The sequence below is a fragment of the Butyrivibrio sp. DSM 10294 genome, from assembly GCF_028539135.1.
In the GTDB taxonomy this organism is placed as follows: domain Bacteria; phylum Bacillota; class Clostridia; order Lachnospirales; family Lachnospiraceae; genus Butyrivibrio.
Genome location: NZ_JANSWL010000077.1, coordinates 230,686 through 346,028 on the forward strand (window position 1 = coordinate 230,686; position 115,343 = coordinate 346,028).

96 protein-coding genes (2 of these 96 only partly in view) are annotated in these 115,343 nt (G+C 44.4%); 86 read left to right on the top strand and 10 right to left on the bottom strand.

The window, feature by feature from the left end:
* The 11 genes from NXH67_RS10200 to NXH67_RS10250 form a co-directional block, all read left to right on the top strand.
* Window positions 1–900, top strand: the 3' portion of a protein-coding gene (locus NXH67_RS10200) for a cellulase family glycosylhydrolase (protein WP_272797315.1). Its footprint begins 735 nt before the window's first position; only the last 900 of its 1,635 coding nucleotides appear in the window; its start codon lies off the left edge, out of view; its stop codon occupies window positions 898–900.
* Window positions 901–1,284: 384 nt separating this feature from the next.
* Window positions 1,285–3,756, top strand: coding sequence for a glycoside hydrolase family 9 protein (locus tag NXH67_RS10205; protein WP_272797316.1), 2,472 nt, complete (start codon window positions 1,285–1,287; stop codon window positions 3,754–3,756).
* Between the two features lie 80 nt (window positions 3,757–3,836).
* Entirely contained in the window at window positions 3,837–5,717 is a 1,881-nt protein-coding gene (locus NXH67_RS10210) for a cellulase family glycosylhydrolase (protein ID WP_272797317.1), read from the top strand.
* 452 nt (window positions 5,718–6,169) lie between these two features.
* Complete coding sequence (gene trpE, locus NXH67_RS10215) at window positions 6,170–7,663, top strand: anthranilate synthase component I (RefSeq protein WP_272797318.1); 1,494 nt, start codon at window positions 6,170–6,172, stop codon at window positions 7,661–7,663.
* Between the two features lie 3 nt (window positions 7,664–7,666).
* On the top strand, window positions 7,667–8,260 hold the full coding sequence (locus tag NXH67_RS10220; protein WP_022776814.1) for an anthranilate synthase component II: 594 nt from the start codon (window positions 7,667–7,669) through the stop codon (window positions 8,258–8,260).
* A gap of 70 nt (window positions 8,261–8,330) precedes the next feature.
* Window positions 8,331–9,005 carry a helix-turn-helix domain-containing protein gene (locus NXH67_RS10225; protein WP_272797319.1) on the top strand — a complete coding sequence of 225 codons (675 nt, stop codon included), beginning with the start codon at window positions 8,331–8,333 and terminating at the stop codon, window positions 9,003–9,005.
* A gap of 107 nt (window positions 9,006–9,112) precedes the next feature.
* A complete protein-coding gene (locus NXH67_RS10230) occupies window positions 9,113–9,946 on the top strand; it encodes a TIM barrel protein (protein ID WP_272797320.1) in 834 nt (277 codons plus the stop codon).
* On the top strand, window positions 9,943–10,386 hold the full coding sequence (locus tag NXH67_RS10235; RefSeq protein WP_022776811.1) for a LytTR family DNA-binding domain-containing protein: 444 nt from the start codon (window positions 9,943–9,945) through the stop codon (window positions 10,384–10,386). The genes NXH67_RS10230 and NXH67_RS10235 overlap by 4 nt, the downstream gene beginning before the upstream one ends.
* Window positions 10,383–10,865, top strand: a complete 483-nt coding sequence (locus tag NXH67_RS10240) for a DUF3021 family protein (protein ID WP_272797321.1) — start codon at window positions 10,383–10,385, stop codon at window positions 10,863–10,865. The genes NXH67_RS10235 and NXH67_RS10240 overlap by 4 nt, the downstream gene beginning before the upstream one ends.
* A gap of 97 nt (window positions 10,866–10,962) precedes the next feature.
* Window positions 10,963–11,802, top strand: coding sequence for an ABC transporter ATP-binding protein (locus tag NXH67_RS10245; RefSeq protein ID WP_272797322.1), 840 nt, complete (start codon window positions 10,963–10,965; stop codon window positions 11,800–11,802).
* Window positions 11,799–12,590 carry an ABC transporter permease subunit gene (locus NXH67_RS10250; protein WP_022776808.1) on the top strand — a complete coding sequence of 264 codons (792 nt, stop codon included), beginning with the start codon at window positions 11,799–11,801 and terminating at the stop codon, window positions 12,588–12,590. The genes NXH67_RS10245 and NXH67_RS10250 overlap by 4 nt, the downstream gene beginning before the upstream one ends.
* A gap of 147 nt (window positions 12,591–12,737) precedes the next feature.
* On the opposite strand, the gene NXH67_RS10255 is transcribed toward NXH67_RS10250, so the two are convergent.
* Window positions 12,738–14,129, bottom strand: coding sequence for a PhoH family protein (locus NXH67_RS10255; protein WP_022776807.1), 1,392 nt, complete (start codon window positions 14,127–14,129; stop codon window positions 12,738–12,740).
* 166 nt (window positions 14,130–14,295) lie between these two features.
* Here NXH67_RS10255 and NXH67_RS10260 point away from each other — a divergent pair, with 166 nt between their 5' ends.
* On the top strand, window positions 14,296–15,066 hold the full coding sequence (locus NXH67_RS10260) for a response regulator (RefSeq protein WP_272797323.1): 771 nt from the start codon (window positions 14,296–14,298) through the stop codon (window positions 15,064–15,066).
* 23 nt (window positions 15,067–15,089) lie between these two features.
* On the top strand, window positions 15,090–16,073 hold the full coding sequence (locus NXH67_RS10265; RefSeq protein WP_272797324.1) for an RluA family pseudouridine synthase: 984 nt from the start codon (window positions 15,090–15,092) through the stop codon (window positions 16,071–16,073).
* On the opposite strand, the gene NXH67_RS10270 is transcribed toward NXH67_RS10265, so the two are convergent.
* On the bottom strand, window positions 16,059–17,375 hold the full coding sequence (locus NXH67_RS10270) for a DNA polymerase Y family protein (protein ID WP_272797325.1): 1,317 nt from the start codon (window positions 17,373–17,375) through the stop codon (window positions 16,059–16,061). The two genes, NXH67_RS10265 and NXH67_RS10270, sit on opposite strands and share 15 nt — an antisense overlap.
* Window positions 17,375–18,406 carry a CPBP family intramembrane glutamic endopeptidase gene (locus NXH67_RS10275; RefSeq protein WP_272797326.1) on the bottom strand — a complete coding sequence of 344 codons (1,032 nt, stop codon included), beginning with the start codon at window positions 18,404–18,406 and terminating at the stop codon, window positions 17,375–17,377. Before NXH67_RS10275 ends, NXH67_RS10270 begins: the two co-directional genes overlap by 1 nt.
* 273 nt (window positions 18,407–18,679) lie before the next feature.
* Between NXH67_RS10275 and NXH67_RS10280 the strand changes: the two genes are divergently transcribed.
* The 13 genes from NXH67_RS10280 to NXH67_RS10340 all read left to right on the top strand — a co-directional run bounded on the left by NXH67_RS10280 (window position 18,680) and on the right by NXH67_RS10340 (window position 31,155).
* Entirely contained in the window at window positions 18,680–19,240 is a 561-nt protein-coding gene (locus NXH67_RS10280; protein ID WP_272797327.1) for a CAP domain-containing protein, read from the top strand.
* Between the two features lie 140 nt (window positions 19,241–19,380).
* Window positions 19,381–19,917 (top strand): histidine phosphatase family protein, encoded by a 537-nt coding sequence (locus NXH67_RS10285; RefSeq protein ID WP_026668486.1) that lies wholly within the window; start codon window positions 19,381–19,383, stop codon window positions 19,915–19,917.
* 27 nt (window positions 19,918–19,944) lie between these two features.
* A complete protein-coding gene (locus NXH67_RS10290) occupies window positions 19,945–20,991 on the top strand; it encodes a M42 family metallopeptidase (protein WP_022776800.1) in 1,047 nt (348 codons plus the stop codon).
* Between the two features lie 12 nt (window positions 20,992–21,003).
* Entirely contained in the window at window positions 21,004–21,804 is an 801-nt protein-coding gene (locus NXH67_RS10295) for an NUDIX domain-containing protein (RefSeq protein WP_022776799.1), read from the top strand.
* 131 nt (window positions 21,805–21,935) lie between these two features.
* Window positions 21,936–22,496, top strand: coding sequence for a UBA/TS-N domain protein (locus NXH67_RS10300; RefSeq protein WP_272797328.1), 561 nt, complete (start codon window positions 21,936–21,938; stop codon window positions 22,494–22,496).
* Complete coding sequence (locus tag NXH67_RS10305) at window positions 22,496–23,182, top strand: response regulator transcription factor (protein WP_022776797.1); 687 nt, start codon at window positions 22,496–22,498, stop codon at window positions 23,180–23,182. The genes NXH67_RS10300 and NXH67_RS10305 overlap by 1 nt, the downstream gene beginning before the upstream one ends.
* Window positions 23,179–24,438 (top strand): sensor histidine kinase, encoded by a 1,260-nt coding sequence (locus tag NXH67_RS10310; RefSeq protein WP_272797329.1) that lies wholly within the window; start codon window positions 23,179–23,181, stop codon window positions 24,436–24,438. The genes NXH67_RS10305 and NXH67_RS10310 overlap by 4 nt, the downstream gene beginning before the upstream one ends.
* 3 nt (window positions 24,439–24,441) lie before the next feature.
* Complete coding sequence (locus NXH67_RS10315) at window positions 24,442–25,188, top strand: nucleoside/nucleotide kinase family protein (protein WP_272797330.1); 747 nt, start codon at window positions 24,442–24,444, stop codon at window positions 25,186–25,188.
* A gap of 11 nt (window positions 25,189–25,199) precedes the next feature.
* Window positions 25,200–26,309, top strand: coding sequence for a serine hydrolase (locus NXH67_RS10320; RefSeq protein WP_272797331.1), 1,110 nt, complete (start codon window positions 25,200–25,202; stop codon window positions 26,307–26,309).
* A 426-nt stretch (window positions 26,310–26,735) separates the two neighbouring features.
* Window positions 26,736–27,869, top strand: a complete 1,134-nt coding sequence (locus NXH67_RS10325) for an SPFH domain-containing protein (RefSeq protein WP_272797332.1) — start codon at window positions 26,736–26,738, stop codon at window positions 27,867–27,869.
* 83 nt (window positions 27,870–27,952) lie between these two features.
* Entirely contained in the window at window positions 27,953–28,885 is a 933-nt protein-coding gene (locus NXH67_RS10330) for a sugar kinase (RefSeq protein ID WP_022776791.1), read from the top strand.
* An 11-nt stretch (window positions 28,886–28,896) separates the two neighbouring features.
* Window positions 28,897–30,879: a methyltransferase gene (locus NXH67_RS10335; RefSeq protein WP_272797333.1), complete on the top strand. Its 1,983-nt coding sequence runs from the start codon at window positions 28,897–28,899 to the stop codon at window positions 30,877–30,879.
* A gap of 105 nt (window positions 30,880–30,984) precedes the next feature.
* Window positions 30,985–31,155, top strand: coding sequence for a hypothetical protein (locus tag NXH67_RS10340; RefSeq protein WP_022776789.1), 171 nt, complete (start codon window positions 30,985–30,987; stop codon window positions 31,153–31,155).
* 110 nt (window positions 31,156–31,265) lie between these two features.
* Here the strand turns inward: NXH67_RS10340 and NXH67_RS10345 are convergent, their stop codons facing one another.
* The 3 genes from NXH67_RS10345 to NXH67_RS10355 all read right to left on the bottom strand — a co-directional run bounded on the left by NXH67_RS10345 (window position 31,266) and on the right by NXH67_RS10355 (window position 33,787).
* Entirely contained in the window at window positions 31,266–31,709 is a 444-nt protein-coding gene (locus NXH67_RS10345) for an aspartate carbamoyltransferase regulatory subunit (protein WP_022776788.1), read from the bottom strand.
* 67 nt (window positions 31,710–31,776) lie between these two features.
* Window positions 31,777–32,733 carry an aspartate carbamoyltransferase gene (gene pyrB, locus NXH67_RS10350; protein ID WP_272797334.1) on the bottom strand — a complete coding sequence of 319 codons (957 nt, stop codon included), beginning with the start codon at window positions 32,731–32,733 and terminating at the stop codon, window positions 31,777–31,779.
* A gap of 46 nt (window positions 32,734–32,779) precedes the next feature.
* Window positions 32,780–33,787, bottom strand: coding sequence for a DUF5050 domain-containing protein (locus NXH67_RS10355; RefSeq protein ID WP_272797335.1), 1,008 nt, complete (start codon window positions 33,785–33,787; stop codon window positions 32,780–32,782).
* Window positions 33,788–33,893: 106 nt separating this feature from the next.
* Between NXH67_RS10355 and pheA the strand changes: the two genes are divergently transcribed.
* The 9 genes from pheA (at window position 33,894) to NXH67_RS10400 (ending at window position 43,909) form a co-directional block, all read left to right on the top strand.
* Window positions 33,894–35,021 (top strand): prephenate dehydratase, encoded by a 1,128-nt coding sequence (gene pheA, locus NXH67_RS10360; RefSeq protein WP_272797336.1) that lies wholly within the window; start codon window positions 33,894–33,896, stop codon window positions 35,019–35,021.
* Between the two features lie 16 nt (window positions 35,022–35,037).
* Window positions 35,038–36,585: a Ppx/GppA phosphatase family protein gene (locus NXH67_RS10365; RefSeq protein ID WP_022776784.1), complete on the top strand. Its 1,548-nt coding sequence runs from the start codon at window positions 35,038–35,040 to the stop codon at window positions 36,583–36,585.
* Between the two features lies 1 nt (window position 36,586).
* A complete protein-coding gene (locus NXH67_RS10370) occupies window positions 36,587–38,761 on the top strand; it encodes an RNA degradosome polyphosphate kinase (RefSeq protein WP_022776783.1) in 2,175 nt (724 codons plus the stop codon).
* Between the two features lie 46 nt (window positions 38,762–38,807).
* Window positions 38,808–39,392: a Maf family protein gene (locus tag NXH67_RS10375; RefSeq protein ID WP_022776782.1), complete on the top strand. Its 585-nt coding sequence runs from the start codon at window positions 38,808–38,810 to the stop codon at window positions 39,390–39,392.
* 20 nt (window positions 39,393–39,412) lie between these two features.
* Entirely contained in the window at window positions 39,413–39,664 is a 252-nt protein-coding gene (locus tag NXH67_RS10380; RefSeq protein WP_022776781.1) for a hypothetical protein, read from the top strand.
* 129 nt (window positions 39,665–39,793) lie between these two features.
* Window positions 39,794–40,603: a Cof-type HAD-IIB family hydrolase gene (locus tag NXH67_RS10385; RefSeq protein ID WP_272797337.1), complete on the top strand. Its 810-nt coding sequence runs from the start codon at window positions 39,794–39,796 to the stop codon at window positions 40,601–40,603.
* A 45-nt stretch (window positions 40,604–40,648) separates the two neighbouring features.
* A complete protein-coding gene (locus tag NXH67_RS10390; RefSeq protein ID WP_022776779.1) occupies window positions 40,649–41,506 on the top strand; it encodes a PHP domain-containing protein in 858 nt (285 codons plus the stop codon).
* Between the two features lie 86 nt (window positions 41,507–41,592).
* Window positions 41,593–42,192 (top strand): bifunctional phosphoserine phosphatase/homoserine phosphotransferase ThrH, encoded by a 600-nt coding sequence (gene thrH / locus NXH67_RS10395; protein WP_022776778.1) that lies wholly within the window; start codon window positions 41,593–41,595, stop codon window positions 42,190–42,192.
* A 250-nt stretch (window positions 42,193–42,442) separates the two neighbouring features.
* Entirely contained in the window at window positions 42,443–43,909 is a 1,467-nt protein-coding gene (locus NXH67_RS10400; protein WP_272797338.1) for a hypothetical protein, read from the top strand.
* Between the two features lie 65 nt (window positions 43,910–43,974).
* Here the strand turns inward: NXH67_RS10400 and NXH67_RS10405 are convergent, their stop codons facing one another.
* Together NXH67_RS10405 and NXH67_RS10410 are read right to left on the bottom strand one after the other, a co-directional pair.
* The gene (locus NXH67_RS10405; RefSeq protein WP_022776776.1) at window positions 43,975–44,850 is read right to left on the bottom strand and encodes a phosphoribosylaminoimidazolesuccinocarboxamide synthase; all 876 of its coding nucleotides are present in this window, start codon (window positions 44,848–44,850) and stop codon (window positions 43,975–43,977) included.
* An 86-nt stretch (window positions 44,851–44,936) separates the two neighbouring features.
* Window positions 44,937–46,577, bottom strand: a complete 1,641-nt coding sequence (locus tag NXH67_RS10410; RefSeq protein ID WP_022776775.1) for an ABC-F family ATP-binding cassette domain-containing protein — start codon at window positions 46,575–46,577, stop codon at window positions 44,937–44,939.
* A gap of 169 nt (window positions 46,578–46,746) precedes the next feature.
* On the opposite strand from NXH67_RS10410, the gene NXH67_RS10415 reads away from it, so the two are divergent.
* The 4 genes from NXH67_RS10415 (at window position 46,747) to ppdK (ending at window position 54,126) form a co-directional block, all read left to right on the top strand.
* Window positions 46,747–48,057 carry an MFS transporter gene (locus NXH67_RS10415; protein ID WP_272797339.1) on the top strand — a complete coding sequence of 437 codons (1,311 nt, stop codon included), beginning with the start codon at window positions 46,747–46,749 and terminating at the stop codon, window positions 48,055–48,057.
* A gap of 92 nt (window positions 48,058–48,149) precedes the next feature.
* Entirely contained in the window at window positions 48,150–50,048 is a 1,899-nt protein-coding gene (locus tag NXH67_RS10420) for a GDSL-type esterase/lipase family protein (protein WP_272797340.1), read from the top strand.
* Window positions 50,049–50,208: 160 nt separating this feature from the next.
* Window positions 50,209–51,111 (top strand): glycerophosphodiester phosphodiesterase family protein, encoded by a 903-nt coding sequence (locus NXH67_RS10425; RefSeq protein WP_272797341.1) that lies wholly within the window; start codon window positions 50,209–50,211, stop codon window positions 51,109–51,111.
* A gap of 177 nt (window positions 51,112–51,288) precedes the next feature.
* On the top strand, window positions 51,289–54,126 hold the full coding sequence (gene ppdK / locus NXH67_RS10430) for a pyruvate, phosphate dikinase (protein ID WP_272797342.1): 2,838 nt from the start codon (window positions 51,289–51,291) through the stop codon (window positions 54,124–54,126).
* A gap of 83 nt (window positions 54,127–54,209) precedes the next feature.
* Here ppdK and NXH67_RS10435 read toward each other — a convergent pair whose 3' ends face one another.
* Both NXH67_RS10435 and NXH67_RS10440 read right to left on the bottom strand, forming a co-directional pair.
* Window positions 54,210–55,154 (bottom strand): hypothetical protein, encoded by a 945-nt coding sequence (locus NXH67_RS10435; protein WP_272797343.1) that lies wholly within the window; start codon window positions 55,152–55,154, stop codon window positions 54,210–54,212.
* A 198-nt stretch (window positions 55,155–55,352) separates the two neighbouring features.
* Complete coding sequence (locus tag NXH67_RS10440) at window positions 55,353–56,924, bottom strand: RICIN domain-containing protein (protein WP_272797344.1); 1,572 nt, start codon at window positions 56,922–56,924, stop codon at window positions 55,353–55,355.
* A gap of 288 nt (window positions 56,925–57,212) precedes the next feature.
* Here NXH67_RS10440 and NXH67_RS10445 point away from each other — a divergent pair, with 288 nt between their 5' ends.
* The 47 genes from NXH67_RS10445 to NXH67_RS10675 form a co-directional block, all read left to right on the top strand.
* Complete coding sequence (locus tag NXH67_RS10445) at window positions 57,213–59,741, top strand: DUF342 domain-containing protein (RefSeq protein ID WP_272797345.1); 2,529 nt, start codon at window positions 57,213–57,215, stop codon at window positions 59,739–59,741.
* A gap of 108 nt (window positions 59,742–59,849) precedes the next feature.
* Complete coding sequence (locus NXH67_RS10450; RefSeq protein ID WP_272797346.1) at window positions 59,850–62,330, top strand: efflux RND transporter permease subunit; 2,481 nt, start codon at window positions 59,850–59,852, stop codon at window positions 62,328–62,330.
* 1 nt (window position 62,331) lies between these two features.
* On the top strand, window positions 62,332–66,315 hold the full coding sequence (locus tag NXH67_RS10455) for a hypothetical protein (RefSeq protein ID WP_272797347.1): 3,984 nt from the start codon (window positions 62,332–62,334) through the stop codon (window positions 66,313–66,315).
* A 104-nt stretch (window positions 66,316–66,419) separates the two neighbouring features.
* On the top strand, window positions 66,420–67,109 hold the full coding sequence (locus NXH67_RS10460; RefSeq protein WP_272797348.1) for a F0F1 ATP synthase subunit A: 690 nt from the start codon (window positions 66,420–66,422) through the stop codon (window positions 67,107–67,109).
* A gap of 33 nt (window positions 67,110–67,142) precedes the next feature.
* The gene (gene atpE / locus NXH67_RS10465; protein WP_022776764.1) at window positions 67,143–67,364 is read left to right on the top strand and encodes an ATP synthase F0 subunit C; all 222 of its coding nucleotides are present in this window, start codon (window positions 67,143–67,145) and stop codon (window positions 67,362–67,364) included.
* Between the two features lie 27 nt (window positions 67,365–67,391).
* Window positions 67,392–67,883: an ATP synthase F0 subunit B gene (locus NXH67_RS10470; protein ID WP_026668481.1), complete on the top strand. Its 492-nt coding sequence runs from the start codon at window positions 67,392–67,394 to the stop codon at window positions 67,881–67,883.
* On the top strand, window positions 67,876–69,636 hold the full coding sequence (gene atpA / locus NXH67_RS10475) for a F0F1 ATP synthase subunit alpha (protein WP_272797349.1): 1,761 nt from the start codon (window positions 67,876–67,878) through the stop codon (window positions 69,634–69,636). Before NXH67_RS10470 ends, atpA begins: the two co-directional genes overlap by 8 nt.
* Complete coding sequence (gene atpG, locus NXH67_RS10480) at window positions 69,636–70,610, top strand: ATP synthase F1 subunit gamma (protein WP_272797350.1); 975 nt, start codon at window positions 69,636–69,638, stop codon at window positions 70,608–70,610. The genes atpA and atpG overlap by 1 nt, the downstream gene beginning before the upstream one ends.
* Window positions 70,607–71,998: a F0F1 ATP synthase subunit beta gene (gene atpD, locus NXH67_RS10485; RefSeq protein ID WP_022776762.1), complete on the top strand. Its 1,392-nt coding sequence runs from the start codon at window positions 70,607–70,609 to the stop codon at window positions 71,996–71,998. The genes atpG and atpD overlap by 4 nt, the downstream gene beginning before the upstream one ends.
* 3 nt (window positions 71,999–72,001) lie before the next feature.
* The gene (atpC, locus tag NXH67_RS10490; protein ID WP_022776761.1) at window positions 72,002–72,430 is read left to right on the top strand and encodes an ATP synthase F1 subunit epsilon; all 429 of its coding nucleotides are present in this window, start codon (window positions 72,002–72,004) and stop codon (window positions 72,428–72,430) included.
* A gap of 13 nt (window positions 72,431–72,443) precedes the next feature.
* Entirely contained in the window at window positions 72,444–72,971 is a 528-nt protein-coding gene (locus tag NXH67_RS10495) for a hypothetical protein (protein WP_272797351.1), read from the top strand.
* Window positions 72,972–73,006: 35 nt separating this feature from the next.
* On the top strand, window positions 73,007–74,041 hold the full coding sequence (locus NXH67_RS10500) for an acyltransferase family protein (RefSeq protein WP_272797352.1): 1,035 nt from the start codon (window positions 73,007–73,009) through the stop codon (window positions 74,039–74,041).
* A 71-nt stretch (window positions 74,042–74,112) separates the two neighbouring features.
* Window positions 74,113–76,656, top strand: a complete 2,544-nt coding sequence (locus NXH67_RS10505) for a homocysteine S-methyltransferase family protein (RefSeq protein WP_272797353.1) — start codon at window positions 74,113–74,115, stop codon at window positions 76,654–76,656.
* Window positions 76,657–76,687: 31 nt separating this feature from the next.
* Window positions 76,688–78,316 carry a biosynthetic-type acetolactate synthase large subunit gene (gene ilvB, locus NXH67_RS10510; RefSeq protein WP_272797354.1) on the top strand — a complete coding sequence of 543 codons (1,629 nt, stop codon included), beginning with the start codon at window positions 76,688–76,690 and terminating at the stop codon, window positions 78,314–78,316.
* A 22-nt stretch (window positions 78,317–78,338) separates the two neighbouring features.
* Window positions 78,339–78,821 carry an acetolactate synthase small subunit gene (ilvN, locus tag NXH67_RS10515; protein ID WP_022776756.1) on the top strand — a complete coding sequence of 161 codons (483 nt, stop codon included), beginning with the start codon at window positions 78,339–78,341 and terminating at the stop codon, window positions 78,819–78,821.
* Between the two features lie 109 nt (window positions 78,822–78,930).
* Window positions 78,931–80,586, top strand: a complete 1,656-nt coding sequence (locus NXH67_RS10520) for a DUF4153 domain-containing protein (protein WP_272797355.1) — start codon at window positions 78,931–78,933, stop codon at window positions 80,584–80,586.
* Window positions 80,587–80,729: 143 nt separating this feature from the next.
* Window positions 80,730–81,947, top strand: a complete 1,218-nt coding sequence (locus NXH67_RS10525; RefSeq protein ID WP_272797356.1) for an iron-containing alcohol dehydrogenase — start codon at window positions 80,730–80,732, stop codon at window positions 81,945–81,947.
* A gap of 80 nt (window positions 81,948–82,027) precedes the next feature.
* Window positions 82,028–82,675 (top strand): leucyl/phenylalanyl-tRNA--protein transferase, encoded by a 648-nt coding sequence (gene aat / locus NXH67_RS10530; protein WP_022776753.1) that lies wholly within the window; start codon window positions 82,028–82,030, stop codon window positions 82,673–82,675.
* 214 nt (window positions 82,676–82,889) lie between these two features.
* Window positions 82,890–83,393, top strand: a complete 504-nt coding sequence (ilvN, locus tag NXH67_RS10535; RefSeq protein ID WP_022776752.1) for an acetolactate synthase small subunit — start codon at window positions 82,890–82,892, stop codon at window positions 83,391–83,393.
* A gap of 94 nt (window positions 83,394–83,487) precedes the next feature.
* Window positions 83,488–84,516 (top strand): ketol-acid reductoisomerase, encoded by a 1,029-nt coding sequence (gene ilvC, locus NXH67_RS10540; protein ID WP_022776751.1) that lies wholly within the window; start codon window positions 83,488–83,490, stop codon window positions 84,514–84,516.
* A 100-nt stretch (window positions 84,517–84,616) separates the two neighbouring features.
* Window positions 84,617–87,097, top strand: coding sequence for a YfhO family protein (locus tag NXH67_RS10545; protein WP_272797357.1), 2,481 nt, complete (start codon window positions 84,617–84,619; stop codon window positions 87,095–87,097).
* 77 nt (window positions 87,098–87,174) lie between these two features.
* The gene (leuC, locus tag NXH67_RS10550; RefSeq protein WP_022776749.1) at window positions 87,175–88,446 is read left to right on the top strand and encodes a 3-isopropylmalate dehydratase large subunit; all 1,272 of its coding nucleotides are present in this window, start codon (window positions 87,175–87,177) and stop codon (window positions 88,444–88,446) included.
* Window positions 88,447–88,532: 86 nt separating this feature from the next.
* On the top strand, window positions 88,533–89,021 hold the full coding sequence (gene leuD / locus NXH67_RS10555) for a 3-isopropylmalate dehydratase small subunit (RefSeq protein WP_022776748.1): 489 nt from the start codon (window positions 88,533–88,535) through the stop codon (window positions 89,019–89,021).
* A gap of 181 nt (window positions 89,022–89,202) precedes the next feature.
* On the top strand, window positions 89,203–91,266 hold the full coding sequence (locus tag NXH67_RS10560; protein ID WP_272797358.1) for an endo-1,4-beta-xylanase: 2,064 nt from the start codon (window positions 89,203–89,205) through the stop codon (window positions 91,264–91,266).
* Window positions 91,267–91,344: 78 nt separating this feature from the next.
* The gene (locus NXH67_RS10565) at window positions 91,345–92,325 is read left to right on the top strand and encodes a glycosyltransferase family 2 protein (protein WP_272797359.1); all 981 of its coding nucleotides are present in this window, start codon (window positions 91,345–91,347) and stop codon (window positions 92,323–92,325) included.
* 26 nt (window positions 92,326–92,351) lie between these two features.
* Entirely contained in the window at window positions 92,352–93,161 is an 810-nt protein-coding gene (locus NXH67_RS10570) for an Mrp/NBP35 family ATP-binding protein (protein WP_272797360.1), read from the top strand.
* Between the two features lie 77 nt (window positions 93,162–93,238).
* Window positions 93,239–94,561, top strand: a complete 1,323-nt coding sequence (locus NXH67_RS10575; protein ID WP_272797361.1) for an AI-2E family transporter — start codon at window positions 93,239–93,241, stop codon at window positions 94,559–94,561.
* A gap of 97 nt (window positions 94,562–94,658) precedes the next feature.
* A complete protein-coding gene (locus tag NXH67_RS10580) occupies window positions 94,659–95,690 on the top strand; it encodes a branched-chain amino acid aminotransferase (RefSeq protein WP_022776743.1) in 1,032 nt (343 codons plus the stop codon).
* Between the two features lie 197 nt (window positions 95,691–95,887).
* Window positions 95,888–96,277, top strand: coding sequence for a DUF4342 domain-containing protein (locus tag NXH67_RS10585; RefSeq protein ID WP_022776742.1), 390 nt, complete (start codon window positions 95,888–95,890; stop codon window positions 96,275–96,277).
* A gap of 91 nt (window positions 96,278–96,368) precedes the next feature.
* Complete coding sequence (ruvA, locus tag NXH67_RS10590; protein ID WP_022776741.1) at window positions 96,369–96,986, top strand: Holliday junction branch migration protein RuvA; 618 nt, start codon at window positions 96,369–96,371, stop codon at window positions 96,984–96,986.
* A gap of 22 nt (window positions 96,987–97,008) precedes the next feature.
* Window positions 97,009–98,040: a Holliday junction branch migration DNA helicase RuvB gene (gene ruvB, locus NXH67_RS10595; RefSeq protein ID WP_022776740.1), complete on the top strand. Its 1,032-nt coding sequence runs from the start codon at window positions 97,009–97,011 to the stop codon at window positions 98,038–98,040.
* Between the two features lie 31 nt (window positions 98,041–98,071).
* Window positions 98,072–98,479: a cell division protein ZapA gene (locus tag NXH67_RS10600; protein WP_022776739.1), complete on the top strand. Its 408-nt coding sequence runs from the start codon at window positions 98,072–98,074 to the stop codon at window positions 98,477–98,479.
* A 54-nt stretch (window positions 98,480–98,533) separates the two neighbouring features.
* Window positions 98,534–100,840, top strand: a complete 2,307-nt coding sequence (locus NXH67_RS10605; protein ID WP_272797362.1) for a U32 family peptidase — start codon at window positions 98,534–98,536, stop codon at window positions 100,838–100,840.
* A 6-nt stretch (window positions 100,841–100,846) separates the two neighbouring features.
* Window positions 100,847–102,220, top strand: a complete 1,374-nt coding sequence (locus NXH67_RS10610; protein WP_272797363.1) for an FtsW/RodA/SpoVE family cell cycle protein — start codon at window positions 100,847–100,849, stop codon at window positions 102,218–102,220.
* A 24-nt stretch (window positions 102,221–102,244) separates the two neighbouring features.
* Window positions 102,245–103,738, top strand: coding sequence for a peptidoglycan D,D-transpeptidase FtsI family protein (locus tag NXH67_RS10615; RefSeq protein WP_272797364.1), 1,494 nt, complete (start codon window positions 102,245–102,247; stop codon window positions 103,736–103,738).
* 57 nt (window positions 103,739–103,795) lie between these two features.
* Entirely contained in the window at window positions 103,796–104,125 is a 330-nt protein-coding gene (locus NXH67_RS10620) for a hypothetical protein (protein ID WP_022776735.1), read from the top strand.
* Between the two features lie 32 nt (window positions 104,126–104,157).
* A complete protein-coding gene (locus NXH67_RS10625) occupies window positions 104,158–105,249 on the top strand; it encodes a hypothetical protein (RefSeq protein WP_272797365.1) in 1,092 nt (363 codons plus the stop codon).
* A 26-nt stretch (window positions 105,250–105,275) separates the two neighbouring features.
* On the top strand, window positions 105,276–105,677 hold the full coding sequence (locus NXH67_RS10630) for a GerW family sporulation protein (protein ID WP_022776733.1): 402 nt from the start codon (window positions 105,276–105,278) through the stop codon (window positions 105,675–105,677).
* Window positions 105,678–105,708: 31 nt separating this feature from the next.
* On the top strand, window positions 105,709–106,245 hold the full coding sequence (locus NXH67_RS10635) for a hypothetical protein (protein WP_022776732.1): 537 nt from the start codon (window positions 105,709–105,711) through the stop codon (window positions 106,243–106,245).
* 239 nt (window positions 106,246–106,484) lie between these two features.
* Complete coding sequence (recA, locus tag NXH67_RS10640) at window positions 106,485–107,540, top strand: recombinase RecA (protein ID WP_022776731.1); 1,056 nt, start codon at window positions 106,485–106,487, stop codon at window positions 107,538–107,540.
* A gap of 490 nt (window positions 107,541–108,030) precedes the next feature.
* Window positions 108,031–108,639 (top strand): regulatory protein RecX, encoded by a 609-nt coding sequence (locus NXH67_RS10645; protein ID WP_272797366.1) that lies wholly within the window; start codon window positions 108,031–108,033, stop codon window positions 108,637–108,639.
* Between the two features lie 194 nt (window positions 108,640–108,833).
* On the top strand, window positions 108,834–109,877 hold the full coding sequence (locus NXH67_RS10650) for an AAA family ATPase (RefSeq protein ID WP_272797367.1): 1,044 nt from the start codon (window positions 108,834–108,836) through the stop codon (window positions 109,875–109,877).
* A gap of 479 nt (window positions 109,878–110,356) precedes the next feature.
* Window positions 110,357–111,226: a hypothetical protein gene (locus NXH67_RS10655; protein ID WP_272797368.1), complete on the top strand. Its 870-nt coding sequence runs from the start codon at window positions 110,357–110,359 to the stop codon at window positions 111,224–111,226.
* A gap of 27 nt (window positions 111,227–111,253) precedes the next feature.
* A complete protein-coding gene (locus tag NXH67_RS10660) occupies window positions 111,254–111,670 on the top strand; it encodes an ATP-binding protein (RefSeq protein WP_272797391.1) in 417 nt (138 codons plus the stop codon).
* Window positions 111,663–111,965 (top strand): STAS domain-containing protein, encoded by a 303-nt coding sequence (locus tag NXH67_RS10665; protein ID WP_022776723.1) that lies wholly within the window; start codon window positions 111,663–111,665, stop codon window positions 111,963–111,965. The genes NXH67_RS10660 and NXH67_RS10665 overlap by 8 nt, the downstream gene beginning before the upstream one ends.
* A gap of 9 nt (window positions 111,966–111,974) precedes the next feature.
* On the top strand, window positions 111,975–112,928 hold the full coding sequence (locus NXH67_RS10670; RefSeq protein WP_272797369.1) for a hypothetical protein: 954 nt from the start codon (window positions 111,975–111,977) through the stop codon (window positions 112,926–112,928).
* A 13-nt stretch (window positions 112,929–112,941) separates the two neighbouring features.
* Window positions 112,942–115,343, top strand: partial view of an AarF/UbiB family protein gene (locus tag NXH67_RS10675; protein ID WP_272797370.1) — the start only. It continues 4,954 nt past the right edge of the window; 2,402 of the gene's 7,356 nt are visible here — the first part of the coding sequence; its start codon is at window positions 112,942–112,944; its stop codon lies beyond the right edge, outside the window.

Below are 115,343 nucleotides of genomic sequence, written 5' to 3' on the forward strand. Positions count from 1 at the left end.
CCCGGCTACGATGCTTCAATCGAAGGCTGCATGACTGATACCTTCAAGATGCCTACAGATACTGCAAGCAACAGACTGATCCTTTCAGTTCATGCTTACATTCCTTACTATTTTGCACTTGCAAGCGACACATACACCACAAGATTTGATGACAGCAACAAGGGAGATATCGATTCATTCTTTAATGATCTTAACTCCAAGTTCCTTTCAAAGAACGTTCCTGTAGTTGTAGGTGAGACAAGTGCAACCAACAGAAACAACACTTCAGACCGTGTAAGATGGGCTGACTATTATTGGGGAACAGCAGCTAAGTACAGCAACGTTGCTATGGTACTTTGGGATAACAACTACTACCAGAACAACTCTGCAGGTTCAGACGGCGAGTGCCACATGTATATTGACAGAAGCACTCTTCAGTGGAAGGATCCCGCAATCATCAGCGCTATCATGAAGCATGTTGACGGAACACCTGCTACCATTAATGGCAGCCAGATTCCCGGAACAGATCCTGAGCCTATCGTTGAGCCCGATCCTGAGCCTATCGTAGAACCCGATCCTATCGTAGAGCCCGATCCCGAGCCCATCGTTGAGCCAGATCCTACACCTGTAGCAGGAGACCTTGGCGTAACATATACAGTCAACAACTGGGGTTCAGGCTATCAGGTACTTATCAAGGTTAAGAATGATTCCGCATCAAGAGTTAACTCCTGGACCGTTAAGGTTAACAAGAACGACGTTAAGATTGATTCCAGCTGGTGTGTAAACGTTGATGAGCAGGGCGGTTACTATGTGATCACCCCTATGTCCTGGAACAGCGTTCTTGAACCCGGCGCATCCGTTGAGTTCGGTATCCAGGGAGCAGGCTCCATTGGAAACTCCGTTGGAATTACGGTTCAGTAATAATATCTAAACCATATATTGTAGGAAACTATACCTGTAAAGGTGTGACAAAAATGTTACATCTTTACAGGTTTTTTCATATTTAAATTAAAATAAATCAGTCAAATTAAAATTGAGAACTAAAAAATTAAAATTAATCAAAAAAATACATGGATAATATTTACAAACTAAAACGTTTAAGTTACAATTATATATGCAAAAGGGAATAATTGTATTTGGTAATGCAAATATTTGCTGAAAATACATTAAATATACTGAAAATTTAAATATTAACATATTCGTAACATTTATCAGGCTTTCGTGTGGGAGTAATACATGATATCAATGCGCGCAGGTATCATTTTTTATTACTAAACAATGTAATGTAAGGAGGGAATATGTTATATGCATAAAGGTATCAAGTCTTTTTGCAAAAAAGTGTTGTTGGGTTCTTTATCCGCTGCACTTATAGTTGGCGGCATGAGCTTCCCGTCAATCAAGGTTGAGGCTGCCGGCAATTACAATTATGGGGATGCATTGGCTAAATCTTTGTTATTCTACCAGTTGCAGGAATCCGGTAAATTATCCGAGGAGACTCTGTCCAGAACTAACTGGAGAGCAGACTCGGGACTTAATGATGGAGCTGATAACGGATTGGATCTTACCGGCGGATGGTATGACGCAGGTGATAACGTTAAGTTCAATCTGCCTATGGCATACTCATCAATGGTACTTGGATGGTCTTATCTGAACAATCCTCAGGCTTATTCCAAGTCCGGTCAGACCAAGTGGATCCTTCATGATATCATTTGGGCCAACGACTATTTTGTAAAATGTAACCCTGATTCACGTACTTATTACTACCAGGTAGGCGATGGCGGCAAGGATCATGGTTTCTGGGGCGCACCTGAGCTTGTAGAGCTCAAGATGGACAGACCTTCCTTCAAGGTTGACGACACATCTGCTAACGGTGGTTCCTGTGTTACCGGCGAAGCTGCTGCATCTCTTGCGGTTGCATCTCTGGTACTTAAGAACACAGATCCTTCAAGAAGTGCTACATATCTTGCACATGCCAAGACTTTGTTTGGTATGGCTGACAGAGCTAAGAGCGACGCAGGCTATACAGCAGCCAGCGGCTTCTACACATCTTACAGCGGCTTCTATGATGAGCTTGCACTTGCAGCTTGCTGGCTGTACAAGGCAACAGGCGACAAGTCTTACATCACCAAGGCCGAGCAGTATGCCGAGAACTTCGGAACAGAGTTCCAGGGCGGCACAGAGATGGCTTACTCATGGACAATGTCATGGGATGACACACACATGGGCGCATGCCTCCTTCTTGCAGAACTTACAGGCAAGGAGAAGTACTACACAGCAATTGAGAACAGTATTGACTGCTGGAACGGCAAGTTAGAGGGGTCCAACCCTGTAACAATCTCTCCCGGCGGACTTTCATTCCTCAGCCAGTGGGGCAGCGTACGTTATGCTAACAACCAGGCTTTCATAGATGCAATCTATGTTGGACTTGAGAAGGCGGACAGACAGCACATCGCTGACGCTAACTCTTACATCGAGAGAACAGTTAACTACACACTTGGCAGCTCAGGCCAGAACTTCATGGTTGGCTACAATGACAAGTCTCCCAAGAACCCTCACCACAGAGCAGCTCATGGTTGCTGGTCTAACAACCTCAATGCTGAGCCCGCAACATCAAGACATACTCTTGTTGGCGCTGTAGTTGGTGGTCCCAGCGGAGCAAATGACAGCTACAAGGATGACAGAAGCGATTACATCGCAAACGAAGTTGCATGTGACTACAATGCCGGCTTCACAGGCGCTTGCGCATACATGTATGAGAAGAACGGCTACGGTGCAGTTACAACTCCTACAGCTATTGAGAAGACCGACGGAGCAGAATTCGTTCTTAAGGCCGGCATCAATGCTCAGGACAAGAACAACAAGATCAACTTTGTTGAGATCAAGGCAGTCATCGAGAACCACACAGCATGGCCTGCAAGAAATACAGACAACCTTAAACTTCGTCTTTTCTTCGACCTTAGCGACGTTATTGCTCAGGGCTACAAGGCTTCTGACATGACAATCTCAACAACATATATGCAGCACAAAGTTAAGATCTCTGAGTTCAAGCAGTCAGAGAAGGCCGGTATCTACTATGTAGACGTTGACCTTTCAGGCGCACAGATCTATCCCGGCGGACAGAGCGAGTGCAAGTGCGAACTTCAGCTCAGATTCACAGCTCCAGGCAAGTGGGATTATTCCAACAGCCCTTGCGTAAAGGGTCTTGGCGGCACAAGCAACAACCAGATGACTACTCCTGACGGAATGCAGCTCTTCGAGGGTGGCACGCTCGTTCTTGGAGAAGGCTTCGTTGCTCCCGATCCTGTTATCCCTGATCCTGTAGTAATCGAAGATCCCGATCCGGATCCGATTCCTACACCTACTCCTGAGCCTGAGCCCGAACCCGAGCCCGAGCCTGAGCCCGAACCCGAGCCCGAGCCTGAACCCGAGCCTGAGCCCGAGCCTACTCCTGAGCCCGAGCCAGAGCCTACACCTGTAGTTACAGAAGGTGTTACTGCTGAGTACACACTTAACAACTGGGGATCAGGTTACCAGATACTCATCAAGGTTAAGAATAACGGAACAACAAGAATCAATTCTTGGAAACTTAAGGTTAGCAAGGCTGATGTAGGAATCGATTCAAGCTGGTGCGTAAACGTCGATGAAGACGCTGACTACTACATCATCACTCCTATGTCATGGAATGCTTCTCTTGGAGCAGGCGAGTCAACTGAATTTGGTGTTCAGGGATCAAGCCACCTTGGAAGCTCAGTTAGAATTATTGCAGAAGCCAATTAACTAACCTTTTGATACATAGTTACTATTCACAGCCTTTGGGCTGTGGGTAGTAACTACATTTTTCTGGAGGAAAATACTCAATGCACAAGAAAATGAGATCAATATACAGAAAGGCCTTTATCGGAACACTGGCAGCCGCCATGGTAATTACAGGCTCCGGATTTTGCAGCCTTAGTTCCTATGCAGCAGGAAATACAGCTCCTATAAGCTCTTTTGTTGCCACAGGCCTTACAACTTCATATACCATCAACAACTGGGGCTCAGGCTACCAGGTGCTGATCAAGGTTAAGAACGACACAGGCAAAAGAGCAGAATCATGGGCCCTTAAGATAAACAAGAACGACGTTGGAATCGACTCCAGTTGGAACGTTAAGATTACAGAAAGCGGCAATTATTACATCATCACTCCCATGGAGTGGAACTCAGTGATCGAATCCGGTAATGCCGTAGAGTTCGGCATCCAGGGTTCAAGCCATGTAGGTAACAAGGTTGAGATCCTTGTGGACGGAGATCTCAGCGGAGAGATCACACCTGATCCCGACCCTACACCTGAGCCTGAACCCGAGCCTCAGCCTCAGCCCGATCCGGAGCCCGAGCCTGAACCGGAACCGGAGCCTACACCAACACCGGATCCCACTCCGACACCTGAGCCAGATCCTACACCTACACCGCAGCCCGATCCTTATACAGGCGATGCTGTTCAGGGTGATGACTGGCTTCATGCCAAGGGCGGTAGGATCTATGACAAGTACGGACATGAAGTATATCTTACCGGCGCCAACTGGTTTGGTTTTAATTGCTCAGAGAGAGTATTCCACGGCTTATGGAGTGCCAACATGAAGACAACAGTTGAGAGCATGGCTGATCACGGCATCAACCTTGTTCGTGTGCCTATCTCAACAGAGCTTCTTTTTGAGTGGAAGTCAGGCAAGAACGTTAAGGTTAACGTTAATACCTATGCTAATCCCGAGCTTAAGAGAGCAGATGGCTCCGATATGGGCTCAAGAGAGATCTTTGATGTTTTCCTTGCTCTTTGCAAAGAGAACGGTATCAAGGTTATGATGGATTGCCACAGCGCAGATGCCAACAACTCCGGTCACAACTACAACGTATGGTATGGCCCTAAGGGCTTCACAACAGAAGACTGGATAGAAGGCTGGACATGGTTTGTAAATGAGTACAAGAATGATGACACCATCATCGCCTGCGACCTTAAGAATGAGCCTCACGGCAAATTCTCACAGGCAGAAGCTGTTTCCGCTAAGTGGGATGACTCAACAGATGAGAACAACTGGAGATATGCAGCAAGCCGCTGCGGTAAGGCTATCCTTGATGTTAACCCTAACCTCCTTATCATGGTAGAGGGTATCGAGGAGACTCCAAGACCGGGCTATGACTACAACTCCGGCACACAGGATCCCAACGCATCAGAGGATCAGCTCAAGTACTACGGACAATGGTGGGGCGGCAACCTCAGACTTGCAGGCGACCTTCCTGTAAATCTTGGCCAGTATCAGAGCCAGCTCGTATATTCACCTCACGACTATGGCCCGCTTGTATATGAGCAGTCCTGGTTCAAGAAGGATTTCTCAGAGGAGACTCTTCTTGCTGACGTATGGTATGACAACTGGTTCTATCTCCAGGATCAGAATATCGCACCTCTCCTTATCGGTGAGTGGGGCGGATTTATGGATGGTGGCAGCAATGAGAAGTATCTCTACATCATGGCTGACTTCATTGCCAAGAACAAGATCAACCACACCTTCTGGTGCATCAACCCCAACTCCGGCGATACCGGCGGACTTCTTGAAGGCGACTGGCTTACATGGGATACTGAGAAGTACAACATGATGAAGAAGACCCTTTGGTCAGATTCCAGAACCGGCAGATTCGTTGGTCTTGATCACCAGGTACCTCTCGGACAGAAGGGGGAGACAGTTACCACCTATTACGGCGGATGATAATTTTTTCCACGTAATAATTAAGATTTATCAATTGACAAGGTTAACGCGGTAAAGCTATAATAGTCCATAAATGCAGACAAAACCTATGATGCGGAGATAAAGCAGATGGAGCACTCCCAGAGAGTCCGGGTAGGTGAGAGCCGGATAGTAAGCTGATTTGCAAATGGACCGTTGAGGGCATGGTGAAAGGGTTTTTTCCCAAGTATTCATGACGGGCAGACACCCGTTACCAGGTCAGAGATATGTTGGTATCTTATTAAGCGTGTGATGTATCACAAATTGAGGTGGCACCACGGGTAGATTTTAGTTTACTCGCCCTCAGCAGAAATTTATAACAGTTTCTGCTGAGGGCTTTTTTATTTCATAAAAAAGCGCTCCGCTATGGATGCACACTCGCGCGAATGGAAATATTATTGAAATAAGAGGGATAAGATAAATAGGAGGATGAAATGCACCAGACAACATTTGAAGAAGTACTTAAGATCGCCGGAACAGGGGACTACAAGCTTATTCCCGTAGTAAGAGAGATCCTCTCCGATATTGCTACTCCCGTTCAGGTAATGAGAAAGCTCAAGAACGTCAGTGACCACTGCTTCCTTTTGGAGAGTGTGGAGGATTCAAGACAGTGGGGAAGGTATTCCTTCCTTGGCTACAATCCCACAATGGAGATCAGTCTCAAGGAACATAAGCTCTATGTAACGGATGAAAATGGGGAGGTTACCGAGTCGGACTGCGATGCACCCGGAGCCTTTCTGAAAGAACTTGTGGAGAAAAATAAATCTCCCCGCCTTGAGGGAATGCCTACCTTTACCGGCGGCCTCGTTGGCTATTTTTCCTACGATTACATGCAGTACGCCGAGAAGTCACTTAAGTTCAAGGCCCAAAATGAGTATGACTTCAGCGATATGGATCTGATGCTGTTCGAGAACCTTATTGTATTTGATAATCTCAGACAGAAGATAGTGCTTATTTCCAATGCCCATGTGGATGCGGACGAAGCAGTCTTTAAGCATAGCTACGACAAGGCTGTTCACAAGCTTGGCGAGATGGAAGACATCATTGTAAAGGGAGAGGAGGGGAGAATTGAACCCGGTAAGCTTCTTGAGGACATCCACCCTGTTTTTTCCAAAGAGGAGTATTGTGAGAAGGTGAGGAAGACCAAGCAGTATATTGTTGATGGCGATATTTTCCAGTTGGTGCTGTCCAATCCCATGGAGGCTGCTTTTGAAGGTTCACTGTTTGACACCTATCGTATCCTTCGTACTACGAACCCTTCGCCCTACATGTTCTATTTTTCCGGTGATACGGAGATAGCGGGAGCTTCCCCGGAGACGCTGGTTAAGGTAGAGGACGGCGTGATTCGTACCTTCCCTCTTGCGGGAACAAGACCCAGAGGAACTACCTATGAGGAGGATCAGGCTCTGGAAAAAGAGCTTCTTGCAGATGAGAAGGAGAAGGCGGAGCATAACATGCTGGTGGACCTTGGCCGTAATGACCTTGGAAGGCTCTGTGAGTTCGGAAGTGTTGAAGTTGAGAAATACATGGGGATTGAGAGATATTCACATGTAATGCATATTGGATCCTCCGTTAAGGGCAAGCTCTCCGATAAGTATACGGCTGTTGATGCGGTGGACAGTGTTCTTCCTGCAGGAACGCTGTCAGGAGCACCCAAGATAAGGGCCTGTCAGCTGATCGATGAGCTGGAGGGGATCAAGAGAGGAATCTACGGCGGTGCCATCGGATACGTTGATTTTACCGGTAACTTGGATACCTGTATCGCCATCAGACTTGCCTATAAGAAAAACGGCAAGGTATTTGTAAGAAGCGGCGCCGGAATCGTTGCGGATTCCGTTCCCGAGACTGAATTTACCGAGTGTGTTAACAAGGCCAAGGCTGTTGTAAATGCCATCAAGGCCAGCACACTTATGGATAAGGAGGACTGAGCCATGATACTTATAATCGATAACTACGACAGCTTTACCTATAACCTGTATCAGCTGATAGGAACCATCAATCCTGACATCAAGGCAGTTAGAAATGATGCCATGACAGTGGAGGAGATAAGAGAGCTGGGGCCTTCCGCCATTGTTCTTTCTCCCGGTCCCGGCAAGCCCTGCGATGCAGGCATCTGCGAGGAGGTAGTCAAAGAGCTTGGGAGAGAGATACCGATCCTTGGTGTATGCCTGGGACATCAGGCTATCTGTGAGACCTTCGGAGGTACCGTATCCCACGCCAGACACCTGATGCATGGCAAACAGTCAGATGCAGAGGTGGACAATACTTCGCCGATATTTGAGGGACTTGATAAGACTGTGAAGGTTGCCAGATATCACTCCCTGGCACTGGTTCCCGATACGCTTCCCGAGTGCCTTAAGGTAATATCCACTGCAGATGACGGTGAAGTTATGGCGGTACAGCACAAGGAGTATCCGATCTTTGGACTTCAGTTTCATCCCGAGTCCATCATGACGCCGCAAGGAATCGATATGTTGCGGAATTTTCTGAAAATAGGCGGCTTAACGGCATTTCAGGAAAAATGATGACTCTACTTTCCGTAGGTACCATGAGGATACTAGCGGATTTACAATCTGTATATGGAGGTGAGTGAATATGAACCAATATGTTACAGGTGCAGTTATCAGAGGGCTTCGGGAAAAGAATAAGATGACTCAGCTTCAGTTCGCAGAGAAGCTGGGAATAACCGATAAGACCGTATCCAAGTGGGAGACGGGAAAAGGGTATCCTGATATTACTCTTTTGGAGCCCATTGCGGATGTGTTCAGGATATCCGTCACTGAGCTGATATCAGGGAATACAGTAAGTAACGCCAATGTTTCCGCAAACATGATGCGGTCCAAATTTTATGTTTGTCCTGTCTGCGGCAATGTAATCCACAGCATGGGAGAGGCGGTCATCAGCTGTCATGGGATTGTTTTATCACCGGAAACAGCGGAGCCTTCAGATGAAAAGCATATGATCTTCATTGAGCGCTCCGAGGACGAGTATTATGTCAGGATTGATCACAGCATGACCAAGGAACATTACATTTCTTTCGTGGCAGCTGCATCATCAGACGAGCTTCAGATGATTAAACTCTACCCGGAAGGAAGGTCTGAGGCCAGGTTCAAGATCCGGGGCGTTAAAAGAATCTTTTTCTACTGTAACCATCATGGTCTGTTCTATATTGATGTGGTTAAAGGAATCGATGACAGAGAAAAAGGCTATGATGATGTACAGGAGAGACGGGAACTTGAGAAGGTTGCGGATATGCTTTTTGGAAAGTAAGATATTCTGTGAAAAAATAAGTGTAGAACAGGCGTAAGTCAGTGTGATTTGCGTCTGTTTATTTTTTTGTGTTAGTCTATAAGTGTGTGAAAAGAGGAGGGGACAATATGCTACAGTTTGGAATGCCGACACTTATAGAAAATAAGACACTTGAAGATAATATTTCGCTGTGCAAAGAGTTGGGGCTTAAGTTCATTGAGCTTAACATGAACTTCCCGGAATATCAGGTGGAGCAGCTGGAAAATACTGACAGGCTCCTTAAGCTTGCCGATGAGGCAGGAATCTATTTTACCATTCACTTGGATGAGAATCTTAATATCGCTGATTTCAACAGCCTTGTGACAGGAGCTTATCTTGAGACTGTGCAAAGTAGCATCGCTGTAATGAAGAAGCTCCTTCCGCTTAGGGATAAATACGGCGATAGCACGCAGCCTCTTACTCTGAATATGCACATGCATCATGGAATATACATAACCCTTCCTGATAAAAAGGTTCAGATGTACGACAGAGATTTTGATACTTATATGAAGTCCTTTGCTACCTTCAGAACGCTTGTCAGCGAGTGGATTGGAGAGGATGATATTCTTGTTGTAGTTGAGAACACAGATGGATTTAGAGATTATGAGAAAAAATCCATTGAATACCTTCTTGAGAGCCCCAAGTTCGGACTTACCTGGGACATAGGCCATTCCAAAGCAATCGGAGAGAAGGATGTTCCTTACATTCTTGAGCATAGAGACCGCCTGGTACATTTCCATATCCACGACGGCTCAGAGAATCCTCCAAAGAATCACTTGGCGCTTGGAGATGGAGAGATAGATCTGCAGGACAGATTGTCCCTGGCAGAGAGCAGAAATGCCAGATGCGTACTGGAAACAAAGACAATAGAGGCACTTAGGAAATCAGTTAAGTGGCTTGGCGATAAGGGGAGAATGAGTTGAGGGTTGATATTCAGAGGATTTCATCGGGAGAGGATGAGGTCATACTAAGGTACAAAGAAGAAAATAAGAGAATTCGTACCATACTTGATGCCATAAGAGGGGGCGGCGACAAGCTCTACGGTAGGCAGGATGGGGAGACTATATCCATTAATCCTTCCGACATCCTGTATGTGGAATCCGTGGACGATAAGATTTTTGCCTACACCAAAAAGGAAGTGGTAAGGCTTGAAGGAACCCTGGCGGGACTGCTGGATACGCTCAATGATGTGAAGTTCTTCAGGTGCAGCAAGTCCATGATCATCAACATCGAAAAGGTGGAGAGACTAAGGAGCATGTCCTCCAACCGCATTGACGCCACCATGGAGGGCGGCGAGCATATTCTGATATCAAGAACCTATGCTTCTGAGTTTAGAAGGATTCTTAAGGGGGTGAACGCATGAAGAAGGACAATAGGAAAGTATCGCTTTGGGAGAGATATCTTACCAAGGAAATCGGAATTGAATTCAAGGCATGTCTTTACTTTTTTGCAATTCTCTTTTTCTACAGCATGTACAGAATTGCCTTGGGAAGCCTGGAAGCCAGCATTATTCATATGGCGGAGATGATCTTCACCTGCTATTTCATCGGTTATGCCCAGGTATACCTTCTCTGGAATTTCGATGAGGCGGACAGCGTCGGAGCCCGGGAAGTGGCGGGAGTTATGATATGCACCTTTATCTACAGCCTTCTGTCATATCTGTTTAGCTGGTTTGACAAGAATATTTACGTGACGCTGGGATTTGCGGCGTACCTGATCGTGACCTACGTATGTGTTATTCTGATCTACAAGACCAAGAGAAATATTGATGATAAAAAACTAAATGAAGACCTGGCCCTCTTTAAGACAGAGCACAAAAAAGTGCAGGATAGGGGCGAATAAGTGCTGCTTGCGGGAACTTGTATTGTTCCCGCTTTTTTTGTGTCCTAAGATGAAAATATAAGATGAGTCGATGGGATGGTTGCCGGAAAGGAGTGCTATGGAAAACGTAATAAGTATTAGGAATCTTACCAAGACCTACGGAAAAAAGCGTGGCGTATCCGACGTGTCTTTCGAGGTTCATGAGGGTGAAATCTTTGGATTCATAGGGCCAAACGGAGCCGGAAAGTCCACTACAATCAGATCCATGCTGGGATTTTTGAATTTCAATTCGGGATCGATAAATATCCTTGGAATGGACATCGTCAAGGACCATGAGAGGATCCTTCGGGATGTGGGATATATGCCCTCTGAGGCGCTTTTTTACCCCGCTATGAAGGTGTCTGAGGTTATAAAATATGCTGCGGATGTGCGGAAAGTGGACTGCAGAGAGGAGGCGGCAAAGCTCTGTGAAAGGCTTCAGGTTGATACCTCCAAGAAGATAAAGGAGCTGTCCCTTGGCAACAGAAAGAAGGTGTCTATAGTTTGCGCGATGCAGCACAGGCCCAAGCTCTTCGTTTTTGATGAGCCCACCAGCGGTCTTGACCCTCTGATGCAGAATACTTTTTTTGAACTGATAAAAGAGTATGTGGAGCAGGGGACAACTTGCATGCTGTCCACACATGTGCTTCCTGAGGTACGCAGATACTGCGACAGGGCTGCAATAATGAGGGAGGGGCACCTTATTAAGACGGACACCGTTGAGAACCTTATAGCCACATCTGCGAAAAACGTGAAAGTGACAGCAGATGGAGAGACAAAGGAATATATGTATAACGGTGATATAAATGACCTTATCAGAGAGCTGGGCGGACAGCATGTGGAGAACCTGACTATCGAGGAGCCTTCTCTGGAGGACATGTTCATGCATTTCTATGAAGGACAGGAGGAGACGAAATGAGAGCGATAATAGGGCAGGAATTTAGGCTAAATCTGAAGAGCCTTCTGATCTGGGCGCTGACTGTGGGAGGCCTTGGGTTTATCTGTATTATGATGTACACAAGTATGGAAGGCGATGTGATGGAAATGGCAGATAGCTTCTCTCAGATGGGAGCCTTTTCCGATGCTTTTGGAATGAGCACCTTAAGCATAGCAACTATCGGCGGTTTTTTCGCAACGGAAGTCGGTACCGTACACGGTCTTGGAAGCGTGATGTTCGCAGCATTTTTTGCATCCTCAATGCTATCCAAGGAGGAAGACGGACATACGGGAGAGTTCCTTTTTTCCCTGCCGGTATCAAGAGGCAAGGTTATAACTGCCAAAGGGATTACCATTCTTGTTAATCTGATCTTATTTACCGTTATCTGTGCTGTACTTTATGCGCTTGGATTTGTCTGTCTGGGAGAAGAAGTGCCGATATCGGAACTCACCAGGTTCCTGGGAAGCATGCTTCTTATGAATGTGGAAGTTGCAGCTATAGCATATCTGATATCCGCAACATCAAGTAAGAACCGAATGGGCCTGGCACTTGGAATGTCGCTTGTTGTATATGTATATGACATTATGGGAAGAGTTATTCCGGATATGAAGGATTATCTGTTTATAGGGCCGTTTTCCTATGCAAATGCGTCGGAAATATTCGCAGGGATGGACGCACCTAAGTACAGCATCCCAGTGGCCATTGTAGTGATAGTAGCGGTTACTGTTGCAACTTATATTGCATATATCAAGAAAGATTTGGCAAGTTAATAATGCCCGGATGATAGCAGGGACGGTTGCGAGTAGGTGGGGACGGTTCTTTGTGACTCACGAAGCGAGTCACAAAGAACCGTCCCCACCTACTCACAACCGTCCCTCTGTCATCTGACACCGGTATCGGCTAATTCCGGACTTCACTTAAAAGTCTTTTTTATCCCTCATTCTCTCAATAGCATCCATCGCCAGTCTGCTTCGTTCGCACTCGGAAGCTGACAATGAGATCTGCCAGGCCAGAGGGCTTCCCTTCATATGCTCACAGGCATAGGAAAGACCGTTGGTTCTGTCATCAAGGAATGGTCTGTCTATCTGATTAGGATCGCCAAGAAGAATGATCTTGGTATCCTTACCTGCTCTGGTGATGATACCCTTGGCCTGAGTAGGTGTCATGTTCTGTGCTTCATCGATAATAAGATAGGTCTTAAGAATAGAGCGGCCTCGGATGAAGTTAAGGGCTTCGCACTGAACGATGCCTCTTTCAAAGACTTCATCGGTCTTGCCCTGAAGCTCTTTTTCATCCTTGTAGCGCTCCTCCTCATTGGAGTCGATGAGCTGCTCAAGGTTGTCGATGATGGGTCTCATGAGAGGAGAGATCTTTTCCTGCTCATCACCGGGCAAAAATCCGATGTCATCATCAAACTGTGAATTGGGTCTGCACACCAGGATTCTTCTGTACTCACCGGTGGGGCGATTGATCATTTTTTCAAGGCCCACGGCAAGAGAGTAGAAGGTCTTGGCTGTTCCTGCCATACCTTTGACGATAACGAGAGGAGCCACATCCGCAGGCTGCATAAGAGCTTCCTGAAGGAAGTACTGGCCGGCGTTTCTTGGCTTGACGCCATAGGGCTGGGCTTTTTCATATTCGAGCTTTTTGATGACGCTGCCACAGACCCTTCCCATCTGGGTTTTGTTGGTGGATTGGTCGGCTCTTACCACTACGAACTCGTTCTCAAACAGTTCGGGAGTGTACTGCTTGCCGTTCTCATCGCAGCAGTATACCTTATCCACAGGAATTCCTTTTTTCTTGAAATCCTTGAAGATATCCTCGGGAGCGTACACGTCGATTCGACCGCTGTACTGATCCGTTCTGTCTGCTACCTGTTGTGTTGTAAAATCCTCTGATTTGACGCCGAGAATACCGGCTTTGATACGCATAAGTATGTCCTTGGTAACAAGGATCACCTTATTTTTGCTTGAATCTGTAAGGCCCTTGCAGACCTTAAGTATGCGATTGTCAGACTTATATTCTGACAAGTCCTTGGGAAGTTCCACATCCTTGAAATTCTTTTCAACCCGCAGAAAGCCACCGTTGTCCATTTTGACCCCTTTGATAAGGTCCCCTGAACCCCTGAGCTGTTCCAAGATCCTGATCGCCTCCCTGACGTTGGCGCCTCGCTCGCCCTCATCTCTCTTGTGGGCATCGAGCTCCTCCAATACTACCAGCGGAAGAACGACCTCGTTATCCTCAAAGCACTTCAATGCATGGGGTGCCTGAATCAAAACGTTGGTGTCCAAAACATAGATCTTCTTCATGCGTAGATCCCCCTATATTTATATGACTTGTAACATCATTATACCATATATAGTGTTCCCAAAAAAGAAAAGAAATTTTCTGCCGAAGAGAATATTTAGATAAGATAGCCTGCACATAACAATGCTATAATAGATTTGTTCTCAAAATGTTCTTCGGAGGGGAAGTATGATACCAAAATGCGTAATGATGATAGGTTCCAAGGAATCCTTTTTCATCAAAGTATTGGTAAAGAAAATTCAAGGTAGCGGGGAAAGCAGTGGGATAGAAGCCGGGTATGTCCCTGCAAGCAAAGCAGATATCACAGCTAAGTGGGATAAGTGCGGCATTCTGACTTATTACATGGAGTCCGGCGAAGTGATAGACGAGGCACTTATCAGATTCCTTGCAAAAAAGCTTGAAGAAGGTAATAAACAGCTTATACTGGTTGGAGAGGCTGCGGATACAGCGCCGGTGCTTTCACAGCTTCCAAAAGACAGAGTATACAAGGTCTTTGACAGACCCCTGGATAATGACGAATATATTCAGGTGGTAACCGAGTTTTTTAACAGGGATACGACCGGTGAGACAAGGAAATCTGTTCTTATCATAGACGACGATACCAATTACATGGGGCTTGTCAGGCAGTGGCTTAAGGTAAAATACAAGGTTTCCATGGCATGCTCCGGGCAGCAGGCTTTTAAGTGGTTTGAGAATAATACGGCGGATCTTATCCTTCTTGACTTTGAGATGCCCGATGTCAGCGGCCCGCAGGTTCTCAAGATGCTTCATGATAATGAGAGTACCAGAGATATTCCGGTATTTTTCCTTACGGGCAGGACAGATCTGGCCGGAGTCTCGGACAGCAATGAGCTTAACTGCATTGGATTTTTGCAAAAGACCATCGGGCAGGATGAGCTTCTAAAGGTAATTGCTGATTTTTTTGGCAGTAATAATTGAATCGGAAAGAAGAAATAATAGTAGTGTCAGATAGTTTCAGAGAAATAGAATATGCCGTAACTTCTGCAGAATCAGGAATGACCATCCATGAGCTTCTGCGTAAGGTACTTAATATCTCCGCAAGAGAAGAAGCAAGATGTAAACAGTTTGAGGATGGAATCCTGATAAAAGAGTCTGAAGTCCATCCAAAGAAAGATACAACCTTTCTTCCTGAAATGCCTAAGGACAAGGATTATGGCGACTTTGCTCCCGCAAGAGCAATAGATAAGGTTTATGAAGGAGATGTCCTTCGAATCAAGATATACGAAGATAATGACAATGCCTCAGAGATAGTCCCCTCAGATGCGCCTATAGAGGTGGTCTATGAGGATGAGGACCTGATCCTGGTTAATAAGCCGGGAGACATGGTTGTTCACCCGTCCTATGCTCATTTCACGGACTCCCTCAGCAACAGGCTTGCCGGGTATTATAACAGAACAGGGCAGCAGCACGTTATTCGCGTGATAGGGCGCCTTGACCGTGAGACTTCGGGCCTCATTATATTTGCCAAGAACAGACACAGCGCCGCTCTTTTATCAGACCAGACAAGAAATATGTCCAGGAGAAAAGAGTATCTGGCCCTGTGCTCAGGTGTATTTGAGGAAAAAGAGGGAACCGTAAATGCTCCGATAGAACGACTTCCCGGTGACCGGATGATCCGCCAGGTCAGAGAGGATGGGAAAGAAGCCATAACTCACTACCTTGTGGAGCAGCAGTTTGAGGACTATGCGCTGGTTCGGCTTCACCTCGATACCGGCAGAACCCATCAGATAAGGGTCCATATGCAGTACATAGGTCATCCCCTTCTTGGAGATTCTCTGTATGGGAAAGAAATTCGAGATCACCATGGCATGAAAAGAGCCGCACTTCATGCGGCCCATTTAGAATTTAAACAACCATTATCCGGAGAGAGTCTTAAGTTTGAAGCACCTCTCCCTGAAGATATGGCGGGATTATTGCTCCTTTGAGCCCTTTGGCTTAAGGGAGCTTGCTTTTTTTATAATGCCTTTTCCGTAAGCGCCGGTGAGTTTTTCGGTCATGGCATCAAGCTTTTTCATCTTCTCGGTATCAATGGAGGGCGAATTATCACTTTTTTCCTCCATCATGTCAAAAAGGCTCATCTGTCTGTAGGAGCCGTCATCAAGCTTGGTTACTCCAACGCCCACAAGTCTTATTACTTCTCCTTTTGCAAATAGTCCAAAGGTTCCAAGAAGCAGTTTATCCGACAGTGCCTTAGCGCAGTCAAAGATAGCCTTGGCATCATCTATTGAATTATCCAGCTGCATCTGGGCTGAGTGGCGCTTGAAGTTACCTGTCTTGACCGAAACAGTGACAGTACGGCCATATACGTGGTCTTTTTTAAGTCTCTCCGAAACCTTCCCCGACAGATATTTAAGAACAGGAATAATGTCCTTGTCGTAGCTGTCTGAATTAAGGTCCGAAGAAAGAGTTGTCTCATTGGAGTAGCTCTTGGCATCGTCGTAGGAACCGGAGACGTTGGTGGAACCGTAGCCGTTGGCGCTGGCATAGATGTAGCTTCCCGCATTCTCACCAAGGATTGACAGCAGCATCTCGGTATCAGCATGTGCAGCATCGCCTATGGTGCGGATGCCCAGGCCCATAAGCCTTTGCGCGGTCTGTTTGCCACAGCCGTAGAGGTCACCTATGGGAAGAGGCCACATTTTATCCGGGATTTCCTCAGGGAAAAGAGTGTGGATCTTATCGGGCTTTTGAAAATCACTGGCCATCTTTGCCAGAAGTTTGTTACAGGATATTCCAACATTAACAGTAAAGCCAAGGGTATCCCTGACTTCATCCTTGATCCTGTGGGCCACACAGATTGGAAAAGGACAGTCCGGAGTCTCCAGATCCTTGTACAGGCTGTAGGTTCCTGTCATATCAACATATGCCTCATCTACGGAGACCTGCTCAATGACGGGAGAGTACTTGTGAAGAATCTCGATAAAGGCCCGTGAATACATTTTGTAGGTAGCAAAATCAGACTCAACCAGTACCAGCTTGGGGCACTTCTGAAGAGCCTTGACCACAGGTTCACCTGTGACGATTCCATATTTTTTGGCAGGAATGGATTTGGCAGTGATGATACCATGGCGGGACTTGACGTCCCCTCCGACGGCGGAAGGAATGGTGCGCAGATCAACGCTTCCCGGCTCCTCCTGCAGCTTTTTAAGAGCTGACCAGGAGAGGAAAGCCGAGTTGACGTCAATGTGAAATATGATGTTTTCGTACTCTGTATAACTAATTTGCATTATTGATTATTCTGGTTGGATTGATTGTTCTGATCGTTTGGAATGTTATTATACTGCTGCTGAATATAAGGATTATCCTGCTGCTGAGTATATGGAACAGCTTCCTGCTGCGGCATTTCAGGTGCAACAACAGGCTTTGGCCAGATCTGGGTATCTCTTTGCTGGCGTCTTCTTCCGATAAGGAACATTACAAGGCAGGCAATGGCCAGCTCAATTACTGAGAAAACAGTTCCCTCAACACCGAAGGCTACATTGTAGAAGGCACTGTCCATAGCTGTGGCGGCATCCAGCTTGAAAATGGAGAAAGTGGATACCAGTCCGCTGTTGGGAAGACCCAGAATGATGTTCTGCATGTAATTCCAGGCTGTGTGGGCAGCGAAGGCGCACCAGATACTGTCAAAGTAATAAACCATCAGTGAGAACAGAAGGCCGGAAAGACATATATCCAGGATTGCAAGAGGGCCAACGCCGTCGTTTCCAAGGTGAATAAGTCCGAAGAAAACTGAGTTGCCGATAATCGCAACAAGGGGATTTTTAAAGCTTCTTCGAAGTCTCTGATACAGGAAACCTCTGCAGATAAGCTCCTCCGCTGAGGACTGGATAAGAACCGTCACCAGGATAAGGAAAAGAGGCAATGGCTTGAAGGAATCGTAGTAGAGGAAAATATCCTTGTGAAGCCAGGCAGCTAATGCGCAAAGACCATTGAGACCGCCTCCGATAAGAAGACCGTACACAAACATAAGGAATGTATTTCCCTTGGGACGGGTCCACAGAGCCTTGTAGATAGGTCTGTTTCGCTTGAACAATAAGTAGAGAAGCACAACACACCATATGCCAAGGAAGGGAAGATACATTGAAAAGGTTGATGTAAGACCATCGTAATCGTGGGGATTACCGAAAATCATATAGAACAGCAAAATTCCAATCAGCTGTCCCAGCAAGATCAGTACATATGACATCAAAAACGGAAAGATAATGATGTCGTTCCATCGAAATCCTTCGTTGTGGATTTTGGACAATAATTTTTTCATACATTTCTCCTTTGTTGAGCAAATAAATTCTGTGATACGAAAACGTATAATGGTTGTCACCTCTGATTAGTATACTACATCTTGTTATACTAAGCTTAACTTAATAATAAAATTTCAAAAAGTATACACATACTTTGAAATAATTAACTCATTTTCATAAAAAAGTTATCTCTATTATATTGTTTGGACTATGGGGGTAAGGTAATATTTAGGTAGGAATATGGGGCAAAATTATCGAGTATTCCGTTAGTTTTGATATTAGGAGATTGTACTATGAAAAAGTTAAAAAAGGTTTATGCAATTGCACTTGCCGCAGTATTGGGATTTGCAACTATCGCCTGCGGAGCAGTTAATGAGGATGCGATGATTGACGATCAGGCTGCTGTAAGAGGACTTGATGAGGGAGTAGGCGAGATCTACATCGATGATGAGGCCATCGCCCTTGCAGGTACTACAACATCCAGCCAGGCAGCAACCGATGCCTGCACAGCTGTATTCAACCTTATGAATCAGCAGAGAGCAGCTCAGGGACTTCCCGCTCTTGCATGGAGCCAGGCTCTCACTAATGCAGCTCAGGTTCGTGCCAATGAGATCACGCAGTCATTCTCACACACAAGACCCAATGGTTCAGCATTCTGGACTGTAGACAGCAATGTTCAGTACGGAGAGAATCTTGCCAAGCTCTATCAGTCAGCTGACAGTGTATATGCAGCATGGATGAATTCACCTACTCATGCAGCCAACATTATGGATGCCGGCTACAAGACAGTTGGTATAGCAATTTGCCAGACAGGTGACGGAAGCTGGTATTGGGCACAGGAGTTCGGATATTGATCTGATCCTATAAATAAATATGAACTTGAAGCCGCAGTGCTCCTAAAGGAGTACTGTGGCTTTTTTGCATTTTAATGGTAAAATGGACAAGGATGTATTTTATTACTGTAGTAATCAAGGAAGAAGGAAGTCATTTTTACATGGATCATTTTTATTTTATCAGACACGGAGAGACGGTCTGGAACGTTGAGAACAAGATATGCGGAGCCACGGACATAGAACTTACGGAATTGGGACATAAGCAGGCCGAGGAAACCGGCAGGAAGATCCTTGAACTGGGCATAACCGCAGACGTCATCCTCACATCTCCCCTTGTAAGGGCCAGGGAGACTGCAAGGCACATTTCCGAGATCACGGGAATCCCTATGGTGGTGGAGCCAAGGCTTATTGAGCAAAACTTTGGCAGATATGAGTCAACGCCCAGGGACGGCGCGGAGTTTCATGAGGCCAAAAAGGATATGGCCAGCCGCTTCGGCACCGGTGAATCCATGCTGCAGCTGGCCCAGAGAATCTACAACCTGATAGACGACATCAAGGTCGGGGACAGGGAGGTGATCCTGGTGGCCCATAACGGCATTACCCGGATGGTTGAGTCCTATTTCAGAGAGATGACCAATGAAGAATTCTCCTCCTGCGGTATTAAGAACTGCGAGATCAAGAGATATGACTTTTTATAAAAAAGAAAATATAAAGGCGGTGACATTATGAAGAAACTTACACTTAAGAAATACACAGATTTTATCGTAAAAGAGACCACAGAGCTCTTAAACATCGATTCCCCTACAGGCTATACAGAGGAAGCTGCTGCCTGGGTTAAGAAAGAGTTCGAGAAGCTTGGCTTTAAGGCAACTATTACAAATAAAGGCGGCGTCATTGTTGACCTCACCGGTAAGGACAAGAAGAACGGACTGTTACTTGAGGCCCACACTGATACTCTCGGCGGAATGGTGGCAACAATCAAGGAGAACGGAAGGCTTCAGCTCACCAATCTCGGAGGTATGAACCCCAACAATGCAGAGACTGAGAACGTAAGGGTTGTGACCAAGTTTGACGGTATCTACGAGGGAACCTTCCAGCTCAATAACGCTTCTATCCATGTTAACGGCAAATATGATGAGACCAAGAGAACCTGGGAGAACTGCGAAGTAGTTCTGGATGAGGATGTTAAGAACAGGAAGGACACAGAGAAGCTTGGAATCTCCGTTGGAGATATCGTATGCTTTGAACCCAATGTAAGAGTGACGGAAAAAGGCTATATCAAGTCCAGATTCCTTGATGACAAGCTCAGCGTAGGCATCCTTCTTGGCCTTGCCAAATATATCAAGGAAAAGAAGATTACTCCTAAGAGAGCGCTGTATGCTCATATCACTGTTTTTGAAGAAGTTGGTCACGGCGGCTCCGGCTGCGTTCCGGAAGGGTGCACTGAGGCTATTTCTGTGGACATGGGATGTGTTGGCGACGGCCTTACCTGCACAGAGAAGCAGGTTTCCATCTGTGCCAAGGATAGCGGAGGCCCTTACAGCTACCCCGTAGTTCAGGGACTTATCGCTGCAGCCAAAGAGAGCGGCACTGATTACGCAGTTGACATCTATCCTCACTACGGAAGCGATGTTGAAGCAACCTTAAGATCAGGTGTAGACTTAAAGCATGGACTTATCGGCGCAGGTGTCTATGCTTCTCACGGCTATGAGAGGAGCCACAGGGACGGAGCCGAGAATGTTCTTAGACTTTTGATCCAGTACGCACTGTAAAGGGAGACACATATGCCTGCTAAGAGAGACTCAAACAACCTTACGGAAAAAGAGTTCCTTAAACAATATACTGATGCCATATATGATAAGCCCTCGGTAACCACGGACATTCTGGTGCTGAGCGTAAATGAGAGCTTCAGCGGCCTCAAGGTCCTTCTTGTAAAAAGAGAAGAACACCCATACCTTGACTGCTATGCTCTGCCCGGCGGATTTATCATGAAGGATGAGACCGCCTACCAGGCAGCAGCCAGAAAGCTCAAGGAGGAGACCGGTCTTGAGGATGTATATCTTGATCAGATATATACTTTTACCAAGCCCGGCAGAGACCCCAGGACCTGGGTAATGAGCATTGCTTATCTTGCCCTTGTGCCTGTGAAGATCGCTTTATCCAAGGCAGTATGGTTCGATATCAGAATCGAGGATTCCTGCATTAAGTTGGAAAACAGTGATGAAGGTGTAAGCATATGCTATGACATAACCAATACCACCTTCAAAAACGGCAAGCTCTCCTATGAGAACTGGGTCGCTACCCCTGTTACCAAGGACGAGCTGGCTTTTGACCACATAGAGATCATAGTTGAGTCCTTCCTTAAACTCAGGGCATCCTTCGAGCACACGGATCTTGCCTTTAACATGGTGGGAGATACCTTTACACTGCCGGACCTTCAGGCTCTGTATGAGCTTGTTCTGGGAAAAAGCCTGTACAAAACCAATTTCCGTGCCATGGTAACACCAAAGATTGAGCCCACAGGCAGCAAGATCAAATCCAGAACAAAGAATAAGCTTTCGACAGAATACCGCTACAGAGAATAAAAGCCAATCATTAATGCGATTTTAATCTGATTTTAATCTTTCAAAAATCTTATATTAATCTAGGCTGTGTATCATTTCAGATATCAAATGAAACAAACAACAAATGATTATCTGAAAGGAAGGTAAATGAAATGGAAAATTTTGAAAAGGTTGAAAAGCTCAGAGAGAAGACAGGCGTATCCTATGAGGATGCCAAAAAGGTTCTGGAAGAGTGCAATTACGACATTCTGGATGCAATGATCGAGCTGGAGCGTCAGGGCAAGGTTACTGCTCCTAATGAAGGCACATATACAGCCGGAGCAAGTAAGGACATGGAGAATGTCAAGAAGTTCGAGATCGCACAGAAGCAGTATGAGAAGGACTGCAACAGTAATGGTTTCAAGGAAGGCTGCAGGAAGCTTGGAAACTTCATCAAGATACTGTTTGAGAAGAGCATTGAGATTCAGTTCTGTGTAAATAAGGACGGTCAGAAGCTTGCAGCTGTTCCGGTTCTTGTACTTGTAATACTTCTTCTTGGATTCTTCTGGGTAACACTTCCACTGCTGATTATAGGTCTGTTCTTTGGATTTACCTATAATTTTATAGGGGATGACAAGGTGGTCGTTGACGCTAACGATGTTTGCGACAAGGCATCTCAGACCGCTGAGAATATCAAAAATGAATTTAATAAAAAGGATGATGAAGAGAACTAATGAGTAAAATATTGATCGTAGAAGATGAAGCGCAGCTGGCACGTTTTGAGGAACTTGAACTTAAGCATGAGGGCTATATCGTCGATAAGGCTGATGAGGGCAGAGGTGGTCTGGAACTGGCGCTTTCAAACGATTATGATCTGATACTCTTGGACGTAATGCTGCCGGGCATCAATGGTTTTGAGGTTCTTAGGAGAATAAGAGCTCAGAAGGATACTCCTGTTATCCTTGTGACTGCAAGAGATGCAGTCATGGATAAGGTATCGGGCCTTGATGCCGGAGCAGACGACTATATTACCAAACCCTTCGCTATCGAAGAGCTACTGGCAAGGATCCGTGTAGCTCTCAAAAGAAAGGGCGCGGGCTCACAGGTAGCCACCAGGAAGCTGTCTATTAACAATGTGACTCTGGATATGGACAGACATGAAGTCACCGCAGACGGCAACCCGGTGGAACTTACCAACTATGAGTTTGAACTTCTCAGGATTCTTATGGAGAATTGCAACATAGTCCTTGACAGAGAGCGTCTTATAAACGAGATCTGGGGCTATGATTATGACGGTGAAACCAATGTGGTAGATGTTTATATCAGACATCTTCGCACCAAAATTGATGACAAATACGGCATCAGCCTTATCCAGACAGTCAGAGGTGTCGGATATGTTATAAAAGAAGGCAGCCTATGAATAACAATATAAGCAAACGAACTTCATCCATTGCAAGAGGTATAAATACAGCTTTCTGGTTTAACAAACTGAAAGCTTTTTTTACTTTGGATCTTCTTATACTTCTGGTTTCCTTTGGACTATTTGGGTACAACAGCTTTAAGACCATTCCGGAGGATGAATATGTCAGGAGTTTTACTATAAGCGGTGAGAGCTACAGGGACGTTGTTCTCAATCTTTTTACTGATATTGGAACCTATAGCTTTCCCATGAAGGAATATGTCTATTTTACAGGAGTAGTCCTGACTGCTGTTATAGCCTATCAGCTTCTGAATCTTCTTTTTTCCCTTACCCATACCGGCAGGATCAGACGCAAACTTAAGCCCCTTAACGAGCTGGCAATGCAGGCAGAGGCCATAAGTGAGGTACCTCTTGATACTACTAAGTTCGAGGAACTGGAAGAAGCTATTTTGAAGGTCCCGGCTGATAAGAACGGAGCCAGGATCTCTACGGGAGATGAGGATCTTGCCAGCATAGAAGCTGCTCTTAACAGTCTCCTTTACAGGATGCAGGAAGCGAGGATGCAGCAGGCAAGATTTGTTGACGACGCTTCCCATGAGCTTCGAACTCCAATACAGGTTATCCAGGGCTATGCCAATATGCTGGACCGCTGGGGCAAGGATGATCCCGCTGTTCTGGAGGAATCCATCGCTGCCATCAAGAATGAGTCCGAGAATATGAAGGAGCTCATCGACCAGCTATTGTTTCTTGCAAGAGGAGATAATGGACGTCAGAAGCTGTCTATGGAGAAGATTGATCTGTCCCTGGTGATGAGGGAAGTGTGGGAAGAATCCTCCATGATAGACCCCGATCACAAGTACGATATTGAGGAAAATGAGGGCTGCTGCATAAGTGGCGACCTTGCCATGATCAAACAGTCCATACGAATATTTGTCCAGAATGCAGCCAAGTATTCCGCCAAGGGCGATACCATCAAGCTTACTGTTAAAAAGGCTGATGACAGGGTTGTTTATATAGTTCAGGACGAAGGTATTGGTATTGCAGGTGAAGAACTGAGCCACATATTTGAGCGCTTCTACAGATCCGACAAGGCCAGAAATTCATCCACCGGCGGCTCGGGTCTGGGGCTATCCATTGCAAAATGGATCATAGACGCCCACAAAGGAACCGTGGAGGTCCTTTCAAGACAGGGCATTGGAACAAGGATCACTGTGTCATTTGAAAAAGCAGAAAATAATGAAGCAGAAAGTAATTAAAACATGGACAGAATATTTGATAAGAACATAAACGGCATCGATGTCAGGGCAAGCTACAGCCAAGAATCAATAAATAACATATTTTTGCCTCTACTTGAACACCTTACTGCATTGCAGAAAGAAAAAGGCTCAAGGGTCTTAGTCATGCTGGCAGCACCTCCCGGTGCAGGTAAAAGCACTCTCTGCAGCTTTCTGGAGGAACTGTCTAAGGAGCGGGTTGAACTGTGTAAGGTTCAGGCAATTGGTATGGACGGATTCCACAGAAGACAGGAGTATCTACTGTCCCACACCACAGAGCGTGATGGTAAGACCATTAAGATGGTGGAGATTAAAGGAGCCCCGGTGACCTTCGATATTGATAAGCTGACTGAAGCAGTAAAAACAGTTGCCGCAGGAGAAAACTGCGGCTGGCCATCCTATGACAGGCACCTTCACAATCCGGTGGAGGACGCCATAATGGTTACCGGAGATATAGTGATTCTTGAAGGAAACTATCTTCTTCTTGATGAAGATGGCTGGAGAAAACTCAAAGAATTTGCTGACTATACGATCATGATCACTGCAGGCGAAGAATTCCTCAGAAACAGACTTATTGACAGGAAGGCCAAGAGTGGCAACAGCCTTGAGAAGGCTACGGAATTCGTAGATTACAGTGATATGGCCAATGTCCGCATCTGCCTTAATGATTCTATGACAGCAGATATGACACTGGCAATTGATGAAAGTGGGGAATACTCGATTAAAAATTAGGAGAGCTTGGTATGAAAACTGTAGAAATATTGGGGGCGAATCGATTTGAGACATTTTCGAAGACGCGAGACGGGGCTCGCGCGATTATCGTACAGGATGGAAATATCCTCCTTACTCATGAATTAAATTCAGGCTGGTGGCTGCTTCCGGGCGGCGGCCAGGAAGAAGGCGAGACCTTCGAGGAGTGCGTTATCCGCGAGGTCGAGGAAGAAACAGGGGTACTTGTCCGCGTCATAAGACCGGTTGTTTTCATGAAGGAATATTACGAGGAATACTGCTATTCGGGCTGCTGCTTTGCTTGCGAAGTAACGGGAAAAGGGCATATGAACCTTACCGAAGCTGAAATACGCCGCGGAGTACAGCCGGAATGGATACCTTTACAAGATGCGCTGGAACTGTTCTCAAAACATGAGTCTTATGCTGATATAAGCGAGGAAAAAAGAGGTTCATATCAGCGGGAATATATAGCCCTTAAGGAGTATATGGAGAGCGGCCCTGACAGCATTAAAGGACAGATGTATGAACGCTTCCCGGGAGTAAGCTGTGCATATAGGGATGCGGCTGGAAGAGAAATCTTGAAATACACTGGAGTTGCCGATAAGGAAAACGGTGTTGCAGTAGATAGGAATACCGTTTTTCCTGCGTGCTCGATATCAAAGTTTATTACGGCAATAACGGTTATGAAGCTTCAGGAGCAGGAGCTGCTAAATATAGATGAACCCGTCAATCGCTATCTTCATCAGTGGAAGCTTCGTACAAAAGACGGAGAAGAAAGCGACGCCACAATAAGATCGATCCTTAACCATACCTCAGAGTTATGGAGTACGCCCGAGGAACTGATGACGATAGCCAAAGAATTCTTCGAAGCAATAAATGGCCGGAGTACGTTCCTTAGCAGGGAATCTGCACTGGAAATGATAAGACCCACTGAGAACTTTTCCCAGGTGGGCCTTGGTTTATTCCTGAGTGAAGGAGACATCCTGTTATCGCAAGGATGGGGCGAAAACGGACAGAGTATGCTAAAACTAAACACTGTGACAGGAGAGATTTCAGTCGTGATGACAAATAAGGATCCCGGCGTGGATCAGACAGAATCCACAGAAATACATCGATACCTATAAGTAGTTCTTTTTTATCTTTATCCATCAGTGTTTGGACCTCCCATCTTCAAGAAATTTAAGGAATTCTTCTTTTTATCTCTTTCATACCTTTTTCAGGATCTCCATTACCATAGTATTTCAGCAGATGCAGTTTTTAATTTATCTGAGCCACTGGCTAACAGAGAGGCGTGGTCTTTCAGATTATTAGGGTTAACACTAAAGTTGTTCATAATATATTTCCTCTATGTATATTTTAATGATTACACTATGATACACAACGAATAGAAGTTTGTGTGGGAATTCTGACGTAATGACATTGAAATCGGACGAATGACAATTTTAATTTGCCTGTTGACAAAGTAGTAAAATGCTACTAATATATAAACAAGCAAAGCAAAGTAGTAAAATACTACTAATTAAAATAACAAAACACGTAAGGAGCAGATTATGACATTCAAAAAATTCAGACCAAACGACTATGTAATGGTTATCAGAAACGGGGCGGTTGTGAGAGAGGGAATCGGATTATCGGTTCTGTACAACAACATGACAACCAACCTGGTGGTGGCTCCCTCCACAGCCTTTGACGGGAGCTTCGCCTTTGATGATCTTGTGACCAGTGATTATCAGAGAGTATACGTACAGGGCGTTACCACATATATGATCACAGATTATGCCAAGGCTTCTGCAATGCTTGATTTTTCCTATAGTCCCAACGCACCTATGGATGACAAGATTCTTGAAACCATGGCAGTTCTGGAGAAGAGGATCAACAATATCATCAAGGCCATTGTTATCAAGGCAGTCAGCAAATGTGACGTCAGAACCATCATCAGACTGTCGGATCAGCTGGCAGGAGAGATTGCAGCAGCGCTTTCCCGGGATGAATCAATTGAAAAGCTGGGCGTAAGCATCACCTCTGTAAACATCCTTGGTATCAGCCCCACAGTTGAGACCAGAAAAGCTCTTGAAGCTGCAGCCAGAGAGGAAATCCTGAAGGAACAGGACGATGCCATCTACAAGAGAAGGAACGCAGCCATCGAGCAGGAGAGACTCATCAAGGAGAACGAGATCAACACCGAGATCAAGGTGGCAGAGAAGGAGCAGGAGAAGGAAGAAAAAGAGCAGGAGATGAAGCAGGCAATTAAGTTGAAGGCCCTTCGCGCAGAGCTTGCCCTGAACACAGAGAAGCAGGAAAAAGAATTTGATCTTCAGGAAAAGGCCACAGCCAAAAAGCTCCTTATCGAGAAGCAGGAAATGCTTGGTAAGATCGAGCTTGAAAAGAAGAACAAGGAATACACGGAGCTTGAAGCCGAGAATGCAAGGATCAAGGCAGACCAGGAAGCATATGCAGTAGAAGGAATCGTAAGAGCATACAACAACCTGAACGTAGCCCTCGTCGAGGCATGCGCAATGGCTCAGACAGATCCCGCAACGCTGATGGCTAAGGCATTTATGAACATCGGAGAGAACGCCGGCAAGATTGAGAATTTCAATATCACACCGGATCTTCTTAAGACCATTGTAAGTGGCCTGGGACCTGACAAGGGGACGGTTCTTTTGTCAGGTTATGAAGAATAAAAATGACGCGATGACGTCTTTGGACAACATAGTGGAAAAACTGACAAAAGAACCGTCCCCTTGTCAGGTTAGGGAGGATAGAGATGACAGACAGAGGCATGAACAAGGTGGTGTTGGTAAAGAGGCGCACCAGATACGAAGAGCTTAAGAGAAGATATAACACCATAGAGCAGGCGAAATTTTATATAGAGCATCTGGGTGCAGATTTCTCTGACTATGAACTTGAGGACAGAAATTATAACAATGCTCTTGAGAGCGTAAGGAACCTTGTTCGCCCCATGGCAAGACTTCAGGAGATAGACAGGGAATATATTTCCAACATGATCTTTGGCCCCAAGGACATAGTTATTGCAGTGGGCCAGGACGGACTCGTGGCCAACACCATGAAATATCTTGACGGTCAGCCTCTTATAGGAATTAACCCCGATCCCGCAAGATGGGACGGGGTGCTCCTTCCCTTTGAAACAGGGGACCTGGAAAGAGTACTTCCCAAGGTGATCGATGATACATTCTCAGAGAAAAATGTTACAATGGGAAAAGTGGAGTCTAAGGACGGTCAGGTTCTTTACGCAGTAAACGACTTCTTTATAGGCGTAGACAATCACACTTCCGCCAGATACCACATTAATTACAGAAACCGGATAGAGAATCAGTCATCATCGGGAATCATCATTTCAACAGGCTTTGGCATGACGGGGTGGCATAAGTCAGTCATGGCACAGTTCAGAGGTATGGCCAGGAGCTTCGGCCTTGGAGATGTGAAGGAACCTGTCTTTGACTGGGGAGCCAAAAGTCTCACCTTCCAGGTAAGGGAGCCATATCCCAGCAGATTCACCCAGGCAGAGCTTGTCTACGGACAGATTGAGGAGAATGAGAACCTTCTTATCACCTCGAACATGAGTGAAAACGGCGTAGTCTTTTCAGACGGAATCCTTGATGACACCATTGAATTCAATGCGGGAATGCAGATTGAGATTTCAGTCGCAGACCGTATCGGGAGACTCGTTACCGGTTGAAAGGACGGGAAATGAGTTCAAATTTTGATACCTTTTTTGAGAAGAACGGAGATCTTAAGGAGGGGGTACTGTCAGACAAGCTCTGGCTTAAGTACCTGACCCAGACCGACAACGTTTATGTAAATGCCGAGAGACTAGAAAGTATGGGGAGCCTTTCGGGCAAAGAAACTCTCATGTATGTAATGAGAACTCTTGATATACTTGATGAGATCAAAGAAAGAGAGAGCCTTTCCACAGATACCTTCGATGCGGTGAGGCTTACTCTTATGTGGTCAGAAGTGGCCAAGGGCGGCCTTGAGGCTGAGAGAAAAGAGTGGATCAAAAAGGGATATCCTTTGGATATTCACAACATAGCCTCAGCTGAGATCTACAAAGACGCAACCGGAGATTCCGGACTTGTGTATACCCTTATTAAGACCCACGGAGTTGTAGGTCAGTCCCTTAGAGGTGAGATTTCTTTTTCCGGAAATAAAGATCTTCTTGGGATTAAAAGAGATGATTTAAAGGTCCTTCTCATGGCTCTTAATGAGTGCATCATCAGGGCTGTCAGTGACAACATATGGAACAGGGTTAAGAAGAGCACGGAGTCTCTTATAGATGGAATCGTAAGGGGAGAGCTTAAGGAATATTCGCCGGCCCATAGGCTCCAGAAGCTTCTTCCCGGGGAGATTGAGTTCTTCGATAATGACGTTAAGTTTTTTGAGAAAAAGATATTCCCAAGGTTTGAACTGTGGTATTTCGAGGCGGCGCTTTCCGATTTTAACATGGGGCAGATAAGGACTATTCTGGCCAATATTCTTGAAGTGATAGATGCACAAAATGACCCGGTTAATCACCTTAACTTCAAGGCTCTTGCAGATAATCTCTACTACGATTACGAGGGCAAAAAACATATCAATATCTATAAAAAACGTATCATCGAAAAGTACCTTCTTGATGCTTCCGTTCAGAATGTGAACATAAATGTGAAGGTTCGTAACGGCTCAGCCTATGTGGATTTCAAGTTCTCCAGGGTGTGTGAAAAGCTCATTGACTTCTGCGTTGAAGCGGAGAGGAGCGGTCTTCTTACCTTCGAAAAGAGTATCATCGTACTCTACGATATGTTTGGCTTCAGGCGCGATGCCTTTGACAGGCTCAACAATGAAGACAAGTATCTAAGGACCATGAATGATGTATCAAAGAGCACCAAGGACAGCATCATAGATTATGTGGCCGGAGACAGCGTTGTGGATGTGGGAAGCGGCGGTGGAATCCTACTTGATAAGCTTGAAGCCAGGTTTCCGGATAAAAAGGTCATCGGTACCGATATCTCAACCAACGTTATTGAGGCTCTGGGCCAGAAGAAAAACAGAGAGGGACACAGCTGGGAAGTCAAAGTTCACAACTTCGTGGATAAGACCTTGGAACCAAAGGCCGGCAGCGTTATATTCTCATCAATACTTCACGAGATATATTCATACACTGAAAACGAGAACGGAAGATTTGAAATTGACAGTGTGAAAAAGGCTCTTAGAAATGCCTATGACAGTCTTGATAAGGGCGGCAGGATCATTATCAGAGACGGTGTTAAGACTGAAGGTAGTGCTGTCAGAAAGATAAGATTCAAAACGGCAGCAGGCCTTGATTTCTTTAAGAACTACATGACGGACTTCAAGGGACTTAAGGATATACCGGAGGATAAAAAGGTCACCGATATCGATGAGAAGAACCTAACAGTTACCGGTGATATCAACTTTATCAGAGAGTTTCTTTTCACCTATACCTGGGGTTCTGAGAGCTATGCCCATGAGGTTCAGGAGCAGTTCGGATATTTTACACTGGAGGAATATAAGAACTTTTTTAAGGAAATGGGTGCTGAACTTGTTTTTGCAGAACAGTTCCTGGAACCGGGCTACCCCGATAACCTTGGCAAGTACTTGGAACTCCTTGATGAAAAGGGCGAAATAACTGAATATCCAGAGTCCAACTGCATCATTGTAGCACAGAAACAGTGACGATAATTTAGCAGATATTTAATTCTTTTACCATACATACTTAATTATGCCGTGCTATAATTTATCTTGAAGAGAAAGAACTTTTTTCTTATAGGAGGGAAAGTTATGTTTGGTAAATCATCTAAGGATGTCTATGTAAACAAAGAGACTCAGCCGATCTCTGTGTCCGGAGCAAATGATAATCCTTTTATGCAGGAGATGCTAAGGGGCGAAGAGAGAAGAAGAGTAAAACATACGGATGATGTGTATAATAGGCAGAATGGATATATAAAGTGATAGCAATAAAAAGGGGACAGTCCCCATCAACAAATTGTGAACTACATATCTTTCCGGCAGGTACTGATGTTCACAGTTTGTTAATGGGGACTGTCCCCTTTTTATTGCTATCACTTCTTCGACAGATCCGTCTCGGAATACTTCTCATCGCAGTACTTGCAACGATAAATCTCTTTTTTCTCATCCGACAGATAGAAGATCTGGGGCAGCTCCTGCTCGATGGAGGAGATGCATCTTGGGTTGTGGCAGCGGATGACATCCTTTATCTCCTTGGGAAGAACCAGAGATCTCTTCTCGATTATCTCACCGGCTTTAATAACATTAACGGTGATGTTGTGGTCGATAAATGCCAGAACATCAAGGTCAAGGGTATCGATATCACATTCTACCTTCAGAATGTCTTTTTTGCCCATGGCCTTACTCTTGGCGTTCTTGATTATGGCAACGGTGGAGTCAAGCTTATCAAGGCCAAGGTGCCTGTATATCTGCATGCTCTTTCCTGCCTGGATATGGTCAAGAACAAAGCCTTCTTCTATTTTTCCAATATTTAACATAGAAATCCTTCTTTCTGAAATTCTAAATGATTTACCTGAAACAATAATCTATATTCTGAGCCGGAGATCAGAACTTCCTCAGAAGATCGTGATTCATATGGGCATCAGTCATATCAAGGAGAGTTAAGATAAGTGCCATTCTTACGTACAGACCGTACTGAACCTGCTTGAAGTATGCGGCCCTTGGGTCATTGTCAATCTCAACGGAGATCTCGTTGACTCTGGGAAGGGGATGGAGAATGTACATCTTCTCCTTGGCAAGGGACATCTTGGCCTTATCAAGGATGTAGAAATCTTTGAGTCTTATGTAGTCTTCCTCGTTGAAGAAACGTTCCTTCTGAACTCTTGTCATGTAGAGGAAATCAAGCTTGGGCATAACCTCTTCCAGACGAACAACCTCTTCGAAGGGGATGCCCTTGGAATCAAGCATTTCTGTTATATAGTCGGGGACTCTTAATTCATTTGGAGAAATAAATACGAATTTGATGCCTGTGTAACGAGTCAGGGCATTTATAAGAGAGTGGACGGTACGACCAAATTTAAGGTCTCCGCAAAGGCCAATGGTGAAATCACCAAGTTTGCCGTAAAGTGATCTGATTGTAAGAAGATCTGTGAGAGTCTGGGTGGGATGCTGATGACCTCCGTCACCTGCATTGATAACGGGAATACCGGATTTGGAAGCTGCAACCATCGGTGCGCCTTCCTTGGGATGCCTCATGGCACATATATCTGCGAAACAGGAAATAACTCTAATGGTATCGGAAACACTTTCGCCCTTGGCTGCCGAGGAAGATCCCGCATCTGCGAATCCAAGGCATTTACCGCCGAGACGAAGCATTGCTGTTTCAAAACTGAGTCTTGTTCTGGTACTTGGTTCATAAAAACAGGTAGCCATTATCTTTCCCTCACACTTGTGGGAATAGGCTTCCATATTGTTTTCGATGTCATTTGCCACATCGAAAAGCGCCTCCAATTCCTCAACCGAGAAATCCAGAGGATTCATCATGTGTCTTAACTTATTCATACCGTCTCCTCAATAATTAAATGTAAAATACGTAGAATATATGGAATCAGCCGCTGACCACGAAAACCGAGGCAGGTCTGGAACCATCAAGGGGCATATGATACGTCGTCGCATCATCTCCAAAAACCTTAAAATAAACATAGCGGGATGTCAAGTTAATACTGTTAACAATACCCTCGTACAAAATGTAAATATTGCTTCCGTCCAGATCGCATCTGCGAAGGGCGGGGTGATCAGCGTTGGAAAAAGAGTAGTAGATGTGCTCATGGTCCATGGTGAAGCAGTCACATCTGTCGGAGACTACAAGCTCCTGAACTCCGGTTGAGAGGTTGGTTCTCCAGATGCTGTAATTGGATTCTCCGTTGAGATAGTAGATGTAGCCGTCCATAACCACAGGGAAAAAGCAGTATCCCGGTACCACCACTGTATCAGAGTAGCTGCCGTTTAAGCGCATGGCATGTATGTTGTGATCGTTGGTAACGCCGGTGTAATATAGAATGCCGTTGTCATAGCAGACAGGGGATATCATCTCATTGGCAACCTGCTGTTTATCCTTTTTGTCAACGCGGATCTTGTTAAGGGTGCCGCCATCTGTTTTGCCCTGGTAATAGATATATTCACCGCAGAGCTGAACCTCGCCGCAGAAGTCACGAAGAAGACAGGTCTGATTCCTGCCCTTGGTGGTGCACCTGTAGATTCCGAACTGATTGGAAGCGGCTCCCAAGCCTGTAACCTTGCCGGACTTGTGAGTTGAATCCATGTAAAAATAGAGGTAGCCGTTGGCTCCGTTGATATACTTGGCACCCATGGTGGTAAGGCGCTTTGGTTTGGATTCATCAAGATTCATGGAGTATAAACAATTTTCTTCCTGGGAATTGGAAAAATAGACCTTGCCGTCCATCTCGAAAAACAGACCGCCGTTCTGAAGATTGCCTGTCATATTCCCTACGTCCGAAGGATCCATAGGGATCCGCTGCTCGTAAAGGGTGACAGCAACCAGACCGATAGATAAAAATGCCACAAGTAAAAAAACGATAACAATTTTCTTATTCATGGTTAACCCCTCTCTTAGAATTATTATAGGCTCGTTAAACCTTGCTATCAAGCACAAAATCAACTATCATGAATATATATATGCGTATGTTTGGGAGTATGAAAAAATGGATCTTAAGGAACTTAGAGTCGAGATAGATAAGGTCGACAGACAGATTGTGGAGCTCTATGAAAAAAGAATGGATATTGCTTCACAGGTGGCTGATTATAAGATAGCTAACGGCAAAAAGGTTTTTGATAAGGAAAGAGAAGATCAGAAGCTCAAGGCAGTGGGAGACCTTACCCATTCTGAATTTAACAAAGTAGGTGTTGAGGAGCTTTTTTCTCAGCTGATGTCCATGAGCAGGAAACTCCAGTACCAGAAGCTTCAGGCCCACGGTGCTTCAGGAAGACTTCCCTTTATCAGAATCGATTCAATAGATTACAAGAACTGCAGAGTCTGCTACCAGGGAGCAGAGGGCGCCTATTCTGAGATCGCCATGAAGGAGTTCTTCGGAGAAGAGGTGAACAGCTTCCATGTGGAGAGCTTCAGGGATGCAATGGCGGTCCTGGAGGACGGAAGCGCAGACTATGCGGTACTTCCCATAGAGAATTCCACAGCAGGAATTGTCAGTGAGATATACGATCTTCTGACCGAGTATGAACACTACATCATCGGAGAACAGATCATTGAGATTAGGCACTGCCTTATGGGACTTCCGGGAGCTAAGCTTTCAGATATCAATACAGTTTATTCACATCCCCAGTCCCTTATGCAGAGTGCGAAGTTTTTGTCAGAACACAGCGACATAAGGCAGATCAGTATGAAAAACAACGCCTTTGCGGCCCGTAAGGTGGCAGAGGATGGGGACATAACCCAGGGAGCCATCGGAAGCACTCTGGCGGCCAGGATATACGGCCTTGAGGTTCTTCAGGAGGGCGTCAATCAGGCTGAGTCCAATTCAACGAGATTCATTATAGTGACCAATCAGAAGGTATTCCTTAAGGGGGCGGGCAAGATCAGCATCTGCATGGAGATTCCCCACGAGGCAGGATCCTTGTACCATATGATGTCACATTTTATCTATAACAACCTTAACATGACCAAGATCGAGTCAAGACCTATTGAGGACAGAAACTGGGAATACAGATTCTTCATAGATTTTGACGGCAATCTTGAGGACAGCGCGGTGAAGAATGCATTAAGGGGCCTTAGGGAAGAGGCCAAGATGCTGAAAATACTTGGAAATTATTAAGGATAGAGGGGTTCTTATGACGGGTGAAGTATTTGCTGCAATCGATGTGGGTTCCTATGAGATGGCGCTCAAGATCTTTGAGCTGTCCGCTAAATACGGCGTAAAGGAGCTGGACCATGTCAGACATCGCATGGACCTTGGAACGGAGACCTATGCCACCGGCAGGATCTCCAATTTCCATGTGGATGAGATGATCAGGATAATTACGGATTTCAGGGATATCATGCGCAGCTACGGCGTCACCCACTATCAGGCCTACGGCACCAGTGCCATGCGTGAGACCAAGGACATTGTTGTGGTTCAGGACCTGATAGAGCAAAGGACCGGCATACACATCGACATCTTAAGTAACTCAGAGCAGAGATTTCTCGACTACAAATCTATAGCCTTGAAACAGGACCAGTTTGAGGAGATCATCAAACGTCCCACTGCCATTGTGGATATAGGTGGCGGCAGTATTCAGATATCCATCTTTGAAAAGGATGCTCTGGTTGCCACCCAGAATCTTACTACCGGTGTTTTGAGGATCCACACCACCATGGAGGAAGTACATGCCACCAAGCTTAAGTACAGAGACCTGGTTTCGGAGCTGGTCAATTCCCAGCTAAGTGTCTTTTCCAAGATCCATCTTAAGGACAGAAAAATAGAAAATATCATAATCGTAGACGACTACATTTCGCCGGTTATTCAGAGGCACAGGATGGGAACCGACAGACCGGGCTATGCAACAAGACAGGAGTACATGAAGTTCCTGGAGAAGGCCAACAATACCAGTGCCATCGAAGTAGCCAAGAAGCTTAATATTCCTGAGGATAACGTACCTTTATTGTATGTATCGGGAACTATCATCAAATGTATTCTAGATGAGACTAAGGCTGACAATCTGTGGGCTCCCGGCATTACACTCTGCGACGGTATAGCCTATGAGTACGCGGAGAAAAAGAGCTTCATCAGTTCGCCTCATGATTTTGAACAGGATATCATCGCCTGCGCCCAGAATATATCCAAGAGATTCATGGGTAGTAAATCAAGGCGTGAGACGTTGCAGAAGATAGCACTAACGGTGTTTGACAGTACGGCGGACCTCCACGGACTTACCGGAAGAGACAGGCTTCTTTTACAGATTGCAACCATACTTCATGATTGCGGTAAATACATTAGTCTCGTTTACCTTGGAGACTGCTCCTACAACATCATCATGTCAACGGAGATCATAGGCCTGTCCCACAGAGAGAGGGAGATCGTGGCCAACGTGGTCAGATTCAATCATGAGGCCTTCGATTACTACACAAGTAACAGCAAGTTCTTTGAAGGGTTCTCCAAGGAGGATTACCTTAGAGTTGCCAAGCTCACAGCTATAATCAGAATAGCCAACGGCCTTGACAGGACCCACAAGCAGAAGTTCAAGGATGTCCGGGTTTCCATCAAGGACGGAGAGCTGGAGATATATGTGGATACCAATGCGGACATTACCCTTGAGAAGGGACTGTTCGGAAACAGAGCAAGCTTTTTTGAGGAAGTATTTGGTGTAAGACCTGTCATCAGGCAAAAGAGGATCATCTGATATGGCTAAGATAAAGGATAAGATAAAGGATAAGAACAAAAACAAAACTGTAGATTTTGAAGATTCAAGGCTCTACATAAACAGAGAGCTGAGCTGGCTTTCTTTTAACGAAAGAGTTCTGTCCGAGGCGGAGGATGAGCACAATCCTCTGTTTGAGAGGCTGAAGTTTCTGGCTATATCTGCCAGCAACCTGGACGAGTTCTTCATGGTAAGAGTTGCATCCCTTAAGGACATGATCAATGCCGGCTACAAGAAGCTTGATATTGCAGGCATGACAGCCGGTGAGCAGCTGGATGCAGTGCTTTTTGCCGTTCACAATTTTGTGGACAAGCAGTATGAGATCTACAATCAGTTCCTGGTTCCCCAGCTGGTGGACAATGGGCTTAAGATCTGCGATGTGAACGAGCTTGGCAGGAAGGAGAGCGACTATGTGGACAGGTATTTCGACGAATTCGTTTTCCCTGTTCTTACACCAATGGCGGTGGACTCTTCAAGGCCATTTCCCCTTATCAGGAACAAGACCCTTAATATAGGTGCGCTTCTTAAGAAAAAAGAGGGCAAGGACGGCGTTGATTTTGCAACGGTACAGGTGCCTGATGTACTTCCCAGAATCCTGGAGATTCCTTCTTCAGATTCCGAAACGGGACTTCGCAAGATTGTTCTGTTAGAGCAGATAATACAGAAGAACTTAAGTAAGCTCTTCATGAACTACGATATAATCACCAGTGCCCCTTACAGGGCAGGAAGAAACGCGGATCTATCCATCGACGAGGATGAGGCGGAGGATCTTTTAAAGGAGATCGAGAAGCAGCTCAAGCTCCGTCAGTGGGGACAGGCCATAAGGCTTGAAGTTTCCGGGGATATGGATAAGAAGCTTCTTAAAATCATCGCCGGTGATCTGGGAGTTGATGCCAATGAGATATACAGGATAGAGGGTCCCCTTGATCTGACCTTCCTTATGAAGGTGTACAAGCTGGACGACTTCGAGCATCTCAAGGAGCACAGCTACAAGCCGCCTCAGCCGGTGGTGGCTTTTAACAACGACAGGGATATTTTCGAGGTCATAAGAGAGGGAGATGTGCTGATGCACCATCCTTATGAGACCTTTGAGAATGTGGTTCGCTTCGTCGAAAAGGCGGCTGTGGATCCCGATGTTCTGGCTATCAAACAGACTCTCTACAGAGTAAGCGGTAACTCTCCGATCATTGCAGCCCTTGCCAAGGCAGCAGATAACGGCAAGCAGGTTACGGTTCTGGTGGAGCTCAAGGCAAGATTCGATGAGGAGAACAACATCGTCTGGGCCAAGATGCTTGAGAAAGCGGGATGTCATGTTATCTACGGCCTTGTGGGACTTAAGACTCACTGTAAGATCACTTTGGTGGTAAGACGTGAGGAGGACGGAATCAAGAGATATGTGCATCTTGCAACAGGTAACTACAATGATTCCACGGCTAAACAGTATACGGACGTAGGACTTTTTACCTGCGCACCGTCCTACGGTGAGGATGCAACTGCGGTATTTAACATGCTGTCAGGTTATTCTGAGCCCCTTGGCTGGAACAAGCTGTCCCTTGCACCTCTGTGGCTTAAGGATAGGATCATAGATCTAATCAAAAGAGAAGAAGAACATGCCAAGGCAGGTGAACCCGCAAGGATCATTGCCAAGATGAATTCCATCTGTCACAAGGAGGTTATCGCCGAGTTATACAGAGCCAGCAGCATGGGAGTTAAGATAGATCTGATAGTACGAGGTATATGCTGCCTTAAGGTTGGAATACCGGGAGTCAGCGAGAATATTACAGTAAGGTCTATTGTAGGTAACTTCCTGGAGCACAGCAGAGTGTTCTATTTTGAGAACGGAACGAGCCCTGAGTTCTATGCTTCCAGTGCCGATTGGATGCCTAGAAACCTTGAGAGGCGTGTAGAGATTCTTTTCCCTGTTGAGAACGAGAAACTACGGGAGAAGCTGTGGCACATTCTTGATACAGAGCTTAAGGACAATGTAAAGGCACATATCATGCAGCCTGACGGAACCTTCTCCAAGGAGGTTACCACCGGCGAAGAGTACGCTGAGAAGATCAATTCTCAGAAGATATTCGGAGATGAGGCAGCAGCTGCGGCCAAGGTCATGAATGCTCAGAATACAAGAGTATTTGTACCTGAGAAGCATATGTGATTATATATTATTCGAATATTTTTATGGTAATAAAGGAGAAGAGTAAGTGAAATACATTCTTGCTTCGGGATCCCCGAGAAGGAAAGAACTTCTTGCCAAGGTGATTCCCAATTATGAAGTAATACCCGCCATAGGCGAGGAGGCTACCAGTAAAGAGCTGCCTGAGGAGATAGTTGAAGAGCTTTCTTATCAGAAAGCTTCCGAGATATTTAATAAAGTTTTAACCAATTCTACAGATATCCCCGTTGTAATTGGCGCAGACACCATTGTATCATATAAACGTAGGGTACTTGGTAAGCCCAGAGACCGCAAGGATGCCGCTGATATGATCAGAGGATTTCAGGGCGACTCCCATGCGGTATATACCGGAGTAACAGTATTTACCATGAAGGATGGTAAGCCTTACAGTTTTACTTTCCATGAGGAGACGCTGGTGGATGTGGCACCTATGACAGAGGAGGAGATCCTTTCCTATGTGGCCACCGGTGAAGCGGATGACAAGGCAGGAGCCTACGGCGTTCAGGGACTGTTTGGAATATACATCACCGGGATAAGAGGCGACTATTACAATGTTGTGGGGCTTCCCATTGCAAGACTCTATCATGAACTTAAGAATAACGGACTACTATAGAGTTTCGGAGGACAATTTGTATGCACGAGTATGACGAGGCAGTGATCAGATGTTTTTTGGAGAATCAGGGACAGCTTTTCCCGGAGGATGTGGCATCCAATGAGGAAGAGGCAGAGGCTTTCCTTGAGGACTGCATGGCAGTTGTTGTTGACGGACCGGATGAGGTCGAAGAATATTTCGAGGAATCCGGTGTAGACGTTGAGGGCAACGTTCTTGATGCTGACGAAGTATTTGATATCGGCGATGGCAGATACCTTATCGTAGAGGGCTGATAATATACAATTCATATAAGGTGTCAGGCTCCGTGAACAAACTGTGACCTTTACTCACAATTTGTTCACGGTGTCTGACACCTTTTTTGGTATAATGGTTAAAGTTATAAATGTTTATTGGAGGATATTTTGAGCAGTAAGATTTTTTTCTTTGACCTGGACGGAACTCTTTTGAATAAAGAGAAGATAATTACACCTGCTACCATGGAGGCTCTTAGGAGGTTCACGGAGGCAGGGAATCATTTCTGTATAAATACGGGAAGGGCCATTGACAGTGCAAGAGCAGTTTATAATGGGCTGGGGCTTGATTTTAAGGGGAGCTATCTTTGCGGCTCCAACGGTACAGAAATATTCAGTGTTGATGATGAGAAATATGTATACAAGACCGGTATTAGGCTCGAACTTGTGCCGAAGATCATGGACCTTGCGGCAGAATATGATATGCACTGCCATACCTATAATGAGACTCATATCGTCAGCAGATGGAATGGGGAGTGTATGGATTATTACAGAAGGGTTATTAAGACGCCGCTGATAGTGGCTGACGATGTTATGCAGTATATAGTGACACCGCCTTCCAAGATGATTGCCATTGAGCTTCATGATCATGAGAAGCAGGAGAAATTTAGAATGGCGCTTCAGGAGATGGTGGGGGATGAGCTGACCCTTTTGTATTCCAATCCATATTACATGGAGATATTTCCTTCCATTGCGGGAAAGGGAAGTGCGGTAAAAAGGCTTGCTGATTATCTTGGGATACCTGTAGAGAATACGCTGGCTGCGGGAGATGAGCAGAATGACCTGTCCATGATCGAGGCAGCAGGCTGCGGCATTGCCATGATAAACGGCACGGATGTAGTTAAGGCAAGTGCAGATGTTGTTACCAAAGAAGATAACAATCATGACGGCCTGGCGGAGTTTATTTTAGGGGCTATCTGATATGTCAGACCCAATAGTCATAAATTTTTATATGGAGAGAAAATAATGAGAGCGATAGATTTACATACACATTCCAATTGTTCGGATGGAAGTTATTCTGTTAAGGAGCTTATCGATTATGCCCATGATAAGGGACTTTCGGCAATAGCACTTACAGACCATGATACGGTCGCAGGGCTGGATGAAGGAATTGCCTATACTGCTGGGAAGTACCCGGATATGGAGTTTGTGCCCGGTATAGAATATTCCACAGTTGAGGAAGGCAAGGATGTTCATATCGTAGGCCTGTACATCAATCACAGGGATGAAGCTTATCAGAAGAAGCTTCAGGAATTCAAGGATTCCAGAATTAACAGAAATATCAAGATGTGCAAGAAACTCACTGAGGAAGCCGGCATACCCATCACCTATGATGAACTTGTGGAGAAGAATCCCGGAGCTGTCATAACAAGAGCTCACTATGCAAAGCTCATTATGGAAAAGGGATATGTTAAGAGTCGACAGGAGGTTTTTGACAGACTTATCGGGGACAACTGCCCCTATTTTGTGCCAAGGGAAAAGATACTTCCGGAGCAGGCTATAGAGCATATTCTGCAGGCAGGAGGAGTGCCTATTCTGGCTCATCCTATTTTGTATCGCATGAGCGATGAGAGATTGGAAAATCTGGTTAAGCGCCTGAAGGCAGCAGGACTTATGGGATTGGAGGCTATTTATTCCACCTATGAGCCACGGGAAGAAAGAGATATGAAGGCTCTCGCAGGCAAGTATGACCTGCTTGTCAGCGGAGGTTCTGATTTCCATGGAGCCAATAAGAAGGATATTGATCTGGCTGTAGGAAGAGGTAAGCTCTTTGTTCCTGAGGAACTTCTTCCGCCTATTAAAATGGCAGCAGGCAAGAAATAAATCTTTTGGGTTTGTCTGGAAGCTACATGTATGCTACAATCTTTATGGATTTAATGTGTTAAAGTATATATGAAGGAGTGTGTATTATGAATATCGTTTGTTTGGACCTTGAGGGAGTACTTGTACCGGAGATATGGATCGCCTTTTCACAGGCCAGCGGAATTCCCGAACTTAAGAGAACCACCAGAGATGAACCTGACTATGACAAGCTCATGAGATGGAGACTTGGAATCCTTAAAGAGCATGGCCTTGGACTTAAAGAGATACAGGAGACCATCGCCAAGATCGATCCCCTTCCGGGAGCAAAGGAGTTCCTTGATGAGCTTCGTAAGATCACACAGGTAATCATTATCAGTGATACCTTTACACAGTTTGCAACTCCTCTTATGGAGAAGCTTGGCTGGCCCACCATTTTCTGCAATTCACTGGTGGTTGCCGATAACGGTGAGATCACAGATTTCAAGATGAGAATCGAGAACTCCAAGCTCACAACAGTCAAGGCTCTTCAGTCCATCGGCTACGAGACCATCGCTGCCGGTGACAGCTACAACGACCTTGGTATGATCCAGGCCTCCAAGGCAGGCTTCCTGTTCCGCTCAACAGAGCAGATCAAGGCAGATCATCCCGAACTTCCTGCCTTCGAGGAATACAGCGACTTCCTCGAGGCAATCAAGAAGGCGCTGTAAGATAATAAATAAACTAAAGGTGTCAGGCACGCGGTGCCTGGCACCTTTTTGGTATGACATAGAGTTAGTACAAGTCAGTCGAACGCCAGTCTCCATGGCCATGCGGTGGTAAAGATTGGTGAGCGTGTACTTGAGGATGACTGTACTGTAAGTTTCGCAGTTACGAATAATCATTTTACTATTTATTTTTTTGCATTATAGTGAGAAAATAGAAAGGTAGGAATTATAGTTTAAATCTTGGGGAGATGTTATGAGGGGGATTAAGCATCGCACTGTTTTAACGTTTGTTCTTGCTTTTATTCTGATGAGCTTTATTCTGGTGCTGGCACTGGGGATCATCTATTCGGTGCCGGTTATCGATGATTTTAATTTCTATGATATGCTAAGGAGTAATCAGCATTATCCCAGTATTTTTACAGCAGCGATATCACAGGCTCTTTGGATGTATGGGAACTGGCAGGGGGCATGGTTTACCAACCATCTTGATATGTTTGCCGTAGGCATAACTAAATTAAGTTATACCGGTGTCAGAATCTATCTGTTTTTATCCTTTATTCTTTTTATCTATGCACTGTTTAGATTGGTTTCTATGGTGCGATTCCTTGTTGACGAATCATATAAGTGGCCGGCTGTTTTAGTGATGATGAATGTCGTTGTTTTTACCGGAATGAATCTTACTCCTGCCAGGGAAGAACTGTACTGGCTCACGGGAGCGGGTGGATATACGATTCCGATGGCTATGGCGTTTATCGGTTTGGAACAGTATGTGCAGTATTTTCTGTACGGTAAAAGAAAAAGTCTTATAGGAGCTGCTGTTTGTCTGATGCTTGGCTGCGGCGGAGCGCTGAATGTGGCGGGTTTTGCCTGCGCAGGCGGTTTGTGTATAGCACTTGGTTTTGCTTCTAAGATTGTAGCCGGAAAAGAAGATACTGTAAGTAAAAAGTTATCCTGGCTTCCGTTTGCAGGAGCTGTCCTCAGCGCAGTGATCAATGTATTGTCACCGGGAAATTTTGACAGATTAGAGGGAGAATCGGGACACGGACTCAGTGTCGTGACTGCACTGGCCAATACAATCAGACAATTGGTGGGAAGGGCATATGTTCTGTATAAGAATCAGTATATTGTAATGGCATGTATAATAATGTTCTTCGCCTTCCTGGCATTTAGGGCAGAGGGAAAATGTATCAGGGATAAACAGATTCTATATGGGATAGTTTCAGTTGTGCTTATTCTTGGTGCTTCAGTTTTTCCGGTAAGTCTTGGGTATGGAAGAGTAACAGGACAGGAGAGAATTCTTTTCCTTGTGGATCTGGAAATCGTACTTGCTTTTGCTTTGGTTATAGCTCTGGTTTCCAATATGGTCGGAGAAGAGATGGCCAAAAAGAACATTGCTGTTAACTGGGGTACTTTGATACCGATACTGATCTTCATGGCTTATCTGAATATCAGAACCATAGGTATTGGTGATCTGATGCTATACAAGACGGCACGGGAATTTGCTGACGGGACCATGCATAGCTATTGCAGTATGAACGCCGAAATGATTGAAGATGTGCGCGGGGCTGATGAAAAGGACGTGGAAGTGGAAGTTAGTCTTGTTAATTCAGGTGTGTTATTGGGAACAGGTGTGAACGATGATAAGGACCACTGGGTTAATGAAGCCTTTGCAGCCTGTTTCGACAAGGAATCTGTGAGGATAATATTCCTAAATAATTAAATGATGTAGAATAGTAAGATAACCAAAAAGGTTGAAGCATTTAAATGCTCCAACCTTTTTATGATTTATACGTTCAGTTCGCTGCCTGTAAGAAGCTTATAAGCTTCAAGATACTTATCTATAGTCTTGTCGATTACATCCTGAGGAAGGTTGTAATCACTGTCGGGATTGGCTTTAAGCCAGTTACGAACAAACTGCTTGTCGAAGGAAGGCTGATCGTGACCTTCTTCGTAGCCCTCTACAGGCCAGAAACGTGATGAATCGGGAGTGAGCATCTCATCACCGATAACAACCTCGCCGTTCTCATCGATACCAAACTCAAACTTGGTATCTGCAATGATGATGCCGCGAGTGAGAGCGTAGTCTGCACATTTCTTGTAAAGAGCGATTGTGTAATCTCTGATCTTGGTAGCGTATTCCTCGCCGTGCCCCGGGAAGGCCTTCTCAAGAACCTCTACGCTGCGGTCAAAATCGATGTTCTCATCGTGATCACCGATCTCTGCCTTGGTGCTGGGAGTGTAGATAGGTTCAGGGAGCTTGCCGCATTCCTTAAGTCCCTCAGGAAGCTTGATTCCACAAACTGTTCCGTTTTCTACATAGCTCTTCCAGCCGCTACCTGTTATATAGCCACGAACGATACACTCTACGGGGATCATTGTGAGCTTTTTGCAAAGCATGCTGTTTCCTGTAAACTCAGGTGTTCTGAAAAACTCAGGCATATCAGCTGTATCTGTGCTGACCATGTGGTTCTTAACAATATCCTTGGTAAGGTCAAACCAGAACTTGGACATCTGTGTAAGAACTGCGCCTTTTTTGTTGACTTTGTTCTTTAAGATAACATCAAAAGCTGAAATTCTGTCGGTGGCAACCATGATAAGGTTCTCGCCGATATCGTAGATTTCTCTAACCTTTCCTTCTTTTACGGGACTAAATGTCTGCATGCTTTTTTCTCCTCCGCTTTCGCATAAATAATATTGTAAGCCGCCGGGGCGGGATACTAACTACGCTATATTACAAAATGGTGGAATCAGTCGTCTTCTTCCTCTTCGGCAACAGTGTTGTATACTGTACGCTTTCTTGCCATTTCATCATTTTCAAGGTACTCATCATAGGTGGATCTCTTATCAATAAGTGATCCGTCGGGCAGAATCTCCATGATTCTGTTGGCTGTGGTCTGAACAACCTGGTGGTCACGGCAGGCGAAGAGCTCAACACCGGGGAACTTGATCATTCCGTCGTTAAGAGCGGAGATGGATTCCATATCAAGGTGGTTGGTGGGCTCATCGAAGATAAGGCAGTTGGCACCGGAGATCATCATCTTGGAAAGAAGACATCTTACCTTTTCTCCTCCGGATAATACCTTAACCTTCTTAACACCGTCCTCACCGGCAAAGAGCATACGGCCAAGGAAGCCTCTTACATAAGTAGCATCCTTAATCTCAGAATAGCCTGTAAGCCACTCGGTGATGGTGTAGTCGTTGTCGAACTCCTTGGTGTTGTCCTTGGGGAAGTATGCCTGTGATGTGGTTACACCCCATTTATAGGTTCCTTCATCGGGCTCAAGCTCTCCTGAAAGAATCTGGAAGAGAGTGGTCTTGGCAAGCTCGTTACCGCCTACAAAAGCGACCTTGTCCTCTCTCTGGATTACGAATGAAATATTGTCGAGAACCTTCTCACCGTTAACAGTCTTGGAAAGACCTTCAACGGTAAGGACCTCGTTACCGATCTCACGGTTAGGTCTGAAGTCAATGTAAGGGTACTTTCTGCTGGAAGGCTTGATAGTATCAAGCTCAATCTTCTCGAGAGCCTTCTTTCTGGAAGTAGCCTGCTTACTCTTACTTGCGTTAGCTGAGAAACGAGCGATGAACTCTTTAAGTTCCTTGATCTGTTCCTCTTTCTTCTTGTTGGCTTCCTTCATCTGACGGATCATCAGCTGAGATGACTCATACCAGAAATCGTAGTTACCGGCATAGAGCTGAATCTTGCCGTAGTCGATGTCTGCGATGTAGGTACATACTTTATTAAGGAAGTATCTGTCGTGGGATACGACAATAACTGTATTCTCAAAGTTGATAAGGAACTCCTCGAGCCATGCGATAGCATCCAGATCAAGGTGGTTGGTAGGCTCGTCCAGAAGCAGGATATCGGGATTACCGAAAAGTGCTCTTGCAAGAAGAACCTTAACCTTCTGTGCACCATCAAGCTCCTTCATAAGCTTGTAATGGAACTCTGTATCAATTCCAAGTCCGTTAAGAAGTGACTCTGCATCAGACTCAGCTTCCCAGCCGTTCATCTCGGCGAATTCTGCCTCAAGCTCGCTGGCACGGATTCCGTCTTCGTCTGTGAAATCCTCTTTTGCATAGATGGCGTCCTTCTCGTTCTTGATCTCGAAGAGACGGGCATTACCTGCAATTACGGTATCGAGAACCACGTTCTCATCATATTTGAAATGGTCCTGCTCAAGGAAGGAGAGACGCTCGCCATCGGAGATAACTACATCACCGTTGGTGGTCTCAATCTGTCCTGAAAGGATCTTAAGGAAAGTTGACTTACCGGCACCGTTTGCTCCGATGATACCGTAGCAGTTACCGGGAGTGAACTTGATGTTAACTTCTTCAAAAAGAGCTTTTTTACCAACTCTTAAGGTTACGTTATTTGCACTAATCATTAAAAAATAACCTCTCAAAATTCAATTAATCTATCCTTTGCAACAGTTCGTATTATATGAGAATCTTCTATAAAATGCAACCATTCGTATTGTAGCTTTTTCACATTGCTAAAGAAGCGTTCATTCCTTAATATATTTATATGTGAAAAAATGATTGGGGGAACTAAATATGAAGCTTAATTACAAACGTACTATTCTTATCGGATTTGCGTTCTTTTCTATCTGCGCATTCTGGCAGTTCTATGACAATGAGATTCCCAAGATACTGAAATATACCTTTAAGCTGGGTGAGACGGCAACCGGTGTGGTTATGGCTCTTGATAACGTGCTGGCTCTGTTTCTTCTGCCTTTTTTCGGCGCTCTTTCAGATAAGACTGATACCAAAATGGGTAAAAGAATGCCCTTTATAGTAATAGGAACAATCCTGTCCACGGCGCTGTTATTTATTCTTATAGCAGTTGCCCGCCCCAGCGGAAGTCTTCCTTTGTTCATCGTGATCTTGCTCCTTCTTCTTATTGCGATGGGAACCTACAGATCCCCGGCGGTTTCTCTTATGCCCGATCTTACACCGGCTCCCTGCAGGAGCAGTGCCAACGCCATTATCAATCTTATGGGAACCCTGGGCGGCATCTATATCCTTGTGATGATCAAGGTTTTGTTAAAAGAAGCTGATGATCCGGCGAGGACCAACTATATTCCCCTTGTGATGAGCCTTATTGCATGCATGATACTTGCGGTTCTTTTGGTATTTGTAACTATCAAGGAGAAGAAGATCAAAAAAATCATAGAGACTGAAGGCGGACTTCATTCCCTGGGAGAATCTTTTGACAATGACGAGAAGACAGCCGAGGGTGGCAAGAACGACATGCCTGCGGATGTTAAGAAGAGCCTGATGTTTCTTCTTGTATCGGTATTTTTGTGGTTTACCGCCTATAACGCAGTAACTACAGCTTTTTCAAGATTCGTAGTGGAGGTGTGGGACCTTCATGACAACGCTTACGCAACTTGCCTTCTTGTTGCTACCGGTGCTGCGACCCTGAGCTATGTGCCGATCGCTTATGTTTCAGGCAAGATTGGAAGAAAGAAGACTATCCTTATCGGTATCTCGATTATGGCCGCAAGCTTTGTAATCACCGGACTTTATCCTCATTTTTCAACCTCAATCAACATATTCTTTGCTCTGGTTGGAATCGGCTGGGCAGCCATCAACGTCAATTCTTATCCCATGGTTGTTGAGATGAGTAAGGCAGGAGATATAGGTAAGTTTACAGGAACCTATTACACCTTTTCCATGGCAGCGCAGGTGTTTACTCCTATTTTCTCGGGATTTCTTTTGGAACATGTTTCTTATAAAACGCTTTTCCCTTATGCGTTTATTTTCTCGGCGCTGGCATTCTGCACCATGTCTATGGTTAAGCATGGAGATACCAGACCTGAGAAAAAGAAAAGTGTGCTTGAACATTTTGATTTAGACGAATAATGGTTGAAAAGTATTAAAATTTTATAAAATTTCGCTTTATAAAATATAAACTTTGTTGTAAGATGTAAAAAGATGTTTATAGGAGTATGGCGATGTTTTTGAAAAATTTTTCTATTTGCGGCGGTGCTGCGGATAGTACCTTTACAACCGAAAAAGGCTATGGGACATGGGAGCCTGATATGGCAAGAACTCTGAAACCCACAGCTTCCGAACAGGCACTTAAGAGCGGCGGCTGGAACAGAAGAGTTTTTGAGAAGAATGAGTGTTTTCCGGACAGAGAAGTCCTTATTATCAAGGCTGAGGTGCCTGTCTTTGGCACCTACAGGGTTATAGTAAGGATCACTTCCGGTTCTGATAAGGTGGAGAATCTTATTCTTTTTGCCGGAAGAAGGAATCTGATAGACCGCGGAGTTGTCATCGAAGCGGGCGGTTCCTATGAGAAAGAGTTCCATACTGCCGTAACTCCGTATATTCCCGCTCTTTCTTCAAGGAGATGTGAAGAGAAGGCTGTTTATATCAGCCTTACCGGTGAGAACCTGTTAGCCTACGATGAGAATGTTGTATCTCCGGTTTTACGTGATGATATTTCAGTTGATATTGCTATAGAAGAGAAGGAGGTTCCTGTAATCTGGATCGCAGGTGATTCAACGCTTACGGACCAGAATGCGGGAGTACCGTATTTCCCCAAGGACAGCTGCGGCGGATGGGCCCAGATGCTATCTATGTTTATCCAAGGTGCGGCTGTATGCAACATGGCGCATTCAGGACTTACCTCCAACTGTTTCAGAGATGATGGTCATTACGCCATTGTCCAGGAACTTATTAAGTCTGGTGATCTTCTTGTTATTCAGTTTGGTCATAACGATCAGAAGAGAAGAAACCTTAGTGCGTTCAAGGGATATTACAACAACCTTCTTAGATATGTAGAAGAGGCCGACGCTGTAGGTGCCAAGGCTATAATATGTTCTCCTATCAGCCGTATTCCACTCACATTAAGTGAGGGCGAAGCCAGAGAGCTGGATATGCCGAGGCATTATTCATTGCTTTCATCCTATGCGAAGGCAGCGCGCAAGGCCGCTGAGAATAGCAATGCGTTTTTTGTTGATCTTCATGAATTTACTTTTGATAAGTGGGTCAGTGTTTCTGATAGGGCATCTGATTTCTTTATAAAAGGTGATATTACTCATACCAATGATCTGGGAGCAATGCTTATTGCTGACCGGTTCATAGAAGAGTGCAGGAAGGCTCCCGATTGTTCTATTAATGATTATGATAACGGCCGAGCTGCTGATTTTTCAGAGAAATCCTTCGATATGGAAGAGGCTCCTAAGGAGATTCCGGCATCGGATTTCCCCGGAATAGAGCTTCCTTATGTGGATATTCCCAAGATCAGAGATTGTATATTCATTAATGAGGCTCTGAAATATGGAATCCTGGATCCTTGTGTCATGCATCTTCATCCTGATGATGAGATGCCGAGAGCGCAGTTTCTTATGAGCATGTTCAAGGCCTTCAGGAAGACAGGAGTCAGACCTTATCATAAGAAATACGCCGACATAGCTGTTGATGAATGGGATTCAGGCTATGTTCAGGCTCTTATAGATGAGAATCTGATAGATGACATAACCATCAAGAGAATAGGCGACAAGCAGTTCTTCAGACCCGATGATGCCTTGTCCTACGGTGAATATGCAAGTTTTCTAATCCGCTTTATGGAGAAGGATAAGTCCAAGAGAAACATTTCCATGGAGGAGTGCCTTAAGAAGGCATATGATCTCGATATTATCGGCGATATCTGCAAGGGTAATGAGAATGATTTTGATTTTGATAATGATGATGAGATCATTTCCGATGGCCCGGATTATAAGATGGCAGGCTGCCCTTATATTTCAAGAGCCAGGGCCTACAGGGGGCTTGCCAGAGTAATGGATATCATCGGTGGCATGGGAACAGCGCTTCCTGCTGATGCAGAGGTGCATCCGGCGCATTGAACTGTATGAGTGATTTTTGATATTGCGTGAAAATAATAACAATAATACAAAGTCCCGACAAATTTTGCGATTTGTGGGACTTTTTTGTTGCGAAATTAACAAATAGGCTGTAAAATATTTAGCGGATTAGTTAAAAAATTATCAGTAGGAAGTGATTTGGATGTTGTTTTTTGAGGTTTTATGCTTTATCGTGCTGGCATTGGCAGTGCTGTATTTTCTTATGATAATGCCAAGAATGCTGCATAAGCCTTCAAGAGAGCCTTACACCAGGGTGCTGTACGCACACAGAGGCTTACATGACAATACTTCCGAGGCCCCGGAGAATTCCATGGCTGCTTTTAAGAAGGCTGTGGATGGCGGATATGGCATTGAATGTGACGTTCAGCTCACCAAGGACGGTGTTCCGGTGATTTTTCACGATTTCACACTGGCCAGAGTTGCCAGATACGATGACGAGGCCTCACATTTAGAGGAAGGTGTTAACAATCCTGATGGTTCCATAGGAGTTGCCGGTAAGGTAATTGATTATACATACCGGGAATTGCAGCAATTTCACCTTCTTTCTTCTGATGAGAAGATTCCGAGATTTGAAGATTTTCTTAAGATGGTGGATGGTAAGGTTCCGCTTATTGTAGAGCTCAAGATTGAGCTTAAGGACCTTTCGGTATGTCCCAAGGTCAATGATCTTCTTAAGGATTACAAGGGAGTCTACTGTATCGAATCCTTCAATCCTCTCGGTGTTTTCTGGTATAGGAAGAATCGTCCCGATGTCATGAGAGGTCAGCTCTCGGATGAATTCCACAAGGATAAGCCTGAGGAATTCAAGGGGGTTCTGTATTTCATTCTTACCAGCTTACTGCTTAATTTTATTACTAAGCCGGATTTCATTGCATTTAATCATAAGTTCCCTACCAGCCATTCACTTTGGCTATGCAGACATCTGTACGGGAACGTGGCCGCAGGCTGGACCATCAAGAGTGAGGAAGACCTTGAACGGGCCAAGAAGAATTTCGATATTTTCATTTTTGACAGTTTCATCCCTAAGCAGGGAAATAAAGTCTGATAATTATCCATAACTTATCTGAAGTGTTTGCTACCGCCGTGATGTATATGTACTCAAACAGATTGCTTGAATACATATATGTCATTGCGGAAGCGTCCGTCAATGATAAGTATATGGTGGTTATAATATGCAAATAGAAAGGTTACCGATTAGAGGATCGGTAAGAAAGGTAAAAACATGGCGAACAAGTGGGTTTATATGTTCAGCGAAGGTAACATGACAATGCGTAACCTTCTCGGTGGTAAGGGTGCTAACCTTGCTGAGATGACAAGCATTGGTCTTCCTGTACCTCAGGGCTTCACAATCACAACAGAGGCCTGCACACAGTATTACGAGGATGGTCGTAAGATCAACGACGAGATCATGGCTCAGGCTATGGAAGGTGTTAAGAAGATGGAGGAGCTCAACGGCAAGAAGTTCGGTGATCTTCAGAATCCTCTTCTTGTATCAGTTCGTTCAGGTGCTCGTGCATCAATGCCTGGTATGATGGATACAATCCTCAACCTTGGTCTTAATGATGAGGTAGTAGATGCAATGATCAAGGGCAATCCTGATCCTGCATTCGAGCGTTTCGTATATGATTCATATCGTCGTTTCATCCAGATGTTCTCTGACGTTGTTATGGAAGTAGGTAAGAAGTACTTCGAGCAGCTCATCGACAAGATGAAAGAGGAGAAGGGTGTTAAGTTTGACGTAGATCTTACAGCGGCTGATCTTAAGGAACTTGCTACACAGTTCAAGGCTGAGTACAAGAATCAGCTTGGCAAGGATTTCCCTTCAGATCCTGTAGAGCAGCTTAAGCTTGCTATCGAGGCTGTATTCCGTTCATGGGATAACCCTCGTGCTAACGTATATCGTCGTGATAACGATATCCCTTATTCATGGGGAACAGCTGTTAACGTAATGCCTATGGTATTCGGTAACCTTAATAATGAGTCTGGTACAGGTGTTGCTTTCACACGTGACCCTGCAACAGGTGAGAATAAACTTATGGGTGAGTTCCTTATCAACGCTCAGGGTGAGGACGTAGTTGCCGGTGTTCGTACACCTATGCCTATCGCTCAGATGGAGAAGGAATTCCCTGAGGCATATGCTGAGTTCATCAAGGTTTGTGAGACTCTTGAGAATCACTACCATGACATGCAGGATATGGAGTTCACAGTAGAGAACAAGAAGCTCTACATGCTTCAGTGCCGTAACGGTAAGAGAACAGCTCCTGCTGCTCTTAAGATTGCTTGCGACCTCGTTGATGAGGGACACAAGACTCCTGAAGAAGCTGTAGCAATGATCGATCCTCGTAACCTTGATACACTTCTTCACCCTCAGTTCGATGCTGCTGCTCTTAAGGCTGCAACACCTATCGGAAAGGGTCTTGGCGCTTCACCCGGAGCTGCTTGCGGTAAGGTTGTATTCACAGCTGATGACGCTGTAGCTTGGGCTGAGAGAGGCGAGAAGGTTGTACTTGTTCGTCTTGAGACATCTCCTGAGGATATCACAGGTATGAAGGCTGCTCAGGGTATCCTTACAGTTCGTGGTGGTATGACATCACACGCTGCCGTAGTTGCTCGTGGAATGGGTGAGTGCTGCGTATCAGGTTGTGGCGACATCAACATGGACGAAGAGAACAAGAAGTTCACTCTTGCAGGAAAAGAGTTCCATGAGGGCGACTTCATTTCAATCGATGGTACAACAGGTAACATCTATGATGGCCAGATCGCAACAGTTGATGCTAAGATCGCCGGCGAGTTCGGACGTATCATGGCATGGGCTGATGAGTTCAGAAGACTTAAGGTTCGTACAAATGCTGATACACCTGCAGATGCTAAGAAGGCTAGAGAGCTTGGCGCTGAGGGTATTGGTCTTTGCCGTACAGAGCACATGTTCTTCGAGGAAGACAGAATCGCTGCTTTCCGTGAGATGATCTGCTCAGATACAGTAGAAGAGAGAGAGGAAGCTCTTGATAAGATCCTTCCTTACCAGCAGTCAGACTTCAAGGCTCTCTATGAGGCTCTTGAGGGATGCCCTGTTACAATCAGATTCCTTGATCCTCCGCTTCACGAGTTCGTTCCTACAACTGAGGATGAGATCAAGAAGCTTGCTGCTGCAAAGAACAAGAGCGTAGAGGAAATCAAGGCTATCATCACATCTCTTCACGAGTTCAACCCTATGATGGGTCACAGAGGATGCCGTCTTGCAGTTACATATCCTGAGATCGCTAAGATGCAGACTAAGGCTGTTATCCGCGCTGCTCTTGAAGTTCAGAAGGAGCACCCTCAGTGGAATGTTAAGCCTGAGATCATGATTCCTCTTGTATGCGAAGTTAAGGAGCTTAAGTACGTTAAGAAGGTAGTTGTTGATACAGCTGATGCTGAGATCGCAGCTGCAGGCGCTAAGCTTGAGTACGAAGTTGGTACAATGATCGAGATCCCCAGAGCTGCTCTTACAGCTGATGAGATCGCTAAGGAAGCTGATTTCTTCTGCTTCGGTACTAACGACCTTACACAGATGACATTCGGATTCTCTCGTGATGATGCTGGTAAGTTCCTTAATGCTTACTATGACACCAAGATCTTCGAGAACGATCCTTTCGCTAAGCTTGACCAGACTGGTGTTGGTAAGCTTATGGAGATGTCACTTAAGCTTGGTAAGCCCGTAAATCCTTCACTTCATGTTGGTATCTGCGGCGAGCACGGTGGAGATCCTTCATCAGTTGAGTTCTGTCACAAGATCGGACTTGACTATGTATCATGCTCACCTTTCCGCGTACCTGTAGCTAGACTTGCTGCTGCTCAGGCTGCAATCGCTGACAAGGCTGCTAAGTCTTCTAGCAATGAAAACAAGTCTTTCGTAGACGAGGAGACCAAGGAGAAACTTAAAGAGGCTGCTGAGAAGGCTCAGGTAATCGCTAAGGAGCTTGCAGAGACATCTGCAGAGGTAGCTAAGGCAGGACTTGCAGGACTTAAGGCTGGTCTTGAAGAGGCTAAGAAGGTTTACAACGACAACAGAAATAAATAATTTCTGATTTAGATTAAACCCAAAAGAGGGTTGCCACTTTAGTGGCAACCCTCTTTTTTTAGGTGCGCCAACGACGCACTTATTTATTCATTTACATGATGAACGATCTGTATCCATTTGGTATGCTGAGAATCACTGTAGCTTACAACGATACGGCAATCCATGTTGTTCTCGAATACAAAAGTGTAGGACGAGGAAGAATCGGACTCATTGGTGAACTTGGGCTCTCCTATAGCGGCCAATACTTCATCGCGAGAGGAGTTTCTGGTTGATAGCTTGCCGCCAAAGAATCTTAAATCAGTTCCAAGTTTCTCAAGTGACAGTGTTGCTACGGAAATGTGTGTTGCCTTGCAATCACGAACGTTTAACGGAGCGGAGGTGAAATTGGCAACTCTGAATTCGAAATGCTGCAGGTTATCACCGGGGCAGTACAGATCAACATATTCTGAATCGTCCGGCTGAATCTGCTTATCTTTGTCTTCTTCATTGCAGAAATGCCATCCGTTGTCGAGAAGAGTACTGAAATCAAGTGGAAGTGTATAGTTCACATCAAACAGACTAAAGGAATAAATACTGTCTGATTCGCTGTACGTAGGCGCCGATGTAATCCCGGTATCTGTAACTGTGTTCGATTCTGGTTCGTCAATTTCTATATCGGAAGTATCGGGAATATAATCCTCGGTAACGGAAACCTCGGGAGCCGGACTTTTTCTTGTTACTGCGTCATATATGAAGAGCCCACCGAAAACCAGCAAAATTGCGGCTACAAGTGTTCCACCGAATAAAGCGATCTTGAGCATTATAGATGGGGCCTTTTGAGTAGGTGAACTAACCATCTGTTGTTGGTACATGTAGGGCTGCATCTGTCCGGGATTTGGAGGATACTGATTGGTGTTGCTTAACCCGTTTTGCTGATACATGTTACTGTTATTATAAGGCTGTTGATAATTATTACTGCCGTATGGTTGCTGGTTGTTGTACGTAGGCTGAATTGGTTGTCCTGTCACAGGATCATAGTTATTCTGCATTTTTTTCATACGCTCCTTGGTTATTTGGTCTCAAACTGCACTGTTAATGCATTCTTTAGTAGTTTGAGGCTAAATCATTATATTACATTCGGAATAAAAAATAAATGCAGGAAAGTGCATTTTTCCTGCATTTATTCAAACTATTTCGTTTATTTGTATCCAGTGTGGGAGAATTGCGTTTAATATATGTCTATATTATCAGAAACCAACGCAAGTTCCCTTTAATGTAGCGCCTTTGATGTTGTTCTTACCGTTTTTGGATGTGCAATCCTGAATGATTGCTGTTCCGAAGGTGACCTTCTTGCCAAGAGCTGAAGGAGTTCCTTCCTTAGGCCAGTTGTAGTTGTATTTCTTGTTGCCGTCTGCAAGGCAGTTCTTCATGGTTACAACACCGTTCTGGTTGTTTCTGTCGAATCCGCTGGCATAGTTGCCGATTGCCTGACATCCCTCAAGATAGTGGTTAAGAGGATCAAGGTGAGCTGCAACGCCTGATGTCTTGTTGTCTACACCACCCATTTTGAATCCGTTGCCATCACCGTAAATACCATTGCAATAGCCGTTGTAGTTAGCCTTGCAGTTCTTAAGTGTAACTGCACCGTGAGCTGCATAGCAGTCCCATCCGTCATCACTGTTGTATTCGGCTACACAGTTCTCGAAGTAGTTGCCTACACCTGAATGAAGCTTAACAGCAAATCCGTCTGCGTTCTCACCCTTAGGATCTGCGTTGTGGTGTGAATGGCAGCTGTAGAACTTGTTGTTGGCACCGCCGTTACTTACCTGGAAGCCTGCATCCTTGTTGTAGCAGCAGGTTACATTTGTAAGAGTGTTGTTGCTGCCATCGATGAAAATACCGTTGTCAGCTGCATTCTTAACTGTGAAGTTCTCGAGCTTACTGCCGCTTCCGGAGATTGTGATTCCTCTTCCTGAATTGCCGCTTGTAGAAGAGAAGTCGATGGTTGCATTGTTCTTACCTGAAATATGTACTCCGCTCTTAAGCTTAACAGCGCCGCTCTTTACAGTACCATCGATAATAATGGTTGTTCCTGCTGAAGCCTTGCTGATTGCTGACTCAAGAGTTGTTCCACCATTTTTAACTGTGATGGTGTTGCCGGAAGGTGTTGTTGAACCTGATCCGGAACCACTTCCTGAACCACTGCCTGAACCTGAGCCACTGCCTGAGCCTGAGCCGCCGCTTGAACCTGAACCGCTTGAACCCTGATTGCAGGCTTCAAATTTGAACTGCTGACAGGCTTTTCCGGTGTATTTCATTGTGATAACATTGGCACCGTCTGAAGAAGATGAGCCGTTAACATCAACAGCCTGCTTGTTATTGCTGCATTTTGTCTGAAGTGCTACCACACCGCTGGAGATTTTTTTAACCTTAAAGGTCTGTGAATCTCTGCCGTTGGCAACCCAGATCTGAATATTTGTGCCATTGTCAGCCTTACCACCGTTAACATCCAGCATGCGGCCCCCCTTAAGACCACTTCTGATGGTGATATAGTTGCTGCCTAAATTGGTTACGTACCATTTCTGAGCATCGCCTCCGATGCCTTTCCACTGCTGGACATTTGTGCCGTTGGAATCGTTTCCCCCTGCTACATCAAGATATTTCTGACTGCCGATATCTTTGATGTAATACCATCCATCTGCAATGATGTTCGATCCCGCCTCAGCGGTTTTCCCCGGTGTAGCCACATTAGCTGCGGCTATTACCACAGATGCTGTCAGTATGGCTACGAATAACTTTTTTACATACTTACGAAACATTTTTCAATACCTCCTAATTGTCACTTGCATTTAGTCTCCCAAACCAAAACACGATAGAATCATAGCATAGGGAGATACAGAATGAAAGCGCTTTCATAGCTTAAAAACGTAGAAAATAGCGGGGGGATTTTTGGTGAAAATGTCAAATAACTCAGAACGTTGACGGAGAAGTGTATAGTAAATTCTTAAAATTCAATAAATACTGATGGATATACACTGTATGTTGATAGTAGATAAACTTAAAAAGGTTTATAATATTAACATCAGATCATTATCATAGGAGAGAATATGCTGCCTGAAATGGATATGATTGATGAACTGAACACCAACGCAGGACTGGATTCCTTTGATGACATGGCATATCAGAAGGAACTGGAACTATGTAAGAAGGTGGGGGCTGATGTTGAAAAACTTAAGGCCCTTAAGTTTAATGCGCTCCAATTGTCTGAGATCAGAAAAGGAATTACTCAGAAGGTTGACGTAACTAAGTATTTTAATCCCCAAATTCCCTGGACAGCAATGGAGGAGATGCGTCTTGAGATGCACCAGAAGGTTGATATGTCTGAGTACCGCAAGCAGGGCTTTGATACTCAGCAGCTGTCCCAGATAAGGCAGGGAATTCTTGATGAAGTCGATGTTTCCACCTATGCCAAAAAAGAATACTTCGCCGATCAGATGAAGCAGATAAGGCTCGGCCTTAGTAAGACTGAGGGAGTTCCTGTCATCTTTTATCTTGACCCGGCTTTTAACTCTCAGCAGATGAGAGAGATAAGAAAGGCGCTGCAGGCAGGAATAGACATTTCTGGTTTTGCAAGAGTTGAGATGCCTTATCTTAAGATGCGTGCCATAAGAAAGGCAGCTGAGGACGGCCTTAATTTTGACCAGGCTACCATAGACAGGTACAATGCCAGCATCCTGAATCAGATGCATCAGGCATTTGTTGAAAATATTGATATTTCTTCATATATCCAGCAGGGATTTGATGAGGAACAGCTGGAACAGGTGAGAATATCGCTTAAGGAGATCCTTCCCATTGATCGTTTCATCACTTCCGATATGCGCGGTGATGCCATAAGAGAGATACGCTTTGGCCTTGAGGCGGGAATTCAAGTGGCCAAATATGCAGATCCGGCCTATGGCTGGCAGCAAATGAAGGAAATGAGACTGGGGCTTGAGCATCAGATAGATATCACTCCATACTGTAATCCATATTATCATGCGGATCAGATGTTTGAGATACGAATGGGCATCGAGGAAGGCCTGGATATCAGCAAGTATTCCAGCCTTATGTACACCGCAAGAGATATGTACCGCATCAGACAAAAACTTCTTGATGAAGGTGCATACCTTAATGCCCAGGCAAAAGCAGCAGGCGAAAAGGGCGAAGGCGAACAGATCTTTACCAAGCTTGAAGGCAGGACTGTTGATGATCGTATGGCTGAAGATATGCTTGTCAGAAGAGATGAGATCATATCCGTGGAGTCCAACAATATGATCTGTTATATGACATTGCCTCTAAGACGAGACGGTGCCGCATATACAGAGAAGGCAGTTCTTGGCTTTTTGACCAAGGCAAAAGTTGCCTTTGGAATTGATTACAACGCCATTGCGGATGTAGTTAAAAACAAGAAGATAGGCCATAAGTTCGTTGCGGCGGTTGGAAAGCAGCCTGTCAACGGAGAGGACGGCTATTATGAATATTTCTTTGATACTTCTGAGATGGCGGAGCCTACTATCTTAAAAGATGGTACCGCAGACCTGTCCAATATTGAGATGCTGAGACAGATCAAAGTGGGTGATAAGGTTGCCCGGTATCATAAGGCAACAAAGGGAGAAGAAGGCTACGACGTTTTTGGAAAAGAGCTTGTGGCCAAACCGGGAAAAGAGATCCCCATCCTTAAGGGGACCGGCTTTATGATTCTTAATGACAGAGTGACCTATGTGGCAACACTAAGCGGTTCCATCAGGATGGAAGATGGCGAGGTTCATATTCAGAAACTCATAGTCCTTCCTGAAGTCAACATAACTGACAAGAAGATTAAATATGATGGAACCGTTTATGTGACCGGCAATGTTAATTCCGGAAGTGAGATAGAAGCCACCGGCGATGTGCTTGTGGGAGGTCATATGGAGTCCTCGGATATCATAAGCGGAGGAAACGTCATTATAATAGGAGGCTGCACCTGCCCGCTTCGAGGTGGCGTCGATGCAAAGGGCAATGTTTCTGCCAAGTATTTTGAGGGCGCCACTGTCAAAGGAAGAAATATCACCGCCAACTTTTTTATCAACTGTGAGATCTTCGCATCGGGACTTCTTAAGACATACGGAAGAGCCGGTATCATATATGGCGGTACAGCCAATGCTCTGTACGGTATGGAAGTAGCACATCTCGGAAACAAGAGCGGTGCCAAGACAATAGTCAACATTGGTGTAAATAATCAGATCCTCACCCGGTACAATGCAATTACCAAGGAGCTTAGCAGGGAAGAGGATGAGCTCAGTGCTCTGGATTCGGAGAGGATCAGAATTCAGGAAGTGGGGGCTGGTGATAAGCGGATAATGCAGTGGAAGATCAAGATCAACGCCGCATACAGTGCCAAGGAACTCAAAATCAAAGAACTGAAGGAAAAGAAAGCAGCTCTGGAAGATGAGATTGGCAAAGGCCGAGGCGCAAGGGTTCTTGTAACAGAGGTTGTATATGCCGGAACCTATTTCATCATAGCCGGAATCAGGCTTAAGATCGAAGAGGACAGAAAGGCCTATGGCAAGCTTACCTTCAAGGCCGACATAGAAAATGAATCCATTGTAGCAATATAAGAATAATTCGGGCAGGCAAAAAATATTGCCTGCCCATTCTTTATGTAAACAATCATGCATATATTTGTGTTATAATATATAGTATAAAACTATGGGGGAGTCATATACATGGAAAAAAAACAGGGGAATGCAGGTGGCAGCGTCATGCTGAAAATCTGCGCATTTATTGTTGATAAAAGGAATCTGTTCTTTCTTATTTATGCTATTTTGTGCATTTTCTCCGTAATATCACGGGGCTGGGTATCCGTCGAGAATGACCTGGCTTATTATCTTCCCTCCGACAGTGAAACCAGGCAGGGGCTTGACCTTATGCAGGAGCAGTTCACAACCTACGGAACCGTCAAGGTTATGGTGGCCAATATATCCTATGATCAGGCGCTTATGATAAAAGAGGATATAGAGGCAATGGACGGAGTTTTTTCCTGTGAAGCCGATGACAGCAGTGATCATTATGCTAACGGTTCCGCTCTTTTTAATATTACCTTTGATTATGATGAAAAGGATGAACAATGCCTGGTGTGCCTTGAGCAGGTACGGGCATACTTTGATAAGTATGATTCCTATGAGTCCACTACACTTGGAGATATACAGTCAGAACTTATAGGCAAGGAGATGGATGTTATCTCTGTTATTGTTGTAGTGATAGTCATTGCGGTACTACTTCTTACATCGCAGGCCTATGCTGAGGTTCCGATTCTTCTGTTGACCTTTGGCTCTGCGGCTCTTGTGCAGATGGGAACCAATTTCCTTCTGGGGACCATTTCCTTTGTATCGAATTCGGTTACTATAGTTCTTCAGCTGGCACTGTCTGTGGACTACGCTGTTATTCTCCTTAACAGATACAAGGAAGAGAGGGCCAAGATGGAAGCCCGTGAAGCGGCTATTGTGTCTTTGTCCAAGGCAATCCCGGAGATTTCGGGGAGTTCCCTCACCACTATGGGCGGTCTTATAGCCATGCTCTTTATGCAGTTTGGAATCGGCAAGGATCTTGGTATTGTTCTGATCAAGGCCATAATCTTGAGTCTTTTGTCGGTATTTTTACTGATGCCCGGCATTATCATGCTCTTTTCAGGTCTTATGGAAAAAACCAAGCACAAAAATTTTATCCCCCAGATTCCTTTTGTGGGAAAATTCGCCTATGCGTCAAGATATATAATCGCCCCCGCTTTTGTGGTCATTATCATTGCCGCCCAGAGAATATCCAACGGGACTCCCTATGTATTTGGCTACAGCAGGATAACCCCTCCTATTATCAATGAAGTGCAGAAGGCAGAAAATCTCCAGAAGGAAAATTTTGCCTCCGATAACATGCTGGCACTTGTATTTCCTTCAGGTGATTATGAAAAAGAAAAAAGGCTTATTGAAGAGCTTGAAAACAACCAGCATGTAAGCAAGGTCACCGGTCTTGCAAATGCGCAGGCTCTGGGCGGGTATACACTTACTGACAGGTTATCGCCAAGGCAGTTTTCTGAGCTTCTTGATGTTGATTATGAAGTGGCGGAGCTTGTATATGCTGCATATGCGGTGAATGATTCCGATTATGCCAAGGTCGTGAATGGACTTGCCAATTACAAAGTTCCGCTTATCGATATGTTCTTGTTCATATATCAGGAGGTAAGTGAAGGGTATGTAACTCTTGATGATTCTCTCATGGACAAACTGGAAGACGCCAACAGAATGATGAATTTTGCCAAAGCGCAGCTTCAGGGTGAGGACTACTCCAGAATACTTGTTTACTCTACACTTCCTCAGGAATCGGATGAGACCTTTGCCTTCATTGAAGAATTGCATGATATCACCGAAAAGTATTACGACAAGGATAAGATATACGTCGTTGGTGAATCAGTCAGTCAGCTGGATCTTAAAAAATGTTTTTCCAGAGATAATATGGTCACAGGTGTGATATCCATACTTGCCGTTCTTGTGGTACTTCTTTTTACATTTAAGTCTGCGGGAATGCCTGTACTTCTTATCGCAGTTATTCAGGGATGTATCTGGATCAATTTCTCATTCCCTGCATTGCAGCACGACAACCTGTTTTTCCTTGGATATCTGATCGTAAGCTCCATACAGATGGGTGCCAATATCGATTACGCCATTGTTATTGCCGGCAGGTATACAGAGCTTAGAAGCACAAGAGGCAAGAGAGAGGCAATCATTGAAACCATGAATTTGTCCTTCCCGACCATCATCACATCAGGAACTATGCTTGCCGTAGCAGGAACGCTTATAGGTAGCATGACCTCAGACTGTGCTATATACGGCATCGGAAAGTGTCTGGGAAGAGGAACCATCATATCGATTATTGTAACTATGTTCGTCCTTCCGCAGATACTTCTTGTGGGTGATAAGGTGATCGAGCTTACTGCATTTGTAATGAACATGCCTATTCAGACAAGGCAATTGTCCGGTGTTATGAGGATAGACGGCTTCGTACGCGGCAGAATAGAAGGAACTGTAAACGGTGTGGTCCATGCAACGGTAAAGGGTAATGTCAGCGCATTCATTGATAACGGTGATGTTGAACAACTGGAGGATTCGGAGCAGAATGTAGATCAGATTACTATGACCGGAGAGGAGGGAGTGTGATATGAAAAAGAGATTATTGGCAGCCCTCCTTGTTACGTTTCTTTTCACTTCATCGGTTCTTGTCTCTTTTGCTGATGATAAAAACGACGCAGAAACGAACGCACCTGAATTAACGTATACGACAGGCACACAGGAGAGAGCTGAAGAAAATGCTGTGGATGTGGATGAGGACATTCGGCAGCAGATTAATGATACCATCCCCGGAGAGATGGAGGAGATAAGTATAAGTTCGGCAGATGAACTTATGGAACTTGCAAGAAGCTGCAGTCTTGATACCTGGTCTGTCAATAAAAAAGTAATCCTCACCAAGGATATTTCGCTTCTTGGCAAGGATTTTGACGGCATACCTTCCTTTGGCGGAATATTCGACGGACAGGGGCATACCGTGTCTGAAGTAAACATAGACAGAGGACTTTCCTACGCAGGATTTTTTGTTTATGTGCAGAAAACAGCGCTTATCCAAAATCTTAAGATCACAGGTATTGTTCAACCGGAAGGAAATTCTACAATAGTCGGAGGTATTGCAGGGGATAACTGTGGCAGATTAAATGCCTGCTCCTTCAAGGGGATTGTCAGAGGAAATGACTATATTGGAGGTATTGCGGGAATCAATGAGTTAAGCGGTACAATTTCCTCAGGTATTTCGGAAGGCTTCATAAGCGGAAAGCATTTCATTGGAGGAATAACCGGAGAAAACTACGGTAACCTGTCAAACTGCAGAAATGAAGCGTTGGTCAATACCACCAACACCGATACGGAGATCACCATAGATTCACTCGAAGGACTTAACAAGGTCCTTAATTTCGCCAAGGACGGGTTTAAACAGGACAAGGAGGAAGCCAAGGGGGATGTGACCGTATCTGATATTGGAGGTATTGCGGGACTCAGCATCGGTATTATCTCACATTGTATTAACAACGCAGATGTCGGTTATGATCATGTTGGTTACAATATAGGCGGAATTGCCGGAAGGCAGTCTGGATATGTCATCAGATGTTCCAACAACGGAACCGTTAAGGGACGTAAGGACGTGGGAGGAATTGTAGGTCAGGCAGAACCTTATCTTACTGTTGACCTTAGCTCTGATGTTGCCTATCAGCTTGAACAGGCAGTGTCCAAGCTTCATGACAGCGTGACGGTAACTCTTAATGATGCCAAGAATGAATCAAACATCGTATCAAACAGACTTGCCGTTATTCAGAGGTTTACAGCGGGAGCTGTGAGCGATACAAGGTATCTGGCTGATGGCGCGATAGATTTTGCAAATGGTGTCGCAAGCGGAGCTACAGAGGCTTTTTCCAGAATTGATTATATACTTGAGGAGAGTTCCCAAAACGGAGGCCCCATTGACAACATAGATTCAGGCGTTGGAAATATCAAGTCTACAGCTGAAGATGTGAAGGATGCTGTTGGACACCTTGATATTGAAGAATACATCAAAGACGAGGATGAACTCAAACAGTATAGGGAGGCCAAGCTTGTACTGGAAAGCGCTAAGGCCCAGTACAAGGCACTGTATAACCAATCCGAAAGGACATATTATAACCTTGCTATCAGGGATAACAGATTGGAAAAAGAGTCCACATCAGACCTTGTATATGTAGATTCTTCCGGAAATGCGGCGACGGATTATTCAGCCTGGGGAGAGGGAAATATCGGAAGTGGTCTTAATGCAGATGCCCCGGGAAGTTGGCAGCACAAGGAAGGTGTGACTTTTCCAATAAAAGATAACGATGACGACAGCGAACTGGATGCGCTTGCCACTGCGATAGCTGCGTCAAATTGCGATGAGTATGCCAGGGCCAATTATGTCAATCCCGTTACCGGAACAAAAGGAACCTATACCGATGATGTTGCATCCAAGACTTCCACTATTCTTGGTATATACGAAAAGCACCTTCCGGAAATGGGCAAGTCGGTAAGATCTGATGCTCAGGAGGCGATGAATCACCTTGAGGATGCTTCGGATAATTTCAGAACAGCGGGAAGCCAGACCAAGAATATTATCGGAAATATTGCAGCTAAAGACAGCATTACTTTTCCGCAGTTTTCATCCGAGTACAAGGCTCATACGGCCAGCCTTGCAGATAATATGCAGGGCATGAACGATAACTTCGGCATTCTTAACCAGGAGGTTAACAATGCCGGCGGAGTATTGATAGATGATCTTCTGGATATCAGTGATCAGTTTAACAATATTCTTGAATTGTATACCGACGCGATCGATGGTGTACTTGAAAAGGATTATACCAATCTGATAACTGATGCATCCTATGAGGCAGCAGCCAATACTACAGATGCTACAATAGATTCCTGTTTCAATTACGGTGAATGTAAAGGCGATCTGGATACCTCGGGAATCGCAGGTACCATGGCAATTGAATATGATTTTGACAGAGAAAGTGACCTGACAGGAAATAAAGATAACCTGCTTAACAGTTCCTATATTACCAGATGTGTTCTTCGCGATAACAGGAACTATGGCGATATTATTGCGCTTAAGAATTATTCAGGAGGTATATGCGGACTGCAGGAGATGGGAACGATACTTAACTGCGGAAGTTATGCGAAGGTTATATCTACATCCGGTAACTATGTAGGTGGCGTCGCCGGTTCATCAATAGCACATATTGTCAGATCCTATGCTAAAGGAGAACTGGACGGCAATACTTACGTTGGAGGAATTGCCGGAAACGGCAAACATATTAAGGAATGCCTGGCAATTGTTACTGTCGGAGAAGCCACAGACTGGTACGGTGCAGTAGCAGGTCATATCGAAGAATCCGGTGAGGTGAGGGATAACTATTTTGTCAGTGATGATCTTTCAGGTATAGACAGGGTGAGCTATGCGCTCAAGGCTGAACCTGTTAGCTATGACAGCGTATCTCAGAATAAGGTATTCAAAGAGCTGGAGGAAGAGACGGAAGAAAAGGAAAGTGAGATAAAGGAAGCCGGTACCGGGGAGGCAAGTGACACGGAGCCGATGATTCAATATCGGGAATTACCTTATGAATTCAGTAATCTCACAGTAAACTTTATTCTTGAGGACGATGATCTCGACAGTGGTAAGGAAAAGATAGGCCAGATCAGTAAAAAATATGGAGATTCCATTAATGAAGATGAATATCCTGCGGTAGATGAAAAGGATGGTTTCTATATCGAATGGGATAGAGATCGGGTTGAGCGGATAACCTGCGACACCACAATTACTGCACATTATAAGAGATTCAGAACCACTCTTGCAGAAAAGAGTGAGGATGATGATTTCCATCAGTCTGAGCTTTTGGTGGACGGAGCCTTCAGAGAAGAGGATGAACTGGAAGTTGAGAGAACTCTGAATTATAAGGCTGGAGACACCGCCGAAGATGTTCAATATAATTTTGAAACTCTAAAGGTAAAGATACCTACGGATGGCAACAATATTCATATGATCAGATTCAGGCTGAATAATGCATTGGGAGAGTTGACCAGGCGCTTGCCCGGAATCTTCGGGGAACAACATCTTTTGTATCTGGTCAACGGAGATGAGAGAATTCCTATTGAAAAGACCGGTACCATGGGAGGATATTATACCTACGAAATTGAGGGTAATGAATTTGTGTTGTCCGTTGGTGTCCCCAATACAAACAGGGTATACTACCTGACAATTGCCATTATCATCGGTGTGCTCCTTTTGATATTGGTAATTATCATAGTTGTCATCGTCAATATCCACAGGCACGGTAGAAAGCTTCCGGGGGCTCTTAAGGAACTTAAGAGTAACGTATCGGAGAAAATCGAGAGCAAGGAACAGCTATTCTATGACGATTCCCAGGATGATCTGTTCAGGAAAGAGCTCAAGGAGTATAAAGAAATGCTTGAGAAGGATGGCTTGAATAAGGAGCACAGCGATGAAGCTTCTGAGAGCGCGCAAGAAATAAAAGAAGAAAAAACCGAGCATAGTAAAAACGATAAAAGCAAACGTAAGAAAAAGAGCAAGAAGTAAGCAGTACCAAGCATGATTTAAGGGCTGAATGAGGCAAGTTTTCATTGCACATTCAGCCTTTGTTTTTTATAATAAAAAGGTAGATTTTTTGGGGGATTAAAGGTATGAATATTAAGGAAGTTTTGAAGGAACTGCTACTTGAAGACAAGACCCTTATTCACATGCCCTTTGGCAACGGTAACTGTGATTTTAACAAGTCCGTTGTACTGTCATGGGTGTTTATTTTAGTTGTCTTCATATTGATTCTGATTTTTACCCATAATATGAAAGTGCATAATATCTCCAAGCGACAGGCAGCTGTTGAGGGCTTTGTTATCTGGATTCGAGGCCTTGCGGTCGGTATGCTGGGTGAAGAGGGCAAGGACTACGCCACCTACATAGTATCGGTGCTGGTGTTCCTGGCCTGCTCCAATGTGATGGGACTGTTCGGTGTTGTACCGCCGACTATGGATCTTAACGTCACAATTGCTCTGGCGCTTGTGAGTATTGTAATGGTTGAGGCCGCCGGAATCAGGAGCAAGGGCGTCAAGGGATGGGCCAAGGCTTTTGCACAGCCAATGGCTGTCATAGCACCTATGAATGTGCTGGAGCTGGCTATCAGACCGTTGTCTCTGTGTATGCGACTTTTCGGTAATATCTTGGGAGCCACGGTTATTATGGAGCTTCTTAAGCATATACTTCCTGTGGGACTTCCCGTTCCTTTCAGTTTGTATTTTGATATCTTTGATGGCCTTATCCAGGCATATGTATTTGTATTCCTGACATCATTGTATATAAAAGAAGCAGTTGAATAATTTTGAATAAAGTGTAGAAAGGGGATATGAAAAATGAGTTTAACAGCGATCGGAGCAGCAATTGCTGCATTCACAGGTTTGGGAGCAGGTCTTGGTATCGGTATAGCAACTGCCAAGGCAACTGATGCTGTTGCAAGACAGCCCGAAGCAGACGGCAAGATCATGAAGCTGCTTCTTCTTGGTTGTGCTCTTGCAGAGGCTACAGCTATTTATGGTTTCGTAGTAGCTATCATGATCATTCTGTTTCTTGGATGATAAAACTATTAGACAAAGGGGAAAGCCGTGTTAAGCGTTAATCTTTGGAATGTATTATGGACAGTAATCAATTTACTCATACTTTATTTTCTGATCAAGAAGTTCCTCTTCAAAAGAGTCGATGAGGTTCTTGAGAAGAGACAGCTTGAGATCGAAGAGGCCTCCAAGGAAGCGGATATGATGATCGAGGAAGCCAAGAAGACCAAGGCTGAGTATCTTCAGAGAATCGAGCTTGCCGATGAGGAGAAGGAACAGATCCTTGCTGATATCAAGAAGCAGGGCTATGACGAGTATGAGCGTATAGTTAATGATGCCAGGAGGAAGGGCGAGCAGATTGTTACCGAGGCTAAGCACAATGCAGAAGTAGAGAACGAGAGAGTCAAGGAAGTATATGCAGCTCAGCTGGCAGATATGGTTGTGGAAGCAGCATCCAAGATCGCTGCAACCAAGCATAGCACCGAGAACGACAGAGAACTCTATGACAAATTTATAAGTGAAGCAGGGGCTAAAAATGAGTAAGAATCTTAAGGCAACACTGAGATATGCTGCCACTGCTCCCAGCCCTGAACAGGTTGAGAAGATCAAGTCTGTTCTCAGCGGCAAATTTGATGTGGACAGTAGTGACATCGAGCTGGAGTTTCAGGAAGATTCTTCCATCGGTGGCGGCTTTATTGTTTCATGCGGTAATTACGAATATGACTGGAGCGATGCCGGAAGAGCCAAGCAGCTTCGCTCAGAACTGATAAATGTCCGCCGTAGCAGCGGAGATTCAGACCCGGCCAGAATCATGTCCTTGTTCAGGAGCAAGGTTGATGATTTTGATCTTTCAGTGGGCGACAGAGAAGTGGGCTTCGTTGAATGGGTCGGTGACGGAATCGCCAATATTACGGGAATAGAGCATGCTTTTTACGGTGAGATCATCGAATTTGAAGATGGCACCAGAGGTATGGCTCAGGATATTAGAGAGGACCATATCGGCTGTATCCTTTTTGGTAATGATACAGGCATCAGACAGGGCACCAGAGCTGTCAGAACCTACAAGGAAGCAGGTATCCCCGTGGGTGAGGCTTTTATCGGAAGAGTGGTTGATGCCCTTGGCACACCTCTTGACGGCCTTGGAGATATCAAGGAGTCCGGCTACAGCGCTGTTGAGAAGAAGGCTCCGGGAATCATAGAGAGACAGTCTGTTAATGAGCCTTTGCAGACAGGTATCCTTTCCATAGATACCATGTTCCCTATCGGAAGAGGACAGAGAGAGCTTATTATTGGCGACAGACAGACCGGTAAGACCTCTATAGCACTGGATACCATCATTAACCAGAAAGGCAAGGAGGTTATCTGTATTTATGTTGCCATTGGACAGAAGGCTTCTACAGTAGCCAAGATTATTCAGACACTGAAGAAAACAGGGGCAATGGATTATACGATAATTGTCAGCTCAACTGCAGCAGACACTGCACCTCTTCAGTATATTGCGCCTTATTCGGGAACAGCCATGGCAGAGTATTTCATGAGTCAGGGCAAGGCTGTTCTGATAGTATATGACGATCTTTCCAAGCATGCGGTTGCCTATAGAGCAATTTCGCTTCTTTTGGAGAGACCTCCGGGGAGAGAAGCTTATCCGGGAGATGTATTCTATCTGCACTCAAGACTTCTTGAGAGGTCCAGCAAGCTCTCATCTGAACTTGGAGGCGGTTCCATCACGGCCCTTCCTATAATTGAGACTCAGGCGGGAGATGTATCTTCCTACATCCCCACTAATGTAATCTCTATTACAGATGGACAGATTTTCCTTGAGAGTGATCTGTTCTTTGAAGGTATGAGACCTGCGGTTAACGTAGGATTATCCGTATCCCGAGTTGGAAGTGCAGCTCAGACCAAGGCAATGAAGAAGGCTGCCGGCAGCATCAGAGTTGATCTTGCTCAGTACAGGGAAATGGCTGTGTTTACACAGTTTAGTTCAGATCTTGATGAGACCACCAAGAATCAGCTTAGACACGGCAATGTTCTTATGGAGCTTTTGAAACAGCCGTTGGAGCATCCGCTTGCGATGCATGAGCAGGTCATCATTCTTGTGGCAGTAGGTTCCGGAAGACTTGACAGTGTGCCGGTTCCTAAGGTCAGAGATCTTAAGGACAGACTTCTTAACTTCTTCAACACAGAGCACGGCGATATTTGCAGTGAGCTTGAGAAGAGCGGACAGATGTCTGACCAGCTTAAGAGACGTATTCTTGAAGCTGTTGATATGTTTATGGAAGATGAGACAGAGTAATGGCAACTATCAAGGAAATAAGGGATCGTATTAATTCAGTTAACGATACCCGTAAAATTACAAATGCGATGTACCTTATATCCTCAACAAAGCTCCGGAAGGCTAGAAGGATGCTCACTGATACGGAACCCTTCTTTTTCGCGACCATAGCCATGATCAAGAGGGTGGTAAGCAATCTTCCCGATGGGGTTGATAATATTTTTCTGGAGACAAGGCTTGATATTCCGGAGAAGGACAGGAGAAAGGGCTACATCATCTTTACAGACGACAAGGGTCTGGCGGGAGCATACAATCACAATGTATTAAACCTTGCCGAAGAGCATATCAGGAACGACGGAGATAATTGGAAACTCTTCGTCATCGGAGAGGTGGGCCGTTTTCACTTTATTTCAAGAGATATGCCCATAGAGGAATCCTTTATGTTTACCTCTCAGAATCCTACTCTTCACAGGGCCAGGAAGATTGCTGCTGAGATATTGGATTACTATTATTCAAGAAAAATAGATGAATTCTATGTCATCTATACAACCGTTCATGGAACGGTATGTGAGACCAGATATGAGAAGCTTCTTCCTCTTGATATCATCACGGATATCAGAAAACAGCCCCTTGCACCGGGCGCGATTCTTGATGAATTCCTGATGGAACCAAGCCCTTCAGCTATTTTGGATAATATTGTTCCCAACTATGTAACGGGATTTATTTACGGAGCGCTGGTTGAGTCTTTCTGCAGCGTCCAGAGTTCACGAATGATGGCTATGGACGCAGCCAACAAGAACGCAGATAAGATGATATCCGGCCTGCAGAGGACCTACAACAGACAGAGACAGGCTATGATAACCCAGGAGATTACTGAGGTTGTCAGTGGCGCCAAGGCGCTTAAACGTGCCAAGGTGCAGAAGGCTGTGAAGAATGATCAGATCCTGCGGGAAGGCGACGCAAAATACATTGATGAAACGAGGGCACATATTTGAAAAACGGAAAAATCATTCAGGTCATGGGACCTGTAGTAGACGTAAAATTTGATGACAGTGATCTTCCATACATAAGTGATGCCCTGGAAGTGTATGTTCAGGGCAACAAGCGTGTTATGGAGGTGTCCCAGCATATAGGAAGTGATGTGGTTCGCTGCATCATGTTGTCTCCCAGTGAGGGACTTTCCAAGGATATGGAAGTCATTGCTACAGGTGGTTCGATAACTGTTCCTGTAGGCGAAGAAGTACTGGGAAGACTTTTTAACGTACTTGGAGAGACTATTGATTCCAAGGGTGAATGCAAGACTCAGGAGAAGTGGACTATTCACAGAGAGCCTCCGAGGCTGGTTGACCAGAGCCCTGTAGTTGAGGTTCTGGAGACCGGAATCAAAGTTATCGATCTTCTTGCTCCCTATGCAAAGGGCGGTAAGATAGGACTTTTTGGCGGCGCAGGCGTAGGTAAGACGGTACTTATTCAGGAGCTTATTCAGAATATTGCCACAGAGCACGGCGGATATTCTATTTTTACCGGAGTAGGTGAGCGTTCAAGAGAGGGTAACGATCTGTGGTCAGAGATGACAGAGTCAGGAGTTATCAGCAAGACTGCTCTTGTTTTCGGTCAGATGAACGAGCCACCCGGGGCACGTATGAGAGTTGCCGAGACCGGACTTACCATGGCTGAGTATTTCAGAGATGTTAAGCATCAGGACGTTCTTTTGTTTATTGACAATATTTTCAGATTTGTTCAGGCAGGATCTGAGGTTTCTGCTCTTCTTGGAAGAATGCCTTCCGCCGTTGGTTATCAGCCTACACTGGCAACAGATCTTGGTATGCTTCAGGAGAGGATCACCTCTACAAGATTTGGTTCTGTAACTTCCGTACAGGCTGTATACGTTCCTGCGGACGACCTTACGGACCCTGCGCCTGCTACGACTTTTGCTCATCTTGATGCAACCACTGTTTTATCAAGAAAGATTGTTGAACAGGGTATTTACCCGGCGGTTGACCCTCTTGAGTCCTCCAGCCGTATCCTTGAAGCAGATATCGTAGGCAAAGAGCATTACGAGACAGCCACCAAGGTTCAGGAGATTCTTCAGAAATACAAGGAGCTTCAGGATATCATCGCAATCCTTGGTATGGAAGAACTCTCTGACGAGGATAAGCTTACAGTTCACAGAGCAAGAAAGATACAGAGATTTTTATCACAGCCCTTCCATGTGGCAGAGCAGTTCACGGGACTTAAGGGCAAATATGTTCCTCTTTCCGAGACCATCAAGGGCTTCAGGGCCATTATTGCAGGAGAGATGGACAGGTATCCCGAGTCGGCATTCTTCAACGTTGGAACCATTGATGACGTTATTGAGAAAGCCAAACAGATCGAGGCGTAATCTATGAGTGATGTTAAGGCCCCAACCTTCGGGCTTAAGGTTATATCGGTTAACGGAATATTCTTTGATGATGAAGCTGAGGAGATCATCGTTCCCTGTGAGGACGGAGAACTCGCGGTTCTTGCCAATCACGAGGAGATGATCCTTGCCATCAGCGATGGAGTCATCAAGATCAAGAAAAAGGGCGGCGAGTGGATCTATGGTGTAGTGAGCCTTGGATCACTTCAGTGCACCACGGATAACAAATGTACTATTATCGTCAACACCGTGGAGAAGCCTGAAGATATTGATAAGAGAAGAGCTCAGGAGGCCTACGAGTTTGCCATGGAGCATCTTCAGCAGAAGCAGTCCATCAAGGAATTCAAGAAGTCCCAGGCAGGTCTTGCAAGAGCTCTGACCAGACTTAAGGCTGCGTCGAAGTATTCAGATTGATTTGAGGAGTAAGGTGAATAAATTGTTGTTTAATTCAGTGAAGAGATATTCGGTACTGGTTGTAACAGTACTTCTTATGTGCATGCTGTTTGGCTGCGGCAAGAAAGATTCCAAAGAACTTACCGCATACAAAGAGGACATGACCACATTCTATAACAAGCTTTCCTATTATAATTCGGAGATTAATACCATTGATCCGGAGGCTGAGGATGCACCTGCTCAGCTTCTTTTAATTATGGATCAGATGAACGAGGCATATAAGATCATGGCTGCCACAGATGTTCCTGAGGAATTTGATTCAATTTCCGAGATCTCCAAAGAGGCTGCAGAGTATATGCAGAGTGCCAATGAATATTATCATCTTGCCTATGACGGCGAGTTCAGCGAGGAGAATGAGGACCTGGCAAGACAGTATTATGAAAGAGCCAACAGTCGTGTGCAGGTAATGCTGCAGGTTCTTCACGGCGAGATCCCGGAGGGCGACAATGTTATCGTTACCACTCAGGAGGCAGGGCAGTTCTCAACAATCGGAGATGATTAAGCTATAGAATGAATCAGAATAAGTTTTTGTATACTATGAAATTAATAGCATGCCTTGCGGTAATTACGATCCATGTAAGGTTTCCCGATCCTTTCGGACAGTATGTTATGGCTATTGCGAGATTTGCAGTGCCCTTTTTCTTTGCTGTGTCCGGAAGGTATCTTTTATCCGGAGCCTATACAGCAGGAGAGGTAAGAAGCAGAGCTTTTCGTTCACTTAAGAAGACGCTGATAGTTACAGCGATTGTTTATGCTGTATATCAGTTATATTCTGTTTTCTACCATGTCCTTGTAGGAGCTAAGCTGGCAGAGGTTTACGCTGAGAGATATAATCTAGCTTCACTAAAACGCTTCCTTTCTTTTAATTCAGGAACAGTGCTCTATGATGATAGCTATGTTTTTGATCATATGTGGTATCTGTTCGCATTCATTTATGTACTGGTGTTTATCGCATTAGCGGCGCCTGTTATCAGGAAGTGTTACAAGCCGGTTATTGCGGTACTACTTCTGGGACTTCATTTATTTACGTGGATACAGGATTTCAGGATTGTGAGAGTCTTTGGAATCAGCCTTACAACCTGGTATGTTCTTCGCAGCTGGCTTTTTACAGGTATTCCCTATGTCCTTCTGGGAGTGCTGTGGGGAGATATTGTAGACCGACTCAGGAAGGACAAGAGCGAAGATGACTATAAGAGGATAGTTGATCTGTGGAAGATTCCGGGTATATGCTTTTTGTCCACAGGAATTTTGGGCAGCTGTTTTGAGACTTTTATTATCGGAAATAAGGATATCTATTTCGGATCGTTTTTTATTGTCATGGGAATACTTCTTTTGTCGGAAGCTCTTTCCGAAAAGGGTGGATTCTTATGCGAGATGGGAAGAGATGCATCTTCCAATATTTATTATTTTCATGTATTGATTCTGGCAATACTTAACCTTGGGACGGACCGGGGAGTGTTTCCTACTGTTCCGGGCATCGTTAAGCCGCTGGTACTGATGATATTGTCCATAATAATCTTCTATGGACTTCCCAAATTATATCGTAGCGTAATTAATGTGAAAAAAGGTTAATTATACAGTCTGTAAATTAATCTTTTTTTCTTATATATTAGAATGCAGTATGTTTTGCAGAGGAAATAGGTATGAACAGACAGGAATTTCTTGAGTATTGTAATAAAAGAGTAGTATTTTTGGACGGAGCTACGGGGACGAACCTAATGAAGGTGGGAATGCCTGCAGGTGTATGCCCTGAAGCCTGGATCCTTGAACATAAAGATGTGATGCGTGATCTTCAGAAGGCTTATGTTGAGGCCGGCACGAATATTCTCTATGCCCCTACATTTACCGGAAATAGGATCAAGCTTGCGGACTATGGTCTTGGGGACAAAATTGAAGAGATTAACACAGAGCTTGTTAACCTCGCCAAGGAAGCGGCAGGAGATAAAGCGCTTGTTGCGGGAGACCTTACCATGACAGGCAGACAGTTAAGGCCTATAGGCGACCTTGATTTCGAAGAACTTATTTCCGTATACAAGGAGCAGATTCAGATCCTTGAAAAAGCGGGCTGCGACCTGCTTGTGGTTGAAACAATGATGAGCCTTCAGGAGTGCAGAGCGGCTCTGATCGCAGCCAAGGAGGTATCTGACCTTGCTGTAATGGTTACTCTTACCTTTGAAGGTGATGGCAGAACACTCTATGGGTCAGATGCGGCGGCAAGTGCAATAACACTTGAGGCACTGGGGGCGTGCGCCATTGGTGCTAACTGTTCAACAGGTCCTGACAAGATGGAAGAGATCATCAGGAATATGGCTGCTGTTACCACTGTTCCAATAATAGCCAAGCCCAATGCCGGACTTCCTTCCGTTAATCCTGACGGAACCACCGGATATGACATGGAAGCTGATACTTTCGCTGCAGAGATGAGAAGACTTATTAACGCAGGCGCATCTGTAATAGGTGGATGCTGCGGTACAACTCCCGAATACATCAAGGGGCTTAAGGCTGAGTACGGAGCTCTTGATCCTGCGGAAATAAGAGATAATGAGGGCAATCCTATTCCCAGAAGGATGGTGGGGAGAAGATATTTATCTTCTGAGAGAAGAAGCCTTTCCTTTGGAATGAATGATCCTTTTATGATCGTGGGAGAGAGAATCAACCCCACTGGCAAGAAGAAACTTCAGGCCCAGCTTCGTGAAGGCAATCTTGACATGGTCTGCGATTTTGCAGCCAGTCAGGAGAGTGAAGGAGCATCAATACTTGATATTAACGTAGGCATGAGCGGAATTGATGAGAAGGAAATGATGCTCAAGGTAATGGAAGAGGTTATGTCCATCACTGATCTGCCCCTGTGTATAGATACCAGTTCAGCAGAGGTTATGGAGGCCGCTCTTCGTATTTATCCCGGACGAGCACTTATGAATTCCATTTCGCTGGAGAAGGGTAAGGCTGAGACCTTCCTTCCTCTTGCCCAAAAATACGGCGCGATGTTTATTCTTTTACCACTTAATCCCGACGGACTACCAAAGGACGCAGCTGAGAAAATAGGTAACATCGAAGAGCTCTCCGGGATGGCCTACGACCTTGGAATGTGCAGAGAGGATATTGTGGTTGACGGTCTCGTCGCCACTGTTGGTGCGGAGCCTTCTGCAGCCATCAATACACTTGATACCATAGATTATTGTTACGATAACGGATTTGCCACTATCTGCGGACTCTCCAACATATCCTTCGGACTTCCGGAGAGAATGAGTGTTAATACAGCGTTCCTTACCATGGCTATAGACAGAGGTCTTACCATGGCCATAGCCAATCCTTCCCAGGAACTGCTGGTGAATGCAGCCTTTGCTTCCGACCTTCTTAAGAGAAAAGAAGGAGCTGACATCAGATACATCGAGAGAATGCAGCTTGTTGCAGAGAGAAATGCCCAGAAGGAAGCTGCTCTCAAGGAGCTTCAGGTAAAGGCGGGCAAGGACAGTACCTGGACAGGAGCCAGCCCTTCTACATCAGACAGTACCAAATCATCAGAAGCAACCGGTGCTGCAACTGAGAATGATGCTCTCGCAGTTATTAAAAAAGATGTTCTCACCGGTAATAAGAGAACGATCGTCAGAGATACAGAGAACGCTGTTAACAGCGGAATAGAGCCTAAGGTAATCCTTAATGACGTGCTGATGCCGGCCATTAACGAAGTAGGAGAGCTATTTGATAAGGGCAAATACTTCCTGCCACAGCTGATCTCAGGCGCAGAAGCAATGAAGATGTCCATAGGATATCTTGAACCTCTTCTTCAGAAGGATTCCGAAGGAGCACCCAAGCTCCCTACGGTTGTAATAGCAACGGTACACGGTGACATTCATGATATTGGTAAGAACCTTGTCGCTCTGATGCTTAAGAACTACGGCTTTAACGTAATTGATCTTGGCAAGGATGTTCCAAAGGAAGAAATCGTCAAGGCAGCAAAAGAGCACGACGCCAGCATTATCGCTCTGTCAGCGCTTATGACCACCACAATGAAGGAGATGAAAAATGTGGTGGAATATGCACATGAGAACAAAGTTAATGCTAAAATAGTAATAGGTGGTGCTGTTGTAACCAGAGATTATGCAATGGAAATCGGCGCTGACGGCTATTCATCCGACGCTGCAGATGCCGTAAGAGTGATAAAAAGTATTTTGAATATTGACTAAAATATAGAGCTTGCCAATACGGAGGATTTTTATGATAGGTGCAGAGGCTATTGTAAGATGTCTTGAAAAAGAGAAAACTGAAGTAATTTTCGGATATTCGGGAGTTGCCATTGATCCCTTCTGGAATCAGATGATAAACAGCAATATCAAAAGGGTTCTGGTTAGGACTGAGCAGAACGCTGCGCATCTTGCCAGCGGTTTTGCACGAATCAGTGGCAAGGTGGGCGTGTGCGCCGTAACTTCAGGCCCCGGTGCCACAAACCTTATAACCGGCATTGCAACAGCCTATGCGGACAGTATTCCTCTTGTTGCAATAACAGGACAGGTTAACAGCGACATGATTGGAAGTGATGTGTTCCAGGAGGCTGATATTACCGGTGCTGTAGAGTCTTTTGTTAAATACAGCTATCTTATAAGGGATGTCAATGATATTCCCAGAATCATCAAGGAGGCTTTTTACATTGCAGGAACCGGCAGAAAGGGGCCTGTACTTATTGATATTCCTTTCGATGTGCAGAACGCAGAGCTTACTGAGAAATTCAGCTATCCCGAGTCTATCTCCATGCGTAGCTACAAGCCCACAGTCAAGGGCAATATAGTTCAGATCAAAAAGGTTATCAAGGAAGTTGAAAATGCCAAACGCCCCATTATCTGCGTAGGAGGCGGCGTTCATTTAAGCCAGGCCACAGAAGAGATCAGAAAATTTGCAGAACTCAATCATGTTCCCGTAGTATCCACAATGATGGGAATCGGAGTAATGCCCTCTGAGCATCCTCTTTACTTCGGCATGGTGGGTAATAACGGTCAGCCCTATGCCAACAGGGCAATGAATGAATCGGATCTTCTGCTTATGGTTGGAGCCAGAGTTGCGGACAGGGCAGTGAACAGACCTGATCTTATAACAGAGAACAAGGTAATGGTTCACATAGATGTGGATCCCGCCGAGATTGGTAAAAATGTAGGACCCACAATTCCTCTTGTAGGAGATATCAAGCATATATTCCAGGATTTCCTTGAGCAGGACGATCACGCCGATGATCATGACGACTGGCTGGAACTGTTAAATGGCTACAAGAAGGAAATGGCTTCCTGCAGGATTCCAAGACAGGGTGATTATGTGGAACCCAAGGACTTTATCACAAGACTGTCCAATGCTATGGAAGATGATGCCATCTATGTTGCAGATGTAGGCCAGAATCAGATGTGGTCCTGTGCTTACCACCTTGTGAGAAACGGAAGATTCTTAACCTCAGGCGGAATGGGAACCATGGGCTATTCAATTCCCGCAGCCATGGGAGCCAAGCTGGCAGATAAGAAGAAACAGGTCGTTGCGGTTACCGGAGACGGAGCCTTCCAGATGTCCATGATGGAGCTTGCCACCATGAGACAGTATGGTATCAACATCAAGATAATCGTTATGAAGAACGGCTTCCTTGGAATGGTAAGAGAGCATCAGCATTATGCATATGACGACAATTATTCCATGGTAGAACTCAAGGGCGATCCTGATCTGTCACTTATAGCTGCCGCCTATGGAATGGGCTATATGAAGGTTAACGGCAACAGTGATATAGACGCAGAGCTTAAGGAGTTCTTTAAGGATGACGAGTCCTGCCTTATGGAAGTTAGAGTAGACCCTTTGGAACTTGTAAAATTCTGACATATCCGAAAGAGGAATGAGTATGAAGAGAATATATTCCGTTCTTGTAGAAAACAGAGCCGGTGTACTTTCCAAGGTAGCAGGCCTTTTCTCCAGAAGAAATTTCAATATTGATTCACTGGTTGTAGGTGAGACTGCGGATCACAGCGTATCCTGCATGACGATTGTTTCCTCCGGTGATGAGAGGACCATTGAGCAGATCGAGAAGCAGCTCAACAAAAAGATTGATGTCATCAAGGTCAAGACCTTCAAGGAGAGCATGAGTATCAACAGAGAGCTTATGCTTATGAAGGTTAAGTATAATAAGGAGAACCGACGTGATATCATGGAGAACTGCGAGATCATGCATGCTCAGATCGTGGACATGTCCAAGAACATGATGATCATCCAGATCTGCGATACCTCCGACCGCATTGAGCTTTTTATCGAGATGCTAAAGAGTGTAAGTATTGTTGAGATTGCCCGCACCGGAACGGTGGCTCTCACAAAATGTAAAGAACAGTAATAAAGGGGATTTGAAAAAAGTATGTTGTGGTTAAATAAAGTAAAAGGAAGCGCCAAGGAAGTTCTCAAAGAGCATCCTGTTTCTGTTTGTTGTTTTTTTTCTTGCTGCATTGTCTTATGGAATTCTTGATGAATTCTTTAGTCTCAGTATCTATTTTGGTAATGTCATAGCAAATTTTGCCAAGTTTTTATCCATATTATTATTTGTTATCACACCGGCTTTTTTGGTATGCGAGTGCAATTTTGCATATAAAAAGAGCATAGGTAAGATCTCATCCCTTAAGGAGATCAACAAGTCTTTTGTTTATATTATTGTCAGTCTGATCGGGCTTGCCATTTCCGGAATCTACGGTTGGATGGAGGTATATTTATCTGCTTATGATAAGACACTTCTCGGGTATTTTCCCGATTACTTTGAGCGTGTATTCTATGTCTATCTGGCTGTATGCGGTGTCAGTTCCTTTTTCTTTATGTACAAAAAGTCAGGGGAAGAATTTGAGAATTACCTGGTAAAAGCATTTCTCGGTGCAATGAAAACTTCTCTTGTTTATGGAGTCATGCTGCTTGGAATGCTGTGCATGATTTGGGTGTTTGAAGCTTTGTTTTTTAGAATTTATGTTGAGAGTTTTCTGGGGTGGCTGATCACCGGGGCTATTGCGTATCCCGCTTATATTATCGGCTTTTCCAGGTTTGAGGAGGATCTGTCCAAGTTTTCTAAAGTCTTTTTCGGATATGTGCTCACATCCCTTTTAGCGGTGGCATTTGTTATAGTTTATGCTTATATAGTTAAGATAATTGTCACATGGACGTTTCCCTCCAATCAGGTATATTCCATTATGGCTGCTCTTTTTGGCTGTGGACTGTTTATCTGGACGGCGGCTCAGGGCTTTACCGAAGGAAGATTTTATACGGCTCTCAGGGTCTTTCCATTTTTGTTTATACCTTTCATAGTGGTTCAGATCATGTGCATCAGTATGAGAGTATCACAGTACGGAATGACCATGAGCAGGTATCTGGGCATAATGCTTATCGTGTTCGAAGTATTATATGAGATTTATTATGCAGTATGTTTTTGTAGGAAAAAGGGGCTTGGAGGAGTTCTGTTTCCTGTGGTGCTTATCTTTGTTTTGGTCTTTTATCTTGTACCGGCGATTAATGTTTACTCTGTGGTTACAAGATCTCAGAAAAAGGTGCTGGAACAGTTTATGACGCAGGTAAATTCCGGTGGGGCTGTGACCAAGGAAATTGCCAACAGGGCCAAGTCTTCATACAATACGATCAAAGATGACTGCAGCGTAGAAGGTCAAAGGTATCTTGATAAGTATTATCGGACCTATAATTCGGATAAGATAATGGAGGCATTATCGGACTATGCAGATAAGTCCGGTTATGAAGCAGAAAACCAGCGTTATATTGATATTTGTGCAAAATATTATAGAGACATATATGATACTGAAGGGTACGCACACTTTTCGAATATTCACACAAGGGTGTATGAAGATATCGTTCCGAACAAAATTCCGCTTGAATCTTCTGCCTATGAACCGGTTCGCTTTGGTTATATAGACCTGTCCGATAAGATATCCCGGCTCGAGGAACTTGGCAAGATAGATGCGGATTCCGACAATCTTGCTGAGCTTGTTAAGGAGCCAATACAGCTTGAAAACGGTGTTTTATACATTGATAGTTTGACTATTCGCTATAACAGCAGCGATGACAGTGACATTGAACACGTCTATGTTGACGGACATTACTTATTCAACTGATTTCTGCTACGGATTTTTCAGTAAATATCCGAATTATTGTCTGAATATTTTCAGGATTTAATAGATTAAAAAGCCTTCTGACTGTATAATTGATATTGGGTTACTAATTATTCAATAAATCATATTTAAGGAGGTTTTTCTTTATGGCACGTTTTACACTACCAAGGGATATTTATCACGGAAAAGGAGCTCTTGAAGCCCTGAAGACTCTTGAGGGAAAGAAAGCCATCGTATGTGTTGGCGGAAGCTCCATGAAAAAAGGTGGATTCCTTCAGAAGGTAGAAGACTACCTTAAGGAAGCGGGTATGGAAGTTGAGTTGTTTGAGGGAATCGAGCCTGATCCTTCAGTTGAGACTGTTATGAAGGGCGCAGAGGCAATGCAGAAGTTCCAGCCTGACTGGATCGTTGCAATCGGCGGCGGATCACCCATCGATGCAGCCAAGGCTATGTGGATCAAGTACGAGTATCCTGAGACCACATTTGAGGATATGTGCAAGGTATTCGGACTTCCCAAGCTTCGTACCAAGGCTCATTTCTGCGCTATTCCTTCTACTTCGGGAACAGCTACCGAGGTTACAGCTTTCTCAATCATCACCGACTATGCAAAGGGAATCAAATATCCTATAGCTGATTTCGAGATCACTCCCGATGTGGCTATCGTAGACCCTGAGCTCACACATACAATGCCTGTCAAGCTGGTTGCTCATACCGGTATGGATGCCATCACACATGCCATTGAGGCTTATGTTTCAACAGCTAACTGTGATTACACTGACGGTCTTGCAATTCATGCGATCGAGATGATCCAGGCTAATCTGGTTAAATCCTATAAGGGAGACCTGGAGTCAAGAGACTTGATGCACAACGCACAGTGCCTTGCAGGAATGGCCTTCTCCAACGCACTCCTTGGAATTGTTCATTCAATGGCTCACAAGACAGGTGCTGCTTTTGCTGATAAGGGTGCTCATATCATCCACGGCGCAGCTAACGCTATGTACCTTCCTAAGGTTATCGCCTTCAATGCCAAGGACGAGACAGCCAAGAAGCGCTACGGTGTAATCGCTGATTACATGCATCTTGGCGGATCAAGCGATGACGAGAAGGTTAAGCTTCTTATCGAGTATCTCCGCAAGATGAATGATGACCTGAATATTCCTCACAGCATCAACAAGTACGGCGCAGACGGACTTCCTGCAGAGACAGGCTTCGTTGCTGAGGATGTATTCCTTGAGAGACTCCATGATATCGCAGCCAATGCTATTCTTGACGCCTGCACAGGATCCAATCCTCGTCAGCCCAGCCAGGAAGAGATGGAGAAGCTCCTTAAGTGCTGCTACTACGATACAGAGGTTGATTTCTGATCGTTTTGATTTAGGTTTAATGATTATAGGACCCGTCAGTTTCAGGACTGGCGGGTCTTTCTTCTAAAAGAGGTTTAGATATGGCTGTTTACAGACTTGATGACAACGATATATTTTTTCCCATGCCTGAGCTTGCCGATGACGACGGGCTTCTTGCCGTGGGCGGAGATCTGTCGGTGGAGAGACTGATCCTGGCCTACAGTAACGGCATTTTTCCCTGGTATGACAAGTCACCTATTTTGTGGTGGTGTCCCAAAGAGAGATTTATCATAAGACCTACCGAGATTCATGTATCCCATTCCATGCGGAAGTTTGCCCGTAAGCATAGTTTATCAGTCAAGTTAAACAGGGACTTCGCAGATACCATGCACAGATGCAGACTTAAACGTGAATTTGAGGAAGGAACCTGGATAAATGATGACATGGAGGCAGCATATAAGAGGCTTGCGGATAGAAATCTGGCCCTGGCAGTGGAAGCCTATATTGACGGCGAACTGGCGGGAGGACTGTATGGTGTAAGTCTTGGAAAATGCTTTTTTGGAGAGAGTATGTTCTCAGATATGGAGAACGGCTCCAAGATTGCCCTCATTTCGCTGGCACGGATTCTGGCAGAGCATGGCTATGTGATGATAGACTGCCAGTTCCATACGGATCATTTGGAGAGTATGGGCGGAGTGAGGATCAGCTATGAGGAGTATGTGAAGCTGTTGCATGAAGGAGGACTGTAGCAAGCTATACTTCAATGGTTTAAAGTGCAAAACAAAAAGTTGTTGACATGATTGTATACAGTGCTATAATTTAGAGTAATCAGTGCAAAATAATTTAAAAATCTACCGAATATATATCAATATAACGATAATTAACAAAACTAGAAATTAGCACTTTAAAGTGCTAAAGACGCAAGCGAACAAGTGCGATTCAGTAGATTTTGAGGAGAGTAAAATGCAGAAAAAAGTATTTCAGCTTCTGGTTGATAATACCTCCGGTGTTCTTTCCAGAATCTCAGGTCTGTTTTCCAGACGAGGATACAACATCGAGAGCATTACAGCGGGAGTTACGGCGGATCCTAGGTTCACCAGAATCACAATTGTGGCTTCGGGAGATGACATTATCCTGGATCAGATTGAGAAACAGGTTGCCAAGCTTGTGGATGTAAGAGATATACATGAGCTCCTTCCGGAGGATTCGGTCTACAGAGAGCTGGCGATGGTCAAGGTTAGGGCTGAGGCGGACAAGAGACAGTCAATCCTTGCAACTGCCAATATTTTCAGAGGCAACATCGTAGATGTCAGCCCCGATTCACTTATTATCGAGATCACCGGTAACCAGTCCAAGATAGACGCTTTTCTTAAGCTTCTTGAGGGCTATGAGATCTTAGAACTTGCCAGAACCGGTATTGCAGGTCTCGGAAGAGGTACAGACAAGGTAATCTACCTCGACGAATAACTTAGATGTTAATTTTGTTAGTTCAAAATTGATATATATAGCTTTTGCCAAAGACTATAGGAATATTAAGAAAAAAGATATGGAGGAAAACAAAATGTCACAGGATGCACGTATTTTTTACCAGGAAGATTGTAACTTATCACTCTTAGAGGGTAAGACTATTGCTATTATCGGTTATGGTTCACAGGGACATGCTCATGCACTTAACCTGAAGGATTCAGGCTGCAACGTTGTTATCGGTCTTTACGAGGGCTCCAAGAGCAAGGCTAAGGCTGAGGCTCAGGGACTCAAGGTTTACAATACAAAAGAGGCTGCCAAGATGGCAGATATCATCATGATCCTTATCAATGATGAGAAGCAGGCCAAGATGTACAAAGAGGACATCGAGCCCAACCTTCAGCCCGGCAACATGCTTATGTTCGCTCACGGCTTCAACGTACACTTCGGACTTATCAAGGCTCCCAAGGATGTTGACGTAGCTATGATCGCTCCTAAGGCTCCCGGACACACAGTTCGTTCCGAGTACCAGGCAGGTAAGGGAACTCCTTGTCTTGTAGCTGTTGAGCAGGATGCTACAGGTAAGGCACTTGATCTTGCCCTGGCTTATGGCGCAGGTATCGGCGGAGCAAGAGCAGGTATCCTTGAGACAACCTTCAGAACAGAGACAGAGACTGACCTCTTCGGTGAGCAGGCTGTTCTTTGCGGCGGTGTTTGCGCACTTATGCAGGCAGGCTTCGAGACTCTTGTTGAGGCAGGTTACGATCCCAGAAACGCATACTTCGAGTGCGTACATGAGATGAAGCTCATCGTAGACCTTATCTATCAGTCAGGTTTCGCAGGAATGAGATATTCAATCTCCAACACAGCTGAGTACGGTGATTACATCACAGGACCCAAGCTCGTTACAGAAGAGACCAAGAAGACAATGAAGAAGATCCTTTCCGACATCCAGGATGGAACCTTTGCAAAAGAGTTCCTTCTCGACATGTCAGAGGCAGGCGGACAGGTACACTTCCAGGCTATGAGAAAGCTTGCTGCTGAGCATCCCGCTGAGCAGGTTGGCGCTGAGATCCGTAAGCTCTATAGCTGGAACAACGAGTCAGATAAGCTTATCAACAACTGATAAGTATTTGAAAATATCTTCTAAGTAGAATAGAATTAATTAGAGTGTCATTATATCAATAGTATAGTGACACTCTATTTGTTTTTGAGGAGATTATGAAATGTCAGATTTTGGTTTTAAGGACTATAAGGTAAGCAGTGATAACGCGGAGAAAAGATGGTATGTTCCTGTGATCATGTTTACCAGTTCTTATGTGATGTACATTCTTGCTGTACTTCCTATCTTTATTTCCAGAGGATTACCCTTTTTCTATTACGGTGATTACAATATCCAGCAGGTTCCTTTCTATATCCTTGCTCACAGGGCGGTTAGAAGCGGTGAGTTTTTCTGGAACTGGAATGTGGACCTTGGCGGTACCATGTTCGGTGATTTCGCCTTTTATCTCTGGGGAAGTCCGTTCTTTTGGATCACAACGCTATTTCCCGAAACAGCAATCCCTTACCTGATGCCTTTTCTCATGGCTATGAAGTATGCATCTGCAGCGACCTGCGCATACCTCTACATCAGGCGATATGTAAGAAAATATACCAATGCCATGATTGGCGGCTACCTTTTTGCATTCTCCGGTTTTAATGCCTGCAATATAGTATTCAACCACTTTACTGATTCAGTGGCATTTTTCCCGCTGTTTCTTATGGCCTTTGAAGAGCTTATGGCTGTGGATGACAAGGGAGGACACTGCAGGTTCAGACTTTCCGGCAGGAAATTTATATTTTTTGTAATAATGACCATGTACATGTCCGTTGTTAACTATTATTTCTTCTTCGGACAGGTACTGTTTTTGCTGATCTATTTCTGCATCAGATACCTCAGGGGCAATAGTTTTGTTAATATCAGAAGGATGTTCTTAAGAGCTCTTTCCGGCGGCGTCCTTGGCGTTATGATCGCGGCATTTTTCCTGTTACAGGCCTTCGCAGGTGTTCAGGGCAATTCAAGACTTGATAATTTCATCACCGGCTACGACATGCTGATCTATCCCAGCGAGAAGCTTATCTGGGATATAATTAAGAGCGTTTCCATGCTTCCTGACATCATCGGCAAAGGCACACTTTTTTACACAGGAACTGTTAAGAATGCATCCCTTGCTGCGTATATTCCTCTGTTTGGAATATCGGGCGTAGTGGCATTTTTCCTTCTTAACAAGAAGAGACATTGGGAAAAGAGCATGCTGATCCTTTGTGCGGTCTTTGCTTTTATTCCTGTATTCAATGCATCTTTCTCTATGTTTAACAGCGCATATTATGCTAGATGGTACTATATGCCGATTCTTCTGATGTGTCTTATGACTGCGCAGGTTCTTGAGAGGGGCAAGTCTCCTCAGCTCAAGAAGGGCGCGCTGGTAGCGGTAGCTATGTTCCTGATATTTGTTGTGATATACCTTCTTCCTTCCAAGAACGATGACGGCAAGGTGGTATTTTTCAACATGTCCGATAACAACAAGATATTTGTAAGAGACATGATAGGTTCCGCTATCCTGAGTCTTCTTTTGATCGGAGTGGTATTTGCACTTCCCCGCAACAAGAAGCTCAAGAACATCGAAGGAATTGAGATAAAGAGACCTCTTATAAGACTCAGGGATAAAGTGATTCTCGGAGTTGTTATTGCCAGCTGCATTCTCTCAACCTTTATACCGATTAAGAACGGAAGCTCCATCATAAGCGATCGCGGCAAAGAGAAATGGCAGGAGCAGATGCTCTTTAACAAGGTGGATGTGGATCAAAGTCAGTTCTGCAGAGGAGAGGTTGACAGTACTTCAACCAACTACGATATGGTCTGGGGAGTGCCCTCGATACACTGTTTCCTCAGTACGGTTCCTTCGGAGATATTTGATTTCCTTAAAGGGAGCTGCGGAATAACAAGAACTGTTGAGACAAATATTCCTGTTACGAGAGCCGGCGCCAGAGCTCTTTTGTCAGCGAGATACTATTTTGAGAATGCAATAATCAGCAAAAACAGGGTATACAGTAACGGAGAGGGTACTGACGGCTACTATTTTGCTGATAACCAGGATGGTTTCGATATCTTTGAGAACCTGAACTTTATTCCCATGGGATTTACCTTTGAACATTACATAAGGGAGTCCGAGTGGGACAAACTTAAGGCTGCGGATTATGATTATGACCTGGTGAGGGTTCTTATCATTCCCGATGATGTAGCTGATGAATACAGCGGGAAGCTGGCTATGACCGAGCTTACTTCCGGGGATCTTAAGGCTGATGAACTTGATTATAACAGTTTTGCTAAGGAATGCAGTGACAGAGCGGCAACCTCCTGTCAGAGCTTTGAGACTGATACCTACGGCTTTACTGCCAGGACTTCAATGATAAAAGACAACACTCTTGTATTTTTCTCTGTTCCCTGTACAGAGGGATTTTCCTGTAAGGTGGACGGAGTTGAGACGCCTATAATAACAGCGGATTACGGTCTTATGGCAATCCCTGTGTCCGGCGGAATCCATGAGATCAGAGTTGATTACGAACCTGAAGGATTCAAGGCAGGATTGGGCATAAGCTTCTTTGGGATTTTAATTTTTGCAATATATATCGCAGCGGCAATAAAAAACATCAAGAAAAACGATTAAATTTGTTATGTTATAAATCTCTTTTTGCTATGTTATATTTACAGATAAATATTTGATATAAATTAAGGAGATAAGGTATGAGTGGAATGACTATGAGCCAGAAGATACTGGCAGCCCATGCAGGACTTGAGAAGGTCGAGGCAGGACAGCTTATAGAAGCTAATTTGGACCTGGTGCTTGGCAACGATATTACCAGTCCTGTTGCAATTAACGAGATGAAGAAGTTCAACAAAGAAGGGGTTTTTGACAAGGACAAGATTGCCCTTGTACCTGACCACTTTGTACCTAACAAGGATATTAAGTCTGCTGAGAACTGCAAGTGTGTAAGAGAGTTCGCTATGCGCAACAAGATCACCAACTATTTCGAAGTTGGTCAGATGGGTATCGAGCACGCTCTTTTACCTGAGCAGGGACTTACGGTGGCAGGAGATCTGATAATCGGAGCAGATTCCCATACCTGTACTTATGGCGCCCTTGGTGCTTTCTCCACCGGTATCGGATCCACTGATATGGCAGCCGGAATGGCAACAGGTAAGGCCTGGTTCAAGGTTCCTTCCGCCATCAGGTTCAACATTGTAGGTAAGCCCTCCAAATGGGTCAGCGGTAAAGATGTTATCCTTCATATAATCGGAATGATCGGTGTTGACGGAGCGCTTTATAAATCCATGGAATTCGTTGGAGAGGGCATTAAGAACCTTTCAATGGATGACAGATTCACCATTGCCAACATGGCTATCGAGGCCGGTGGCAAGAACGGCATTTTCCCTGTGGATGATGTGGCTAAGGCTTATATGAAGGAACATGCGCCTAATAGGGAATTCACTGTATATGAAGCAGATCCCGATGCGGTATATGATGAAGAGTACACCATTGACCTTAGTACACTTAAGTCAACGGTCGCATTCCCTCATCTTCCCGAGAATACGCATACCTTTGACAATATTGATGATATTAAGATTGACCAGGTTGTGATCGGATCCTGTACCAATGGACGTATCGATGATCTGAGAATCGCAGCTGAGGTTCTTACAGACCATCATGTGGCTGAGGGAGTCAGATGTATCATCATCCCTGCAACTCAGAAGATTTATTTACATGCTATGGAAGAGGGGCTTCTTAAGATCTTCATTGAGGCCGGCGCCATAGTTTCAACTCCTACATGCGGACCTTGCCTTGGAGGTTATATGGGCGTTCTGGCATCAGGAGAGAGATGCGTATCCACCACCAACAGAAACTTTGTTGGAAGAATGGGGGCCATTGATTCGGAGATCTACCTTGCATCCCCTGCGGTTGCAGCTGCCAGCGCAGTAACAGGTAAGGTTTCACAGCCTTCAGAGCTTGGATTGTGATTATGCTATATGCGTAGCAATTCGTATATCATATGGTGTCAAAAGGTACTTTTGACACCTACATCATAATAATAAGGAGATAAAAAATGAAAGCCGCCAAGGGAACAGTTTTTAAATATGGAGACAATGTAGATACAGATGTTATCATACCTGCAAGATATCTTAACAGCACGGAAGGGTCTGAGCTTGCCAAGCATTGCATGGAGGATATAGACAAGGAATTCGCCTCCAAGGTAAAAGAGGGAGACATCATCGTGGCAGACAAGAACTTCGGCTGCGGCTCCTCAAGAGAGCATGCACCTCTTGCTATCAAGTGCGCCGGAGTCAGCTGCGTAATCGCAAAGAGTTTCGCAAGAATCTTTTACAGAAATTCCATCAATATCGGGCTTCCCATTATTGAGTGCGAGGAGGCTGCCGATGCTATCAGCGCCGGCGATACAGTAAGCATTGATTTTGATACCGGAATCATCACTGATGAGACAACAGGCAAGAGTTTCAAGGGACAGGCTTTTCCGGAGTTCATGCAGAAGATCATCGACAGTGAAGGGCTTATCAATTACATAAACAAGAATTGATCAGCATATTCTAATGCGGTGGAGCAGATGGCTTCATCGCATTTTTTATTTTGTCAGACCGGTTCATTATAGCGACATTTGAGAATAAAACAACAAAATATGCGTAGTGTAGGCGTGAGTATTTATTTATCATAGATTTCGGAGAGCAAAAACAAGAAACTATATAAGTTTGGAGAGAGTTATGAATTTAAAAACAGCCTACGAACCCTATTTTAAGATCGGCGCAGCGATTTCCCGCTGGAACCTTCACACACCGGCTCATATGAAGCTTTTGACAGAGCAGTTTAACAGCTTTACCTGCGAGAATGATATGAAGCCCATGTTCTTTCTTGATACTGACAAGAACAAGGCAGAGCCTGATAAATACAATCTTGCTCCTGCGCTTACTTTCGAGAACGCAATACCTTATCTGGAATTTGCCAAGACAAATAATATCGCCATGAGAGGGCATACTCTTGCCTGGCACAACCAGACTCCGAAGTGGTTTTTCTGCGAGAACTACAATGAGATGTTCCCTTTTGCAGACCGGGAGACTATCCTTTCAAGACTTGAGAACTACATTCACGGAGTTCTTGATTTCGTACAGAATAATTACCCCGGAATAGTATATGCCTGGGATGTTTTCAATGAGATTGTGGATGAGGGCGATTTCAGGAAATCCCTGTGGCTTAGGACTGTGGGCGAAGACTTTTTTATCAAAGCCTTTGAATATGCCAGAAAATATGCAGCTCCCGGAGTGGATCTTTTTTACAATGACTACGAGACTTCGGAGCCTTGGAAAAGAGACTTCATCATTGAAAAAGTTCTTACACCTCTTAAAGAAAAAGGCTTTGTTGACGGAATGGGACTCCAGTCTCACCTGATGATGGATCACCCGGATCTTGATAATTATAAAAAGGCTCTTGAGATGTACGGCGCTCTGGGACTTAAGATCAATATCACCGAGCTTGATATGCACAACGCAGACCCGGGAGAAGAGTCTATGCACGCACTGGCTGAGAGATACAGGGCGTTCTTCGAGATCTATCTTGAAGCAAGGAAATCAGGCAAGGCCAATATTACCAGTGTTACCTTCTGGAACCTTCTTGATGAGAACAGCTGGCTCACCGGATTTAGAAGAGAGAAGAGCTATCCTCTTTTGTTCAGCGGCAAATGCGAGGCCAAAGAGGCTTATTACAGCGTTATTGAGGCTGCAACGGGAGAGAAGGCAGATAAATGGCAGCCTGATTATCCTGATGAAGACTACAATCTTCAGGGAATGGAAATGCCTAAGATCAAGAGATTTCGTAAAGATATCTGGGGTGAGGGTGAATATACTTACGCAGCATCTTATGGATTTACTCCTAATCTGATGGCATTTGTTCATAATGATGACGTCAAGCGCGACTGTCTGCTGGTGGTGCCCGGAGGAGGGTATTGCATGTGCACTCCTCATGAGGGTGAACTGCCTGCCATGGAGTTTTTTGACAGGGGTATGAACGTCTTTGTACTTACTTATACAACGGATATCACCATGTCAGTGCCTCTTAAGTCTCAGCCTATGAATGATGTTTCAAGAGCTGTGAGATATATCAGAAAAAATGGCTCGGAATATGGAATTGACGGCAAGAAGCTGTTTATAATGGGCTTTTCTGCAGGTGCTCATGTATGTGGAAGCCTCGCTGTTCATTATGAGGATATTGAGGATAAGAACCCGGAATACTCAGCTGTGTCAAACAGACCAGACGGAGTTATCCTGGCTTATCCCGTGATCACGACAGGAGAATATACTCATAAGGATTCGGTGAGAGCGCTTCTTGGTAATGAACCTACACAGGAAGAGCTGGATTATTTCTCATTGGAGAATCATGTCAGCGAGAATACACCTCCGTGCTTTATCTGGCAGACCCAGGAGGACAATCTGGTGCCTGTTGAGAACAGCTATCTCTTTGCTATGGCACTTAGGAAAAAGAATGTTCCTTTTGCTCACTATGTATTTCCAGTGGGCTTCCATGGACTTAGCGCTGCCAACAATGCATTTTTCAGAGGCTGGTCCGGCGGGGAGTTCTGCATGGAACAGACTATGAGGGCAGCCTTTTCGGTAAAGGATGGCAAAGGGGTGAACGTGTCAGAGCAAAGGAAGCAGGAGCTTATCGATCAGTTCTTTGGCGGCAATGAGATGCCAGCGATGGGGATTGATTTTAGCCTCAGAGATGATGTGGGCAAGTGGACTGATATGGCAGATGCCTGGATGAAGAGAATCTAAAGGCTTTTTCTATGTCCTTTTAAAAATGGAAGTTTTGTACTATTATAATATAGGTATATTAGGAACTGGAGAAAGTGTATGAATAATAGATTGTTCTGTGTTATCCCCTGCTATAACGAGCAGGAGGTTCTGCCGGAGACTTCAAAGAGATTAAAAGCAAAACTGTCATCCTTGATGGAACGGGGACTTATTTCAAAAGACAGCCGTGTCCTTCTTGTAAATGACGGTTCCAAAGATTCCACCTGGGAGATAATAGACAAACTTCATAAGTCTGATGAGCTTTTTCAAGGCATCAAATTGTCCAAGAACATGGGGCATCAGAATGCACTTCTTGCAGGGCTCATGGTTGCCAAGGATGTATGCGACATGGCGATTTCCATGGACTCAGATCTTCAGGATGATATAAATGCGATCGACGAGATGATACAGAAATATCATGAAGGTGCGGATATCGTATACGGCGTGCGCTCCAAGAGAGAGACGGATACTTTTTTCAAAAGAGCGACAGCAGAAGGATATTACAATGTAATGAACAGCCTTGGCGCGGGAACTGTGTACAATCACGCTGATTACAGGCTGATGAGCAGACGTGCGCTGGAGGCGCTTTCTGAATTCAGAGAAGTGAATCTGTTCCTTCGCGGCATTGTTCCCATGATCGGATTTAAGACAGAGAAGGTCTATTACGAGAGGGCTGAGCGATTTGCAGGCACCAGCAAATATCCGCTTAAGAAGATGCTGAGCTTTGCTGTTGAGGGAATCACCAGTCTTAGTACCAAACCTATTAAAATGATAACAGGTCTGGGATTCTTCATTTTCTTTGTGAGCATTGCAGTTCTGATTTACAGTCTTGTGAGACATTTTACAGGTCATACTATACCAGGTTGGACCACCACAGTGTTGTCAGTTTGGGCTATTGGAGGCCTGATCATGATTTCCCTGGGGGTTATCGGAGAATATGTAGGCAAGATATATCTTGAGACCAAGGGAAGACCCCGCTTTATCATCGAGGAATACATTGCGGATTCCAAGGATGAAGAGACCTACAGAAATACAAAATAATTAATATATGATTGGAGATTTTTTTAATGGCTAAGTCACCGGAAGAGTTTAAGAAGCAGATGGAGGACAACTTCAAGGTTGCACTCTCTGAGCATTCTCATGTTAAGAAGGTAATAGGTATTGTAAGTGGCAAAGGTGGTGTCGGCAAGAGTCTTGTCACCGGCCTTTCAGCTGTTGCAATGAATAATAAAGGCTACAAGACAGCTATCATGGACGCTGATATAACAGGTCCTTCTATTCCTAAGATGTTTGGAATTGGCAAACACAACTACGCAGATGAAACCGGTCTTATTCCCGCTGTCACTGAGAAGGGCATGAAGGTTATGTCTCTTAATATGCTTATGGACAACGAGACCGATCCCGTTGTATGGAGAGGCCCTGTCATCGCAGGCATTGTTAAGCAGTTCTGGTCAGATGTTAATTGGGGCGATGTGGACTTCATGTTCGTGGATATGCCTCCGGGAACCGGCGATGTGCCGCTTACCGTGTTCCAGTCACTTCCTGTTGACGGTATCATCGTGGTTTCAACACCTCAGGAACTTGTTGAAATGATCGTTGAGAAGGCCATTAACATGGCAAATATAATGAATATTCCTGTTCTCGGAATTGTTGAGAACATGAGTTATATGAATTGTCCTCACTGCAATGAGCCAATCTACGTATTTGGAAAGAGCAAGATTGAGAGCTATGCTGCTTCAAAGGGACTTGATATTCTGGGAAGGATTCCGCTTAATCCCGCTCTTGCGGAGAAATGCGATGCGGGAAAGGCCGAGGACATTGATGAAGACTATCTGGCCAGCCTTGCATATGTACTTGAGGGAATGATCCAAGAATAAATTCTTATAAAGGGAGAAGAGCTATGCGCCTTAAACCTGAGAAAAATCAAGTGACCTGGGGAATGACCGTTTTTTGTGTGGCAGTATGTATAATGCTTGCCTATTCCTTTATTTTTGAAAACAAGGACATGATGACGTCCTTGGGAAAAATAGCCAATTCTCTGTCAGGGATTATTTTCGGCCTTGTAATGGCATATGTTCTCATACCTCTTTTGGAGGGAATAGAAGAGAAGATCCTGATTCCTATTTATAGAAAAAGGGGAATAAAGGTATCGATTTACGGCTCTGAGGACAAAAAGAAAAGGAAGCAGATAAGGACAATCTCCGTTGTTCTTACTATGGGAATCTTTATTCTTATTGTGTATGGCCTTTTCAGGATCATCATTCCTCAGCTTATCAGCAGTATTCGAGAGATTGTATATAATCTCCCTGTATACATTAAGAATATTGATGAGTATTCCAATCTTTTGCTTGAGAACAATCCGGATCTTCAAAGGATCATTGATTCACAGCTGGATGCATATTACGCCAATTTAAGCAGCTTTCTTTCCAAGAAGCTTATGCCTCTTTTACCAAATGTGAATACCATTGTGAAGGTGGCATCCAAGAGCTTTTTCTCAGTGCTTGGTGTATTCATCGATATTATCGTAGGCTTCATCGTTGCAATCTATGTTCTTAATGCTAAAGAGAGATTCGCCACAATGGGTAAAAAGATGGCCTACGCCTTCTTGAAGGAAGAGTATGCCAATGAGCTCATCGGAGGCTTTAGATTTGTAAACAACACCTTCGCTGGTTTCGTTGGAGGCAAGCTTATAGATTCTCTTATTATCGGAATTATCTGCTATTTTGGTTGCAGGATACTGGGGATTTCTTATCCGGTGCTGATTTCCGTTATTGTAGGTGTCACAAATATTATTCCTTTCTTTGGACCTTACATCGGCGGAGCTGCGGGAGCATTGCTTCTTGTTTTGATAGATCCGATCAAGGCGCTGGTTTTCCTCATCTTTGTAATTGTACTTCAGCAGTTTGACGGCAATATTTTAGGCCCTCTTATTTTGGGCAATTCAACGGGACTGTCAAGTTTCTGGGTCATCTTTGCCATCACGCTCTTCGGAGGACTGTGGGGAATCATCGGACTGTTTGTGGGAGTACCTGTTTTTGCGGTATTCTATGCTCTTGTGGCAAGGATAACCAACATGTATCTGACTAAGCGTAACCTTAGTACGGAGACTACGGACTATGACGATCTGGCATATATTGAGAACGGAGAGTTCAAGTCTCTTGGCGATTCGGAGAATTCCAAATACAACGCAGGCAAAGAGCCTGACACCTTTGAGAGAATCTTCAAAATGAAGGGAAAGAAACGCAAATCCCAAACGAACAAAACTGAAGGCAAGTAATCTTTCGGATATGACTTGACTGCATGAAATAAAGGATTATAATGTAATTTATTAGTGCTTTGACGTGCTAAAGTTAGATAGAAAGGGTGAGGAGTTTATGAGTAAAAAGAATTTAGACTGGGCAAATATTGGTTTTAGTTACATGGTTGCCGACTACAGATATGTTTCAAATTATAAGGACGGCAAGTGGGATGATGGCGTCATTACCAAGGATTCCACCGTTACTTTGAGCGAGGATGCCGGTGTTCTTCATTATGCACAGGAGTGCTTCGAGGGACTTAAGGCTTATGAGACAGAGGATGGCAAGATTGTAACCTTCAGACCTGACCTCAATGCCAAGAGAATGGTTGACTCAGCTAAGAGACTTGAGATGCCTCCTTTCCCTGAGGATAGATTTATCAAGGCTGTAGAGGAAGTTGTTGCAGCTAACAAGGACTGGGTTCCTCCTTACGGATCCGGTGCAACTCTGTACATCAGACCGGTTATGTTTGCTACCGGCAATGTAATTGGTGTTAAGCCTGCGGATGAATATCAGTTCAGAATCTTTGTTACACCTGTAGGACCTTACTTCAAGGGTGGTGCTAAGCCTATCGTTGTTAAGATAAGTGATTTCGACCGAGCAGCACCGCACGGAACAGGTAATATCAAGGCCGGTCTTAACTACGCTATGAGTCTTCATGCAATCGTAACCGCACATGATGAAGGGTTCGCCGAGAATGTATATCTTGATGCTGAGTCAAGAACTTACATCGAGGAGACAGGCGGAGCTAACATTATCTTCGTTACCAAGGAAGGCGGACTGGTAGTTCCTCAGTCTCACACAGATTCAATCCTTCCTTCTATAACCAGAAGATCAATTGTACAGGTTGCAAGAGATATCCTTAAGCTGAATGTTGAGGAGAGACCTGTTAAACTTTCAGAAGTTCCTGACTTCGTTGAAATGGGACTTTGCGGAACAGCAGCTGTTATCAGTCCTGTAGGCAAGATCAACGATCATGGCAAGGAGATCGCTTTTGCCAGCGGTATGGATGACATGGGACCTGTTATCAAGAAGCTCTACGATACTCTGACAGGTATTCAGATGGGTACTGTTGAGGCTCCCGAAGGCTGGATTCACACTATCGGTTAATAAGTTTACATTGTATTTAGAGGCTATCTGCCGGGCGGCAGGTAGCCTTATTTATTTCTTTTTGGTATTAAAATGAGAATTATGACTCTTTAATATGCAATACTAAGTATATATATCCATATAGCGTGCACATATAATCTTATTATCAGTTAGATAACTGAATCATATAGATCAAGGTATTGAAAGGAGAAAAGAGTATGAATATCACATTGGAAGCAGTAGAAAAGGTAATGGAGCAGACAGGCGTTGAGTACAAGACAGCCAAGGAAGCTCTCCTTAAGACAGACGGCAACGTTGATGAGGCAATCAAGCTTCTGTGTCCCGATACAATCGACATCGGAGAGGAAGCAAAGGCCGCTGTTGAAAAGCTCAAAAAGAGAGTAAAGGAAGGAAACGTTGACAGGATTCAGATCCGCAAGGATGATCAGATCGTATTTAGTGTTCCTGTCAACGTTGGTATTATCGGTGGTATCATTGGTTTTGCCACAATTCCATGGGCACTCATCGCCGGCAGCGTAGCAGCTTTCGGACTTGGATGCAAGCTGGAGGTTGTCAAGAAAGATGGATCTACCGATGAAATCGTATAACTTCTAAGTAGTCCGGGAGGTGGATATTTCTTATATCCACCTCCTCTTTTTGTGGTAAAATAGTAGAGGCTTTATAGGGGAGGAATATGATTTGATTGCTTATGTAAATGGAATTTTGGAGAGTATTGAGGAGGGGAATGCCGTAGTTGATGTTAACGGCATTGGTTACAATGTAAATATCTCCGGCTCAACTATGGACAGAATGCCCGGTATAGGAGAATCGGTGAAGCTCTATACATATACAAATGTTAAGGAAGATGCTTTTACCTTATTCGGATTTCTGTCAAAGGATGAGCTTAATCTTTTTAAACTTCTCATCACAGTTAACGGAATCGGACCCAAAGGCGGTCTGGCAATTCTCTCGGTGATGTCTCCCGATGATCTCAGATTTGCAATTATAGCAGGGGACAGCAAGTCCCTTTCCAAGGCTCCCGGAATCGGCAAGAAGACTGCGGAGCGTATTACTCTTGAACTTCGCGACAAGATTAAGGCTACTGAGGATACGATGCTTGGCGGAGCCGGAATTTCCATGGACAACGCTCTTGGTGATACTGATTCTTCCAAGTCAGAGGCTGTTGCTGCTTTGGTTGCTCTCGGCTACAATTCTGCTGATGCCATGAAGGCGGTGAGGAAGGTAGTTTCCGCCAATCCTTCGGCAGCGGAGGATACAGAGCTGCTTCTTAAGCTTGCACTGAAAGAGATGTTCTAAATACTGATGTGGTGGTAAATGTATGGAGAAAAGAAAGATAAACACAACGGCTCGTAGCGTCGATACTCAGGAAAACGCTGAGGATTCCAGAATTGAGGGATCGCTTCGCCCCAAGAGCCTTTCAAATTATATAGGACAGAAAAAGATCAAGGAGAGTCTCAAGATCTATATCGAGGCAGCCAAGCAAAGAGGAGACAGTCTGGATCACCTCCTTTTTTACGGACCGCCCGGACTTGGTAAGACAACTCTTGCAGGTATAATTGCCAATGAGATGGGGGTTAATATCAAGATAACCAGCGGACCGGCTATTGAGAAACCGGGAGATATGGCGGCTATTCTCAATAACCTTCAGGAGGGAGATGTCCTTTTTGTAGATGAGATACATCGCCTGAACAGACAGGTTGAAGAGGTTCTGTATCCCGCAATGGAGGACTTTGCCATTGATATCATGATAGGCAAGGGACCAACTGCCAGATCTATCAGGCTTGATCTTCCAAGATTTACATTGATAGGTGCTACGACAAGAGCAGGTATGCTGTCTGCACCTCTTCGCGACAGGTTCGGAATGATCCACAGAATGGAGTACTATGATACTGATGAACTGTGTGAGATCATCCTTCAGTCAGCCAAGGTACTTGATGTGGAAGTGGATGAACAGGGCGCAGTTGAAATGGCCAAGAGAAGCCGTGGAACGCCCAGGCTTGCCAACAGGATCTTAAAGAGAGTAAGGGATTTTGCCCAGGTTAAATATGACGGCAGAATAACAGAAGATGTTGCTGTTACGGCACTTGACCTTATGGATGTCGACAAGATGGGACTTGATCACACTGACAGGAACCTTCTGATGACAATGATAGGTAAGTTCGGTGGAGGACCGGTTGGACTTGATACTTTGGCGGCAGCCATCGGAGAGGACTCGGGTACCATTGAGGATGTCTATGAACCCTATCTTATCAAGAACGGTTTCATAAACAGAACCCCCAGGGGCCGCGTGGTTACTATGGATGCCTATCGGCATTTAGGACTTGAAATGCCCGTTGAGGGAGATATATAATCAAATAAATAAACTATATTGGGGGAATATTATGGCTTCTAAAACAGATACCGAAGTAATCATCGGCGGCAAAGTATTTACTTTAAGCGGATATGAGAGCGAGGAATACCTTCAGAAGGTTGCATCCTATATCAATAACAAGATCGCAGAATACAACAAGATCGATGGTTTTAAGAGACAGCCCATTGATACTCAGAATGTTCTTCTTCAGCTCAATATTGCAGACGATTACTTTAAGGCCAAGAAGCAGATAGAGATCATGGAAGAGCAGCTCTCCGAGAAGGAGAAGGAACTCTATGATATCAAACATGAACTTATAGCAACCCAGATGAAGTTTGAGAACAGTGAAAAGAATGCCAAGAGCCTTCAGACCAAGCTCGATGAGTCCTCCAAGAAGATCATTCAGCTTGAGGCACAGGCCAAGGGCACTAAGAAATAATTATTAAGAGGCTGCATGTTCAGCCTCTTTTTTTGAAGCAATACGTGGTGATTTATGAAGAGAGTGGAATTATTATCTCCTGCCGGTAATTATGAGACCATGGTAGGGGCATTTAACGCAGGTGCGGATGCGGTATATCTTGGCGGAAGCAAGTTCGGAGCAAGGGCCTATGCAGACAATTTTGACAGGGACCAGGTTCTGGATGCCATTGGTTATGCCCATATCAATGGTAAAAAAATCTATATGACCGTTAACACCCTGGTTAAAGAGAGGGAGTTCGGTGAACTGTATGGTTTTATGCTCCCTTTCGCAGAGAAGAAGCTGGACGGTGTCATTGTTCAGGACTACGGTGTTATGAGGTTCATACGACAGGAATTTCCCGGTATTGAGCTTCATGCCAGCACGCAGCAGACAGTTACCGGTGTGTATGGAGCCAAACTCCTTAAGGAACTTGGCTGCTGCAGAGTCGTTCCGGCGAGGGAACTGAGTCTTGAGGAGATGAAACGGATCAGGACCGAAGCGGATATTGAAGTTGAGGCTTTTATCCACGGTGCTATGTGCTATTGCTATTCAGGAGTGTGCCTATTCAGCAGTATGGTAGGCGGAAGGAGTGGTAATCGCGGAAGATGTGCCCAGCCTTGCAGACTCCCTTACCGGTTATCAGGTGACAGATCCGGCAAGGAGCAGTATCCCTTAAGTCTTAAGGATATGTGTACCGTTGACATGATTCCTGAGCTTATAGAGGCAGGTATAGATTCCTTCAAGATTGAAGGAAGAATGAAAAAGCCTGAGTATTCTGCAGGAGTAACTTCCCTTTACAGGAAATATATAGATCTTTATTACAGGGAACCGGACAAAAAACATGATATTTCCAGGGAAGACATGGATATTCTTAAGTCTCTTTATCTCAGAACCGGAATAAGCCAGGGCTATTACTACAAGCATAACGGCAAAGATATGGTGACTATAGATTCTCCTGCCTATAACGGAACCTCTGACAAGGTTCTGGCAGAGGTCAAAGACAGATTTTTGGATCATGAGCTTAAGATTAAATGTGATATCGATTGTCAGCTTACTCTTGCAGAGGAAGCTGTTATCTCTATGTCCGCTTATGTTGGTGACCAAATCCTGCATGAGACTGTACGTGGCAAAAAAGTCGAAGCAGCGTCCAAGCGCCCCATGGATAAGGACAGTGTGCTCAAACAGCTCTCAAGACTTGGAAATACTCCTTTTGAAGCAGAGAATATCAATGTTAATATTGATGACGGCGGAAGCGGAACCGGGATTTTTGTACCTGTAAGTGAGCTTAATGAACTTAGAAGAGAGCTGTGTGAGAAAATGCAGGCCGCTATAGAAGGCATGGCAAGTTCAAGTGTAACATCCGCAGTAGAATCCGGCATTAAGACCGGGGATAGAATTGAGGATATCTACGCTGATACTGAAGTACAGCCGGGGATTCTCGATGTACTTGTTACAAATGCGAAGCAGCTTAAGACTATCGCCAAAATCTATGATAAAGCGGATTATAAGGTTCCCGGAAGAATATATGTTGATAGCAACATATTCTTTTCTTCAATGGATGAAACCGGCGATATTATTAGGAAGATAAAGGAGGCAGTGGCTGAAACTGAAGTAATCCTCGCACTTCCTTTTGTTACAAGGCATGAAGACCTGGATGCCACGCAGGATCTGGATCTTGTTGCCGATAGTTTTGTGAAATATGGCTTTGACGGAGTTTTGATAAGGAATCTCGAACAGCTGGGATTTTTCAAACAGAGAGGTTTTACCGGCAAAGTGATTCTTGACTATGGAATGTACAACTGGAATGCTGAGGCGGTTAAGCTCCTTCTTGAGTGTAACAGCGGTTTCCAAGGTGGTTTCAATGTTTCGGAGATTTCGATTCCTCTGGAACTTACCATTCATGAGACCAAAGAGCTGGTTAAGGAAATAAGGAAAAACACCAGGATTCCGGTTTCTTACTGCGTTTACGGCAAAGTACCCATGATGGTCAGTGCAGGTTGTGTCAGGAAGACCATGGATAATTGCTCCGGAGGGCTTCACAAACACCATTCCGAGACTATTGGTATCACCGACAGAATGGATAACGAGCTTGTGATCACCACCAACTGCCGCAATTGCTATAATGTTATCTGGAATGCGCATCCGACGGCGCTTCACAAGAAGTATGAGAATATTGTGGAATTGGGGATTTTTAATCGTCTGAGAATAGATTTTACAACGGAGGATGCTGAGACTGCAGAAGCTGTGTATGAAGCATTTGCAAAAGATATGCCCGCAAAGGCAGATATCTTTGATAAGATCAGCTATACCACAGGACACTATAAACGGGGAGTAGAGTAATTCTAAATGAAGTTATATGTAACTGAGATATCCAAATATGTTATTGCCTTATTCCTTTTTCTGTATACACTGGAAGCTTTTATAGCCTTCAGGTTCAGAACGGAGAAAAAGAGAAAAGGTATATATATCAGACAGATAATATTTATGTTTGCGTTGCAGCTGGCCTGTTTCGTTCAGATAATCGCAAGAACCGGCAAGGCCAGGTATCTCTTCTTTTTTGCCTTTCAGATAATAGTATTTGCTTCGGTGCTGATGCTGTTCTACGTGATATATCCGGAAGCTAACCGGCTTATTATCAACAATTCCTGTATGCTCTTGATGATAGGAATGATAATACTTACAAGACTGTCTTATGATAAGGCGGTGAAGCAGTTTTTTATCATAACCGCGTCCTTTATTATCGGCTTCTTTGTGCCTGAGGCTGTATTCAGATTTAATTTTGTAAAAAAATTCACTTATGTATTTGCGGCCATTGGTGTTGTTGCTATAGGTGTTGTGCTTCTTCTGGGAGCTGTTACCAACGGATCTAAGATAACGTATACGCTCGGAGGCATAACCTTCCAGCCATCGGAAGTGGTCAAGATCGTATTTCTGTTTTTTATGGCGGGAGCGCTGTATGAGAGCGATAACATATGGCTGCTTTTCATTAACTCAATAATCGCGGCTGCCCATGTAATTATCCTGGTGCTCTCCAAGGACCTTGGAAGTGCGCTTATCTTTTTTGTTATCTATCTGGCAATGATCTATATTGCTACGGAGAATATCGGATATCTTGCTATTGGACTTGGCTTTGGAGCTCTGGCAAGCGCTTTCGCTTACAAGCTCTTTTCACATATTCAGGTTCGTGTGCAGGCGTGGATCGATCCCTTTGCGGATATTGAAAAAACGGGATATCAGCTGTCGCAGTCGCTCTTTGGAATCAGCTGCGGTAGCTGGTTCGGACTTGGACTATATGGCGGCGCACCTCAGTCGATCCCTTTTGTGGAGCAGGATTTTATTTTCTCAGCAATAGCGGAGGAGATGGGAATTATTTTTGCGGTTCTTATGGCGCTTATCTGCGTCAGTTCCTTTGTGGCTATAATGCAGGAAGGGTATTTTCTTAGAGACAAATATTACAGGCTGGTGGTGTGCGGCATCGGTGTAGCATACATTTTTCAGACCTTCCTGACTATTGGCGGCGGCTGTAAGTTTATTCCCCTTACGGGAGTTACGCTTCCGCTTGTCAGCTATGGTGGAACTTCGGTTTTTGTTACCATCATAATGATGATGATAGTGGAAGGAATCTGCATGATCAGAACCGATGAGCGCTATGTGGCCATTGAGAAAATGCAGAGAAGAAAAGCTGCCAGGAAAAGGACCGAAGACAAGGCTGATACATAAATTTCGGGAGAAGACAATCATTTTATGAATGAAGATATGATAAAAGAAGAAGCGGGTACAGCTAAAGAGAGTGCGGGCAAAAAAGCCGGTAAGAAAAAGACCAAAAAGATCAGGTCTTATCCTATTATCGTGCTTACTGCTTTTTATGGACTGCTATTTGGCACCATGCTTATTTACATCTGCAATTATTCCTACAGAAACAAGCAGGTTCTTCTTAACAACAATTACAATACAAGACAGCAGATCCTGGCTAATCAGAACACCAGGGGCAGTATTGTTTCCAGGGACGGAGATCTGCTGGCCTATTCGGAAGCGGGAGAGGACGGCAAGGACAAAAGAGTATATCCCTACAACGAAGAATTTGCCCATGTTGTGGGCTATGCCTCCAACGGTAAGTCCGGACTTGAAGCTCTGACCAACTATTATCTTATAAATACCAGCGCAGATCTCTCAGAGAAGGTGGAATACGATCTTGAGGGCAAAAAATATCCGGGTGACAATGTTATTACTTCACTGGACGTTAAGCTTCAGGAGGTTGCTTTTAATGCACTTGCCGCAAGGAAGGGAGCTATTGTGGTGTCTGACCCCAAGACAGGACAGATACTGGCCATGGTTTCCAAGCCTGATTTTGACCCAAACAAGATTCAGGAAGAGTGGGAGAGGCTTATTAACGACACTTCAGGTAATGCAATGCTGGTCAACAGGGCAACCCAGGGGCTATACCCCCCGGGATCTACCTTTAAGATTGTGACATCTCTTGCCTACTTAAGAGACCATCCTGACGAGATAGACAGCTACAGGTATTCCTGCAACGGAAGGTTTACTCATGAAGATGAGTCAATTTCCTGTTTTCACGGTGAGAGCCATGGAAGTGTAGATTTTTACACCTCTTTTGCCAAGTCCTGTAATTCCTCCTATGCAAATATGGGGCTTAATATCAGTAGGAGTACGTTTAACAAGACCCTTGATGATCTGATGTTCAACCAGGATATACCGGTCAGTTTGTCACATTCAACAAGCACGGCGATATATGACAAGGACACAACTTCGGCTTCCGTTATGCAGTTGTCTATAGGTCAGGGAACAACAGGAGTTTCGCCTATTCACATGAACCTTATTACAAGTGCTATAGCCAATGACGGTGTTCTGATGAAGCCCTATTTGGTGACGGAGATTAAGGCTGCCGACGGCAAGACTGTTAAGAGCTATTCGCCAGAGAAGTATAAGAAACTCATGACTGAGGAAGAGGCTGAAACTCTGACACAGATGATGATTCAGGTTGTGGAAAGCGGTACCGGAACCAAGTTAAAAGGACAGTCTTACACCGCGGCAGGTAAGACCGGCTCTGCAGAGTTTAATACTTCGACCTCCGATTCACACGCCTGGTTCACGGGCTTTGCTCCGGCAGAGGATCCCGAGATCTGTGTTACCATAATTGTGGAGAATGCGGGAAGCGGCGGAAGTTATGCAGTGCCTATTGCCAAGAGAATATTCGATGCATATTTCGGAGTGGACTAAATTTTTTGAAAATAAAAGTATGGTACAATAAACTATAAAACTGTTACGGAGAGGATAATGTCGAAGAAGGGCTTTTGTGAATTCTATAAAAAGCTGTATTGGGGAGCTTCAGTTAAAAAGCATACTGTAGTTAAGTGGAAGCTCTGGCACGGTAGCGGCCAGTTTGGTATTTTTTGTATTACAAGGGCCACTAACGGTATAGATCAGCTGGACATTATCAACTGCGCCTTTTTGAAACAGCCATATTTCAGGCAGCACCCCGTTTATATTTATGGTATTGCGGGAGGGTATGAAGAGGCTATGGATATAGTTCTTCGTATCTCGCAGGAGGCTTCGCTGGCCGGTAAGGACGGAAGACTCTTGGAATATCTGGATTCGGTGGGCTGATTAACTGATAGATTAAATTTGTTGGAGCTATTATGTTGGCGGGAGTTTTGGGAGTTTTAAAGGTCATAGGGATCGTGCTTTTGGTGATACTTGCGGTATTGCTTGTTCTTATCCTGCTGGTTTTATTTGTGCCGGTGAGATACAAGGCGGATCTTTACATACCTGAGACAGAATTTGATAAGGGCTTTGATGTGGGCAAAATTAATTTTTCCGCAAGGTTTACCTGGCTGCTTCATATTGTCAGCGGTGGAATTGATTTTCCTGAGGATAAGCAGTTTTTTGTAAAGGTATTCGGAATTAAGGTTTTTCCCAAAAAGGATAAGAAGAAGGAAGAAAAAGCCGATAATAATAGTGAAACCATGGAATCCGATAAGACCGATGAAAGTACCGATGACGGCGTGATCGAGATGAGCGATATGCAGGAACTTGAAAGCAGCAACGATGATACGGACGTCACCGGAGACGGGACTGATAATGATGCTGCGGTTAGCGCTGAAGATGCTGACAATACGCAGCAGGAAGAGACGGAATCTCAGGATAATGACGAGCCGGAACCTGCCGATTCGGATACAGGAACAGATTCGCAGCCGGATGAAAACTCGAATGAGTATTCAGATGAATTTTCGGATGAAGATGAAGGTAAGGACAGAGCTCTTATAGAGATTATTCAGGATATTTTTGACAAGATAGAAAATATTCTAAAAACGCCACAAAATGTGTTAGAAAAAATACAATATACAATATCTAGAGTTTGTGGTAAGATAAAAATGATTAAAACTACCCTGGAAAGCGATATTTTCAAGCGTGCTTATAAGTTGGTTAAGGGGAAATTAGTCAGACTTTTGAAGATGATCCTGCCGGATAAATATAAGGCGGAGATTTTACTTGGGCTGGGGGATCCTGCCACTACAGCCGAGCTTATGGGAGCCTATGGAGTATTATATCCCATAACGCTTGACAGAGTAGTCCTGGAACCGGATTTTGAGCGCAAGGTGGTTAAGGTAAGAGCCCATGTTAAGGGGCATATCACATTGTTCGTTGTTTTGTACTGCGTGCTTGTATGCTACTTTAACAAGGATGTCAAAAAAGTCATCAGGCGTTTTAAGAAGATATTTAACACCTGATTAACGAAAGTTTTTTGGAGGCTATAATGGGAGAAAATAATTTCAACGGCGTAGTAGAGTCATTACTTCATGGTATGAATTCCGTATTGGCATCTAAGACTGTTGTGGGAGAAGCAACACAGGTTGGAGATACTATAATACTTCCTCTTGTGGATGTATCCTTTGGTGTAGGCGCGGGATCAAGTGCTGCTGAGAAGAAGGATGGCGGAGTCGGCGGCTTTGGTGCCAAGATGTCACCAAGTGCTGTGCTGGTTATTAAGAACGGCTCTACCAAGCTGGTTAATATCAAGAATCAGGATGCGGTTACCAAGGTTCTGGATCTTATTCCTGATATTGCGGATCGTTTTACAGCTAAGAAAGAAAACCTTATGGATGATGATTCTGCGGTAGATATTGCTTTTCCCGAGGAAAATAAGGAAGAGGAATAACACTGCTGTATCCTGAAGGCGGGGGTTCCAAATGGAAGATATGAGAAAGATTGAAGAAGTAATTTTAAACGGAAGCATGGATGAACTGGCGGAGCTAAGGCTCTGGCTCTTTAAGGAGAGCTGTCGCCTTGAGAATATGGAGAGCTCATTGTCAGAGCGCTATGCAAGGCTTGAGGCTGATGAGATGGCTTTCAAGAACAGGATGGATGCAGCGGAGCGCAAGCTTGAGACTGCAACCAAGAAGCTCAACAACGACAAGGCATTGTTTGACCAGAGGCTTGCCATTTTGAATAATGGTTTTGAACAGCTGACTAGTGACAAGAAGAGGCTTGAGTCCGAGTACAGGAGACTTGAGAAAGAGAAGTCCTATCAGCGTGAGAACGAGTATGATGTTATGGACCTTCTGTTCAGAGGTGCCAATAATCCTCTCACTCTCAAGAAAAGATACAAGGATCTGATGAAGATGTTCCATCCCGACAATATCTGCGGTGATGCTGATATGGTAAGGCTTATCAATCAGGAATATGATGATCTTTGCAGGCAGTATGATATGGGAATGATCAACTGATACAGTTGCAAAAATATATCAGATATGATAATGTATACGAGTCATTGTTCGTGGGGTGGACAATGACTCATGTATATTTTTAGTCGCTTTTTTCTTAATTTGCTGCACCGCAGCAGTTTTTCGGCGTTTCTGCCGGCATTTTCAAATTGAAATTTATTTGAAAAAATATTGTTGACATGACCGAACATCTGTTTTATTATTTAAATATAACGAACAGGCGTTCTTAAAAGGAGAAAAGTATGGAAAGAGAAGAAAAACAAAAAGCATTGGAAGCAGCACTTGGACAGATTGAGAAGCAGTTCGGAAAGGGTGCTGTGATGAAACTTGGTGATTCATCAGACACCATGAATATTGAGACTATTCCCACAGGATCTCTTAGCCTTGATATCGCACTGGGACTTGGCGGTATCCCTAAGGGACGTATTGTTGAGATATATGGACCTGAGAGTAGTGGTAAGACCACAGTTACTCTTCATATGATCGCAGAGGTACAGAAGAGGGGCGGAATTGCTGGATTCATTGACGCAGAGCATGCTCTTGATCCAGTATATGCCAAGAACATCGGTGTAGATGTAGACAACCTCTATATTTCACAGCCTGACAGTGGCGAGCAGGCCCTCGAGATCACCGAGACTATGGTTCGCTCAGGCGCTATTGATATCGTAGTAGTTGACTCTGTTGCAGCTCTTGTTCCCAAGGCTGAGATTGACGGAGATATGGGTGATTCCCACGTAGGTCTTCAGGCAAGACTTATGTCTCAGGCTCTTCGTAAGCTCACAGCTGTTATCAGCAAGTCCAATTGTACAGTAATTTTCATCAACCAGCTCAGAGAGAAGGTTGGTGTTATGTTTGGTAATCCCGAGACCACAACCGGTGGACGTGCCCTTAAGTTCTATTCATCAGTTCGTATGGATGTACGTCGTATTGAGGCTATCAAGCAGAACGGAGAGAACATCGGTAACCGCACAAGGGTTAAGGTTGTTAAGAACAAGATTGCTCCTCCTTTCAAGGAGGCTGAGTTCGATATCATGTTTGGTAAGGGAATCTCTGCTACAGGAGATATTCTTGATCTTGCCGCTAATTGCGACATTGTTAATAAGAGCGGTGCATGGTATCAGTACAATGGAGAGAAGATCGGACAGGGACGTGAGAATGCGAAGCTCTATCTTGAGAACAATCCCGCTATTCTGGCAGATATTGATGCAAGGGTGAGAGAACATTATGGACTTCCGGTACAGGGAGCAGTTGCGGCTGCACCTGTGGAGGAAGAGACACCCAAGAAGAAATCCAAGTAAATAGTACTCGGCAACTCTAATGACCCTCGGGGAGTATTCTCCCGGGGGTTGTTGTATATAGGGCGTCGAGACATCTGCGTGGACGAAGGAGCTGGGGACTGTGGATGGACATCGGGGATTTTTAAGTGTGGTAGACCATGGCGGTATTCAAAAATCTGCCTCATGGTGTTAAACGCTTCGATGAGCCCTGAGCATGAATCACTCGTGCATAATGCACTCCTGATTCATAGGTCTCATTTCTGCAACACCACAATCGGCATATTTTTGAATACCGCCATGGCCTACCACACTTCAAAATCCCCGATGCCCTGCGCAGGTTGCCGATCTCCATCACCCATTGCAGATGTTGATCTGCTTTATGACAAACCTTAGGAGAAGCTAGTGCATCGAGGGCATATGGTAACCGAGTAGAGGCAATCAGAGAAAAGGGCGAGAATAGTTGAAAGTGAACAGACACTTTATCGAAACTTCATTATGGAGAAGAACAAACATGACAGTCACAGATTTAGTTGAACTTGATAAAAAGAGATGCAAAGTCTACCTTGATGGGGAGTTTGCGTTTGTGCTCTATAAGGGTGAGCTTAGAGATCACGGAATCAAGCAGAATGCTGAGGTGGATGATGAATCCTATCGGGCAATCACAGAGGAGCTTCTTCCGAAGAGAGCAACCAAGAGAGCTATGAATCTTTTGCAGAAGAAGGATTATACCGAGAAGAAGCTGAGAGATAAGCTGGCTGAAGGTATGTATTCGGATGAGTGTATCGATGCAGCAATAGAGTATGTTAAGTCCTACAGGTATCTGGATGACGAGCGTTTCGCCAGGGATTATATTGTTTATCATATGGAGATGAGAAGCAAGAATAGGATAGTGCATGATCTCATGGACAAGGGTATCAGCAAGGAACTTACTGAGAGGCTTATGCTGGAGATATATGAAGATGAAGCCGATGTAGATGTGGAACAGGAGCAGATTAAGAAGCTCCTTGTTAAGAAACACTATGACAAGGATATGGAATTCAAGGACAAGCAGAAAATCATAGCATTTTTGCTAAGACGCGGATATTCAATGGACTCTGTAAGAAGAGCCCTGGATGAATGAATTATATGAAATTATAGGGAATTATAGGAAAATATAGCGGATTATAGTGGATTATAGTGTTTTATAGTCCACTTTTTTGATTATATTAAATTATAGCGTTTTATATTAAATTATATTGAATTATATTATTTTATAGAGAATTATATGATATTATATTGGCATGGTGTAAATTATATTTTTACAGGAGGGATATTATGCCTGAACGAAATCCTTATGCTATAAGTTTTGGACGAATTCCAACTCAGTATATACGTCGAAGCATGCTTATTGATGAGATTGTTGATACGCTTAACAGTGATATTGTTGAGGAACAGGCATTTAAGATAACCGGAATCAGAGGAACCGGCAAGACTGTTACTCTTACTACAATCGAGAAGGAACTACGGGATGACAAGGACTGGATTGTTGTTGATCTAAAACCCGGCGGAGACATTACCAATGATCTTGTTGCGAATCTTTATACCAATGTTCCTTTTGTGACCAGTTTTGTGGATGCACATCTTAATCTTTCTGCCTTCGGCATAGGCATAAGTGCTTCCAAGATCAGTCCGGCAGCCAGCCTTGATGTGGCTTTGGATAAACTTATGGAAGAGGTGGCTCGCAGGAAAAAGAAAGTTCTTATTGTAATTGATGAAGTCAGGAAAACACCGCATCTTGTGGAGTTTATTCAGGAATTCCAGATTCTGATAAGAAAAGAGTATCCAATCTATCTTGTTGTTGCCGGTCTCTATGAGGATATTGAGAGTATTGAAAATACTGACGGCCTTACCTTTTTCCTTCGTGCCACTAGATATGAGATGACGCCTCTTAATATTGGGATAATCAAGGAAGACTATAAGGAGACCTTGGGACTTTCAGATGAAGTAGCCTATGACCTGGCGGTTATGACCAAGGGATATGCTTTTGCATATCAGGCCTTTGGAAAGTTTATGTGGGAAGCGAAAGCAAAGAAAATAACAGGGGTTGTTGTAGCCCAGGTGGATGAAGCTTTGGCAGTGAAGGTATATGACAAAATATGGAGCGAACTAACTCAAAGAGATAAGTGGTTCCTTCGGTTTATTGTTACAAAGGATTCGATGTCAGCTACAGAGCTTCTGGAACTTACAAAGAAAAATCACAATGAATGGAGCGAACCAAGAAAACATCTGATGGATAAGGGCATCATTGACGGTTCAATCAGAGGAATGATAAGCCTGAAGCTTCCAAGATTAAAGGAATATGTTGAGAGTAAAGCATGAAAATACTTATCATAGGAGCCAGCGGATTTCTTGGCGGCACGGTTTATTACAAATGTAAGAAAAAAGGCTTTGAGGTATTGGGCACAATTACTTGGCACTAAGATAACAAGCCTAAAGTAAAAAGAAATACATTTTCAGCATAAGTAAAAAATGCCTGCCTTGGATGAATTTTCCAAAGGCAGGCTTTTTGGCTATAAACTATTCTGTTGAATAATCAGTATTTAAATGTGAAGTCGTAGGCTTCCTCAGGACCAACGATAGTGCCGTCTGTTTCTGATACATAGAAGGTTGCACCCAGGGCAAAGTAGCTGATGGTTCCCTTTATGGTATCATCATCGCTGGTGAAGTGAATGACTTCTTCTTCGCCTGGATACTCCCGTGTTTTATAAAAAATTAATGAATATACCCCAAGTGCTTTTGATAGAATGATATTAAGTAATATTATGCGCTAATTGTCGATAAAAATAATGGAGACGACTATGTACACTACCATATTGGATGAGAGTAATATCGAAGATTATTCAGCTTATCTTGGAGAAGATGCTGCAGAAAATCTGGAGCGCAATTATTTCCGGGGGTTGGTACTCCTTGAGGAAGACCGGGATGACCCTGTTGGGTGGATTATCTGGGAACTTAAGAATTTAGAAGCAAAAGAACATGTGGAGAGTTATATTCGTTGGTTTAACGTAGGAAGCAGCGATGAAGCCGGTGTTTTGCTTAAGCGATATGGTGATATGGTAGCAGCGGATGGAGTTGAGAAGTCAATTGCCATAATTCCTGCAACTAAAGAGAGTGGTTTTTTGAAGGATATCCTGACAGAGTGCGGCTTTGACATGATGCTGACTGAGGGGGATGACGTTTCTGTTGCCTTGTCAGAACTTTTGGCTATGCCGATATTTCAAAAAAAGTTTGAGGCTCCCGCCGGGTTGCATCTGCTTGAGGATATGACTCTTCGCAATTACAGAAGTATAATCGCTAAACTGGAGCTTCTTGGACAACGGGGAGCATGTGATGATCTTGGTTTCCTGCCCATGAACTATTTTGATAAATCTATATCCTGTTACTACGAGGAGGATGATGACATAAAAGGCATAGTATTGTTCCATGCGATGCCGTCAGGAAGCATTGCGCTAAAGGTTATGCGAGCAATAAGCGTGCCTCAGAAGGAAGCTCCGAAAATACTTATGAGAATGCTGATTTATTCCATTCAGCACGCCGGTGCCTACTACAGCGAACAAACTCAGGTTGTGGTTGACAGACATAATGACGCAGCTTTCCTGCTGGCCGAGAAAATCTTTCCTCGTGGATTCGGCCGTCCTGTGTATAGCGGTAGCCGAAAAGAGAAATGATCTACGTGGAATGAAAATATGAGAGAAATGCGAATTGAAGCAAGTCGCAAATATATGCAGACGGTACAGGATTTTGTGAAAGAAGAGCTTGAAAAAAATCCGGATTGCACCCGAAGCGATAATCTGAAAATACACATGGTGGTAGATGAGATCTTTGGTAACATCTGTGATTACGCATACACAGACGCCCCCGGAGAGATCACAGTTTGGGTGGATACAGATTCATCCGCAGAGATGGTTAAGCTTGTATTTTCTGATGAGGGAACACCCTTTAATCCACTGCTTTTAGATGACCCGGACATTACCCTTCCTGCAAGCGAGCGAAGTATAGGCGGTCTTGGGCTATTCATGGTAAAGAATGCGATGGACGACATCAGCTACGAAAGCAAAGAAGGCAAAAATATACTGACAATTATAAAGAGAATAGGAGAAAAGGATGCTTAATATCAAAAAAGACATAGTAGGGAATACAATAACTGTGGCATTGGAGGGAATTTTGGACTCCCAGACTTCTCCGGATCTTGATGCTGCGCTTATGAACGATCTGGCCGCAGCGGGGGAAGTGATCTTTGATTTTTCTTCACTTGAGTACCTGACAAGTGCAGGACTCAGGGTTATTCTGAAAGTTCAGCAGGCTATGGAAAAAGCACAGGGCCGGATGGTCATCAAAAATGTACCTAAAGATGTTATGGATGTATTTAATGCTACCGGTTTTGCCGCACTTCTCAACATTGAATAAGGATGGAGTATGAATATTTTCAGATTAACGAAAGATGATGTGAAACTTTTCGACAAGCTGGATCCCTATGGGTGGCTATCTATTTTGGACTGCCCCAATGGGTTTGCATGTGGGTGCATTGAAGAAGAGGAGGATTCGATTGCCCTGAAGGCGGGCCTTATAGTCGCATCAGCCGTTGAAAAGGAAATTACAATTCACTGGCTGGCTGTTGAAGGTTCCGGACAGGGTATCGGAATTGGAAGTGCTCTGCTCAGAAAAATGTTTGAGGTGGCAGAGATAATGGAAATACCACAGCTTTCAGCGCTGATATCGCCCGAATATGACAAAGAAGTATTCTCAGGCGGTGCAGAAAGCTTTTTTGCCGAGCGGTTTTTTACACACAAAAGAGATCTGACCGGAATTTGGCAGGGGCCGCTATTCGTACTTATGCAGAATAAATGCTTTAAGACTGATGTGGGGAAATTACCTGAAACCAAGGCACTTTCGGAATTTCCTGCTGATGCAAGAGCTGAGGTCATCCGGCAGCTTTCTGATATCGAAGGGCATATAAGCTTTTTTGATCTGACCGGTGAACCGGATGGGTATGATCCTGAGCTTAGTTTTGTGATCATGGATGGAGATGAAGCCTGGGGCGGACTTATTGTACGCAGCCTTTCCGATCGTGTCATGCCGATATATTTTTACGCCGACTCTTTACCGGAAGCCCGTTCCCTGGCTTTAAGCTCTGTAAAAAAAGCTGAGGCAATATATGGAAAGAGTATTCAGACAGATATTATCCTGACAGGGCGCTTCCCGAGTGGAGTTACAAGTTTTAATACAAGCAAAAAGAAAAATGAAGCATGGGAAAACACCATGGAATATGCTGCCAAACTCTTGCCGGAAGCAGCTAAAGGCGGATATATACTGAGCGCACACATGGATGAATATTTAGAATATATGCAGGATAGCTACAAGAACATCTAAAAGGAGGATGACTATGCCAAACGATGAATTACAGGTTAGGCGGGAACTTTCTCAAAAAGAACAGTTTAAGATAGATGTTATCACTCAGGAAAGCGAGTCCTTCAGGGCCGTAAATTTAGATCTCAAGCAGAACGCAGACTATAAACAAAAAAGCGGCTATAACGTAGAACAGACCTCCGAAAGTGTTCGCTTTATAGATGAGATGCTCACTAATGAGCAGAATGGAATAATTGAAATGAGTCCTGAACAAAGGGCTCTTATAATCATGCAAAGAAGCCGCTATAAATCATTTATGCAGCTAAATGACGGCAAGTTTTCCGGAGACTCCAAGGAGATGCAGGCGGTCAAGAAACATCTTGGTATTTTGGAGGATTATCTTCAGACCAGGATAGCTTTTAATGAACAGTCTTTTCATGCTATTGAGCATCAGTACGATAATGTCATAAAGGTTTGTACCTATTATGTGAACAATAAGAATCCCTGGTTTAGAGCCGGTATCGAGAGAAAACAAAGGGTTCAGGAGACTCTTATGCGTATGCAGGAGGAAAAGTCAGTTTTCCTGGCAGCAAGAGATGCTTACAAAAATAATCCTTTGGAAGCAGCAAAGTATACCAATGTAAGAAAGATGATGGAGGCTCATCTTGCCAATAGTTTTAAAGAAGCTAAAAAGAGTAAACCGGTTGAAAAAGAAGATAATGGGATAAGCGAAGTAGATAAGGAATGGCTAGAAGACCTTAAGGAGCAGCGGAATTTCAATGCATTTTTCGAGAATCTTAAGAGTCAAAATCCGTATATTACAGAAGAAGATGCCGAGTATCATCTTATGCTGGATGTATTAAAAAAGCACCAGTCCTATGATAAGGAAAAACATAAAGAAAAGCTTCCTCCTATGCTTGACGGACTGGGAGAGGCAAATGAAATCGTTAAAGAAGCGGAAGAAAAAGGTGTTGCGAGTGATGGTGACGTTAGTAGAAAGGTGACTAACGGTCTCCGTGTAGTAAGACGCGATAAAACAGGAAAACCCAGAACAGAAGAAGACCGGATAAGAGATGAGCAGAACAAGGAGTATCTTGCGCTTTTCAAGGATTATTATGATGCAAAAGCCGTTAAGAAGCAGGCCGGAAATGAGCCTTCAGAGGATGTACTTACTTCTTTCGAAACTAAAAAGAAAAAACTATGGGATTGCTGCATAAAGCGAATTGAATATACATTAGCAAGAGTGAATATGCCCACACCACAAGAGCTTAAGAAAAATCCTAATTTTATCGATGACATTCGCCGCAAGGATTTCGATCTCTATTATGCGATTCACGCACTGGCCGGATGGTGGTCGGAACTTGGCAATGAAGGCATGGAAGATTACCAAAACGCATATATAAAGGAACATCCTGAATTTCATATTTTTACGGATATGCTGACGAATCTTAAAATGATCGAGACCAGTGTAATAAGACCGAAGCATCATATGAACGCTTCCATGGAGCTTAATACAAAGGATGATTATACGAAATACATGAATGTCATGAATAATCCAAATGCCACGCAAGATGAAAAGAATAGTGCACAGTTGGATTATGATGACAGTATGAGGCAATTACAGGAAGATGTTGACGAGCTTATTGAACAGTATGAGGAAAATTACATAAAGCTTAAGCAATATGAAGCTATTAAAGACTTATCATGGGAAGAAAAGAAAGCGTACATCTTCTTTGACGAGATTAAAGGCACCAAGACACCTGAGCAAATCATAGAGGAACAGCAGGCAGAAGGAAAAAATATATCCCTTCAGGCTGCAAAGGTGCATCTCCTTATTAAAAATGCGCTAAAGACCGAACATCTTCCTGAATACAATGCACTTAAGGAAAAGTTTCATAAACAGAATAATAATGGAGCCATGTCACGTGAGGTTGGTTCCTTGTTATATCTTGTCCTGAAAAAGGATAATGATGAGCCTCTGAATGAGGAAGAAAAGAAGAAACAGGAGTGGAATAAAAAGTGGCTTGAATGCTATGCGGACGAAAACAAGAGGCAGGATAAGGTTGAACTGATGAAGGAAGCTATTCCAAGAATCCTTAACACTGAGATACCTTCACCTGAGCAGATAAAAGCCCATGGCCTTGGCTACTATTTTGAAAAAGATCCTGTTAAATTCATAGAACTTGCAAATCGCGTAACCGGACTCTCCAATTTAAAGGGCGTAGAACCTGATTTATTCAAAGAGGTTGTACCGACAGGATCCCTTATTGATGAGAGATGGAACGTCCTCACCAATTTTTCCGTTTATGTTCTGGAGTATGTCACACAGTTTTATCTATTGAATAAGGATAATAACTACGATTTTTACTCGAAGGAAAAGGTTGACGAAAAAAATAGTCCAGGAAAAAAGGCTGTAGAAAAACAAGTACGCGCTAGCTG

Excerpts from the sequence above, each read along its gene's own strand:
- NXH67_RS10340 (WP_022776789.1), top strand. The coding sequence starts at position 30,985 with ATGTTTGGTAAATCATCTAAGGATGTCTATGTAAACAAAGAGACTCAG.
- NXH67_RS10665 (WP_022776723.1), top strand. The coding sequence starts at position 111,663 with ATGCTTAATATCAAAAAAGACATAGTAGGGAATACAATAACTGTGGCA.
- NXH67_RS10240 (WP_272797321.1), top strand. The coding sequence starts at position 10,383 with ATGAAGAAGGACAATAGGAAAGTATCGCTTTGGGAGAGATATCTTACC.
- aat (WP_022776753.1), top strand. The coding sequence starts at position 82,028 with ATGGCTGTTTACAGACTTGATGACAACGATATATTTTTTCCCATGCCT.
- trpE (WP_272797318.1), top strand. The coding sequence starts at position 6,170 with ATGCACCAGACAACATTTGAAGAAGTACTTAAGATCGCCGGAACAGGG.
- NXH67_RS10220 (WP_022776814.1), top strand. The coding sequence starts at position 7,667 with ATGATACTTATAATCGATAACTACGACAGCTTTACCTATAACCTGTAT.
- NXH67_RS10355 (WP_272797335.1), bottom strand. The coding sequence starts at position 33,787 with ATGAATAAGAAAATTGTTATCGTTTTTTTACTTGTGGCATTTTTATCT.
- NXH67_RS10655 (WP_272797368.1), top strand. The coding sequence starts at position 110,357 with ATGTACACTACCATATTGGATGAGAGTAATATCGAAGATTATTCAGCT.
- NXH67_RS10420 (WP_272797340.1), top strand. The coding sequence starts at position 48,150 with ATGTTTTTGAAAAATTTTTCTATTTGCGGCGGTGCTGCGGATAGTACC.
- NXH67_RS10445 (WP_272797345.1), top strand. The coding sequence starts at position 57,213 with ATGCTGCCTGAAATGGATATGATTGATGAACTGAACACCAACGCAGGA.
- NXH67_RS10260 (WP_272797323.1), top strand. The coding sequence starts at position 14,296 with ATGATACCAAAATGCGTAATGATGATAGGTTCCAAGGAATCCTTTTTC.
- NXH67_RS10330 (WP_022776791.1), top strand. The coding sequence starts at position 27,953 with ATGACAGACAGAGGCATGAACAAGGTGGTGTTGGTAAAGAGGCGCACC.
- leuC (WP_022776749.1), top strand. The coding sequence starts at position 87,175 with ATGAGTGGAATGACTATGAGCCAGAAGATACTGGCAGCCCATGCAGGA.
- NXH67_RS10345 (WP_022776788.1), bottom strand. The coding sequence starts at position 31,709 with ATGTTAAATATTGGAAAAATAGAAGAAGGCTTTGTTCTTGACCATATC.
- ilvN (WP_022776756.1), top strand. The coding sequence starts at position 78,339 with ATGAAGAGAATATATTCCGTTCTTGTAGAAAACAGAGCCGGTGTACTT.
- NXH67_RS10460 (WP_272797348.1), top strand. The coding sequence starts at position 66,420 with ATGAATATTAAGGAAGTTTTGAAGGAACTGCTACTTGAAGACAAGACC.
- NXH67_RS10545 (WP_272797357.1), top strand. The coding sequence starts at position 84,617 with ATGTCAGATTTTGGTTTTAAGGACTATAAGGTAAGCAGTGATAACGCG.
- NXH67_RS10450 (WP_272797346.1), top strand. The coding sequence starts at position 59,850 with ATGGAAAAAAAACAGGGGAATGCAGGTGGCAGCGTCATGCTGAAAATC.
- NXH67_RS10290 (WP_022776800.1), top strand. The coding sequence starts at position 19,945 with ATGAAGAAACTTACACTTAAGAAATACACAGATTTTATCGTAAAAGAG.
- recA (WP_022776731.1), top strand. The coding sequence starts at position 106,485 with ATGGAAAGAGAAGAAAAACAAAAAGCATTGGAAGCAGCACTTGGACAG.
- NXH67_RS10630 (WP_022776733.1), top strand. The coding sequence starts at position 105,276 with ATGGGAGAAAATAATTTCAACGGCGTAGTAGAGTCATTACTTCATGGT.
- atpC (WP_022776761.1), top strand. The coding sequence starts at position 72,002 with ATGAGTGATGTTAAGGCCCCAACCTTCGGGCTTAAGGTTATATCGGTT.
- NXH67_RS10270 (WP_272797325.1), bottom strand. The coding sequence starts at position 17,375 with ATGCAAATTAGTTATACAGAGTACGAAAACATCATATTTCACATTGAC.
- NXH67_RS10585 (WP_022776742.1), top strand. The coding sequence starts at position 95,888 with ATGAATATCACATTGGAAGCAGTAGAAAAGGTAATGGAGCAGACAGGC.
- atpG (WP_272797350.1), top strand. The coding sequence starts at position 69,636 with ATGGCAACTATCAAGGAAATAAGGGATCGTATTAATTCAGTTAACGAT.
- NXH67_RS10310 (WP_272797329.1), top strand. The coding sequence starts at position 23,179 with ATGAATAACAATATAAGCAAACGAACTTCATCCATTGCAAGAGGTATA.
- NXH67_RS10670 (WP_272797369.1), top strand. The coding sequence starts at position 111,975 with ATGAATATTTTCAGATTAACGAAAGATGATGTGAAACTTTTCGACAAG.
- NXH67_RS10245 (WP_272797322.1), top strand. The coding sequence starts at position 10,963 with ATGGAAAACGTAATAAGTATTAGGAATCTTACCAAGACCTACGGAAAA.
- atpA (WP_272797349.1), top strand. The coding sequence starts at position 67,876 with ATGAGTAAGAATCTTAAGGCAACACTGAGATATGCTGCCACTGCTCCC.
- NXH67_RS10205 (WP_272797316.1), top strand. The coding sequence starts at position 1,285 with ATGCATAAAGGTATCAAGTCTTTTTGCAAAAAAGTGTTGTTGGGTTCT.
- atpE (WP_022776764.1), top strand. The coding sequence starts at position 67,143 with ATGAGTTTAACAGCGATCGGAGCAGCAATTGCTGCATTCACAGGTTTG.
- NXH67_RS10325 (WP_272797332.1), top strand. The coding sequence starts at position 26,736 with ATGACATTCAAAAAATTCAGACCAAACGACTATGTAATGGTTATCAGA.
- leuD (WP_022776748.1), top strand. The coding sequence starts at position 88,533 with ATGAAAGCCGCCAAGGGAACAGTTTTTAAATATGGAGACAATGTAGAT.
- ruvB (WP_022776740.1), top strand. The coding sequence starts at position 97,009 with ATGGAGAAAAGAAAGATAAACACAACGGCTCGTAGCGTCGATACTCAG.
- NXH67_RS10390 (WP_022776779.1), top strand. The coding sequence starts at position 40,649 with ATGAGAGCGATAGATTTACATACACATTCCAATTGTTCGGATGGAAGT.
- pheA (WP_272797336.1), top strand. The coding sequence starts at position 33,894 with ATGGATCTTAAGGAACTTAGAGTCGAGATAGATAAGGTCGACAGACAG.
- NXH67_RS10405 (WP_022776776.1), bottom strand. The coding sequence starts at position 44,850 with ATGCAGACATTTAGTCCCGTAAAAGAAGGAAAGGTTAGAGAAATCTAC.
- NXH67_RS10660 (WP_272797391.1), top strand. The coding sequence starts at position 111,254 with ATGCGAATTGAAGCAAGTCGCAAATATATGCAGACGGTACAGGATTTT.
- NXH67_RS10285 (WP_026668486.1), top strand. The coding sequence starts at position 19,381 with ATGGATCATTTTTATTTTATCAGACACGGAGAGACGGTCTGGAACGTT.
- NXH67_RS10425 (WP_272797341.1), top strand. The coding sequence starts at position 50,209 with ATGTTGTTTTTTGAGGTTTTATGCTTTATCGTGCTGGCATTGGCAGTG.
- NXH67_RS10580 (WP_022776743.1), top strand. The coding sequence starts at position 94,659 with ATGAGTAAAAAGAATTTAGACTGGGCAAATATTGGTTTTAGTTACATG.
- NXH67_RS10255 (WP_022776807.1), bottom strand. The coding sequence starts at position 14,129 with ATGAAGAAGATCTATGTTTTGGACACCAACGTTTTGATTCAGGCACCC.
- NXH67_RS10380 (WP_022776781.1), top strand. The coding sequence starts at position 39,413 with ATGCACGAGTATGACGAGGCAGTGATCAGATGTTTTTTGGAGAATCAG.
- ilvN (WP_022776752.1), top strand. The coding sequence starts at position 82,890 with ATGCAGAAAAAAGTATTTCAGCTTCTGGTTGATAATACCTCCGGTGTT.
- NXH67_RS10250 (WP_022776808.1), top strand. The coding sequence starts at position 11,799 with ATGAGAGCGATAATAGGGCAGGAATTTAGGCTAAATCTGAAGAGCCTT.
- ppdK (WP_272797342.1), top strand. The coding sequence starts at position 51,289 with ATGGCGAACAAGTGGGTTTATATGTTCAGCGAAGGTAACATGACAATG.
- NXH67_RS10620 (WP_022776735.1), top strand. The coding sequence starts at position 103,796 with ATGTCGAAGAAGGGCTTTTGTGAATTCTATAAAAAGCTGTATTGGGGA.
- ilvB (WP_272797354.1), top strand. The coding sequence starts at position 76,688 with ATGATAGGTGCAGAGGCTATTGTAAGATGTCTTGAAAAAGAGAAAACT.
- NXH67_RS10605 (WP_272797362.1), top strand. The coding sequence starts at position 98,534 with ATGAAGAGAGTGGAATTATTATCTCCTGCCGGTAATTATGAGACCATG.
- NXH67_RS10565 (WP_272797359.1), top strand. The coding sequence starts at position 91,345 with ATGAATAATAGATTGTTCTGTGTTATCCCCTGCTATAACGAGCAGGAG.
- NXH67_RS10280 (WP_272797327.1), top strand. The coding sequence starts at position 18,680 with ATGAAAAAGTTAAAAAAGGTTTATGCAATTGCACTTGCCGCAGTATTG.
- ilvC (WP_022776751.1), top strand. The coding sequence starts at position 83,488 with ATGTCACAGGATGCACGTATTTTTTACCAGGAAGATTGTAACTTATCA.
- NXH67_RS10560 (WP_272797358.1), top strand. The coding sequence starts at position 89,203 with ATGAATTTAAAAACAGCCTACGAACCCTATTTTAAGATCGGCGCAGCG.
- NXH67_RS10305 (WP_022776797.1), top strand. The coding sequence starts at position 22,496 with ATGAGTAAAATATTGATCGTAGAAGATGAAGCGCAGCTGGCACGTTTT.
- NXH67_RS10415 (WP_272797339.1), top strand. The coding sequence starts at position 46,747 with ATGAAGCTTAATTACAAACGTACTATTCTTATCGGATTTGCGTTCTTT.
- thrH (WP_022776778.1), top strand. The coding sequence starts at position 41,593 with ATGAATATCGTTTGTTTGGACCTTGAGGGAGTACTTGTACCGGAGATA.
- NXH67_RS10230 (WP_272797320.1), top strand. The coding sequence starts at position 9,113 with ATGCTACAGTTTGGAATGCCGACACTTATAGAAAATAAGACACTTGAA.
- NXH67_RS10455 (WP_272797347.1), top strand. The coding sequence starts at position 62,332 with ATGAAAAAGAGATTATTGGCAGCCCTCCTTGTTACGTTTCTTTTCACT.
- NXH67_RS10210 (WP_272797317.1), top strand. The coding sequence starts at position 3,837 with ATGCACAAGAAAATGAGATCAATATACAGAAAGGCCTTTATCGGAACA.
- NXH67_RS10275 (WP_272797326.1), bottom strand. The coding sequence starts at position 18,406 with ATGAAAAAATTATTGTCCAAAATCCACAACGAAGGATTTCGATGGAAC.
- NXH67_RS10300 (WP_272797328.1), top strand. The coding sequence starts at position 21,936 with ATGGAAAATTTTGAAAAGGTTGAAAAGCTCAGAGAGAAGACAGGCGTA.
- NXH67_RS10295 (WP_022776799.1), top strand. The coding sequence starts at position 21,004 with ATGCCTGCTAAGAGAGACTCAAACAACCTTACGGAAAAAGAGTTCCTT.
- NXH67_RS10410 (WP_022776775.1), bottom strand. The coding sequence starts at position 46,577 with ATGATTAGTGCAAATAACGTAACCTTAAGAGTTGGTAAAAAAGCTCTT.
- NXH67_RS10610 (WP_272797363.1), top strand. The coding sequence starts at position 100,847 with ATGAAGTTATATGTAACTGAGATATCCAAATATGTTATTGCCTTATTC.
- NXH67_RS10600 (WP_022776739.1), top strand. The coding sequence starts at position 98,072 with ATGGCTTCTAAAACAGATACCGAAGTAATCATCGGCGGCAAAGTATTT.
- NXH67_RS10320 (WP_272797331.1), top strand. The coding sequence starts at position 25,200 with ATGAAAACTGTAGAAATATTGGGGGCGAATCGATTTGAGACATTTTCG.
- NXH67_RS10525 (WP_272797356.1), top strand. The coding sequence starts at position 80,730 with ATGGCACGTTTTACACTACCAAGGGATATTTATCACGGAAAAGGAGCT.
- NXH67_RS10400 (WP_272797338.1), top strand. The coding sequence starts at position 42,443 with ATGAGGGGGATTAAGCATCGCACTGTTTTAACGTTTGTTCTTGCTTTT.
- pyrB (WP_272797334.1), bottom strand. The coding sequence starts at position 32,733 with ATGAATAAGTTAAGACACATGATGAATCCTCTGGATTTCTCGGTTGAG.
- NXH67_RS10635 (WP_022776732.1), top strand. The coding sequence starts at position 105,709 with ATGGAAGATATGAGAAAGATTGAAGAAGTAATTTTAAACGGAAGCATG.
- NXH67_RS10645 (WP_272797366.1), top strand. The coding sequence starts at position 108,031 with ATGACAGTCACAGATTTAGTTGAACTTGATAAAAAGAGATGCAAAGTC.
- NXH67_RS10615 (WP_272797364.1), top strand. The coding sequence starts at position 102,245 with ATGAATGAAGATATGATAAAAGAAGAAGCGGGTACAGCTAAAGAGAGT.
- NXH67_RS10505 (WP_272797353.1), top strand. The coding sequence starts at position 74,113 with ATGAACAGACAGGAATTTCTTGAGTATTGTAATAAAAGAGTAGTATTT.
- NXH67_RS10625 (WP_272797365.1), top strand. The coding sequence starts at position 104,158 with ATGTTGGCGGGAGTTTTGGGAGTTTTAAAGGTCATAGGGATCGTGCTT.
- NXH67_RS10570 (WP_272797360.1), top strand. The coding sequence starts at position 92,352 with ATGGCTAAGTCACCGGAAGAGTTTAAGAAGCAGATGGAGGACAACTTC.
- NXH67_RS10370 (WP_022776783.1), top strand. The coding sequence starts at position 36,587 with ATGGCTAAGATAAAGGATAAGATAAAGGATAAGAACAAAAACAAAACT.
- NXH67_RS10315 (WP_272797330.1), top strand. The coding sequence starts at position 24,442 with ATGGACAGAATATTTGATAAGAACATAAACGGCATCGATGTCAGGGCA.
- NXH67_RS10650 (WP_272797367.1), top strand. The coding sequence starts at position 108,834 with ATGCCTGAACGAAATCCTTATGCTATAAGTTTTGGACGAATTCCAACT.
- NXH67_RS10440 (WP_272797344.1), bottom strand. The coding sequence starts at position 56,924 with ATGTTTCGTAAGTATGTAAAAAAGTTATTCGTAGCCATACTGACAGCA.
- NXH67_RS10335 (WP_272797333.1), top strand. The coding sequence starts at position 28,897 with ATGAGTTCAAATTTTGATACCTTTTTTGAGAAGAACGGAGATCTTAAG.
- NXH67_RS10500 (WP_272797352.1), top strand. The coding sequence starts at position 73,007 with ATGAAATTAATAGCATGCCTTGCGGTAATTACGATCCATGTAAGGTTT.
- NXH67_RS10435 (WP_272797343.1), bottom strand. The coding sequence starts at position 55,154 with ATGCAGAATAACTATGATCCTGTGACAGGACAACCAATTCAGCCTACG.
- NXH67_RS10225 (WP_272797319.1), top strand. The coding sequence starts at position 8,331 with ATGAACCAATATGTTACAGGTGCAGTTATCAGAGGGCTTCGGGAAAAG.
- NXH67_RS10365 (WP_022776784.1), top strand. The coding sequence starts at position 35,038 with ATGACGGGTGAAGTATTTGCTGCAATCGATGTGGGTTCCTATGAGATG.